109 protein-coding genes, 5 tRNA genes, 3 rRNA genes and 3 pseudogenes (1 of these 120 only partly in view) are annotated in these 115,011 nt (G+C 50.8%); 86 read left to right on the top strand and 34 right to left on the bottom strand.

All coding sequences use genetic code 11. From position 1 onward, the window contains the following. Positions 1 to 370 precede the first annotated feature (370 nt). The 3 genes from ACVBEF_RS01040 to ACVBEF_RS01050 all read left to right on the top strand — a co-directional run bounded on the left by ACVBEF_RS01040 (position 371) and on the right by ACVBEF_RS01050 (position 3,581). Positions 371 to 976, top strand: coding sequence for a type IV toxin-antitoxin system AbiEi family antitoxin domain-containing protein (locus ACVBEF_RS01040; protein ID WP_447122094.1), 606 nt, complete (start codon positions 371 to 373; stop codon positions 974 to 976). Continuing rightward, the gene (locus ACVBEF_RS01045; RefSeq protein WP_447122095.1) at positions 973 to 1,860 is read left to right on the top strand and encodes a nucleotidyl transferase AbiEii/AbiGii toxin family protein; all 888 of its coding nucleotides are present in this window, start codon (positions 973 to 975) and stop codon (positions 1,858 to 1,860) included. The genes ACVBEF_RS01040 and ACVBEF_RS01045 overlap by 4 nt, the downstream gene beginning before the upstream one ends. Before the next feature lie 212 nt (positions 1,861 to 2,072). After that, on the top strand, positions 2,073 to 3,581 hold the full coding sequence (locus ACVBEF_RS01050) for an anti-phage dCTP deaminase (protein ID WP_447122096.1): 1,509 nt from the start codon (positions 2,073 to 2,075) through the stop codon (positions 3,579 to 3,581). Positions 3,582 to 4,154: 573 nt separating this feature from the next. On the opposite strand, the gene ACVBEF_RS01055 is transcribed toward ACVBEF_RS01050, so the two are convergent. From ACVBEF_RS01055 to ACVBEF_RS01065, 3 genes are read right to left on the bottom strand one after another with little or no spacing between them, the layout of a single operon-like run. Further along, positions 4,155 to 4,364: a hypothetical protein gene (locus tag ACVBEF_RS01055; protein ID WP_447122097.1), complete on the bottom strand. Its 210-nt coding sequence runs from the start codon at positions 4,362 to 4,364 to the stop codon at positions 4,155 to 4,157. Continuing rightward, positions 4,361 to 5,428 carry a phage portal protein gene (locus ACVBEF_RS01060; RefSeq protein WP_447122098.1) on the bottom strand — a complete coding sequence of 356 codons (1,068 nt, stop codon included), beginning with the start codon at positions 5,426 to 5,428 and terminating at the stop codon, positions 4,361 to 4,363. The genes ACVBEF_RS01055 and ACVBEF_RS01060 overlap by 4 nt, the downstream gene beginning before the upstream one ends. Continuing rightward, a complete protein-coding gene (locus ACVBEF_RS01065) occupies positions 5,425 to 7,221 on the bottom strand; it encodes a terminase ATPase subunit family protein (RefSeq protein WP_447122099.1) in 1,797 nt (598 codons plus the stop codon). The genes ACVBEF_RS01060 and ACVBEF_RS01065 overlap by 4 nt, the downstream gene beginning before the upstream one ends. 142 nt (positions 7,222 to 7,363) lie before the next feature. On the opposite strand from ACVBEF_RS01065, the gene ACVBEF_RS01070 reads away from it, so the two are divergent. From ACVBEF_RS01070 to ACVBEF_RS01140, 15 genes and pseudogenes are all read left to right on the top strand, one after another. Continuing rightward, complete coding sequence (locus ACVBEF_RS01070; RefSeq protein WP_447122100.1) at positions 7,364 to 8,230, top strand: GPO family capsid scaffolding protein; 867 nt, start codon at positions 7,364 to 7,366, stop codon at positions 8,228 to 8,230. A gap of 61 nt (positions 8,231 to 8,291) precedes the next feature. Further along, positions 8,292 to 9,329 carry a phage major capsid protein, P2 family gene (locus ACVBEF_RS01075; RefSeq protein WP_447122101.1) on the top strand — a complete coding sequence of 346 codons (1,038 nt, stop codon included), beginning with the start codon at positions 8,292 to 8,294 and terminating at the stop codon, positions 9,327 to 9,329. A 3-nt stretch (positions 9,330 to 9,332) separates the two neighbouring features. Further along, entirely contained in the window at positions 9,333 to 10,055 is a 723-nt protein-coding gene (gpM, locus tag ACVBEF_RS01080) for a phage terminase small subunit (RefSeq protein WP_447122102.1), read from the top strand. A gap of 106 nt (positions 10,056 to 10,161) precedes the next feature. Beyond that, positions 10,162 to 10,647 (top strand): head completion/stabilization protein, encoded by a 486-nt coding sequence (locus ACVBEF_RS01085; protein ID WP_447122103.1) that lies wholly within the window; start codon positions 10,162 to 10,164, stop codon positions 10,645 to 10,647. A gap of 2 nt (positions 10,648 to 10,649) precedes the next feature. Beyond that, positions 10,650 to 10,859 carry a tail protein X gene (locus ACVBEF_RS01090; RefSeq protein WP_447122104.1) on the top strand — a complete coding sequence of 70 codons (210 nt, stop codon included), beginning with the start codon at positions 10,650 to 10,652 and terminating at the stop codon, positions 10,857 to 10,859. A 29-nt stretch (positions 10,860 to 10,888) separates the two neighbouring features. After that, the gene (locus ACVBEF_RS01095) at positions 10,889 to 11,245 is read left to right on the top strand and encodes a putative holin (RefSeq protein WP_447122105.1); all 357 of its coding nucleotides are present in this window, start codon (positions 10,889 to 10,891) and stop codon (positions 11,243 to 11,245) included. Next, positions 11,238 to 11,519 carry a phage holin family protein gene (locus ACVBEF_RS01100; protein ID WP_447122106.1) on the top strand — a complete coding sequence of 94 codons (282 nt, stop codon included), beginning with the start codon at positions 11,238 to 11,240 and terminating at the stop codon, positions 11,517 to 11,519. Before ACVBEF_RS01095 ends, ACVBEF_RS01100 begins: the two co-directional genes overlap by 8 nt. Further along, a complete protein-coding gene (locus ACVBEF_RS01105) occupies positions 11,516 to 11,971 on the top strand; it encodes a D-Ala-D-Ala carboxypeptidase family metallohydrolase (RefSeq protein WP_447122107.1) in 456 nt (151 codons plus the stop codon). The genes ACVBEF_RS01100 and ACVBEF_RS01105 overlap by 4 nt, the downstream gene beginning before the upstream one ends. Continuing rightward, positions 11,968 to 12,378: an Rz-like lysis system protein LysB gene (lysB, locus tag ACVBEF_RS01110; RefSeq protein ID WP_447122108.1), complete on the top strand. Its 411-nt coding sequence runs from the start codon at positions 11,968 to 11,970 to the stop codon at positions 12,376 to 12,378. Before ACVBEF_RS01105 ends, lysB begins: the two co-directional genes overlap by 4 nt. Continuing rightward, a complete protein-coding gene (gene lysC, locus ACVBEF_RS01115) occupies positions 12,272 to 12,499 on the top strand; it encodes an Rz1-like lysis system protein LysC (RefSeq protein WP_447122109.1) in 228 nt (75 codons plus the stop codon). Before lysB ends, lysC begins: the two co-directional genes overlap by 107 nt. Further along, positions 12,477 to 12,968, top strand: a complete 492-nt coding sequence (locus tag ACVBEF_RS01120; protein WP_447122110.1) for a phage tail protein — start codon at positions 12,477 to 12,479, stop codon at positions 12,966 to 12,968. Before lysC ends, ACVBEF_RS01120 begins: the two co-directional genes overlap by 23 nt. After that, positions 12,965 to 13,431, top strand: a pseudogene (locus ACVBEF_RS01125) (phage virion morphogenesis protein). The gene ACVBEF_RS01120 and the pseudogene ACVBEF_RS01125 overlap by 4 nt, the downstream one beginning before the upstream one ends. Before the next feature lie 75 nt (positions 13,432 to 13,506). Then, positions 13,507 to 13,761 carry a type II toxin-antitoxin system HicA family toxin gene (locus ACVBEF_RS01130; protein ID WP_447122111.1) on the top strand — a complete coding sequence of 85 codons (255 nt, stop codon included), beginning with the start codon at positions 13,507 to 13,509 and terminating at the stop codon, positions 13,759 to 13,761. Beyond that, positions 13,758 to 14,093 carry a type II toxin-antitoxin system HicB family antitoxin gene (locus ACVBEF_RS01135; protein WP_447122112.1) on the top strand — a complete coding sequence of 112 codons (336 nt, stop codon included), beginning with the start codon at positions 13,758 to 13,760 and terminating at the stop codon, positions 14,091 to 14,093. The genes ACVBEF_RS01130 and ACVBEF_RS01135 overlap by 4 nt, the downstream gene beginning before the upstream one ends. A 41-nt stretch (positions 14,094 to 14,134) precedes the next feature. Continuing rightward, positions 14,135 to 14,410: pseudogene (locus tag ACVBEF_RS01140) on the top strand (type II toxin-antitoxin system HicB family antitoxin); the annotation flags it as partial. Between the two features lie 42 nt (positions 14,411 to 14,452). Here ACVBEF_RS01140 and ACVBEF_RS01145 read toward each other — a convergent pair. Further along, a complete protein-coding gene (locus tag ACVBEF_RS01145) occupies positions 14,453 to 14,725 on the bottom strand; it encodes an addiction module antidote protein (RefSeq protein ID WP_447122113.1) in 273 nt (90 codons plus the stop codon). Between the two features lie 10 nt (positions 14,726 to 14,735). Further along, complete coding sequence (locus ACVBEF_RS01150; RefSeq protein WP_447122114.1) at positions 14,736 to 15,047, bottom strand: helix-turn-helix domain-containing protein; 312 nt, start codon at positions 15,045 to 15,047, stop codon at positions 14,736 to 14,738. A gap of 391 nt (positions 15,048 to 15,438) precedes the next feature. Between ACVBEF_RS01150 and ACVBEF_RS01155 the strand changes: the two genes are divergently transcribed. From ACVBEF_RS01155 to ACVBEF_RS01235, 17 genes and pseudogenes are all read left to right on the top strand, one after another. Further along, the gene (locus ACVBEF_RS01155; protein ID WP_447122115.1) at positions 15,439 to 15,675 is read left to right on the top strand and encodes a hypothetical protein; all 237 of its coding nucleotides are present in this window, start codon (positions 15,439 to 15,441) and stop codon (positions 15,673 to 15,675) included. Positions 15,676 to 15,804: 129 nt separating this feature from the next. Then, entirely contained in the window at positions 15,805 to 16,461 is a 657-nt protein-coding gene (locus ACVBEF_RS01160; protein ID WP_447122116.1) for a phage baseplate assembly protein V, read from the top strand. Next, the gene (locus tag ACVBEF_RS01165; RefSeq protein ID WP_447122117.1) at positions 16,458 to 16,802 is read left to right on the top strand and encodes a GPW/gp25 family protein; all 345 of its coding nucleotides are present in this window, start codon (positions 16,458 to 16,460) and stop codon (positions 16,800 to 16,802) included. The genes ACVBEF_RS01160 and ACVBEF_RS01165 overlap by 4 nt, the downstream gene beginning before the upstream one ends. Next, the gene (locus ACVBEF_RS01170) at positions 16,799 to 17,686 is read left to right on the top strand and encodes a baseplate assembly protein (protein WP_447122118.1); all 888 of its coding nucleotides are present in this window, start codon (positions 16,799 to 16,801) and stop codon (positions 17,684 to 17,686) included. Before ACVBEF_RS01165 ends, ACVBEF_RS01170 begins: the two co-directional genes overlap by 4 nt. Continuing rightward, positions 17,679 to 18,233, top strand: a complete 555-nt coding sequence (locus tag ACVBEF_RS01175; protein ID WP_447122119.1) for a phage tail protein I — start codon at positions 17,679 to 17,681, stop codon at positions 18,231 to 18,233. Before ACVBEF_RS01170 ends, ACVBEF_RS01175 begins: the two co-directional genes overlap by 8 nt. Positions 18,234 to 18,239: 6 nt before the next feature. After that, the gene (locus tag ACVBEF_RS01180; RefSeq protein WP_447122120.1) at positions 18,240 to 20,042 is read left to right on the top strand and encodes a hypothetical protein; all 1,803 of its coding nucleotides are present in this window, start codon (positions 18,240 to 18,242) and stop codon (positions 20,040 to 20,042) included. After that, positions 20,042 to 20,554: a tail fiber assembly protein gene (locus ACVBEF_RS01185; RefSeq protein WP_447122121.1), complete on the top strand. Its 513-nt coding sequence runs from the start codon at positions 20,042 to 20,044 to the stop codon at positions 20,552 to 20,554. The genes ACVBEF_RS01180 and ACVBEF_RS01185 overlap by 1 nt, the downstream gene beginning before the upstream one ends. 27 nt (positions 20,555 to 20,581) lie before the next feature. Next, a pseudogene (locus ACVBEF_RS01190) lies at positions 20,582 to 21,754 on the top strand (phage tail sheath protein). 27 nt (positions 21,755 to 21,781) lie between these two features. Continuing rightward, positions 21,782 to 22,291 (top strand): phage major tail tube protein, encoded by a 510-nt coding sequence (locus ACVBEF_RS01195; RefSeq protein WP_447122122.1) that lies wholly within the window; start codon positions 21,782 to 21,784, stop codon positions 22,289 to 22,291. Between the two features lie 42 nt (positions 22,292 to 22,333). Then, positions 22,334 to 22,663 (top strand): phage tail assembly protein, encoded by a 330-nt coding sequence (locus ACVBEF_RS01200; RefSeq protein WP_447122123.1) that lies wholly within the window; start codon positions 22,334 to 22,336, stop codon positions 22,661 to 22,663. 8 nt (positions 22,664 to 22,671) lie between these two features. Beyond that, complete coding sequence (locus ACVBEF_RS01205; RefSeq protein ID WP_447122124.1) at positions 22,672 to 22,785, top strand: GpE family phage tail protein; 114 nt, start codon at positions 22,672 to 22,674, stop codon at positions 22,783 to 22,785. Positions 22,786 to 22,787: 2 nt separating this feature from the next. After that, a complete protein-coding gene (locus ACVBEF_RS01210) occupies positions 22,788 to 25,451 on the top strand; it encodes a phage tail tape measure protein (RefSeq protein WP_447122125.1) in 2,664 nt (887 codons plus the stop codon). 18 nt (positions 25,452 to 25,469) lie between these two features. Continuing rightward, positions 25,470 to 25,982 carry a phage tail protein gene (locus tag ACVBEF_RS01215; protein ID WP_447122126.1) on the top strand — a complete coding sequence of 171 codons (513 nt, stop codon included), beginning with the start codon at positions 25,470 to 25,472 and terminating at the stop codon, positions 25,980 to 25,982. Then, on the top strand, positions 25,979 to 27,205 hold the full coding sequence (locus tag ACVBEF_RS01220; RefSeq protein WP_447122127.1) for a phage late control D family protein: 1,227 nt from the start codon (positions 25,979 to 25,981) through the stop codon (positions 27,203 to 27,205). The genes ACVBEF_RS01215 and ACVBEF_RS01220 overlap by 4 nt, the downstream gene beginning before the upstream one ends. Positions 27,206 to 27,295: 90 nt before the next feature. Next, positions 27,296 to 27,508, top strand: a complete 213-nt coding sequence (locus ACVBEF_RS01225) for a BrnT family toxin (protein ID WP_447122128.1) — start codon at positions 27,296 to 27,298, stop codon at positions 27,506 to 27,508. A gap of 39 nt (positions 27,509 to 27,547) precedes the next feature. Beyond that, entirely contained in the window at positions 27,548 to 27,838 is a 291-nt protein-coding gene (locus ACVBEF_RS01230; RefSeq protein ID WP_447122129.1) for a BrnA antitoxin family protein, read from the top strand. Positions 27,839 to 27,912: 74 nt separating this feature from the next. Beyond that, entirely contained in the window at positions 27,913 to 28,086 is a 174-nt protein-coding gene (locus tag ACVBEF_RS01235) for a hypothetical protein (protein WP_447122130.1), read from the top strand. Positions 28,087 to 28,225: 139 nt separating this feature from the next. On the opposite strand, the gene ACVBEF_RS01240 is transcribed toward ACVBEF_RS01235, so the two are convergent. After that, positions 28,226 to 30,208, bottom strand: coding sequence for an ATP-binding protein (locus tag ACVBEF_RS01240; protein WP_447122131.1), 1,983 nt, complete (start codon positions 30,206 to 30,208; stop codon positions 28,226 to 28,228). Positions 30,209 to 30,378: 170 nt separating this feature from the next. After that, a complete protein-coding gene (locus ACVBEF_RS01245) occupies positions 30,379 to 30,717 on the bottom strand; it encodes a helix-turn-helix domain-containing protein (RefSeq protein WP_447122132.1) in 339 nt (112 codons plus the stop codon). A gap of 72 nt (positions 30,718 to 30,789) precedes the next feature. On the opposite strand from ACVBEF_RS01245, the gene ACVBEF_RS01250 reads away from it, so the two are divergent. From ACVBEF_RS01250 to ACVBEF_RS01295, 10 genes are all read left to right on the top strand, one after another. Next, entirely contained in the window at positions 30,790 to 30,987 is a 198-nt protein-coding gene (locus tag ACVBEF_RS01250; protein ID WP_447122133.1) for a hypothetical protein, read from the top strand. Positions 30,988 to 31,069: 82 nt separating this feature from the next. Next, complete coding sequence (locus ACVBEF_RS01255) at positions 31,070 to 31,357, top strand: DNA-binding protein (protein WP_447122134.1); 288 nt, start codon at positions 31,070 to 31,072, stop codon at positions 31,355 to 31,357. Positions 31,358 to 31,425: 68 nt separating this feature from the next. Then, the gene (locus ACVBEF_RS01260) at positions 31,426 to 31,686 is read left to right on the top strand and encodes an ogr/Delta-like zinc finger family protein (RefSeq protein WP_447122135.1); all 261 of its coding nucleotides are present in this window, start codon (positions 31,426 to 31,428) and stop codon (positions 31,684 to 31,686) included. A gap of 55 nt (positions 31,687 to 31,741) precedes the next feature. Beyond that, the gene (locus tag ACVBEF_RS01265) at positions 31,742 to 31,996 is read left to right on the top strand and encodes a hypothetical protein (protein ID WP_447122136.1); all 255 of its coding nucleotides are present in this window, start codon (positions 31,742 to 31,744) and stop codon (positions 31,994 to 31,996) included. A gap of 546 nt (positions 31,997 to 32,542) precedes the next feature. Next, a complete protein-coding gene (locus ACVBEF_RS01270) occupies positions 32,543 to 32,710 on the top strand; it encodes a hypothetical protein (protein WP_447122137.1) in 168 nt (55 codons plus the stop codon). Continuing rightward, positions 32,707 to 32,931, top strand: coding sequence for a hypothetical protein (locus ACVBEF_RS01275; protein WP_447122138.1), 225 nt, complete (start codon positions 32,707 to 32,709; stop codon positions 32,929 to 32,931). The genes ACVBEF_RS01270 and ACVBEF_RS01275 overlap by 4 nt, the downstream gene beginning before the upstream one ends. Beyond that, complete coding sequence (locus ACVBEF_RS01280; protein ID WP_447122139.1) at positions 32,918 to 33,469, top strand: BRO-N domain-containing protein; 552 nt, start codon at positions 32,918 to 32,920, stop codon at positions 33,467 to 33,469. Before ACVBEF_RS01275 ends, ACVBEF_RS01280 begins: the two co-directional genes overlap by 14 nt. A 44-nt stretch (positions 33,470 to 33,513) precedes the next feature. After that, the gene (locus tag ACVBEF_RS01285; protein WP_447122140.1) at positions 33,514 to 36,186 is read left to right on the top strand and encodes a toprim domain-containing protein; all 2,673 of its coding nucleotides are present in this window, start codon (positions 33,514 to 33,516) and stop codon (positions 36,184 to 36,186) included. 15 nt (positions 36,187 to 36,201) lie between these two features. Continuing rightward, positions 36,202 to 36,426, top strand: a complete 225-nt coding sequence (locus ACVBEF_RS01290) for a hypothetical protein (protein WP_447122141.1) — start codon at positions 36,202 to 36,204, stop codon at positions 36,424 to 36,426. 220 nt (positions 36,427 to 36,646) lie between these two features. Then, on the top strand, positions 36,647 to 37,963 hold the full coding sequence (locus ACVBEF_RS01295) for an Arm DNA-binding domain-containing protein (RefSeq protein WP_447122142.1): 1,317 nt from the start codon (positions 36,647 to 36,649) through the stop codon (positions 37,961 to 37,963). On the opposite strand, the gene ACVBEF_RS01300 is transcribed toward ACVBEF_RS01295, so the two are convergent. From ACVBEF_RS01300 to acs, 3 genes are all read right to left on the bottom strand, one after another. Next, positions 37,879 to 38,544: a hypothetical protein gene (locus ACVBEF_RS01300; protein ID WP_447122143.1), complete on the bottom strand. Its 666-nt coding sequence runs from the start codon at positions 38,542 to 38,544 to the stop codon at positions 37,879 to 37,881. The genes ACVBEF_RS01295 and ACVBEF_RS01300 overlap by 85 nt on opposite strands. Positions 38,545 to 38,713: 169 nt before the next feature. Further along, positions 38,714 to 38,804, bottom strand: a tRNA-Ser gene (locus tag ACVBEF_RS01305). Between the two features lie 252 nt (positions 38,805 to 39,056). Then, positions 39,057 to 41,039: an acetate--CoA ligase gene (gene acs, locus ACVBEF_RS01310; protein ID WP_447122144.1), complete on the bottom strand. Its 1,983-nt coding sequence runs from the start codon at positions 41,037 to 41,039 to the stop codon at positions 39,057 to 39,059. Positions 41,040 to 41,454: 415 nt separating this feature from the next. On the opposite strand from acs, the gene ACVBEF_RS01315 reads away from it, so the two are divergent. From ACVBEF_RS01315 to ACVBEF_RS01370, 12 genes are all read left to right on the top strand, one after another. Continuing rightward, a complete protein-coding gene (locus ACVBEF_RS01315; RefSeq protein WP_447122145.1) occupies positions 41,455 to 42,018 on the top strand; it encodes a YqhA family protein in 564 nt (187 codons plus the stop codon). A 105-nt stretch (positions 42,019 to 42,123) separates the two neighbouring features. Continuing rightward, a complete protein-coding gene (locus tag ACVBEF_RS01320; RefSeq protein ID WP_447122146.1) occupies positions 42,124 to 43,692 on the top strand; it encodes a fumarate hydratase in 1,569 nt (522 codons plus the stop codon). A 113-nt stretch (positions 43,693 to 43,805) separates the two neighbouring features. Next, positions 43,806 to 44,639, top strand: coding sequence for a glutamate racemase (murI, locus tag ACVBEF_RS01325; RefSeq protein ID WP_447122147.1), 834 nt, complete (start codon positions 43,806 to 43,808; stop codon positions 44,637 to 44,639). 129 nt (positions 44,640 to 44,768) lie between these two features. Further along, a tRNA-His gene (locus ACVBEF_RS01330) sits at positions 44,769 to 44,844 on the top strand. A gap of 365 nt (positions 44,845 to 45,209) precedes the next feature. Then, the gene (locus ACVBEF_RS01335) at positions 45,210 to 46,400 is read left to right on the top strand and encodes an acetyl-CoA C-acyltransferase family protein (RefSeq protein WP_447122148.1); all 1,191 of its coding nucleotides are present in this window, start codon (positions 45,210 to 45,212) and stop codon (positions 46,398 to 46,400) included. Between the two features lie 791 nt (positions 46,401 to 47,191). Beyond that, positions 47,192 to 48,724, top strand: a 16S ribosomal RNA gene (locus tag ACVBEF_RS01340). 90 nt (positions 48,725 to 48,814) lie between these two features. Further along, a tRNA-Ile gene (locus ACVBEF_RS01345) sits at positions 48,815 to 48,891 on the top strand. Between the two features lie 31 nt (positions 48,892 to 48,922). After that, positions 48,923 to 48,998 (top strand) — tRNA-Ala (locus ACVBEF_RS01350). 354 nt (positions 48,999 to 49,352) lie between these two features. Next, positions 49,353 to 52,228 (top strand): 23S ribosomal RNA (locus tag ACVBEF_RS01355). Positions 52,229 to 52,403: 175 nt separating this feature from the next. Further along, positions 52,404 to 52,516: ribosomal RNA gene (gene rrf, locus ACVBEF_RS01360) — 5S ribosomal RNA — on the top strand. The 16S, 23S and 5S rRNA genes sit together here with 2 tRNA genes alongside, the layout of an rRNA operon. Positions 52,517 to 52,777: 261 nt before the next feature. Continuing rightward, positions 52,778 to 53,955 (top strand): IS3 family transposase gene (locus tag ACVBEF_RS01365; RefSeq protein ID WP_447122149.1). Its coding sequence is split into 2 segments (ribosomal slippage): positions 52,778 to 53,045 and positions 53,045 to 53,955, totalling 1,179 coding nucleotides; the frame shifts between segments, so codons are not numbered across the junction. After that, positions 53,952 to 54,935 carry a reverse transcriptase domain-containing protein gene (locus ACVBEF_RS01370; protein ID WP_447122150.1) on the top strand — a complete coding sequence of 328 codons (984 nt, stop codon included), beginning with the start codon at positions 53,952 to 53,954 and terminating at the stop codon, positions 54,933 to 54,935. The genes ACVBEF_RS01365 and ACVBEF_RS01370 overlap by 4 nt, the downstream gene beginning before the upstream one ends. A gap of 205 nt (positions 54,936 to 55,140) precedes the next feature. On the opposite strand, the gene ACVBEF_RS01375 is transcribed toward ACVBEF_RS01370, so the two are convergent. Next, a tRNA-Arg gene (locus ACVBEF_RS01375) sits at positions 55,141 to 55,215 on the bottom strand. A gap of 654 nt (positions 55,216 to 55,869) precedes the next feature. Between ACVBEF_RS01375 and ACVBEF_RS01380 the strand changes: the two genes are divergently transcribed. Further along, positions 55,870 to 57,765, top strand: a complete 1,896-nt coding sequence (locus tag ACVBEF_RS01380) for an ATP-binding cassette domain-containing protein (protein ID WP_447122151.1) — start codon at positions 55,870 to 55,872, stop codon at positions 57,763 to 57,765. Between the two features lie 86 nt (positions 57,766 to 57,851). Here the strand turns inward: ACVBEF_RS01380 and ACVBEF_RS01385 are convergent, their stop codons facing one another. Both ACVBEF_RS01385 and murJ read right to left on the bottom strand, forming a co-directional pair. Beyond that, positions 57,852 to 58,700: a SirB1 family protein gene (locus ACVBEF_RS01385; protein ID WP_447122152.1), complete on the bottom strand. Its 849-nt coding sequence runs from the start codon at positions 58,698 to 58,700 to the stop codon at positions 57,852 to 57,854. A gap of 56 nt (positions 58,701 to 58,756) precedes the next feature. Continuing rightward, on the bottom strand, positions 58,757 to 60,307 hold the full coding sequence (gene murJ, locus ACVBEF_RS01390; protein ID WP_447122153.1) for a murein biosynthesis integral membrane protein MurJ: 1,551 nt from the start codon (positions 60,305 to 60,307) through the stop codon (positions 58,757 to 58,759). 256 nt (positions 60,308 to 60,563) lie between these two features. Between murJ and rpsT the strand changes: the two genes are divergently transcribed. Then, positions 60,564 to 60,830, top strand: coding sequence for a 30S ribosomal protein S20 (gene rpsT, locus ACVBEF_RS01395; RefSeq protein ID WP_447122154.1), 267 nt, complete (start codon positions 60,564 to 60,566; stop codon positions 60,828 to 60,830). A 136-nt stretch (positions 60,831 to 60,966) separates the two neighbouring features. Here the strand turns inward: rpsT and ACVBEF_RS01400 are convergent, their stop codons facing one another. The 3 genes from ACVBEF_RS01400 to ACVBEF_RS01410 form a co-directional block, all read right to left on the bottom strand. Beyond that, positions 60,967 to 61,425 carry a DUF192 domain-containing protein gene (locus ACVBEF_RS01400; RefSeq protein WP_447122155.1) on the bottom strand — a complete coding sequence of 153 codons (459 nt, stop codon included), beginning with the start codon at positions 61,423 to 61,425 and terminating at the stop codon, positions 60,967 to 60,969. A gap of 161 nt (positions 61,426 to 61,586) precedes the next feature. Next, positions 61,587 to 61,787: a hypothetical protein gene (locus ACVBEF_RS01405; protein ID WP_447122156.1), complete on the bottom strand. Its 201-nt coding sequence runs from the start codon at positions 61,785 to 61,787 to the stop codon at positions 61,587 to 61,589. Between the two features lie 280 nt (positions 61,788 to 62,067). Then, entirely contained in the window at positions 62,068 to 62,640 is a 573-nt protein-coding gene (locus ACVBEF_RS01410) for a pseudouridine synthase (protein WP_447122157.1), read from the bottom strand. A gap of 145 nt (positions 62,641 to 62,785) precedes the next feature. Between ACVBEF_RS01410 and icd the strand changes: the two genes are divergently transcribed. From icd to clpA, 3 genes are all read left to right on the top strand, one after another. Next, the gene (gene icd / locus ACVBEF_RS01415) at positions 62,786 to 64,039 is read left to right on the top strand and encodes an NADP-dependent isocitrate dehydrogenase (RefSeq protein WP_447122158.1); all 1,254 of its coding nucleotides are present in this window, start codon (positions 62,786 to 62,788) and stop codon (positions 64,037 to 64,039) included. A 315-nt stretch (positions 64,040 to 64,354) separates the two neighbouring features. Then, positions 64,355 to 64,663: an ATP-dependent Clp protease adapter ClpS gene (gene clpS, locus ACVBEF_RS01420; protein WP_447122159.1), complete on the top strand. Its 309-nt coding sequence runs from the start codon at positions 64,355 to 64,357 to the stop codon at positions 64,661 to 64,663. Beyond that, positions 64,660 to 66,960 (top strand): ATP-dependent Clp protease ATP-binding subunit ClpA, encoded by a 2,301-nt coding sequence (gene clpA, locus ACVBEF_RS01425; RefSeq protein ID WP_447122160.1) that lies wholly within the window; start codon positions 64,660 to 64,662, stop codon positions 66,958 to 66,960. Before clpS ends, clpA begins: the two co-directional genes overlap by 4 nt. 200 nt (positions 66,961 to 67,160) lie before the next feature. Here clpA and ACVBEF_RS01430 read toward each other — a convergent pair whose 3' ends face one another. From ACVBEF_RS01430 to ACVBEF_RS01465, 8 genes are all read right to left on the bottom strand, one after another. Beyond that, positions 67,161 to 68,273, bottom strand: a complete 1,113-nt coding sequence (locus ACVBEF_RS01430; RefSeq protein WP_447122161.1) for a M48 family metalloprotease — start codon at positions 68,271 to 68,273, stop codon at positions 67,161 to 67,163. Between the two features lie 11 nt (positions 68,274 to 68,284). Next, entirely contained in the window at positions 68,285 to 68,734 is a 450-nt protein-coding gene (gene dut, locus ACVBEF_RS01435) for a dUTP diphosphatase (RefSeq protein WP_447122162.1), read from the bottom strand. A gap of 112 nt (positions 68,735 to 68,846) precedes the next feature. Continuing rightward, positions 68,847 to 70,052, bottom strand: a complete 1,206-nt coding sequence (gene coaBC, locus ACVBEF_RS01440; RefSeq protein WP_447122163.1) for a bifunctional phosphopantothenoylcysteine decarboxylase/phosphopantothenate--cysteine ligase CoaBC — start codon at positions 70,050 to 70,052, stop codon at positions 68,847 to 68,849. Between the two features lie 39 nt (positions 70,053 to 70,091). Continuing rightward, positions 70,092 to 70,616 carry a signal peptidase II gene (lspA, locus tag ACVBEF_RS01445; protein WP_447122164.1) on the bottom strand — a complete coding sequence of 175 codons (525 nt, stop codon included), beginning with the start codon at positions 70,614 to 70,616 and terminating at the stop codon, positions 70,092 to 70,094. A gap of 102 nt (positions 70,617 to 70,718) precedes the next feature. After that, positions 70,719 to 73,628: an isoleucine--tRNA ligase gene (gene ileS, locus ACVBEF_RS01450; RefSeq protein WP_447122165.1), complete on the bottom strand. Its 2,910-nt coding sequence runs from the start codon at positions 73,626 to 73,628 to the stop codon at positions 70,719 to 70,721. Positions 73,629 to 73,723: 95 nt separating this feature from the next. Then, complete coding sequence (locus ACVBEF_RS01455) at positions 73,724 to 74,701, bottom strand: bifunctional riboflavin kinase/FAD synthetase (RefSeq protein ID WP_447122166.1); 978 nt, start codon at positions 74,699 to 74,701, stop codon at positions 73,724 to 73,726. Positions 74,702 to 74,874: 173 nt separating this feature from the next. Continuing rightward, positions 74,875 to 75,324 (bottom strand): YidB family protein, encoded by a 450-nt coding sequence (locus tag ACVBEF_RS01460; protein WP_447122167.1) that lies wholly within the window; start codon positions 75,322 to 75,324, stop codon positions 74,875 to 74,877. 66 nt (positions 75,325 to 75,390) lie between these two features. Further along, complete coding sequence (locus ACVBEF_RS01465) at positions 75,391 to 76,116, bottom strand: 16S rRNA (uracil(1498)-N(3))-methyltransferase (protein WP_447122210.1); 726 nt, start codon at positions 76,114 to 76,116, stop codon at positions 75,391 to 75,393. A 290-nt stretch (positions 76,117 to 76,406) separates the two neighbouring features. Between ACVBEF_RS01465 and tkt the strand changes: the two genes are divergently transcribed. The 3 genes from tkt to gap all read left to right on the top strand — a co-directional run bounded on the left by tkt (position 76,407) and on the right by gap (position 80,067). Further along, entirely contained in the window at positions 76,407 to 78,401 is a 1,995-nt protein-coding gene (tkt, locus tag ACVBEF_RS01470; RefSeq protein ID WP_447122168.1) for a transketolase, read from the top strand. Beyond that, a complete protein-coding gene (locus ACVBEF_RS01475) occupies positions 78,398 to 78,976 on the top strand; it encodes an N-acetyltransferase family protein (RefSeq protein WP_447122169.1) in 579 nt (192 codons plus the stop codon). The genes tkt and ACVBEF_RS01475 overlap by 4 nt, the downstream gene beginning before the upstream one ends. An 80-nt stretch (positions 78,977 to 79,056) precedes the next feature. Next, a complete protein-coding gene (gene gap, locus ACVBEF_RS01480; protein ID WP_447122170.1) occupies positions 79,057 to 80,067 on the top strand; it encodes a type I glyceraldehyde-3-phosphate dehydrogenase in 1,011 nt (336 codons plus the stop codon). Between the two features lie 66 nt (positions 80,068 to 80,133). Here gap and glnE read toward each other — a convergent pair whose 3' ends face one another. Next, complete coding sequence (glnE, locus tag ACVBEF_RS01485) at positions 80,134 to 82,941, bottom strand: bifunctional [glutamate--ammonia ligase]-adenylyl-L-tyrosine phosphorylase/[glutamate--ammonia-ligase] adenylyltransferase (RefSeq protein ID WP_447122211.1); 2,808 nt, start codon at positions 82,939 to 82,941, stop codon at positions 80,134 to 80,136. Positions 82,942 to 83,170: 229 nt separating this feature from the next. Between glnE and ACVBEF_RS01490 the strand changes: the two genes are divergently transcribed. From ACVBEF_RS01490 to aroG, 11 genes are all read left to right on the top strand, one after another. Next, positions 83,171 to 87,508 carry a YhdP family protein gene (locus ACVBEF_RS01490; protein WP_447122171.1) on the top strand — a complete coding sequence of 1,446 codons (4,338 nt, stop codon included), beginning with the start codon at positions 83,171 to 83,173 and terminating at the stop codon, positions 87,506 to 87,508. A 65-nt stretch (positions 87,509 to 87,573) separates the two neighbouring features. Then, complete coding sequence (locus tag ACVBEF_RS01495) at positions 87,574 to 88,401, top strand: carbon-nitrogen hydrolase family protein (RefSeq protein ID WP_447122172.1); 828 nt, start codon at positions 87,574 to 87,576, stop codon at positions 88,399 to 88,401. A 97-nt stretch (positions 88,402 to 88,498) separates the two neighbouring features. Then, entirely contained in the window at positions 88,499 to 89,239 is a 741-nt protein-coding gene (locus ACVBEF_RS01500) for an acetoacetate decarboxylase (RefSeq protein WP_447122173.1), read from the top strand. A 113-nt stretch (positions 89,240 to 89,352) separates the two neighbouring features. Next, entirely contained in the window at positions 89,353 to 90,135 is a 783-nt protein-coding gene (locus tag ACVBEF_RS01505) for a 3-hydroxybutyrate dehydrogenase (protein WP_447122174.1), read from the top strand. Between the two features lie 402 nt (positions 90,136 to 90,537). Next, positions 90,538 to 91,245: a dUTP diphosphatase gene (locus ACVBEF_RS01510; protein WP_447122175.1), complete on the top strand. Its 708-nt coding sequence runs from the start codon at positions 90,538 to 90,540 to the stop codon at positions 91,243 to 91,245. Positions 91,246 to 91,252: 7 nt separating this feature from the next. Then, a complete protein-coding gene (locus tag ACVBEF_RS01515) occupies positions 91,253 to 92,656 on the top strand; it encodes a cytochrome P450 (protein WP_447122176.1) in 1,404 nt (467 codons plus the stop codon). A gap of 10 nt (positions 92,657 to 92,666) precedes the next feature. Continuing rightward, positions 92,667 to 94,265: a GMC family oxidoreductase gene (locus ACVBEF_RS01520; RefSeq protein ID WP_447122177.1), complete on the top strand. Its 1,599-nt coding sequence runs from the start codon at positions 92,667 to 92,669 to the stop codon at positions 94,263 to 94,265. Positions 94,266 to 94,280: 15 nt separating this feature from the next. Further along, positions 94,281 to 95,087 (top strand): class I SAM-dependent methyltransferase, encoded by an 807-nt coding sequence (locus ACVBEF_RS01525; RefSeq protein WP_447122178.1) that lies wholly within the window; start codon positions 94,281 to 94,283, stop codon positions 95,085 to 95,087. A 114-nt stretch (positions 95,088 to 95,201) separates the two neighbouring features. Next, on the top strand, positions 95,202 to 96,662 hold the full coding sequence (gene tldD, locus ACVBEF_RS01530) for a metalloprotease TldD (RefSeq protein WP_447122179.1): 1,461 nt from the start codon (positions 95,202 to 95,204) through the stop codon (positions 96,660 to 96,662). A gap of 17 nt (positions 96,663 to 96,679) precedes the next feature. Beyond that, positions 96,680 to 97,183 carry a GNAT family N-acetyltransferase gene (locus tag ACVBEF_RS01535; RefSeq protein ID WP_447122180.1) on the top strand — a complete coding sequence of 168 codons (504 nt, stop codon included), beginning with the start codon at positions 96,680 to 96,682 and terminating at the stop codon, positions 97,181 to 97,183. A gap of 285 nt (positions 97,184 to 97,468) precedes the next feature. Continuing rightward, the gene (aroG, locus tag ACVBEF_RS01540) at positions 97,469 to 98,533 is read left to right on the top strand and encodes a 3-deoxy-7-phosphoheptulonate synthase AroG (RefSeq protein ID WP_447122181.1); all 1,065 of its coding nucleotides are present in this window, start codon (positions 97,469 to 97,471) and stop codon (positions 98,531 to 98,533) included. 243 nt (positions 98,534 to 98,776) lie between these two features. On the opposite strand, the gene ACVBEF_RS01545 is transcribed toward aroG, so the two are convergent. Further along, positions 98,777 to 99,262 carry a YajQ family cyclic di-GMP-binding protein gene (locus ACVBEF_RS01545; RefSeq protein ID WP_447122182.1) on the bottom strand — a complete coding sequence of 162 codons (486 nt, stop codon included), beginning with the start codon at positions 99,260 to 99,262 and terminating at the stop codon, positions 98,777 to 98,779. Between the two features lie 276 nt (positions 99,263 to 99,538). On the opposite strand from ACVBEF_RS01545, the gene murB reads away from it, so the two are divergent. The 6 genes from murB (at position 99,539) to ACVBEF_RS01575 (ending at position 104,252) form a co-directional block, all read left to right on the top strand. After that, a complete protein-coding gene (gene murB / locus ACVBEF_RS01550; protein ID WP_447122183.1) occupies positions 99,539 to 100,597 on the top strand; it encodes a UDP-N-acetylmuramate dehydrogenase in 1,059 nt (352 codons plus the stop codon). 492 nt (positions 100,598 to 101,089) lie between these two features. Then, positions 101,090 to 101,365 (top strand): hypothetical protein, encoded by a 276-nt coding sequence (locus ACVBEF_RS01555; RefSeq protein WP_447122184.1) that lies wholly within the window; start codon positions 101,090 to 101,092, stop codon positions 101,363 to 101,365. A gap of 32 nt (positions 101,366 to 101,397) precedes the next feature. Then, complete coding sequence (locus ACVBEF_RS01560; protein ID WP_447122185.1) at positions 101,398 to 101,694, top strand: helix-turn-helix domain-containing protein; 297 nt, start codon at positions 101,398 to 101,400, stop codon at positions 101,692 to 101,694. A gap of 254 nt (positions 101,695 to 101,948) precedes the next feature. Next, positions 101,949 to 102,737 (top strand): hypothetical protein, encoded by a 789-nt coding sequence (locus ACVBEF_RS01565; RefSeq protein ID WP_447122186.1) that lies wholly within the window; start codon positions 101,949 to 101,951, stop codon positions 102,735 to 102,737. Between the two features lie 229 nt (positions 102,738 to 102,966). Beyond that, complete coding sequence (locus ACVBEF_RS01570) at positions 102,967 to 103,788, top strand: M12 family metallopeptidase (protein WP_447122187.1); 822 nt, start codon at positions 102,967 to 102,969, stop codon at positions 103,786 to 103,788. A 110-nt stretch (positions 103,789 to 103,898) separates the two neighbouring features. Beyond that, positions 103,899 to 104,252, top strand: a complete 354-nt coding sequence (locus tag ACVBEF_RS01575; protein WP_447122188.1) for a hypothetical protein — start codon at positions 103,899 to 103,901, stop codon at positions 104,250 to 104,252. Between the two features lie 125 nt (positions 104,253 to 104,377). Here the strand turns inward: ACVBEF_RS01575 and ACVBEF_RS01580 are convergent, their stop codons facing one another. Next, the gene (locus ACVBEF_RS01580) at positions 104,378 to 105,169 is read right to left on the bottom strand and encodes an anti-sigma factor family protein (RefSeq protein ID WP_447122189.1); all 792 of its coding nucleotides are present in this window, start codon (positions 105,167 to 105,169) and stop codon (positions 104,378 to 104,380) included. Beyond that, positions 105,169 to 105,738: a sigma-70 family RNA polymerase sigma factor gene (locus ACVBEF_RS01585; RefSeq protein WP_447122190.1), complete on the bottom strand. Its 570-nt coding sequence runs from the start codon at positions 105,736 to 105,738 to the stop codon at positions 105,169 to 105,171. Before ACVBEF_RS01585 ends, ACVBEF_RS01580 begins: the two co-directional genes overlap by 1 nt. A gap of 178 nt (positions 105,739 to 105,916) precedes the next feature. Between ACVBEF_RS01585 and ACVBEF_RS01590 the strand changes: the two genes are divergently transcribed. Together ACVBEF_RS01590 and ACVBEF_RS01595 are read left to right on the top strand one after the other, a co-directional pair. Next, on the top strand, positions 105,917 to 106,801 hold the full coding sequence (locus ACVBEF_RS01590; protein WP_447122191.1) for a metallophosphoesterase family protein: 885 nt from the start codon (positions 105,917 to 105,919) through the stop codon (positions 106,799 to 106,801). 2 nt (positions 106,802 to 106,803) lie between these two features. Then, positions 106,804 to 107,190 (top strand): cupredoxin domain-containing protein, encoded by a 387-nt coding sequence (locus ACVBEF_RS01595; protein WP_447122192.1) that lies wholly within the window; start codon positions 106,804 to 106,806, stop codon positions 107,188 to 107,190. Between the two features lie 137 nt (positions 107,191 to 107,327). Here the strand turns inward: ACVBEF_RS01595 and ACVBEF_RS01600 are convergent, their stop codons facing one another. Both ACVBEF_RS01600 and ACVBEF_RS01605 read right to left on the bottom strand, forming a co-directional pair. Then, positions 107,328 to 107,750, bottom strand: coding sequence for a cupin domain-containing protein (locus tag ACVBEF_RS01600; protein WP_447122193.1), 423 nt, complete (start codon positions 107,748 to 107,750; stop codon positions 107,328 to 107,330). A gap of 61 nt (positions 107,751 to 107,811) precedes the next feature. Further along, positions 107,812 to 108,342, bottom strand: a complete 531-nt coding sequence (locus ACVBEF_RS01605) for a PaaI family thioesterase (RefSeq protein ID WP_447122194.1) — start codon at positions 108,340 to 108,342, stop codon at positions 107,812 to 107,814. A 269-nt stretch (positions 108,343 to 108,611) separates the two neighbouring features. Between ACVBEF_RS01605 and ACVBEF_RS01610 the strand changes: the two genes are divergently transcribed. Further along, the gene (locus ACVBEF_RS01610) at positions 108,612 to 110,744 is read left to right on the top strand and encodes a TonB-dependent receptor (protein ID WP_447122195.1); all 2,133 of its coding nucleotides are present in this window, start codon (positions 108,612 to 108,614) and stop codon (positions 110,742 to 110,744) included. Between the two features lie 10 nt (positions 110,745 to 110,754). Here the strand turns inward: ACVBEF_RS01610 and ACVBEF_RS01615 are convergent, their stop codons facing one another. The 3 genes from ACVBEF_RS01615 to modA all read right to left on the bottom strand — a co-directional run bounded on the left by ACVBEF_RS01615 (position 110,755) and on the right by modA (position 112,971). Beyond that, positions 110,755 to 111,444, bottom strand: a complete 690-nt coding sequence (locus ACVBEF_RS01615) for a sulfate/molybdate ABC transporter ATP-binding protein (RefSeq protein ID WP_447122196.1) — start codon at positions 111,442 to 111,444, stop codon at positions 110,755 to 110,757. A gap of 2 nt (positions 111,445 to 111,446) precedes the next feature. Beyond that, positions 111,447 to 112,118 (bottom strand): molybdate ABC transporter permease subunit, encoded by a 672-nt coding sequence (gene modB / locus ACVBEF_RS01620; protein ID WP_447122212.1) that lies wholly within the window; start codon positions 112,116 to 112,118, stop codon positions 111,447 to 111,449. 85 nt (positions 112,119 to 112,203) lie between these two features. Beyond that, the gene (gene modA / locus ACVBEF_RS01625; RefSeq protein ID WP_447122197.1) at positions 112,204 to 112,971 is read right to left on the bottom strand and encodes a molybdate ABC transporter substrate-binding protein; all 768 of its coding nucleotides are present in this window, start codon (positions 112,969 to 112,971) and stop codon (positions 112,204 to 112,206) included. Between the two features lie 200 nt (positions 112,972 to 113,171). Between modA and ACVBEF_RS01630 the strand changes: the two genes are divergently transcribed. Then, positions 113,172 to 114,929 (top strand): ClcB-like voltage-gated chloride channel protein, encoded by a 1,758-nt coding sequence (locus ACVBEF_RS01630; protein WP_447122198.1) that lies wholly within the window; start codon positions 113,172 to 113,174, stop codon positions 114,927 to 114,929. 9 nt (positions 114,930 to 114,938) lie between these two features. Here the strand turns inward: ACVBEF_RS01630 and ACVBEF_RS01635 are convergent, their stop codons facing one another. After that, positions 114,939 to 115,011 carry the 3' portion of a hypothetical protein gene (locus tag ACVBEF_RS01635; protein ID WP_447122213.1) on the bottom strand. The gene runs 170 nt beyond the window's last position, so 73 of the gene's 243 nt are visible here — the last part of the coding sequence; the start codon falls outside the window, past its right edge; the stop codon is at positions 114,939 to 114,941.

A 115,011-nucleotide genomic window follows, 5' to 3' on the forward strand; every position in this document is an offset into this window, starting at 1 on the left:
TAAAATCAATACCTTGCGGGTGTAGTTCAATGGTAGAACGAAAGCTTCCCAAGCTGATCTCGTTTTCCCTATACACAGTGACTCTTCCGCTGATTTTCGCACCGCAAATAAACAATCTCGTTTTTTCACTCTCCCAGCAAATATTTAGGCTTATATATTTTTGCGGAGCGGTTTTTTTCGACTTCGTCGGGGCAATTTTTTCATATCGATTTATACCGCCCCTCCTCAATCAGCTCTACGAAATCAACGACTTGAGTGATCCGACGCCAGCAAGAAACATGACTTAGAGAAAATCAATTAAACAGTTTTTGTTCCTATTATTCGTCATTTATTTGTAATCAACGAAAAAATGGAACATACTAAACGGACTATGTCTCTTGAAACTCACACCAGCCGCGTACTGAACCTGATCCATCAAAAGGGATTGCTACGACCTAACGATCTCGATGCTATCGGAGCTCCTCGCATTATCCTGACGCGCATGAAAGCAAAAGGCCAACTAGAGAAAGCAGGTCGTGGTTTGTATCGCTTGCCCAACAGTGAAGACTCTGAACAGGATAGTCTGGCGATAATCGCCACCAAAGTTCCGAAGGCGGTATTTTGCCTGTTCACAGCTCTTCAGTTTCACGAGTTGACCACGCAGTTGCCTCGCCAGATTTGGATCGCTATGCCGCGAGGTAGCCATGTACCAAAGATCGACTATCCGCCGATCAAGATGATCCAGTTCACCGGACCAGCGCATACCGAGGGTATTGAGATTTTTGTTCGAAACCAGATCGAATTGCGTGTCTATTGCGTGGCAAAAACCATTGCCGATTGCTTCAAACACCGCAACAAAATTGGACTTGACGTGGCTTTAGAGGCACTCAGGGATGCGCGAACGCAAAAAAAGGTCGGCGCAGATGAACTCTGGCACTTCGCCAAGATTTGTCGGGTCGCCAATGTAATGCGGCCCTACCTTGAGGCAATAGAATGAGTAAAGATATCTCCGCGTCGGTCAGAGCACGCCTACTCAATATTGCCAAGGCTCAGAATGTCGACTTCAACCAGATTTTGATACGCTTCGCGCTGGAAAGAATCCTGTATCGCATAAGTCTGTCTAAACACGCCGATCACTTTCTACTCAAGGGAGCCTTATTATTTAACCTGTGGTACGACATGCCACACAGATCGACGCGGGATGTGGATCTCCTCGGTTTCGGCGCTAGCGACCTGGAGTCGATCGCGCAGACATTCCATGACATCGCAAGTATCGATGTTGCCGACGGCATTACTTTCGATCCGGTTACTTTGAACGTGGAGGAAATTCGTAAAGAGGCAGGTTACGCTGGCGCTCGGGTATTAATTACCGGCGAAATTTCTAAAGCACGATGCAAAACACAGATTGACATCGGCTTTGGGGATGCCGTCACGCCCGGTCCGGTTGATGCAGTCTATCCGGTGCTAATCGCAGACCTGCCAGCGCCTCGACTACGAACATACCCTGTCTACACCGTAGTCTCCGAAAAGCTTCACGCCATTACTCTGCTAGGCATGACCAATAGTCGGTTGAAAGATTACCTAGATATCTGGGTACTGCTCGATCGCGAAGCGCTCGATGTCGACACTTTGGCCAAAGCCATCGCGGCGACTTTCGCTCGGCGCGGAATGTCGATCCCGGCCGCTATACCAATTGGTCTGACAGATGAATTCGCTACAGATCATTCACGACAAGCGATATGGCAGGCATTTCTGCAACGCAACCAACTCGCCGTTATGCCACTACTTGACGTGGTCACTGCATTGCGAACGATACTGGCGCCGGTAATTATTCAGGCGGCGGCTATTATCACTTCAACTGGCCCAGTTGAAAACTATTAGGTAAAAAACGTGGTCTGCTCCTGTTTTTTGCAGTGCTCAATGCTATATTAGGTTTACCGTTATGCTAACCTTAATATCTGATATCCATTAAACAATCGCTCGATTTCACTATTTTTAAGTCTGGGTCAGCAATGTCAGGAAATACATCGAAGAAGACTACTGCATTGAAAGCGCCCGTTATAGACTTATTCAATGGTCAAAGCACTACTGAAATGATTACATCAACTCATACCGATGAGCTTGTAATTGCATTGTGTGGCCCAATCGGTTCACCACTACATAGTGTCGGAGATGTCATTAAAAACATTCTGAGTCAGTCGTTTGGCTACACAGCAGAATCCAGTCATATTCGACTCAGCCAGTTTATTTTCGATCATGCTCCAGATGTAGAGACAACTATTCCTCAGGAAGAAGGCTTCGATCGCTTCCAAGCTATGATTAGTGCAGGCAATAATCTTCGAAAAAAATACGGAAACGGTATCCTCGCAGAGCTTGCCGTCAACCATATTCGTATGGATCGAGAACGACACAAGACAGAAACACAAAGCCAAAAATATGCACCTCGACGTATCGTACATATTATTGACTCAATAAAAAATAAAGAAGAGCTTGCCTTACTTCGACTGGTATATCGGGATATGCTTTATGTGATCGGGGTATTCGCCCCACTACAATCTCGTGAAGCGAATCTAAAAAAGCTAAATCTCACACCATCAGAAATATACACACTGATTGACCGCGACTCCGGCGAAGAAATAGAGGGGGGACAAACCGTCAGTGAAACGTTTCCAAATTGTGATTTCTTTTTAAGAACGAACGATGGCACAAGCTCTGAAATAAATATACGAGTCGATCGCTTTCTTCATCTTATTCTTGGAACGAAGGTTATTACTCCGCAGCCTGAAGAAACTGCAATGTACTCAGCGGCAATGGCTAGCGCTAGTTCAGCATGCCTATCTAGGCAAGTAGGTGCAACGATAACCGATGAGAAAGGCGATATTCTCAGCACCGGCTGGAATGACGTTCCTACTTTCGGCGGGGGACTTTATGGTAACAATATCGAGATCGATCAACGATGTTGGAATCTGGAAGGTGGCAAGTGTTTTAACGATGACGAGAAAGACCGTATAGCACAAGAACTGGTAAATGCATTGAGCGACGTCATACCCATAAATGATCGCCTAAAAGCAAAAGGAATACTCAAAGGAGCCAGTAAACTAAAGGGCTTAATTGAGTTTTCTCGGGCTATTCATGCGGAAATGCATGCAATTCTAAACGCTGGGAAAACGGCCGGAATGCGCCTGAAAAATGGCAAGATTTTTGTAACCACTTACCCTTGTCATTCATGCGCAAGACATATTGTTGCAGCTGGTATTACAGAAGTGTATTTTATCGAACCTTATCGAAAAAGCCTCGCCATCAAACTACACGGGGATGCACTTTCAGAGCAAGAGACGGATTTGAAGAAAGTGCGTATCCTCGCTTACGATGGTGTTGCTCCATCACGATATTTAACCTTATTTAAAGTACCTCAAAATTCACGTAAAAAAGATGGTAAGCTGGTAATCGTACCTCTAAAAGATGCATCTCCAAGACTTGAAAAAAGTATGGAAGCTCTTCCTGCTTTAGAAGGCCTAGTAATAGAATCTTTACGCCAGAAAAATTTGCTCCCCATAAAGGGACATAAAAATGACGATACATTACCCCCCGAAGCAGCTTAGCTTCGAATTTACTAATGCTCCCGAAAGTGTAACTGCGCCGGTTACACGAAAGTCAACCCATGTCGCAATAAATAAACGAGTAACTTTTAATTCGGCATCAATTATTGACTTCGCTCATTTTCGTCGCGAACGTAAAAAATTAGATACGGAGCAACTGTATGAAAATATTTTCGATTCTATCAAGCATATTGGTTGACTCTCTCAACGATATACGACGGAGTAAGAAAACGCCCGTTTTACGGGCGTTTTCTATTTTATATACATCTCTGAAGTCATCATCGTCCCTACTCCCTAAATAACACTCAGTAGATGCGCTATTTTGCGTCATTTTTGCACATGAGTTTTAGCCTTCAGGCTGTAACTTTCCCCTAAGTGCATCAATCCCAAAAATCTGAGTCAAAACCCCTCAATCTAGCGCGCAGGCGTGGTGGGGGGATGACTGCGCGCTGGCAGGTCTGGTTGATATAAATATTATCAAAAAGAAACAATCGTCCAGACGTTAAAAAGACCGCACAAGGCGGTCAGTCGGGGAGTGGTGGGTTTATCTTGCGCTACCCAAGGGCTGCAACCTTGCTAACGCCCGGCACGCCGTAGCGCGGCCTGATGCTTCTGGTAGTCATCCCGGCAATCCGTATTACAGAACAACAGCCCATTCGGGACCGATTCCTCACAAAAATGGCAACGCCCGTCGCTATGCAGTCCAAGTGCACGGCGTGCCTGATTTAAGCCGGACTGAATCATGGCGGCAATGCGCAGGTCTGCGCGGTCAGCGTCGTCGCTCATTTTGCCACCTCGCTACCGGCGGCTAAGACATAGTCGTTAAACTGGATGACCTCTTCACCCAGCCAGTCATTAATCGCCAGAAATTGCGCTTGCAACGGGACCAACTCGTTCCGGGCGAACACCCGCGCCGCAGGTTCAACCGCCCCAAAGCCGCCGGTATTGTTGGGCATGATGCCGAGTAGCTGCGGCGGCACGCGGTGTGCGGCCAGTACGTCGTCTCGCGTCACGCCTTTGATGTTGAAGAATTCATCCTTGGCCGCGACATCCGAGACCGGCAGAATCTGAATTCCATCTTTCTTGCCATTCGGCGCATACATAAACAGGTTACGGAAATTGCCCGGCCCTTTGCTCTCGCGCATGGCTTGGCGCAGGTTATCGACGTCGGCGGTATTGGCGGCGGCGTCGGTCATGTAAAAGATGAAGCCAGCGTGTGAGCCGTTCTTGTAATACTTGCGCCGGAACAAGGTCGCCGCCTCATTCAGCCAGGCTGACTGTAGCGCGCTCAGATATTGCGGCACGCCGTAGACTTCCTGATTCACATCCGGGTCCATCAGATGCAATACCGCGCCGGTCTGGAAGACGTATTCTTCCTGCCAGCCCGGTACAAAATAGTATTTCTCCAAATCGCGCCCACGCCGTACGTACTTCGCCAGCGCATGCACCAGCGGCAACAACTTGCCAGTGCGACTGATACGCCTCTCCAGGTACGCATTTCCAAACGTCAAAAAATCCAGCGTAAACCGCTTGAACGCATCGCGAGACAACAGCGGCGTCGGCACTAGCGTCGAGGTCAGGATATTCGCCTTGAAATAGATCGCGCTGCTATGGTGAACACTGGAATTGAACGATTTCGACAACCCCGCATAATTCACCGGCGGCTCATACCAGCGCCCGTTCGACCAACATTCCAGACTGTCCAGTATCTCGGCATGATCCAGCACCGGAGTCGGGTCGCCAAAGGTGAATGCCTCAAAGCCGGACCCGTTATCGGTCGCTGCTACCGTAGTCCCCGCCGAGAACGTCGCCGCACCAGACCTCGCCCCGCGTTGCTGCTTTCTACTCATGATGTGTATATCTCCATAAATGATTGGTTGTTGTGGTTAGCGCCTTCAATCGGCTCATGATCGAGCGCGTGCATGCAAGCCCACGCCAGATCCGCATGTCCGGTCTCATCGTTACGGCCAGCGTCGTAAGTCACTTGCCGGCCACTGGCGGTTAAGGTTTTGCGAATCGCCATAAACGCCTGCGCGATATCGGTCGATCCGGCGTCGAATTCGAGTCGGGCTTTACTGATGATGTTTTTAGCTTTGAGTACCATCCGGGTCTTGACCTCGGGCGAGTACATAATCGGTGTCGCTGCCGGAAAGAATTGCCGCACCAGCGGAAACACGCCGATCCCCATCCCGGTGGTATCGATGCCGATGTATGCGACGTTGTAGCGCAGTGTCATCGCCCGGATCGCCTCGGCCTGCGCTTCAAAATCCATACCGCGCCACTGAAAGCGTTCCAGAATCCGAAACTTGCCACAGGCCACCAGCGGCGGAGCCAGCACCACGCAGCCAGCGCTGTCGCCACTGAGCGAAGGGTCGTAACCGATCCAGACCGCTCGATGTCCGAACGGGCGCGTAGCAAATACCTTGAAATCCGGCCAGTCTACCCACGCGTCCACCATGCAACGCTGCAACTCCATCAACGGAAACACTGACTGCGTGTCGTCGATGAAATTGCACATTAAGAGGTTGTCGAACTGATCCGGGCTGTACTCAAAATTGCGCAATTCGTCGATATCAAACAGATTGCAGCCACCGCGCTCGGCGTCCAGAATCGTCACAATTTGCCGCCAGATTTTGTCCTCGCCGGTGAAGCCTGACGAAAGACGCTGGTGGCTGACATCAATGTTTAATTGATCCGCTTTAGCCCGCCGTTTATTGAACGCGTCGCCAGTCCAAAAGGGGTACGCCTGATGCGTAATCGACGAAGGTGTAGAAAAGTAGGTCTTACGCCACTGCTTATGTAGCGCCATGCCGGACGCCACCTTGTTCAACTCCGCGAAGTTATGCGTCCAGAAAAATTCATCAAAATAAAAATTACCGTGATACCCCTGCGCCGTGCGCGCATTCGTGCCCAAGAAATACAGGTGTGCACCATTCGGCAAGATAATCGGATCGCCAGTTAATTCGACATTCGCCGCCTCCCGCGCAAACTGGATGATGTATTGCTTAAACACATGCGCCTGTGCTTTTGAGGCCGATAAAAAAATCTGATTACGCCCTGTCTCAATCGCATCCGCCAACGCCTCCCGCGCAAAATACCAGGTCGCTCCAATCTGACGTGATTTCAAAATCACCCGTGTGCGCTGATGTCCATTCCGATGCCAGACCTTCTGATAATCAAACAAAGAATCCTGAAACGCCTCCAGCAATTGCACGCGCTGCGCATCACTGAATTCATTGCGTGACGGTTTCTTCTTCGGTCCCGCATTCCGGTTAGCCAGTTTCGGATTCAGATCGACCTCATTCCCGCCCGGCGCTTCATAGCGGCGCACGCGGGCGGTCTGTACCACTTGCCGCATCAGCAAATCGATCTCTTTAAAATCGCCACCGGTTTTAAGGTCTTTGCCGATCAATTGCACCAGCCGCGCATCCAGCGCCGCCTCGACCTTTTCCAGCACCGGCGCGGTGTCCCAGCCGTCGCGCTGCTTCCAGCTTTCCACGGTCGAGCGCTTCAATTTCAGATAGTTGGCAACAGAAGAAATCCGCCAACCTTGCCAATACAAAAATTTAGCGACACGGCGCGGGTCAGCGGTTTGATCCGTTGGATGATCTTTGGCAAGTGGGAGGAGGGCAGTTTCAGGCATGCCGCCAGCGTATGCGTCACGCGCGCGTAGCGGGGAGGGCAGAGGGGCAGAAAGCTGTTTATCAACCCTCTGCCGGTTGAATCGGTGCGTGTCAACGTTGACTATGAAGACATGACCCAATCCACCGACCACAAGGCCAACCATGTCCAGCATGCCCCTACAAGAAACTAAGCAAACTAAACAAACTAAACAAACCTCCAAATTCTTCCGCGTCGCACTCGAAGGCGCAACCACCGATGGCCGCGTCATCGACCGCGCCTTCATCGAACAAATGGCTGCCCGTTTCGACCCACAACTCTACGGTGCGCGGGTCTGGCTCGAACACTTTCGCAGCACATTGGCAGACGGCCCGTTTAAAGCCTACGGCGATGTGCTCGCCGTCAAGGCCGAAGAAATCGTCATCGGCGGCAACAAAAAGCTCGCCTTATTCGCCCAAGTCTCGCCCACGCCAGAACTGATCGCGATGAACAAAGCCCGTCAAAAAATCTACACCAGCATCGAAATCAACCCAAAATTTGCCGACACCGACGAAGCCTATTTAGTCGGCCTCGCCGTAACCGATAGCCCCGCTAGTCTCGGCACTGAAATTTTATCGTTTGCAGCCCAACATCCGCACGCCAGCCCCTTTGCCAATCGCAAACAAGCCCCCGATAACCTGTTCTCGGTCGCGGTCGAAACCATGCTCGAATTTGAACCTGTCGAACCTGAAGGAAATACCTTTTCCGACACCATTAAAAGCATCATCAAACGCTTCAGTAAAAAAGAATCCCAAGACGCGGTGCACTACGCCGACATTACCGAAGCAGTTGCCACGCTAGCCATCCACGTCAGTAACAATGCAGACCAATTTGCAGCTACCCAAAACCGTATCGAAAAACTAGAAGCCGCTTTGCAGCAATCCAACGACGCCTTTGCCGCCTTCAAAGAACAGATGGATAAACAGGACCGTGACCTATCGGTACGCCCACCCGCAACCGGCGGCAACGGCACGCAACAAACTGACTATTAAACGGAAACGGCCACGAACTCCCGCCCTTCACACAGCATTGCCCACATCGGAAGCACATCAAATGAAAAAAGAAACCCGCATCGTCTTCGACCAATACGTCCAGCGCTTAGCCCAACTCAACGACACCGGCAGCGTCGCACAAACCTTTGCAGTCGATCCTGGCATTCAGCAAAAGCTAGAAACCAAGATGCAAGAGTCGAGCGAATTTCTCAGCAAGATCAACATCATCGGCGTCACAGAACTAGAGGGCGAAAAGCTCGGCCTCGGCATCACCGGCCCGATTGCCGGACGCACCAACACCGACAAAGCAGAGCGCAAAACCCGCGACATGGCCATCCTCGACAGCCAGCGCTACCGCTGCGAAAAAACCAATTTCGACACCCACATCAGATACCAAACGCTAGACGCATGGGCCAAGTTCCCCGACTTCCAAAAACGTATCGCCAACACCATACTGAAACGCCAGTCACTCGATCGAATGCTCATCGGCTTTCACGGCACCAGCATTGCCGCCGACACCGATATCGCCGCCCATCCTTTGCTAGAAGACGTCAACCTCGGCTGGCTCGCCCACTATCGCAAACAAGCCCCACAGCGCGTCATGCAGCAAGGCAAAACCAACGGCAAACTCCTCATCGGCAACAATACCGACATCCAGGGCGATTACGCCAATCTGGACGCCGCCGTGTATGACGCCATCAACCTGCTCGACCCGTGGTTTCAAAAAGACAGCGGACTAGTCGCCATCGTGGGCCGCGCTCTGCTGCACGACAAATACTTCCCCCTCGTCAACACCAAACAAGCCCCGACCGAAACCCTCGCCGCCGACATCGTCATCAGCCAGAAACGCATCGGCAGTCTGCCTGCCATCAGCGTTCCCTATTTTCCCGACAACGCCATCCTGATCACGCGTTTAGACAATCTCTCGATCTACTGGCAAGAAGGCGCTCGCCGCCGCCGCGTCGTCGACGAAGCCAAGCGCGACCGTATCGAAAATTACGAATCCTCTAACGACGCCTACGTCGTCGAAGACTTCGGCCTCGGTGCCTTGTTGGAAAACATCGAACTCGTCCCAGACGTGCTGGCCATCAAGGACTAAGCAATGCGCCATCTCTCCCCAGCCCTGCGCCATCAGGCGCGCATTCTGGCCGAGCAAGCAGCCGCCAATGCCGCGCCCGGCCTGCGCACCTCCGGCTCGCAATATGAGTTGCAGCTATACCAGCTAGCCGAGCATCGGCGCACGCTCAAAGCGATCCAATCGATCAAAGCCAAGATCGCGCTCAAAGCCAAGTTGCTGCCGGAATATCAGACATGGATCGATGGCGTGCTAGCCGCTGGCAACGGCGCTCAGGACGACGTACTGACCACCATTCTGGTTTGGAGCATCGACGTCGGTGCCTATGCACGCGCTCTGGAAATTGCCCGTTACGCGGTCGCCCACAAGATGACCTTACCCGACCAATACAGCCGTGATATTCCGACCATGTTGCTCGATGAATTTGCCGGAGCCTACCTCACCGGCACGCTCGCCGACGACCCCAAACACGCCGTCATGATCCTCGGCGCCATCGGCGAACTCACCCACCACAGCGACGTCCCGGATCAGGCTCGCGCCAAGCTGCACAAAGCCCTCGGCTACGCGCTACTAGCAGTTGCCAACGGCGAGGATGAAAAAGCAGACTTCACCACAACGAGCCTGCCCATCGCCACCGCCGCCAACACCAACCTGAAACGCGCCCTCCATCTATTTGAAGGTATCGGCGTAAAAAAAGACATAGAACGCCTTGAGCGACGCTTAAAAAAAGCGCCACAAGACGCACCATAAGAGCACCCCCTGGCGCACGGCGGCGCGGGTCGATGACGGTGCGAATGCACAAAAGCAACCACCCCGTATAACGCCCGCCCACCGCCGTTTTTTGAAAGAGATCACCATGAGCTTTATGGCCGTAGCCCCCGTTTCAGCGCCACAAGAAAATGACACCACCATCGTCGAAAACGACGGCTGGTTCCCGGATATAGCGTTAAGCCACATGCGCGACGCCATGCGGCTAGACGGCACAGTGACCAACCCGCGTCTTATACAAGCGGTCACTGACGCGATCCTCCACGTCAATCAAGAACTCGACCAATGGCAAGACCAACAGCTAGCCAACGGTTACATCACACTCGAAGCCGTCCCCGCCAAAAAGATCAACCGCGAAAGCAAGCTAGTCATCCACTACCGCCGCGCCGTCTACAGCACCGCCAAAGCCGACCTGCTAGAAAAGTACCGCGACTACGACAGCACCGCCTCATCAGCCACCGACAAAAAAGCCATCGACTATCTCGACCACGCCCCCGGCGAACAACGCCGTAATGCGCACTGGGCCATTGCCGACATTCTGCAACGCCAGCACTTAACCGTTGAGTTGATCTAAAGATGATCGTGCGCGCCCGACAATACGACACGCTAGACCTGCTCTGCTGGCGACACCTCGGCACGACCGCCAACGTCGTCGAAGCAGCGCTAGAACGCAACCCCGGACTAGCCGACCTCGGGCCTTTTATTCCACACGGTCTGCTGGTGACCTTGCCAGACCCGTCCGCGTCGCCCGCCAATACCATCGAGACCGTCAACCTCTGGGACTAAACACGTCCTCCACTCACCGCGAGAACTCCATGACCGAACCCAGCACCGCCACCGTCCTACTCACTGCCGCAACAGGCATCGGCGTCTCATCGCTGTTTCCCGGCATCGACGGCAACGCCCTGATCGGTGCCTTCGCCGGAGCCGCGTTAGTCGCCATTTCCAGTAAAAGTCTGCCGCTGTTACAACGGCTGGCCTACATGGTCATCTCGCTGGCCATCGGCTATCTGGCCGCGCCCGATGTCATCCAGAACACCCCGCTCAAACAATCCGGCGTGGCCGCCTTCATCGCCTCCGCAGGCGTGATTGCGCTGACGCTGCACGGGATCGATCTGATCAAAACCATCCGGCTACCCGACTGGCTACGCAAGGGAGGGCGCGATGACTAATACGCTCACCCAACTCCTCACCGTCATCGCGTTGCTCGGCTATGCCGCCACTTGTTTGCAACTGTTGTGCTACCGGCGCGGTATCGCCAATTACCGCATCCAGATATCGGTTGTCGCGTGGTTGCTGATCGTTTTCACAGGCACGCGCACCTTAGAAATTCTGCTGGGGTCAGGCCCGATTTCGGTAGGAGACAGCGGTCTGGCAATCACGCTTTGCGCGTTAGTCCAGCGTGCCCAAGGCAACGTCGCAAACATGTTGAGAGGCAACCGATGACCGCACTCACAGCACATTTCACGCTGGAAGAATTCACCCACAGCGACACCGCCCGCATCCTCGGCATCGTCAATCTTGCCAGTCCAAGTATCGTCGCCAACCTGCGCCGACTGGCCCGTTTTGACGAAATGGTCCGGCTCGAACTCGGCGGGGCCGCCATGACAATATCCAGCGGCTATCGCTGTCCAGCCCTCAACCGGGCCGTTGGCGGTGCCGCCAATAGCGCCCATCTGCACGGCCTCGCCAACGACTTTATCGCCCCCGCGTTTGGCACACCGCTGGCGATCTGTCAAAAGCTGGAAAAGTCTTATCTGCAATTCGATCAATTGATTTATGAAAGGGCAGGGGCCGTAGAGTGGGTCCATCTTGGTATCGCCGTTGAAGGCGTCAAACCGCGCCGTCAAGTGTTGACGATAGACGGCAAAGGCACACGCATCGGGCTATGGAAATGATCACTCCAATATCGACACTAATCATCGGCATCCTGGGCGCCACGCTCTACCTGCAAAACACCCACCTGATCGCAGCAAAAGAACGCGCAGATCGCGCCGAAAAACAGTCTGTCGAAAGCGCAAGCATCATCCACACGCTGAAAGAATCAGACGCTAAAAACAGAAAGGCGCTGGGCACCTTGCAAGCCCAACGCGCCAGCATCACCGCCACGCTCTCCCAACGCGAACAACAAATCAAAACACTCCACCATGAAAATATCGCTATCCGTCATTGGGCCGAGTCTGCTCTGCCTGACGCTATTGCCCGGCTGCGCCAACGTCCCGCCACCACCGGCGCAGAGGCTTATCGTCAACGCCTGTCCGCCAGTGACGCCCTGCATCCTGCCAGCAAGCGCGCCGACAACTAACGGCGCGCTCAACCTGATGTTGGAACGCACCGAAGCCGCATGGGCCGAGTGCGCCGCGCAAATCGACATGATCCACACCTGCCAACAAGAGGCTGATTATGAAAAAACCCGACAGCCTTAGAGTGCACCTCGCCGCAGCCAATCCCGACCTGACACAGAACCCCGACAAGCTCCATGTCTTCGTCGACGAAGGCCAGATCGTAGCTAGCGGTACAGGCTCGCTCTCGTTTGAATACCGCTACAAACTCAACATCATCATCACCGATTACAGCGCCGACCAAAACGCCCTGATGGTCACGCTACTGGCTTGGATCGCAGTCCATCAAAGCGATTTGCTCACCAACCCTGAGTTACGCAAAACCGGCATACGCTTCGAAGTCGATTTTAATAATCACGAAAGCACTGATCTCTCGCTGATCATCGATCTCACCGAACGCATCATCGTCACCCAAGCCGAACAAGGCCGTCTGCATATCAAAAGTCCCCCCGAGCCGCAGCCAACGCCAGACTATGCCGATCCGTTCTGGAGCCTGTACGACGGCGACAACCTCCTCGCCGAATGGGCCACACCCGGTGCGGCATCAGCATGAGTGATGATTTATCTTCGCTAGAAGAATGGGCAGGTGCGCTACTCGCCAAACTCACGCCATCCCAACGGCTAGGCGTCAATCGTAAAGTCGCGCAAGACCTGCGCCGTAGTCAAACGCAACGGATCGCCAGTCAGCGCGACCCGGACGGCAACGCTTACGCGGCACGCAAACAGCGCAAAAAAATGCGCGGCAAACAAGGCCGTATCAAACGCCAAAAAGCTGCCATGTTCAGCAAACTACGCACAGCGGCCAACCTGAAGATCAGGCCGGACGCCAATCAACTATCGGTCGGATTTTTTGGAAGAGTGGCGCGGATTGCGCGGGTGCATCAGGAGGGATTGAGCGACCGGGTGTCGAAGAAAGGGCCGGAATATCAGTATCCAGCCCGGGACTGCTAGGGTTTAGTGCGTTGGATCGGGAGCTGATTCGGGATGCGCTGTTGCGGTATTTAACGCAGGCCTGACCCGCGCTGGTATGTCACTTCAAGCCCAGTATTTTCAACTACAATTTGATATCACAATGTGCTATCATTTAACGCATGAAAGCAAAACACCAAAAAACGTTACAGGCTGTATTCACCAAACCAACCTTACCCGGCATTGTGTTTGCTGATATGGAAGCATTAATGATTGCGGTCGGTGGCGAAGTACGCGAAAGCGAGGGGTCACGCGTTGTGTTTGAATTAAACGGCAAGCGCCTTTATCCGCACCGTCCTCACCCCGGTAAAGAGGCGAAGCGTTATCAAGTTGAAGAACTCCGTGAGTTGCTTACTTCACAAGGAATTACACCATGAACAACACCATGATTTATACCGGCTATACCGCCCGTATTGAGTTCGATCCACGCGACAATATTTTTGTCGGGCGCGTTCTCGGCATCACTGACAGCATCAGCTTTCACGCCGAAACCGTGGCCGATTTGACTGCCGACTTTCATCAGGCCGTCGATCATTATTTAGCCGATTGCAAAGCCACTGGCCGATCTCCCGAAAAACCAGCATCGGGCAAACTCATGCTACGCGTACCGCCCGAAGTACATGCTGCGGCGACCATCGCAGCACAGGCATCCGGTAAAAGTTTAAATCAATGGGCTAGCGAAGCCTTGGCGCACGCTGCGTACGCTTAATCAACGTGTAGGTAACCTACAAGCAACAACAAGGAACTCAGATGAAATATCCTGCAACCCTTACCCCAGATAGTGAAGAAGGTGGCTTTGTCGTCACCTTCCGCGATATTCCAGAGGCGATTACACAAGGCGACACTGAGGCCGAAGCACTTGAAATGGCTGCTGATGTCTTACGCAGTGCGATGGATTTTTACTTCGAAGATAAGCGTCAAGTGCCACTGCCGTCTAAGGCAAAAAAGGGAGAGTATTTAATTGATCTGCCACTGAGCGCTTGGAAAAAAGTCTTATTACTCAATGAAATATTAACGCAGCAAGTATGAGCGCGACGCCTCGACACCACACCCCGGTTTATCGCAGACCTATACCGCACAGGCATGTAACTTCAAGCCCAGCGCTTTGACGACTTTCAAGATAGTGTCCAATTCAGGATTGTCTTCACCAGACAACGCTTTGCATAAACTGTTTATTTCCAATCCGGTGTCACGGGCTAGTTGTGTCATCGCACGGGCATAGATGATATCGGCTAGCGCTTTAGTCACTAATGCGGGATCGCCTTTTTCCAGACAAGCATTGAGATAAGCCACCACATCCTCTTGTGTTTGCAGGTGTTGGGCAGAATCCGTCAGTTTCATCACCCCCCTCCTAAGCAGCCTCTGCCATCGTCAACCGCATCTGAGGATGAAGTCCTGCACGCGAGGCCAACCTGACTAGCAGGTCAAGACTGAACTGATTAATCTTGCCATTCTTGATTTCAGAAACACGCGCCTGTGTAATGCCAAGCACCTTGGCTGCTGCGTTTTGGGTCATGCCGCAGTCGCGCAACCAGCTACTGAGCCCCATCAATAAAACGGAGCGAATTTCACATTCTGCTGCCTCGTCTTCGGGAAACAGATCATGAAACACACTGCGTCCTTCAGGGGTAATGTGCTGTACTTTGTGTGCGTAGGTAGTCATTTTGACCTCTTGATTTCTTTAAGTCTGCATAGTTAGAACTATGCGATATTTAGAATAATCGTGCAATAGTTGCACATTAGCATCAAAAAAATCCTCCAGTCTCAACCCCATCCTCACCGACAACAACGATAGTAATAACAAGAATGTTGCTAATGTGAGGTAGTCGAAATTTATGCTAATATCGCCATCGGTGCTAAACACGCCTCCATTAGCGGTACGCCCGACTCGACAGTCGTGCTTTTTTTACGTCCATAGTTTAATCATGGCCGGGTAATGCGCAGCTATACAAGACCTGCAAGGGGAAATCTGCGAGCCGACTAATGGCGGTGTTTAAGTACCTGGCCGCCCTCTGGCAGGGGCGGGTTTTAATTAAACCCACCAGGAATCTATGATGACTAAAGCCGCTTCACATCCCCACATATCTGCCGCACCCGAACACAATCCCCCACCAAAGCAAGCCCCAAAATCCGTCGAAGCCGAAGAAAACTATCCATTGTATGAGGCGCGCTGCATGCTTCAATTGCTGGAGGATCTGACGCAGGACGTTGAGCATGATGTCACCGTTTCAAGACAAGCTTTTGCCGTGATGATGGGAGTGATTCGGGAGAAAATGGTTTTCTCGCCGTAAAATAGCCATTCGCATTCACCAACTCTGCGCGTACTTTCTCACGCGCACGAGCACGGTGGTCAAGCCACAGAGTCGCTAAGCCATTTATCAACCCTGCGCTTAATGCGCTGACATCGGCAACCCGGCAACATGCATCGCATGACTGCCGATATCTCCGAATTATTCCGCTTAATCCTGAACCTGATCCGCCTCGGCACCATTGCCGAGATCGATCATGATACGCAACGCGTGCGGGTCCGGGTGGGCAACAATCTGACTAACTGGCGACCTTGGATCACAGCCCGCGCCGGTACTGCACAAACATGGTGGCCGCCGTCGTTGGGCGAACAAATTATCCTGCTTTCTCCTGAAGGTGACTTCGAGAATGGCGTGATTTTGTCCGCTGTGTATAGCGATCAATTCGCCCCACCGTCGACTAATCCGGCGCACCACACCACGCGCTATTCCGATGGCGCTATCGTGCAATACGACAGCGCCACCCACGCATTGACCGCGACACTACCAGACGGCACTAGCGTAACCGTGCTTCCCGGCTGCGTGACTTCCAATGCAGAAGACACGATCTGCACTGGCAACCTGACCGTAGAAAAAAATCTGATCGTCAACGGCTTGAGTTCGCTCAATGCTGGCATGGCCGTGTCTGCCGGAGCCGATGGCGGCACAGCAGCGGTCATCAAAGGCCAGCTCAACGCCAGCGGCGATATCGTCGCCCGTGGCATCAGCCTGACCGGCCACACGCATGGCGGCATCGAACGCGGCGGCGATAATACCGGTGGTCCGCAATGACCGGCATGCACCGCAGCAACGGACGCGCCTTGTCCGGCCTTGCGCATATTCGCCAGTCGCTGGCCGACATTCTGACTACGCCTATCGGTTCGCGTCTGATGCGCCGTAGCTATGGTTCCGAAGTGCCGGAGCTAATCGATCAGCCCTTACACGGCGCAACCATCTTGCGCATCTATGCCGCGACCGTTCACGCAGTACGATTGTGGGAGCCGCGTATTGCACTGACCGGCTTGCAACTGGAGCGCGATCAATACGGCAAAGCGACACTGATTCTGGATGGGATCGCTGACGAACAAAGCGTACAAATTGCCGTACCAGTCGGGCAGGGAGGTAACGCATGAGTACCTCTGCCATTGATCTGTCACGTCTGCCTGTCCCTAATATTATTGAAGCGCTCGACTTCGAGACGATACTGGCCGCGCAATTAGCCGACCTGATCGCCCGCGATCCGGCCTTCGACGGTTTGCTGGAATCCGACCCGGCGATGAAGATTTTGCAGGTCACCGCCTACCGCGAATTACTCGTGCGCCAAACCGTCAACGAAGGCGCACGCGCCGTCATGCTGGCCTATGCAATGGATGACGATCTCGATCATCTCGGCGCATTGATGGACGTACCGCGTTTGCAAGTCACGCCTGCCGATCCGGACAAAGGTACGCAAGCCGTGATGGAATCTGATCTCGATTTCCGTAAGCGTATTCAACTTGCCCCGCACGGCTTTTCGGTGGCTGGTCCTGAAGGCGCGTATATCTTTCATGCGCTGGGTGCTGACGCTCGCGTGCTGGACGCCTCGGCCACCAGTCCGTCGCCCGGCGTGGTCGTCATCACGCTACTTTCGCGAGAAGAATACGGCATCGCCTCCGATGAATTAATCGCCATCGTGGCCGCCCGTCTGGGAGCCGATAACGTCCGACCTCTGACTGATTACGTACAAGTCCAGGCCGCTGAAATCATTCCCTATCAGGTCGTCGCCAAACTCTTTACCTTCCCCGGCCCGGACGCAACGGTGGTCATCCTCGAAGCGCAAAAGCGCCTTCAACATTACGTCACCGACGCGCACCGGATAGGGCGGGGGCCAACCTTGTCGGGGATATACGCGGCGCTACACGTTGACGGCGTAGAGCGCGTCAACCTGATCTATCCGGTTGCCGACCTGAGCATGTCCGCGCATCAAGCGGCGTACTGCGACGGTATTGCTATTGAGAATGGGGGCGTGGATGCATAAGCCGATCAAGTCGCTGTTGCCGCCCAACACCACGCCGCAGGAACGCGCCCTCGAAGCCACTACGGCGCGGATCTCGGACGTGCCGGTGCCGTTGCGTCAGCTTTATCACCCCGACACTTGCCCGATCAATGTATTGCCGTGGCTGGCATGGCAACTCGCCATCGATAGCTGGAAACCGTACTGGAGCGAAGAAGTCCGCCGCGCCCGGGTGCGTAGCGCCATCGCCATCCATCGCAAAAAAGGCACTGCCAAATCGGTCAGAGACGTCGTCGCCACTTTCGGTGGCGCGATCCTGTTGCAGGAGTGGTGGCAGAAGACCCCGATGGGCGCGCCGCATACGTTCGATCTGCTGATGACCTTAACTGGCGCAGGCGGCAAAACAGCCACCGCCGCCTTTGTTGACGACGTGATTGCCGAGGTCCGGCGCACCAAGCCGATCCGCAGCCATTTCACGTTCATACAAGGCCTCCACACCAACGCCGCAATCGCCGTGGTGAGCGCCATGCGCCCGGTGATTGCCGCCCGTCTCAACCTTACCGAAGCCTGATTAACTATGCCCGGATTCCAGATCATCACTACCAACGCAGGCCGTGCCGCACTCATCAATGCCGAACACAACGGCACAGCGCCATTGACCATCAGCGAGATCGGCCTGACCGCTGCCGTCTTTACGGCCAACGCCGATATGACCGACTTACCCGGCGAATTCAAACGCATCAATACTCTCTCTGGCGAAGTCGTGGCCGCCGACACCATCCACGTCACTATCCGCGACGATGGCACGGATACCTACACCGTGCGCGGTATCGGTTACTGGCTCAGCAACGGCGTGTTACTTGGCATCTATAGTCAGCCGGAAGCTATTTTGGAGAAATCTGGGCAATCGATGCTGCTGTTGTCAGCGGACACGATATTGACCACGCTCGATGTCGCCAGTCTGACGTTTGGCAATGCTAACTTTACCAATCCACCGGCGACTATCGAACGTCAGGGTGTGGTCGAACTGGCGACGTTTGAAGAAACCGTGGCCGGCACAGATCCCACCCGCGCCGTCACCCCAGCCGGACTGACGCCAGCGCTGGCGCACAGTATTGCCGCGCATAAAAACGAAGATGATCCGCACACCCAATACCTGACATCCGCGCGTGGCAACGCCCTGTATTTCCGCATGCTCGACCCCTACACTAACAGCGACACCGATTGCGACACGCTGCTCGATACGGGCGTGCGCGAAGTTTCCGTTGCCAACGACCGCGGCAATCTTGACCACACGCATTTGCCAACGGGCTGCAATGGCTACGGCACGTTGATGACGGTCGTGGGCAGGTCTTTTGTGCGTCAGGTCTACAGCGACGACGGTATCGGACAAAGAACCTGGGAGCGCACCGGCTTTCTCGGTCAAACACCGCCATTCAAAAACCGCGTATGGAAACTTGCATGGGATAGTGCCACCTTCGATCCTGCCAGCAAGCAAGATACGCTCGGCTACACGCCAGCACAGGCAGCAGTAACGGGCATTAATGGCGTTGCTGTGTCGGACATGCGTGAGAACAATGACATTCCCAAAGACCGCGCCGCCGGGATCTATTTTGATTTCAAAAATAATACAACCAGTGCCTTGTCCGACGGCGGCGACACACACGGCATCATCACCTTTCGACAATTCGGCAACGGCTCAGATTTCTCCGGCGGTCCGGCGCATCAACTCGGGTTTACGATCAACGGCAATCTTTACTATCGCAACGGTGCAGGTGAGGCGTGGGGTGCGTGGCAAAAGATGTATCACGCTGGCAATTTTGATCCTGCCGACAAAATCAGTGGCAGTGCCGGTATCCGCTTGGATTGGAGTGGACGTGACGGCCAACCGACATGGGTGTACGGCGGCAACGACGACCCCGCCGCTAGTGCCTTGTATAACCCTAAAAGCTTTCACGTCAGCTATGCCGACAGCGCAGCCAAGGCAACCAATGCCACCAACGCGGGAGTTGCGCAAACGGTTATCAACGGAGCCGATCACATGCAATTCGATTGGTCAGACCCCGGTGGACAGACGCTTTACGTCTGGGGCAGTGATGGTGCGGCGCGGGCGCGGTTATCTATGGTCGGCAATTTGCGGGTCGGCTACGCCAATCAAGCAGGCTCCGCGCCTGCCGATGGTGGTACAGCCAGTTACGCCCATCAACTTGCAGGACCGGGCTTACAGGACGGCAGCATCGGCTCGTACCGCCTCAACAAAAATCACAATTCATCGGAGGTTGGCGGTACCTGGCAAATACGTGGCTGGACCTATGACTATGGCTCCGGCGGCGACGGCAATCCAGGTACACGTACAACTTTATGGCAAAGGGTCGGATGATGGCAACGCTAAAAAAATCTATTCCTAAAAATGCAGCACCAAAGATAGTCCCGCCACTAAGCTCTGCGCCAGTGATCCCCTTGGTGAATTTTGCCTATTCGGACGTGCGCTATTTGCTACGCCAAGCTAACGGGATTCAGTGCGAAGTTAAATTCAACGCGAATCAAACCTACTGGTCATTTCTCGCCACGCCCGATGACGTCGAAGCGCACGGACGCGCCATTTACGCCGAATGCAACGCAGGCCGCTGGGGCCCTGTGTCGGACTATTTTCCGAGCGAGGCCGAGTTATGTGCTGTAGCCAAAGAGCGCATCGCGCTTGGTCTGTACCACGCCAATATCGCGGTCACCAAATATCAAGATCGCGTCGATATCGATGACGCCACCGACGCCGATCTTGCCTTACTCAGCGCTTGGAAAAAATACCGCGTCAGTCTCAACCGCCTGACCGAACAACCCGACTATCCGCATCGCCTGACCTGGCCTGTCAGCCCCGAAACAAGCATCCCTTAATTCACCATCACATTCACAGGAGTCAACATGGCAGACGATTACCACCACGGCGTGCGCGTGCTTGAAATCAACAACGGCACGCGCCCCATACGCACCATTAGCACCGCTGTCATCGGCTTGGTTGCCACAGCCGACGACGCCGATCCGATCACGTTTCCGTTAGATACGCCGGTGCTACTCACCAACGTGATCGCCGCACTCGGCAAAGCGGGTAAAAAGGGCACGCTGCGTCGCACGCTTGAAGCCATCGGCGCGCAAACCAAACCGTTCACGATAGTGGTGCGTGTAGCGGAAGGCGAGAGCGAAGCCGACACCACCACCAACGTCATCGGCACGGTCACTGCCAGCGGCAAATACACTGGTATCAAAGCCTTGCTAGCGGCGCAAAGTAAGCTAGGCATCAAGCCGCGCATCCTCGGCGCGCCCGGACTCGATACCAAAGCGGTCACCAATGCGCTGGTAAGCGTAGCCCAGCAACTACGCGCCTTTGTCTACGCCTCGGCCCACGGCTGTCTGACTAAAGAAGACGCTGTCGCGTATCGCAAGGATTTCGGCCAGCGTGAGCTGATGCTGATCTAGCCGGATTTTGTGAGCTGGGATACGGCAACCGACGCCGAAGTCAGTATCTCCGCTGTCGCCTACGCACTCGGCCTGCGCGCCAAGATCGATCAAGAAATCGGTTGGCATAAAACCTTATCGAACATGCCGGTCAATGGCCCCACCGGGATTTCCAGCGACGTGTTCTGGGACTTGCAAGACCCGGCCACCGACGCCGGATATTTGAATGGCAAAGAAGTCACGACGCTGATCAACAACGGCGGCTTCCGCTTCTGGGGATCGCGCACCTGCGAAGTCCCGGAATTCTTCTTCTTTGAAAACTACACCCGCACCGCGCAAGTGCTGGCCGACACCATCGCCGAGGCGCATTTTACGTATGTCGATAAACCGCTGCATCCGTCGCTGGTCAAAGACTTAATCGAAAGCATCAATGCAAAATTCCGCGACCTCAAAGCGCAGGGTTACATCATCGACGGCAGTGCCTGGTATGACGAAGCGTTCAACAGCAAAGAGACCCTGAAGTCGGGAAAACTGGCGATTGATTACGACTACACGCCGGTCCCGCCGCTAGAAAATCTGGTCTTCCAGCAACGCATTACCGACCGCTATCTGGCTGACTTTGCCAGCCGTATTACAGCTTAAATTCACAGCGCAATTCAGGAGAAAAATATGGGCCTGCCCCGCAAACTAAAAGACTTTAATTTATTCAACGATGGCGCGTCCTACATGGGTTTAGTGCCAGAACTCACCCTGCCAAAATTGAGCCGCAAGATGGAAGAATATCGCGCCGGTGGTATGAGCGGCCCGGTCATGGTCGATATGGGCAACGAAGCTATCTCACTCGAATGGACCGCTGGCGGCCTGATCAAAGAAGCCATTGCGCAATACGCCGCCAAGTCGCACAACGCCGTGCAATTACGCTTCGCCGGAGGTTTCCAAAACGACGACACCGGCGAAGTCTCGGCGGTCGAAGTGGTGGTGCGCGGTCGCCACAAAGAGATCGATATGGGCTCAGCCAAGTCCGGCGACGACACCAGCCACAAATTCACCACCGTATGCAGTTATTACAAACTCACGATCGACAATACCGAACTGATCGAACTCGACTTCATGAACGGTATCGAGAAGGTTAGCGGTGTCAGCATCAACGACAGCCTGCGTAAAGCTATCGGTTTATAACCCACACAACAATCACATCATTCACCCAACAAGGCGCACAACATGACAACCGCAAAAAACATCCCGGCAATCCAACCCAACGACCACGTTACCGTCATTCTCGACGAACCGATCCTACGCGGCGACACCACTATCACCGAGATCCAGCTACGCAAACCAAAGGCAGGAGAACTACGCGGCGTCTCGCTAGTGGACGTCGCTAACCTCGACGTCATGGCCCTGCAAAAAGTCCTGCCACGCATCACCCAGCCAACCCTGACCACGCAAGACGTCAACAACCTCGATCTGGCCGACCTGATGGCACTCGGGGCCGAGGTGGCCTATTTTTTAGCGAAGAAAGCGGATCGGAATATGGTCTCCCCGACCGCGTAGAAAACGCGATGGCCGACATCGCCGTGGTGTTTCATTGGGCCCCGGCGGCGATGGGAGAGTTTGGTTTAAGTGAGTTAATGGACTGGCGCGAGCGTGCCAGACTGCGCAGCACTACGGAGTAAGAATGGCAGACCTGAGACTACAAGTCATCATGACAGCACTGGACAAGGTCACCGGTCCGCTCAAAAAAATACGCGGTGCAGCCACGCCTACATCGCAAGCATTGAAGGCCACCAGCGACCGTTTAAAAGAACTCAACAAGCAGCAAGGAGCCGCCGGAAAGTTTCGGGAACTACACGCCGGATTAAGTACCACCTCGGACAAATTAAAGGCTGCGCAAACCAAGGTGAACGACCTCGCTAAAGAGATTAAAGCAACCGCCAATCCCACCAAAGAAATGACCAGAAATTTCGAGAGCGCAAAAAATGCAGCCAAGAAACTGCAAGCGCAATTCAGTAGCGACCGTATCAAATTGCAAGGTCTGCGTGACGAGATGGCAAAGGCAGGGATTCAAACCGGCGCACTACGCGGGGCCATCGCCAACGCCGGGAACAGCAGCGCCAACTTCGCCCGACATCAGCGCCAGTTACGCACCGACATCGCGGCCACCACGGCCAGAATGGAACAACAAAAAAACCAATTAGTCGCGGTCGCCCGTCAGCAAGAACGCATGGCAAAGGTACGCGCCAAGTTTGACAAAAGCCGTGACTTCGCAGGCAAGGCCGCAACCGTCGGCGCAACCAGCGGTATGCTGGGCGGCGGCATCTTAATGGGAGCCAGAAAGACCCTCATGCCCGGGGTTGATTTCGATGCGGCAATGTCGCGTGTGCAGGCATTAAGCCGTCTGGATAAAGAGTCAGCGGACTTCAAACAACTACGCCAACAAGCGCGAGACCTTGGAGCGAATACCAGTTTCACCGCCACCGAAGCCGCGCAAGGACAAGGCTATCTGGCGATGGCGGGATTCAAACCGGAAGCCATTTTGCAATCCATGCCGACCATGCTATCGGTGGCAAAAGCAGGCGGCACTGACCTTGCACGTACCGCCGATATTTCGTCCGACATCCTGACCAGCTTTGGCTTAGAGGCCGATCAGATGGGCCGCGTCGGTGATGTATTGACGATGACCTTCACCACCGCCAACACCAATCTCGAAATGCTGGGCGACACCATGAAATATGTCGGCCCGATTGCCAAAGCGGCTGGCATGTCGCTGGAGCAAGCATCGGCCATGGCTGGACTATTAGGCAATGCCGGGATCAAAAGCAGTCAGGCCGGAACCACCTTGCGCTCGATGACGCTACGACTGGCGGCGCCCACCGGCAAGGCCGCCAAAGCGCTCAACGAATTAGGCATCGCCTCACGTGACCTAAAAGGGGACGTGCGCGATATCCCCGGTATCTTGCGCGATGTCGCCGTCGCCACCAACAACATCGGCAGCGGTGAACGTCTGGACTTCATCAAAAAAATCTTCGGTGAAGAACCCGCCGCCGGGATGGCCCAGCTCATCGAAACACAAGGCGTCGAAGGGATCGAACAATACGTCGCCATCATCAAAAACTCCCAAGGTATCGCCGACAAGACTGCCAGGATCATGGACGACAATCTGTTAGGCGATATGCTGAAATTGAAATCTGCATGGCAAGACGTTGGCCTCACTCTCAACGATTCTCTCAACAAACCGTTACGCACACTGACCACTCGCATCACCGACGTCCTCGGCGCGGTCAGCATGTGGATGCAAAACAATCCAGAGCTGAGCGCGACCGTGTTGAAGGTTGCGCTGGGCGTTGGTGCATTGCTGGCCGTGATGGGGACATTAACGCTGGCGCTGGCGACCATCGTTGTGCCAATTGCCGCTCTCAAGATGGCGTTCGGAATCATTGCGATCAAAGGCGGTCTGTTAATACCCATTCTGCGTGGCATAGGCAGTGCAGTGGTCTGGCTGGGGCGCATGTTACTGATCGCCGGACGCGCCTTGCTCATGCATCCGATTGGGCTGACCATCACCGCCATCGCAACAGCAGTCTTTTTAATCTATCGATATTGGACGCCGATCAAGGCCTTTTTTAGTGCGCTATGGGATGGCGTGACAGCCTCCTTTAATCGTGCATGGGACGGTATCAGTACGTTTGCCGGTGGAGTATGGGCTGACCTAAAAACCGTCTTTAGCGACGGCATTCTCAGCGTTGGCGCATTGATTCTCAACTGGTCCCCGCTGGGATTGTTCTATCGTGCTTTTGCCGGAGTCATGGACTGGTTCGGGGTTGATCTGCCAGCCAAATTTACCGACTTTGGCAGCAACATCATGCACGGTCTGGTCGATGGCATTGTAAGAGGCGTCCAATGGGTCGTCTCCACCATGAAAACCGTCGCCGATAAAGTCTCGGGCGTGTTCACCCAACAAACCGAAATCAACAGCCCCAGCCGTCTATTTGCGCGCTATGGCGACTACACCATGCAAGGACTGGCAAACGGCCTGCAACGTAGCGAAGATGCGCCCATCGCGCAGGTCAGCAGTATGGCAAAACGCTTAAGCCAACTCGGTGCAGGAATCGCCATCGGCGCAGCAGCCATGCCTGCAATGGCCTTCGATACCCGGCCACCGATGACAGCGCGTGCGGCAAGCAGCGGTGTAATCGTTCAGGGGGACACTATCCAGATCACGATTCAGAGCGCGCCCGGCATGGATGCAAATACCATCGCGCAAGCGGTTGCCAAAGCACTTGATCAACGCGACCGACAAAAGGCGGCGCGGCTGCGTTCCAGTCTGCACGACTATGATTAATCGACCAGGAGCAGCACTATGATGATGGCCCTCGGCATGTTTGTCTTCAGCCTTCCCACGCTGGCTTATCAGGAGTTGCAACGTCAGACCGAGTGGAAACACGTCAGCAATTCCCGTGTCGGTGCGCGGGACGCCTTTCAATACACTGGCAAAGGCGATGACAGCATCACGCTCTCCGGCTGGATCGCGCCGGAATTGACCGGGTCGCTGTACTCGCTTGACGCGCTACGTTTGATGGCTGACACCGGCAAGTCGTGGATCTTGATTCAGGGTAGCGGGCGCATTTATGGCTCTTACATCATCACCAGCATGAGTGAAGGCAAGTCGCACCTCGGCAATAACGGCGCTCCGGCGAAGGTTGAGTTCTCCATCAGCCTGAAATGTACCGACGACAGCGTGCTTCATTCACTGCAAAACCTCGGGAACATCGGCAACCTGCGCGACATGCTTAATCTCGAAGGGCTGGCGAATAATCTGAATGCGGTTAATGGTGTCGTCGGTAGTGTGATCGACGGCATTGGCAAGCTATGACCTCCCGTACCCCAGATTTCCGCGTGACGTTAGACGGTCGTGACCTGACGGCCATCATCCGCCCACGCTTGATCAGCCTGACGCTGACCGAATGTCGGGGCGAGGAGGCCGACCAGCTCGATCTGGCGCTGGACGACACTGACGGCCAACTCGCTATCCCGTCCAAAGGTGCAAAAATCCATCTGCATATTGGCTGGCGTGATAGTGGCCTCGTCGATAAAGGGTCTTTTACGGTCGATGAAGTCGAGCACTCGGGCGCACCCGATACCATCACGTTACGCGCCCGTGCCGCCAATCTGATTGACACCTTCCGCCAGTTGCAAGACCACAGCCCACACAACACTACACTCGGCGCAATCATTGAGCGCATCGCCTTCGAGCATCAACTGATGGCTGGTATCAGCGCCCCCTTGCGTGACGTCGTTATCAAACACATCGACCAGACCCGCGAGAGCAATGCCGCTTTTCTGCGTCGCCTCGGCAAAAAGTACGACGCCGTGGCCACTGTCAAAAACGATACTTTATTGTTCATGCCCATCAATCAAAGCAGTACCGTCAGCGGCAAAGCATTACCGGCCATCCATATCACGCGCAGTTTAGGCGATGGTCACCGCTACCACAGTGCCGAGCGCGATAGCTACAGCGGTGTACGTGTCTTCTGGTACGACGCCCAACGCGCCCGCCGTCGCAGCGTGATCGCCGGGGTCGCAGGCAACAGCAAGTGCCTGAAAACTACCTTCGCTACCGAAGCAGATGCGCGCACCACGGCCATCGCCGAATGGCAACGCATCCAGCGCGGGGTCTCATCCTTCGCGCTCAATCTCGCGCTAGGCGACCCCAACCTGATCGCCCAATCGCCGGTCATCGTCAGCGGTTTTAAAGCGCAAATTGACGCCACCGAATGGCTGATCGTCAAAGTTGCCAGCAGCATCGGCAGCAGCGGCTATACCCAGCAGATTGAACTGGAGATGAAGATGGAAGCGGCGGACGCCGAGCGGGAGGTGGAGACAGATCAGGATGAGGGCGTGACTGGCGTGAGTGCTGTCTGGAAGGATAAGGCTAGTAAAAAATCTGGCGAGGTATTTGCCGGGAGCGACCACAATCTGAAGAGGCTGCAACACGTTTATGCCAGCAAGCAAAGCGGACAACGTGCGGTCAATGCTGCGTGGAGGACGATTGTAGATAATCGGAAGATTATCGAAGAAAATAATGATGGTGCTTGAGTTACTGCCGACGTTACAAAGCACACAGCAATAGCTCATGAACGATCATTCTCACTTGACCATCTATTTTTACGTATATACAATAATCTAATGCAGATTTCTTACGATACAGATAAAAACAAACGCAACATCACCGAACGTGGGCTGTCATTTGACTTGGTAAGCAATCTGGACTGGTCCAATGCCCGCATCATCGAGGACACGCGCAAAGACTATGGAGAGTGTCGATTCCGGGTGTTTGCTTATCTCGAAGAACGCTTAATGGTATTGGTTTTACGCAACGCGATAAAGCTATCCATGTGATCAGTTTCCGTAAAGCAAATCCAAGAGAGGTAAAAAATCATGGTTAAGAAAATAGTCAATCCTGAATATATTAGCGAAGACAACCCAGAGTGGACTGTGGAAGACTTTGCAAACTCGCGTCCCGCGAAAGATGTTTTGCCTGAGCTGTTTGGCGAAAAAATTGCCGCCGAAATGTTGAAACCGAAACGCGGTCGTCCACTATCTGCGAATAAAAAAGAGTCTATTGCGATTCGACTTGATGCGGACGTATTGGCTGCGCTTAAGGCATCGGGGGATGGCTGGCAAACGCGCATAAATGATGCATTGCGTGCTTTGTTTATTGGTCGTTGAAAGTTACACGCATAATCTGATTTAAACGATCCATCAACATTTAAACGTGCTTTCATAGGACGACCTAAACAGCGATGAAAAATCACTTACCCTTGACTGACAAAGAAGGTGAAGTCCGCGAGCTAGCGGCGGAAGATTTTGCACGATTCAAACCGGTAGCGGAGGTGCTACCTGATGCGTTATTGGAGAAGCTAGGTGTGAGTCAGAAAATCAAGCGCTTAAAAACAAAAGGCCAGCAATTACGCTGACCTTTTGAGCGGCCACTAAGTGATTCTGTAGTGACCTCGTGGGCTATGCCCGAACGAAACATCTCATGCATTAATTATTTTGTCAAAGAGCGGCAATTAAGGCTATACGACGTATTATTACTAACGTTATCGATTTCGATCAGCCCCCAGCCATTTGAAGATTTTCAACTAATTCATCTTTTGACCAATTCGATAAAGAGTCCCGTCGCAGATTCAGATTCTTAAGCATAAAATCATTCGATATTTCAAATCTGTCTAGCAATGTGTACCAATTAAGTACATAGCGTTTCATTCTATCGTCGTCACTAACTAAGCCCATTTCTCCTTTAGGAATCTGGCTTTTCATACGGCTGGCAATTTCAGTATCAGTAGATGAAATTTTTCTACCGATCAAGATCAATTCGAAGTGCATTAGCTCACTATTAAATTCAGGATGTCTTTTTATGATGTCTGCGTAGTCATCTAGTTGCCTTAAATGTTTCTTATTTAATGCGATGCCAGGGCGTTTAATTTCAATAATGATGCAGCGATATTTTTGTTCTCCAAATGAATCGTGCGTAAGAATTTTTCTTGCAAGGAAAAGGTCTGTTTGTCTTTTGGCACCTTCAATAGTCGCTCCACCCTCAACGTCACCATCCTCGATCGTATCTATCCCGCTTATACCGTCCCACAGGTCTTTGGCGATCTTCGTAAACGTGTCCTCCTCAGCACCGATTGTTTCGTACCGATGACCGAACAACCATGTGTTGCTCTCAATGATTTTTTGAAGATCAGGAGTTTCTAATACGTCTTTGAAATGGACGTTCATCAATTCACGAAGTTTATTCACTGCCGATTGACGTTGCCGTAAGACCTCAATCGTACTGACTATATTTTCTAGCTGGGTCGTTTTCAATTGCATCTCCAAGAGGTCGAGAGAATTTTTATCTAAGTCTAAAACGCTATCCAAAATTTCGAAAATGGCGTCATTTTCGTTTGAGACGGCTATTCTATCCAACAGTCTAATGATTACTTTTCTTTGTTTTTTATTCAGCGAGTTAAAGACCGTTGGATCAGCGGTATAGATTGATTTAACAATTATCTTTGTATTAATCAATCGGTATGCTGCTTGTCCTGCTTCAACACCCTTGTATTCTGGAAATATTCCATCAGTAACGTATTTTTCGATTTCAGCATCAACGAACTGCCTGAGAAAATCCTCATAGACACGCTGAGCAAAGTCGTTGACTGATCTAATTAATTTTTTCCACTCATCCGAATCCGTAGTGTGTGTTGGCGCTGTAAATAAATTTACACCCTCTACAGAAAAATCGTCAGCCCATGAGGATTGAATATAAATACTAGTAAAGAAATTCGCTTTTTGATTAAAACTGCTTAATTGCTTGTGTACCGTATTTCCCGCGCCGTTTAGAAGATACGTGAAAGATTTTTCTGATGAAGGTTTTTCGAACCAACGAATAATTTTTACGTTAAAAATCACTGTATCTATCGTGACTTTTTCTTCATGGATTTCATGACCTGGGACAGTCACATTGTTGCCATTGATCCGAATTATTCGGTCAGGATTTAGTGCAAGATACCAGCCAAATTCTGTTGAAAAATATTCATGGAGCTTATCTAAGGCTGGTAAGTTTTCATGAAAGTTAGATAACTCAATAAAAGTGCCTTTCGTGCAATCTCTGAGTGCGTTATGCTGATATTGGGCATCAATTTTCTTTGCAGAATAATGCTTTATATTAGTGCCTTCAATCTTGATTTTCGCATGACCTTTCAGGGATTTTGTGTGCCACGTTGCCTCATGACATGTTCGGTGAAATGCTAGCCGCCCTCGTCCGTGTGAACCGTGTTGCCCAGCGTCTTCTTTCTTGTGTGAGTCATTAAATTTTCCGAAATTATCCTTCATATTTTCGAAATCAATTCCATCGCCATTGTCATGGACATAGACCGAATCGATAAAATCCATTTTATTGTCACGTATTCCGATATCGACGATGGAAGCATTTGCATCTAGTCCGTTCCAAGCGAGTTCGAAAATCGCGGCACACGGCTCAATGTTTTTGAAATGCTTCTTAATTCCCTCGTCACTAATCTCGGCTATACCAGAAAGATCGATTTCGGACATGTGGCTCCCGCTCGTTAATTTAAATGTTGTGCTAGATACGAGTAGCATCAGTTGTACATGCTAGCCTTTCCGTGTACTTAGCGAGCACAAACCATACCATTACGAAAACACTGCCTACAATGCAAGTCTCGCCCAAAAATCGCCTTACGCAGCTGTTTGGAATTCATCTATTAGCGTGATTTTATTGGCGTCTTGGTACCGATTACTTTGAGTATGCCCTGCAAGTTGGCTCTATCGCGCATATCGAGTCCTCGATAGCCGGATAGTAATTCCATCTCTTCTGGTGTGAGAGCAGTCGCTGAACGCTGTCCTGTCAGAACATATTGGACATCGCCACCTGCCACTGAAAATGCCTCAAGTGCATCGCCACCTGGTGCTGCTTGACCGCGCTCATACTTGCTGGACATCTCCCTACGGACACCCATCTGATCGGCCATTTCTTGTTGAGTAAATCCGAGACGATCCCGCTCTTCGCGTAGACGCTCACCGCAGCTAGTATTAAAAGACACAATATATCCTTGACTTTGCGTATTTGAATGCACATAATTACACCATCCCTAGCGAGCACAAATCATACCATTATGAAAACAACATCTACTGCCCAACGCTCACCCAAAAACAGCCTTACGCAACCACTCGGCATACGCCTAAAGCCAGAAGAACAGGCACTCGTCGAACAGTATGCTGCCGACGAATATTTGTCTCGCGCGTCATTCCTGCGTCGCATGGTACTGCGCGGTTTGCAACAGTACCAGCGTGAACTTGCAAGCAATTCCTAAACAGATCAGAGGTCACGATGAATAAGATAAAGCTTACAGATATATCTGCCCATCAGCACACAAATCTTATTGCGGGGCAATCATGAAGCGCCCCATGCAGATCGAACAAGCGTTGCGTAGTGCCTTGACTGGCCCGGGTCGCCAGAATGTGCAAAAACGGGTGGGCTGGGACGATTCGCAGGTTAGTCGTTTTCTCAATGGCGGTCAGGGGGTTGTGATCGACAAACTTGATGTATTGGTGGCCGCTGTTGGCTTTGTGATGGTAACCGGGAAGTATCTCGATGCGATGTCTACGTTGGGTGAGGTTGGCATGCATTGCGAGTGTGCGCGGCAGGGGCAGGGCGAATGTTCTCGCCAGGTAGGACCGTAAATAATTGTAGGTAGTCATTGTTACCGGCGTCAGGGCCGATTGTGTAACAAGTTAAGAGAATCACCAAGATGAGAAACATTGGACTATGTTGCCCCCATTGCGAGAGCACGCCACGCGCTGTTAAAAGCCGGGTGCTGTCTTCATTGATGAAGGAGATTACCTATATGTGCCGCAACCCGGACTGTGGTTATGTGTTTGTCGCCAGGTTGGAAATTGCGCGCACGTTGTCGGTCTCGTCTATTCCAAAGCCTGAGTTGAAGGTGCCGCTGTCGCAGCATATTAACTGGACGGCGATTCATCAATTGAGCTTGAATTTGAGTGTTGTATGAGGTGCCGTTATTCGGCGTAGTGGATTTTTTACAAATAATTTATAAAGGAAATTATATGGTTGGCATATCCCACGATGAAGAAGCGTATTTGATTGGCCAACAAAACGGTGTCTGTTTCCCAAAAATCTGCCCGTGTGGTGCAGGCAGACTTTTGGATGTTACCGAGATATTTGGTGGTAAAGAAATTTTTGTTATGTGCTCTGCGATTCAGCAGACGCAATCGTGCCGTCTATCAGGTGTCGTGCCAATTTCAACGCTTGAATCTGTACTACATCAACCGACTGCCCTACGTTTGGAAGAAGAAGCGTGAAATGCATCCGTTGACCAACGTTCATATTAAATTCAAGTGTCGTTAGCAATTGACCAGTCTCTGTATTTTGTACGGTTAATGCTGGATTCAATAATGTCATCAGTAATTCCTTTGTCGTTAATTGATGTGTGGAAGCTGAAATTTAACATACTGGAATTGGTTCAAAAAAAATGCATCCTTACCTCATCCGATGAATCTGAATTTAACTGCAACCGGAGGCTGTACATGACACATCACCCTATTCTCGCCCCGCCGATTCTACGGTCTAAGTAATCCTCTCCCCCCGTTGTGTTTTGTCATGCCTGTTATCAGGCGTGCTGGTTTTGTACGTCCTCACATAAGGAAATCACATGCAACCGTATAGCGCTAAACAGATGGTTCACCCTTTACCCAGCCCGTCAGGTCAGCGTATGGCCTGGCAACACCGACGGCGTCTTGTCGCTTGCAAGAGGGCCTGTAAGGTCTTTGGATCGGGGTTGCTGTGTGGCTTTGTGTTGTGCGCGCCGGCACTTGCGGTGGCGCTTGGTTGGGTGGGGGATTAATGCCATGAAACCAGCAGCTGATAAAAAAACTTTCTCCGTCTGCATCAAGCCTGATCCTGATCACTCACGCAAACGGCGCACAAAGTCGGCCAGCCAACGCTTGCGCGAGTATCGCCAGCGCAAGAAATTCAATTTCTTACATTCCGTCACCAGTCATGAAAAATCGTCATGACCGCGCCCATCGTGAGTCAGGCCGATCTGTGTCATGTGCATGCGGCGATGGGGATTACCGTGCCGCTTGATCAGGTGTCGCCGTTGTTGTTGACGACACTAATGGCGGTGGCGCGTGCCTGGAAGAAGAGGCCGCCTCGGCAGGCTGTTGATTTAAAACGCCGTGCGGCTGGCGATAACGACTATTTTTTACCAGAGGAGAACTACCATGCAGCAGACTGAAAATTCCATACTCGTGTTTGAAAATACCGAGTTCGATGTTGTTGATCTACGCAATATTCCGTGGTTAAGGTGTCCCCAGATCGGGGACGCCTTAGGGTACGAAAAAGGCAGAATCTCTGTTCATAAATTATATGAAGCAAACGCCGACGAGTTCACCGAAGAAATGACACAGATCATCGAACTCGATACAGCCGGTGGCCGTCAACCCGTGCGCATTTTCAGCCCTCGCGGCTGCTATCTGATCGGCATGTTGTCCCGCACAGAAAAATCCAAAGCATTCCGTCAATGGGTGCTTGATGTCCTGGAGGGTCGCCAGCCACCGCGCCAGAGTATCTGTATGACGGTGCCGCAACAATTAGCGGCCTTGCGTTATCGCGGCACGTTAATCAACGAGCTGGCGAGTACGCGCACGCAGGGCGTGGCGGTGGAGTTGTATGCCAATTTGCGCCACGTCTCGCGCTTGCTGGCGATGCCGATTTCTGCTCTTGATACGCTGGTGCCGGCGTTGCGGCAGGGATCGCTGGAAGTGACTGCTTAGCACACCACGCCTTGTCTTAACCTGCTGTGCCTTATTGATTGCTGATGATGATTCCCTCTTTACACGCTGACATTCTTACCCGCTTTTCTGAATTTAATTTCAAGCAGGAGCAGAGTGGTTATTTGCGCGGTGGCGTTTGTCCCCAGTGCCAGAAAAAAGAGTTGTACGCCCACGCTGATCATCCGTGGGTAGTGCGCTGTGGCCGCTTAAATAATTGCGGCTGGGAGGGCCACGTTAAAGAGTTGTATCCGGAGTTGTTTGATGACTGGAGCAAGCGGTATCAGACGCCGGAGGCTTCTCCCCATGCAGCGGCAGACGCGTATATGCAGCATGGGCGTGGCTTTAGTTTGGCACGGGTGCAGGGGCTGTATCGGCAGGAAAGTTACTTCGATAAGGATTTGAGTATGGGTAGCGCGACGGTGCGCTTTGCGGTGGCGGAGGGGTATTGGGAGCGCCTGATCGATAAGCCGCAACGGTTTGGTAAGAAGAAGGCGCGCTTTAGTTATGGGGCGAGTTATCAGGGCAAGTTCTGGTCGCATCCTGGGCATAGTTTGCAGACGGTGAAAGAGCTGTGGATTGTGGAGGGTATTTTTGATGCGATCGCGCTTGAGCATCACGACATAGCAGCGGTATCGATCATGAGTTGCAACAATTATCCATTGCAGTCGTTGCAGGATTTGCGCGATGCACGTGGGGACCAGAAGTGTCGTTTGGTGTGGGCGTTGGATGGGGATGCTGCTGGCCGTAGCTTTACGGTCAAACATGTGAAGCGGGCGCGGGAGGCGGGCTGGGAGTGTACTGCCGCTCAGATTCCACAGGGCGGCAAGACTAAGCTGGATTGGAACGATTTGCATCAGCGCGATAAGCTGACGCCCGGTGATATCGACGATTACCGCTATCACGGGGCGTTGCTGATGGCGGCTAGTGCGAGCGAAAAGGCGTTGCTGATCTATGGCAAGGAAAGCAAGCTGGAATTTGACCTGGCGTTTCGCCATCGTTTGTTCTGGTTTGATCTGAATTTGTCTGAGTATAACAAGCAGATGGACCAGCTCGATAAGGATGACGATGCCAATATGTTGTCGGAGGCGGCTAAGCGCGAGAAGGCGTTGTCTGCCTCGCACAGTATTCGCCCGATTGCGAATTGCCATCCGACGGCGCTGTATTACCAAAAGAATGAGATCACGGATGAGGCCTGGTATTACTTTCGGGTGGATTTTCCGCATGACGGGGCGTCGATCAAGAATACGTTTACCAGCGCGCAGATTGCTAGCGCGGCGGAGTTTAAGAAGCGGCTGTTGGGGATTGCGCCGGGTGCGATGTTTAGCGGCACCAGCGGCATGCTGGACCGGATGATGGAGCGCGATTTGTTTCATATCAAACGGGTGGAGACGATTGATTTTGAGGGATATAGCAAGGAGTACGGGTGCTATGTGTTGGACGATGTGGCGGTCAAGGATGGCGTGCTGCATGAGGTCAATGGTGAGGATTTTTATGATTTGGGCCGGGTGGCGGTGAAGTCGTTGAACCGGTCGGTGACGCTGGCTATCAATCGCGATCCGGAGGGGTATACGAGTGAGTGGGTGGGTCTGCTGTGGCAGGCGTTTGGGGCGAAGGGGATGGTGGCGCTGACGTTTTGGTTTGGGACGCTGTTTGCTGAGCAAATTCGGGCTGCGCAAAGTTCTTATCCGTTTTTGGAAGTGGTTGGTAAGGCGGGGGCTGGTAAGTCAACGCTGATTGAGTTTTTGTGGAAATTGTTTGGACGCAATGGCTACGAAGGTTTTGATCCGAGCAAGTCGAGTCTGGCGGCGCGGGCGCGGAATTTTTCGCAGGTGTCGGGCTTGCCGGTGGTGCTCATTGAGTCGGACCGCGAGCGCATGGATGGCGAGAAGAGCCACGTTAAATCTTTCGATTGGGATGAGCTGAAGACGGCCTATAACGGGCGCTCGACCCGGGCGCGGGGGATGAATACGGGCGGCAATGAAACCTACGAGCCACCTTTTCGTGGGGCGATTGTGATTTCACAGAATAATCCGGTGAATGCGTCGGAGGCAATTTTGTCGCGGATCGTGCATTTGTATTTTGACTTGACGACGCAAACGCCGGAGTCGGGCGAGGCGGCGGATGCGTTGAAGTTTATGCCGGGGGCGAACGTGTCGGGCTTTATTCTGGCGGCGACCAAGCGCGAGAAGAAGATCATGGAGACGGTGGCTGAGCGCACGGCGGTGTATCTGAAAGAGTTGCGTATGCGGCCTGAGATTAAGATGCCGCGTCTGGTGGAAACCCACGCGCAGATGCTGGCGCTGACCGATGCGCTGGGGCTGGTGATCAAGTTGACACCGGAGCAGCACAAGGCGATGCGCGAACAAATCATTGTGATGGCCGGTGAGCGCCAATTGGTGATCAATGACGATCATCCGCTGGTACAGGATTTTTGGGAGGCGTTTGACTATCTCGATAGTAACGATCTGCACCGCCTGAATCATTCCCGCGATCCACAATTGATCGCGGTCAATCTGAACCATTTTGTACAAATCGCGGCCGAACGCCGCCAGCAGATTCCGGTCATCGGTGACCTTAAAAAAGTGCTGCGCACTAGCCGCCGCCGGAAATTTATCGACGTGCGGGTGGTTAATAGCCAGATCCGTGCACGCGATAACGCTATTGCCAGCACGGCGATTAAGTGCTGGGTATTTCAGAACGACAAACCGACTAGTTAACCTATGGAGAACTGTATGACGCATTTAATTAAACGTGTCGCATTACTGGCACAAGAATTGGCTATCGACCCTGAGAACATCGGGACCATGAGCATTGACGAGGGGGTGGCTGCGGCATTGCTGCACGGACGGCTTGATTTGCTGTCGGCGCGATTTGATCATCCGCTGGACGCGATTGCGCAATTGGATGAGCCGTGGCTTGAGGCGGTGCTTGAGGCGCATCGGATTGGGTGGAGGTAACTAGGTAGTTTATTTAATAGTCGTTTATCAGACGAGAAGAAGAAAAGTTTCTCAAATTCAATATGCTACGCTATCAGACCATCGCAAAATTTTCAGCCGAATCGGGTTATACGGAAGATGCTATCAATAGCAAAATCCGTGACGGCGTTTGGCTGGAAGGGTCTGTCTGGACCAAGGCACCGGATGGGAGGCGGTTGATTGATGTTGAGGGATATTACCAATGGGTAGAGAAGGCACGGGCGTCAAAGCTGCAAGCAAAACGTCAATTGAAATCACCTTTGCCTATCGTGGCAAGCGCTGCCGCGAACGTATCAAACTCGCCCCCACCGCTCCAAATATAAAGCGTGCTTTCCAGCATCGCGCCGCTATCCTTGATGCGATTCAAAAAGGCACTTTTGATTATAGGGTGACGTTTCCGGACAGTAAAAATGTGGTGCATTTTGTGGAGCGACAAGGTGAAATCATCACCGTGACCGCCTATCTTGACGATTGGCTGGAACGGCAACGGGCGCATTTAAAAGCATCGAGCTATAGCGGCTATCTAAAAATCGTCAATCACCATTTGATTCCTGCATTTGGAAAATTGTTGCTGTGTGATCTTAAGCGGGTACAGATCAAAAACTGGTGCGCAACGCTGACTATCAGCAACAAGGCGATTAAAAACCGCTTATCTGTTTTGCGTGCTGCGCTGGGGGAGGCAATGCAGGATGATTTGATCGACAACAATCCGCTGTATGGATGGCAATGGAAGAGTAAAGAAGCGCCGGACAAAGTCGATGACGTTGATCCCTTTACGGCCGAAGAACAAACACGCATCCTTGAGCAATTATGTGGACAGGAACGTCATCTTTTTCAGTTTGCGTTTTGGTCCGGCATGCGCACCTCTGAACTCATCGGCATTGAGTGGGGTGACGTTGATTGGCATCGCGGAACCATCCAGGTCCGCCGTGCGCTGACGACTGCTGCAATTCAAATAAAAAGCACCGGCGAAACGCCAAAAACCTCGGCTGGCAAACGTGAAGTAAAACTTCTGGCACCGGCGATTGAGGCGCTGTTGGCTCAGAAAGCGTACACCTTCATTGCCGGTGAGCACATTTTTAATAATCCGCGCACTAATGCGCGTTGGGGCGGCGATCAGGTCATCCGTGGTGCCTGGAAGCGTGCGGTGCTGTTGAGTAAGGTGCGTTACCGTCGTCCGTATCAGACGCGCCATACCTATGCCAGCATGATGCTGACCGCTGATGAGTCGCCGATGTGGGTGGCGCAGCAGATGGGGCATAAGGATTGGACGATGATTGCTAAGGTTTATGGGCGGTGGATTCGGGATGCTCGGCCTGAGGCTGGGGGAGGGCGGTGGCTATGTTTGCGGGGGGTGGTGAATCAATGCCAGGACAGAAAAAAAATACAATTAGCCATCGGTAATTTTTCATCGCGTTTTCGAAGCCCGAAAGCTCAACGCTGGGCCTCAAATTGTTGTACCCCTCGATTTAGAAATTTACCGACCGATTCAATCATGGCCATTAAGCCGATGGAGTAGATTTGCTGGGCCGTTTTCAACGTAACAAGATTGATCGCCGGACTAAGCACCCCATGCTTAACCGAATCGCAAAGAAGGCGCAAAGCCTGTGTTGGCTGGCCACGCTCGAGTGCCTCTCTGACCAGATCGTGTAACTGCTTGTTGAACATTGCATCACCGTATCTGGAAGGATCAAGCTCAAGTCGATCCAAGGCGGTAAGTTTTGCAAAGGTTAGCCCTGAGGCCGGATCAATCATTGTACCGACACGGGGAGAATGGTTTTTGCTCTCAACCCATTCTTCAGAACCAAACATTCGGCACATGACAAAGACTTTTTGCAGCCAACAAACAGCTGAGAGCGACGATCTTGGCTCTTGTTCATAGTAATACTGGAACTCCCCATAGACTTGATTCGCCATTGTTTGTGCCAGTAGCCCCTTTGAGTCGGCAAGCCCAGGATCCTCACATACCTTACCTTGCTCCAAAATCAGCAAAGCCAAGGCATGATTCAGATTGGAAAAAGCCTCAGACAATTTAAATATCGACTGATGCAGTTTCAAGAACCATTCCTCAGATTGAAGATCGATCTTAGCGCTTTCCATAATTAACCTAAAGTGGTTCGTCCATGTGAGTGTATCGTAGCTTAAAAATGGATGAAAAAGCTGGCAAAAAAGCTGTCATTTGAATGCCAATATCATCCTATTTAGCCCTATCGATCGCCCAATAAAAAACGCGTAAGTCTTTGGAATCAAAGGCTTACGCGTTATGTTTTGGCGGAGAAAGGGGGATTCGAACCCCCGGTAGGCTATGAACCTACACACGCTTTCCAGGCGTGCGACTTAAACCACTCATCCATCTCTCCTGTACTACTGCTCTTCACTTAACTGAGCTTGATTTTCTGAGTCTGGTTTTTGCGAAGCCGCAGATTATAACAATATTTTCAATCACTTGGTTGGTTTTCATGGTGACTAATGATGGTTGCCGCTATCTTATATTCATAGACTCGCGAAGTTTGGATAGTTTCACTTCCCCGTAAGATTGACAGTGCCTCCGGAAACAACACTTTAGGGCGAGAAATGTAGGACCTCCCTCATAAAGTGTTGTTGGTAGATTGTTATTGCGCCTCTTTCAGCTGGTCTAAAATTGCGGGATTTTCCAAGGTTGAAATATCTTGCGTAATCTCTTCCCCTTTGGCCAGAATTCTTAATAGGCGACGCATAATCTTGCCGGATCGGGTTTTAGGCAAGTTGTCACCAAAGCGAATTTCCTTGGGTTTGGCGATAGGGCCGATTTCTTTGGCGACCCAGTCTCGCAATTCCTTAGCGATTTGCTTTGCTTCATCGCCGGTTGGTCGGCTGCGCTTGAGGACTACGAAGGCGCAAATTGCTTCGCCGGTGGTGTCGTCAGGCCGTCCGACTACTGCTGCTTCTGCAACCATTGGATGGGCGACCAAGGCGGATTCGATTTCCATCGTTCCCATACGATGGCCGGAAACATTCAATACATCATCGATACGGCCAGTGATGGTGAAGTAGCCAGTCTCTTTGTTACGGATTGCGCCATCGCCAGCCAGATAGAGTTTGCCGCCAAACTCTGGTGGGAAATAGGTACTTTTAAAACGCTCTGGATTATTCCAGATGGTGCGTACCATCGCAGGCCACGGCCGTTTGATCACCAAAATGCCGCCTTGCCCATTCGGCAGATCCTGGCCGGCCTCGTCGACAATCGCGGCTTGAATACCGGGAAGCGCCAAGGTACAGGAGCCGGGGACTAACGGCGTAGCACCTGGTAATGGGGTGATCATATGACCGCCGGTTTCGGTTTGCCAGAATGTATCAACAATAGGACAGCGTTCTGCACCGATATGTTTGTGATACCACATCCAAGCCTCGGGATTTATCGGCTCGCCGACTGAACCGAGCAGACGTAAAGACGATAAATCATATTTCGATGGATGAATATTTACGTCGGCATCGGCGGCCTTGATCAGCGAGCGAATCGCCGTTGGTGCCGTGTAAAAAATAGTTGCTTTGTGACGTTGAATCATTTCCCAGAAGCGGCCTGCATTTGGGAAGGTAGGGATGCCCTCAAAAATAATCTGAGTTGCTCCAACCACGGTTGGGCCGTAAGCAATATAGGTATGGCCAGTAATCCAACCGATGTCGGCGGTACACCAATAGACATCGTCGGGCTTGATGTCAAATGTCCATTTCATCGTCAAAGCCGCCCACAACAAATAGCCGCCGGAAGAATGCTGCACGCCTTTTGGAGTACCGGTTGAGCCCGATGTGTATAGGATAAATAGTGGATGCTCGGCATCGACCCATTCTGGCTCGCACTCGGCCACCTGATCGGCTACCAACTCGTGCATCCACAGATCAAGGCCGGCGTTAAATGCAACTACGCCGCCAGTGCGCTTGTAGACGATGACATTTTTGATGCAGTCACAACCACCAAGAGCCAACGCCTCATCGACGATAGACTTTAACGGCAAGCGCTTGCCGCCGCGTACTTGCTCATCCGCGGTTAATACAGCGACGGCGCCTGCGTCGATAATGCGCTCTTGCAACGATTTGGCAGAAAATCCTCCGAATACGACCGAATGGGTGGCGCCGATCCGCGCACAAGCCTGCATCGCCACCACGCCTTCGACTGACATGGGCATATAAATAACGACCCGGTCACCTTTTTTGATGCCGAGCGATTTCAGGCCATTAGCGAACTTGCAGACTTTTTCGTACAGGTCCTGATAGGTTACTTTGACGACATCTCCACCATCGGACTCAAAAATGATGGCTACTTTATCCGCGTTACCATTTCGCAAATGGACATCGAGACAGTTGTAGGAAACATTGAGTTGACCGTCCTTGAACCATTCGTAGAACGGTGCGTTGGATTCGTCCAGAACGTTGTTAAATGGTTTTTGCCAGACGAGATTTTCGCGTGCGAGTCTGCCCCAAAATCCTTCATAGTCAGTCGTTGCTTCAGAGCACAAAGCGTTGTATGCGTCCATGCCAGAGATCGCAGCGGTTTTGGCAAACTCTGCGGGTGGAGGAAACACACGCGTTTCCTGGGAAAAAGTTTCGATATTAGCCATTCATTTGTCTCCTGCTATTAGAAAATATTTATGCCAGAAAGTAGGCTTTTACGCTTACTCAAGCCTTACATGTGTTGAATTTGCATCATCGTAGGCCGTACCAGGAATAGTGGGCATCAATTAGGCCGTCAAGTTCACACAATTTCCTTTTTTGCGCCGAAAATAGCCAGAACATTCGTCAACTTTGGCTAACGCCGCGTATTCGGTTAAGCAGAGTAACCGATGTTGAGAGCGCTTGAATTTCCAATAATGTCGCTTAAAAATGATGCTGTGAAACCGCAGCTAGTCCTATTTTGCGCAAGCAGGAAGTGTAAAATAGTCGGGACGCACTTTCACCCACACAACAATATCCATGAACAACGTTCAAAATCCTTCAACAAAAAAGTCTATTGGCACTCTTCCGAATCTTATTTTTATGAGCCGTTGGCTACAATTGCCGCTGTATCTCGGTCTGATTCTGGCGCAATGCGTGTATGTATTTCACTTTTGGGTTGAGTTAAGCGATCTGATCGGCGCTATTTTTGGCAATGCTTCATCGCTTGAGCACATCCTTGACGCCGTCGCGATTGATGGCGCTTTGCGCCCTACTAAGCTAACAGAGTCGACCATCATGCTGGTGACACTTGGCTTGATTGACGTTGTCATGATTTCCAATCTGCTCATTATGGTGATCGTCGGCGGATATGAAACATTCGTCTCACGGATGAATCTTGAGTCGCATCCCGATCAACCTGAATGGCTATCGCACGTCAACGCATCGGTCCTAAAAGTCAAATTGGCGATGGCGATTATTGGTATTTCGTCGATTCATTTGTTGAAAACATTTATTAACGCCAGCGCTTACGATATGAAGACTTTGATGGCACAGACTGGAATTCATATTACGTTCCTTTTATCAGCGTTGGCGATAGCGTGGTGCGACCGAATTATGACGGCAACGCAACAAAGTCAGCGTGCGCACGTTGAAGAGCAACAATAATGCTAAATCAGCATAATCAAACGTGTTGAATGTAGCGCAATTATTCGCAAATCTCACGTAATTTTTATTGTTTTTTTTTACAGAAAATTTCTCTAGCCAATCGCCATGACTACAACCATCATTACTCGCAACCGCGTCGCCACCATCAAGGCAGAAGATCTCATTGAATCAGTCGCCGCCGCGTTGCAATACATCAGCTATTACCATCCGGCAGATTACATCGCCCATCTGGCACGCGCTTACGAGGCTGAGCAAAGCCCTGCAGCCAAGGATGCCATCGCGCAGATTTTGACCAACTCGCGCATGTGTGCTGAGGGTAAACGTCCGATTTGTCAGGACACCGGCATCGTTAATGTATTTCTAAAAATTGGCATGAACGTGCGTTTTGAGGGCTTCAAAGGGACCATCACCGATGCTGTGAACGAAGGTGTGCGACGCGGCTATCTCCATCCCGACAATGTGCTGCGCGCATCCATCGTTGCTGACCCACATTTCGAACGTAAAAACACTAAAGATAATACCCCGGCTGTGGTTCATATGGAGTTGGTGCAGGGCAATACCATTGACGTCCAGATCGCAGCTAAAGGTGGCGGTTCTGAAAATAAAACCAAGTTTGTGATGCTCAATCCATCGGATTCGCTGGTTGACTGGGTGATGAAAACAGTGCCGACGATGGGGGCTGGCTGGTGTCCGCCAGGCATGCTTGGGATTGGTATTGGCGGAACTGCCGAGCGCGCGATGCTGATGGCCAAACAGGTATTGATGGAAGATATCGATATGTACGACCTCCTCAAGCGCGGCCCACAAAATAAAGCCGAAGAATTGCGCATCGAACTATTCCAAAAGGTAAACGCCCTTGGAATCGGCGCACAAGGTCTGGGCGGTTTGACGACCGTGCTAGACGTCAAAATCATGATGCATCCGACGCATGCCGCGTCGAAACCGGTGGCGATGATTCCAAATTGCGCCGCTACGCGTCATGGTCATTTTGTGCTGGATGGCTCCGGGCCGACATTCATGGAGCCGCCATCGTTGTCTGACTGGCCAGAAGTGCATTGGATGCCAGACACTGAAAAATCAACTAGCGTTAATCTGGATACGCTGACTAAAGCAGAGGTCGCCTCTTGGAAGCCGGGTCAGACTTTGCTGTTAAATGGCAAGATGCTGACCGGTCGTGATGCTGCTCACAAGCGCATTGAGGAAATGCTTGGCCGTGGCGAGAAGTTGCCGGTCGATTTTACTAATCGTGTGATTTATTATGTCGGCCCGGTTGACCCGGTCCGTGATGAAGCCGTTGGCCCAGCCGGCCCGACAACAGCGACTCGCATGGATAAATTCACCGACATGATGCTGGAACAAACCGGTTTGATTTCGATGATAGGCAAGGCTGAACGTGGCCCGGCCACCATCGAGTCGATCAAAAAACACCAATCAGCCTATTTAATGGCGGTTGGCGGCGCGGCTTACCTGGTCTCGAAAGCCATTAAATCTGCTCGCGTGCTGGCGTTTGAAGACATGGGAATGGAAGCGATTTACGAATTTGATGTCAAAGACATGCCGGTGACGGTCGCGGTCGATTCGAACGGTATTTCGGTCCACACTACCGGACCGAAAGAATGGCAGGCGCGGATACAGTCGGCTTCGCTGGCCAATATTGCCGTGACTACTATTTAGTCTGCGTTTCTTGAGATGTTTTGCGGTTGATCTACACACATTGATCATTGGTTGACCGCAATCCCTATTAGCGTCACTTGCGATATATGCATAACAACCTGAACTCCCCAATAATGCCGATGGCAAAAAATGCGCCCATCGGCATTTTTGATTCTGGCATCGGCGGTTTATCTGTGCTGCGACATATCCGCGATGCAATGCCGTATGAAAATGTAGTGTATTTTGCCGATTCAGCGCATGCGCCTTATGGTGATAAATCAGAGCAAATAATCTTGGACCGTACGCTGGCAATCGCCAAATTTTTGCAGCAACACAATGCGAAAGCCTTGGTAATAGCCTGTAATACTGCTACAGCTGCCGCAATTAAGGCCGTTCGTGCTGCTTACCCGACTCTCGCCGTCGTCGGCATTGAGCCTGGACTGAAACCTGCTGCGCAGCAAACTCGCACAAAAATGATCGGCGTATTAGCCACAAAGAGCACGCTCTCTAGCGCGCGCTTTACGCAACTATCGCAACAAATCACAGAGTCCACAGGTGTTCATTTTGTTTTGCAGGCTTGCGTCGGCTTAGCTGATCAGATCGAAAATGGCGAGTTGGGTACGCTAGCAACGGAGGCCTTAATACAGCGCTATGTCACGCCTCTGATAGAGCGCAACGTTGACACACTAGTATTGGGTTGTACGCACTACCCATTTGTTCTGCCATTGATCAAAAATATCGTCGCAGATATCACTGCTAACCCGGTAGCAATCGTCGATACAGGCATTGCGGTGAGCAAACAGTTAAGTCGCATCCTGGTGGATCATAATCTGCAACAAACACAATCAGACATTGAGCCGGGTACGCTAACTGTATTCACCACGGGGGATCTGCCTGCTATGAAAGCTATTTTTTTAAATTTGCTGGGTATGCACGCAACGGTCTTAAAAGCCAGTTCAAGCTCGTGACATAAAAATGATGCGATTAATCTGGTTAATCGCATCATTTACGTATTTTTGAATTGCCAGTGATGATTTTAGTTTGTATAATTGTCAGCTGCTCTGGTCACAAGACGGAGTGGGATTAGTTGTACAGTGGTGGCTGTAGCTCAGTTGGTAGAGTCCAGGATTGTGATTCCTGTTGTCGTGGGTTCGAGCCCCATCAGTCACCCCAATAAATACGAAAAAAATTAAAGAGTTACATGCTTCGGCTTGTGGCTCTTTTTTCTTGCCCGTTCACTTTGTCACTTCCATCTAGTGCTCCTAAGCCCTTATCAGCGAAGACGCTTCCGGAGCTAGCTCCAAGCATTCGATCCTGATAATCATCATCTATAGTGGTGTCATCAACATCTTTGATGTCGTACGGCTAACTTTGGTATCGGTTTTTCAAATACTTTAAGAGTCGACTGATGAAAAATATATGCATATGGCGCATAATAATTGGCCGGTAATTGGACTTAAGTCACTAATGCCCTGCTATATCTCCCCCCCCCCGACTGCTGTACACCCGAATTAATCACTAATAAGTAAGGAAATAATATGGCTAAAGTAAGAGACGTTGTAATCGTTGGAGCCGCGCGTACAGCAATTGGATCCTATGGCGGTTCGCTGAAGGATTTTGCGCCGAGTGAGTTGGGCGCTATTGTGGTCAAGGAGGCATTTAATCGTGCCAAGGTCGATGCTGCGCTGGCCGGCCAGATTGTATTTGGCAATGTGATTCATACCGAAACGCGCGATATGTATGTGTCGCGAGTGGTTGGCATTAATGCAGGTATGAGCAGGGACTCTACAGCGTTAACGTTGAATCGCTTATGCGGATCAGGGCTACAGGCAATCATTTCGGCAGCCAACGCGATTCAATTGAACGAAACCGATATTGCTGTTGGTGGCGGGGTAGAAAGCATGAGTCGGTCGTTATATTCGACGCAAGCCGCCCGTTTCGGTGCGCGTATGGGTGACATCAAAATGGTTGACATGATGGTGGGTGCTTTGTCCGACCCTTTTGGTGCTGGTCATATGGGTATTACTGCAGAAAACGTGGCGGAAAAATACACTATTTCACGTGAGGAGCAGGATGCCTTCGCGCTGGAAAGTCAAAAGCGCGCAACGGCGGCTATTGCTGCAGGTCACTTTGCTTCTCAAATCGTTCCGGTTGAGATCAAGACACGTAAGGGCGTTGTACTTTTCGATACAGATGAGTATCCGAAAATCGATGCGACATTGGAGTCCTTGGCGAAACTTAAGCCTGCATTCAAGAAAGATGGCGGTACTGTCACTGCTGGCAATTCATCGGGTATCAACGATGGCGCTGCTGCTTGCGTACTAATGGAGGCAGGCGCTGCCGCTCGTGCTGGCCTGACACCACTTGCGCGTTTAGTATCATATGCGGTGGCTGGGGTTGATCCATCAATTATGGGAACCGGTCCTATTCCAGCAGTGCAGTTGGCGTTGAGGCGTGCTGGCCTCAATCTCAGTGATATGGAAGTGATTGAATCAAACGAAGCATTCGCGGCTCAATCGCTTGGAGTATGTAAGGGATTGGGTCTTGATCCTAAGCTAACAAACGTCAATGGCGGCGCTATTGCTCTTGGGCATCCATTAGGTGCCAGCGGTGCGATCATTACTATTAAATGCCTGTATGAATTAATTCGTACCAACAAGCGATATGGTTTGATTACGATGTGTATTGGCGGTGGTCAGGGTATCGCGGCGATTATTGAGCGGCTGTGATGCCGTAAAGTCGTGTACCTATTTTTCGAAAATACGGATTGCCAATGTATTTTCGTTCGATAGGGTGATATTGGGTATTAGCATAATATATCGCATTATTGTTTTCGTAGTGGTGGAGCAATCTTCGTCTTTGATGAGGATTGCCGCTAACATTTGAAATTATCTATGGCCATGCGTTTCGTCCGCGCTTGAAAAAAGCGGTCAGCGGCGAGTCTGTTGTGCGATGGGATTTGGATAAAAAAAGATAATTCAATTTATATTAAAAACAGCTTGCTAGTGGTTGGATGTGTTGCTATAGTTCGGCCTCTGTTGAAAAGGACGCGAAATAAACGAAACGGCGCAAGCGGTTTTGGTGCGAAATTGGAGGCGGAACGAGATTGTAAAAGTGGGTGTTTTAAGTGGGAAAGTTAGGTTGATTTAGTTTTAGATTGTTAATCAGAAAGTTGATTAAAATGATTTAAAAAGAGGTTGACGCAAAGCTTGAAACGCCACATAATCTCATCTCTCTGCTGCTGACGAACAAAACGCTTTGTCAGTGCTGCGAACACTTCGGTGTAACGCAAAGTAGGGTCAGTTCTTTAACAATTAACAGCCGATAAGTGTGGGCGTTTAATGAAAGTGCAGCGCAGATGACTTCGGTCATGTGCGTATAGCTTAAAACATTAAATGTTCACAAAAGAAGAAAAATAGGATGTTGTTCAGCAATGGATAACAGACTGTCAGTATTTTGAGTGAGCGATAGCAGGACTGTTAAAAGTTCAGCTAGGCAGCAATGCCACAAAACAGAGATTAAACTGAAGAGTTTGATCCTGGCTCAGATTGAACGCTGGCGGCATGCCTTACACATGCAAGTCGAACGGTAACAGGGAGCTTGCTCCGCTGACGAGTGGCGAACGGGTGAGTAATATATCGGAACGTGCCTGGTAATGGGGGACAACTAGTCGAAAGATTAGCTAATACCGCATACGCCCTACGGGGGAAAGAGGGGGATTCGCAAGAACCTCTTGTTATCAGAGCGGCCGATATCTGATTAGCTAGTTGGTGGGGTAAAGGCTCACCAAGGCATCGATCAGTAGCTGGTCTGAGAGGACGACCAGCCACACTGGGACTGAGACACGGCCCAGACTCCTACGGGAGGCAGCAGTGGGGAATTTTGGACAATGGGCGCAAGCCTGATCCAGCAATGCCGCGTGAGTGAAGAAGGCCTTCGGGTTGTAAAGCTCTTTTGTCAGGGAAGAAACGGTTTGGGCTAATACCCTGGGCTAATGACGGTACCTGAAGAATAAGCACCGGCTAACTACGTGCCAGCAGCCGCGGTAATACGTAGGGTGCAAGCGTTAATCGGAATTACTGGGCGTAAAGCGTGCGCAGGCGGTTATGTAAGACAGGTGTGAAATCCCCGGGCTTAACCTGGGAATGGCATTTGTGACTGCATGGCTAGAGTGTGTCAGAGGGGGGTAGAATTCCACGTGTAGCAGTGAAATGCGTAGAGATGTGGAGGAATACCGATGGCGAAGGCAGCCCCCTGGGATAACACTGACGCTCATGCACGAAAGCGTGGGGAGCAAACAGGATTAGATACCCTGGTAGTCCACGCCCTAAACGATGTCTACTAGTTGTCGGGTCTTAATTGACTTGGTAACGCAGCTAACGCGTGAAGTAGACCGCCTGGGGAGTACGGTCGCAAGATTAAAACTCAAAGGAATTGACGGGGACCCGCACAAGCGGTGGATGATGTGGATTAATTCGATGCAACGCGAAAAACCTTACCTACCCTTGACATGGCTGGAATCCTTCAGAGATGAGGGAGTGCTCGAAAGAGAACCAGTACACAGGTGCTGCATGGCTGTCGTCAGCTCGTGTCGTGAGATGTTGGGTTAAGTCCCGCAACGAGCGCAACCCTTGTCATTAGTTGCTACGAAAGGGCACTCTAATGAGACTGCCGGTGACAAACCGGAGGAAGGTGGGGATGACGTCAAGTCCTCATGGCCCTTATGGGTAGGGCTTCACACGTCATACAATGGTACATACAGAGGGCCGCCAACCCGCGAGGGGGAGCTAATCCCAGAAAGTGTATCGTAGTCCGGATTGTAGTCTGCAACTCGACTACATGAAGTTGGAATCGCTAGTAATCGCGGATCAGCATGTCGCGGTGAATACGTTCCCGGGTCTTGTACACACCGCCCGTCACACCATGGGAGCGGGTTTCACCAGAAGTAGGTAGCCTAACCGTAAGGAGGGCGCTTACCACGGTGGGATTCGTGACTGGGGTGAAGTCGTAACAAGGTAGCCGTATCGGAAGGTGCGGCTGGATCACCTCCTTTCTAGAGTTAGTACGGACATTAAGCGTCCACACTTATCGGTATGTTAGTTATAAGAAGAACAGTCATCATTAGGTAGTTGCTAATCAGGACGGGTCTGTAGCTCAGTTGGTTAGAGCACCGTGTTGATAACGCGGGGGTCGTTGGTTCGAGCCCAACCAGACCCACCAGAATCCTACTTGATAACGATACGATTTATAGGGGGGCTTAGCTCAGCTGGGAGAGCACCTGCTTTGCAAGCAGGGGGTCATCGGTTCGATCCCGTTAGCCTCCACCATTTACTTTACTTGGCGCAACGCTGGGTAGATAGGTAAAAAATCAAACCTAAGTCAGTATTTCCGCGGAGTTGTAGCGTGAAATAGAGAAGCGATTTAGGTTTGATCTTTTTAAGATCATTGGCTGTTTGTTCTTTAACAATTTAGAAGAAGTAAAGATTCGTCCGCAATGCGACAGCATTGTGGATGGGTATGATTGTATCAAATCAAAAAGTATTAAAGAGTTCTCAAAAGAGTCTACGAAAGTAGGCAAATGCGAAAACGCTTTGGATACGGCAAACGCTAAAGTAATACTCATTAGTAATATTCTATAACCGGTTTTTAATCGTGAACGCGATTAGAGGCTAACGTTATAGGGACAAGTGAATAAGTGCACATGGTGGATGCCTTGGCGATTACAGGCGATGAAGGACGTAGTAGCTTGCGATAAGCTGCGGGGAGCCAGCAAACAGGCTTTGATCCGCAGATTTCCGAATGGGGAAACCCACCCTTTATGGGTATTGCACACTGAATACATAGGTGTGCAAGGCGAACGTGGCGAACTGAAACATCTAAGTAGCTACAGGAAAAGAAATCAACCGAGATTCCCAGAGTAGTGGCGAGCGAAATGGGAACAGCCTGCACGATTTAGCATCAGCGATAATGGAACACTCTGGAAAGTGTGGCCATAGAGGGTGATAGCCCCTTACATGAAATCGGTGGTGTGGAACTAAGTGTGCGACAAGTAGGGCGGGACACGTGTAATCCTGTCTGAACATGGGGGGACCATCCTCCAAGGCTAAATACTCGTAATCGACCGATAGTGAACCAGTACCGTGAGGGAAAGGCGAAAAGAACCCCGGAAGGGGAGTGAAATAGATCCTGAAACCGTGTGCATACAAACAGTAGGAGCGGACTTGTTCCGTGACTGCGTACCTTTTGTATAATGGGTCAGCGACTTACATTCAGTGGCAAGCTTAACCGTATAGGGAAGGCGTAGAGAAATCGAGTCCGAATAGGGCGTTCAGTCGCTGGGTGTAGACCCGAAACCAAGTGATCTACTCATGGCCAGGATGAAGGTGCGGTAACACGCACTGGAGGTCCGAACCCACTAATGTTGAAAAATTAGGGGATGAGCTGTGGGTAGGGGTGAAAGGCTAAACAAACTTGGAAATAGCTGGTTCTCTCCGAAAACTATTTAGGTAGTGCCTCAAGTATCACCATCGGGGGTAGAGCACTGTTATGGCTAGGGGGTCATTGCGACTTACCAACCCATTGCAAACTCCGAATACCGATGAGTGCGAGCTTGGGAGACAGACGCCGGGTGCTAACGTCCGACGTCAAGAGGGAAACAACCCAGACCGCCAGCTAAGGTCCCAAAGATTGGCTAAGTGGCAAACGAAGTGGGAAGGCTAAAACAGTCAGGAGGTTGGCTTAGAAGCAGCCATCCTTTAAAGAAAGCGTAATAGCTCACTGATCGAGTCGTCCTGCGCGGAAGATGTAACGGGGCTAAGCCAGTCACCGAAGCTGCGGATATCAATTTATTGATATGGTAGGAGAGCGTTCTGTAAGCCTGCGAAGGTGTCTTGTAAAGGATGCTGGAGGTATCAGAAGTGCGAATGCTGACATGAGTAGCGATAATGGGGGTGAAAAGCCTCCACGCCGTAAGCCCAAGGTTTCCTGTTCAACGTTCATCGGAGCAGGGTGAGTCGGCCCCTAAGGCGAGGCAGAGATGCGTAGCTGATGGGAAGCAGGTTAATATTCCTGCACCGTCGTGTGATGCGATGGGGGGACGGATCGCGGAAGGTTGTCCGACTGTTGGAATAGTCGGTTTTTGGCTCAGAGAAGGCTGTTAGGCAAATCCGGCAGCGTAATTCAAGGGGTTGAGACGAGTGAATTTATTCACGAAGCAATTGGAAGTGGTTCCAAGAAAAGCCTCTAAGCTTCAGTCACACGAGACCGTACCGCAAACCGACACAGGTGGGCGAGATGAGTATTCTAAGGCGCTTGAGAGAACTCGGGAGAAGGAACTCGGCAAATTTGTACCGTAACTTCGGGATAAGGTACGCCCCGGTAGCTTGACTGGCTTGCGCCAGAAGGGTGAAAGGGCTGCAATAAAAAGGTGGCTGCGACTGTTTAATAAAAACACAGCACTATGCAAACACGAAAGTGGACGTATATGGTGTGACTCCTGCCCGGTGCTGGAAGATTAAATGATGGGGTGCAAGCTCTTGATTGAAGTCCCAGTAAACGGCGGCCGTAACTATAACGGTCCTAAGGTAGCGAAATTCCTTGTCGGGTAAGTTCCGACCTGCACGAATGGAGTAACGATGGCCACACTGTCTCCTCCCGAGACTCAGCGAAGTTGAAATGTTTGTGATGATGCAATCTACCCGCGGCTAGACGGAAAGACCCCATGAACCTTTACTGTAGCTTTGCATTGAATTTTGAACCAATCTGTGTAGGATAGGTGGGAGGCTTTGAAGCGTGAACGCTAGTTTGCGTGGAGCCAACCTTGAAATACCACCCTGGTTTGTTTGAGATTCTAACCTTGGTCCGTTATCCGGATCGGGGACAGTGCATGGTAGGCAGTTTGACTGGGGCGGTCTCCTCCTAAAGTGTAACGGAGGAGTTCGAAGGTACGCTAGGTACGGTCGGACATCGTGCTAATAGTGCAATGGCATAAGCGTGCTTAACTGCGAGACTGACAAGTCGAGCAGGTACGAAAGTAGGACATAGTGATCCGGTGGTTCTGTATGGAAGGGCCATCGCTCAACGGATAAAAGGTACTCTGGGGATAACAGGCTGATTCCTCCCAAGAGTTCATATCGACGGGGGAGTTTGGCACCTCGATGTCGGCTCATCACATCCTGGGGCTGTAGCCGGTCCCAAGGGTATGGCTGTTCGCCATTTAAAGTGGTACGTGAGCTGGGTTTAAAACGTCGTGAGACAGTTTGGTCCCTATCTGCCGTGGGCGTTGGAAATTTGAAGGGGGCTGCTCCTAGTACGAGAGGACCGGAGTGGACGAACCTCTGGTGTACCGGTTGTCACGCCAGTGGCATTGCCGGGTAGCTAAGTTCGGAAGAGATAACCGCTGAAAGCATCTAAGCGGGAAACTTGCCTTGAGATGATATTTCCCGGGAACTAGATTCCCCTAAAGGGTCGTTCGAGACCAGGACGTTGATAGGCTGGGTGTGGAAGCGTAGTAATACGTTAAGCTAACCAGTACTAATTGCCCGTGCGGCTTGTCCCTATAACCTTAGCAGGTTATAGGTAAGCTAATGAGATATGTGTTTGCCTGAAAAGTGCAATCATACCCAGCAGTGCCTTCCACACCCTTGGGAGGCACTGCAGTAATACAAAACTTTACTTCTTCTAGATTGCGTTTGGTGTTGCCCCATTGGGAACACTCGACACGACAGTTTATGCCTGATGACCATAGCGAGTTGGTACCACCCCTTCCCATCCCGAACAGGACCGTGAAACGACTTTGCGCCGATGATAGTGCTGCAACCAGTGTGAAAGTAGGTCATCGTCAGGCTCTTATTAGAAAACCCTCCCAGAGATATCTGGGAGGGTTTTTGCTTGGCGACCAGCGCTTTGCACGTAGAGAGCGACCATCCTCTTTCAAGTCTCCATCTCCTAGACCGGCCAGCCCCTATGCTTGTAGTCGACTTAGTGATCAGCTCACGAATGACCTTGCAGCCATCGACCGCTTGCCGCTCTAACTTCTTTCAGTGCTGTGGTCTAATTTTTCCGGACACCTCAATGGGTGGATAATCCATCAACTGAGGAAATATAAATGTCAAAGCAACATAAGAATTACGACAGCAGCCTGAAGCTGGAAGTCGTGCGGATGATCAAAGAACAAGGCCTGAGTATTCAACATGTCAGCGCCAGTATGAACATAGGCACCACAGCAATTCGTCGTTGGGTAACGCAGTACGGCGCTGAGCAGAACGGCAAGCCGGGGATAGGATTACCGCTGACCTCCGAGCAGCAACGGATACGACAATTAGAAAACGATAATCGCCAACTTCGCCAGGATGTTGATATCTTAAAAAAAGCATCGGCCTTCTTTGCCCGGGAAATGAAATGAGCTATCAACTCATTCGTCAACTGCAAGAGAAGGCCTTCCCGGTAAAACACTGCTGCCGCGTCCTGAGCGTGAGTCGTTCTGGCTATTACGAGGCACAGCATCGTGCTGCTAAACCGGTTTTGTGTAAAACAAGCGTTCACCTGAAGGCTGCTTTTATGGCCAGCCATCAAAGCTATGGCAGTCGTCGGTTGGTCACCGCAATGAGGAATCAAGGCTTTGTGATCGGTCGCTACAAGATACGTAGCCTGATGCGCCGAGCCAGCTTAAAACCCGTTTGGAAACGTAAGTTTATCCACACAACAGACAGCAAACATAACTTGCCAGTAGCCGCTAATATCCTCAACCGGCAGTTCAATCCTGCTGCACCAGACTTGGCGTATGTCACTGATATTACCTACATCCGTACTGGTGCCGGGTGGCTGTATCTGGCCATCGTCCTGGATTTGTTCGCACGCAAAATAGTCGGTTGGGCGATGGCTCCGAGCATGCCAGCAGAACTGGTTTGTGCTGCTCTGAACATGGCGATTGCGCAACGACAACCAGCCTCCGGGCTAATTGTCCATTCCGATCGCGGCAGCCAATATGCCAGCCAGCTCTACCAGGGCCTTCTCGATGAACATGGCTTTGTTTGCAGTATGAGCCGCCGTGCAAACTGCTGGGACAATGCCGTTGCTGAACGCTTCTTCCTCAATCTCAAGATGGAACGCGTCTGGCAACGCCAATATGCCAACCACGCGGAGGCTAGCAAAGACATTACTGCTTACATTGTCGGGTTCTATAACACCGAGCGATTCAATTCAGTATTGGGAAATCTGTCGCCCGTCGCCTACGAGCGAAAAATGGCAGAAAAAAAACCTATTGTTGTGTCCGAAATTACTTGACCACCACACTCGGCTTCTCATATGGATTTCGGCAAGGGCGTGGTCAACATGACGCGCTTGATGCGTTATCGGAAGCAATCGAAAGTCGTAAGATCAACTGGATCCTGGACGCAGATATACGTGCATTCTTTGATGAAATTGATCATGACTGGATGCTGCAATTTCTGGCGCACAGGATAGCTGATCAACGGGTTATACGATTGATTCGAAAATGGCTAAAGGTAGGGGTGATTGAGGATGGGCCTCGCGTTGCATCTACGCGAGGCACGCCACAAGGTGCAGTAATATCGCCATTACTAGCGAATATTTATTTGCACTATGCCCTTGATCTGTGGGCGCATCAATGGCGCAAGCGACAAGCTGCCGGTGATGTCATCCTTGTGCGCTATGCAGATGACAGTGTGATGGGGTTTCAATATGAAGATGTGGCAAGGCGATTTCTAGCAGAGATGCGGGAACGCCTTACCAAGTTTAAATTGGCTCTCCATCCCGACAAAACGCGGTTAATCCGATTTGGACGATACGCGGTACAACAGTGTCGAGAACGTGGAATACGAAAGCCGGAAACATTCGACTTTCTAGGTTTTACACACTGCTGTGGTCAACATAAACGCGGTTTTATGATTGTCAGGTTGACGATTAAGAAACGGATGCGTGCAACATTGGCAGCTATTCGAGCAACATTGATGCGACGACGACACGAACCGATGCCAGTAGTAGGTCGATGGTTAAAGCGCGTGATAAAAGGTTACTTTAACTATCATGCGGTACCGGGAAATCTACGTCGTTTAGATGGCTTTCGAAGCGAAGTTTGTCGCGCATGGCGACATGCTCTGTTACCAAGAAGTCAGCGACATAATCTACCGTGGGATCGGTTTAATCGTTTGACCAGAAAATACTTACCACCTTGTCGAGTAGCACATCCATTTCCGTCAGAGCGATTTTACGTCAACACCTTTGGTAGGAGCCGTATGCGGTAATGCTGCAAGTACGGATCTGTGCGGGGGCGGCTGGTAACAGCCGTCCCTACCGCGACCTATCGATTAGTAAGATTTTAGTAAATGGGAGCAGTAAAAGATGGGTATTGACGTGTTTTCACAGATGCGCCGGGAAGGGGGATGAAGACCGGATGCCCTGTAGATACATGGCTTTGTGTGATTTATGGGGATAGTATAAAAAGCTGACTGGTCCCGCCAACAGGAATCGGACCTGTATCTAGCGCTTAGGAGGCACTCGTTCTATCCATTGAACTATGGCGAGGGATGGTAATGTTAAGACTTAAATAACTAATTTTTTTAATAGTTACCCAATAAATTCAAAGACTTATATCAGTAATTCATCTTTAGTTTTCTTTGGGCCGAGCGCTAAATATTAAACATAGCGTTTATTTAAAGTGCTTTTCATTTTGATCATAATATAAAGATAAAACTGATATAAATACAATTTAAGCAGGTCACACATTAAGTGTCAGAGTATAGCAAAAACTTTCCGATCTAAAAAATAGAAAAATGAGAAATGAATATTAAATAAGAGGATTGGTATTGATTGCGGTCCGGTTACATCAAAACTTAGGATCGGATAGCTGACTAAACATCAAGCCTCGGGTAGGATGTAAAAATCATCCATTTTCAATAAAGAAAGCTGGAAAATGAGTATGTCTACTGTCGCTGTTCTAATGATAAGGTATCTGATATTGTTGTGATCAGAGACGATACTACTCAGATCATTGTCGTAAATACCGAATGAGCAGTCGTGGCGATATATCGCGTGAGATTACTCGTAATATGCAACAACATCCCCCCTAAAATACATAACTTATAACGAGATGGCCTCAGCTATCGGTACAATGCGCACTTCATTCATTTAATTGGCTGCGTGGGATTTCCGCAGACTTTCTTTTTCTGGTTTTCTACTATGGCAGTCATTTCTATTACCAATGCGCAACTTGCATTCGGTCACGTTGCGCTATTGGATCGCGCTGAATTTTCTTTGGATACCGGGGAGCGGGTTGGTCTGATCGGGCGTAATGGAACTGGTAAGTCCTCTTTGCTAAAAACTATTGCTGGCGTTTCTAAGTTGGACGACGGTTTAATGGTGATGCAGCAGGGAATTAAGATCGCTTATGTCGACCAGGAGCCGCACTTTGCGCCCGAAATGTCTGTGTTTGATGCTGTCGCGTCCGGTATGGGGGAGATGCAAGCTTTACTCAATGAGTATGATGCTTTGACGGGGCAATTTGGCGGGGACGACGACGACGCCATCATGGAGCGCATGCATGTCATCCAGAGCAAACTCGATGCTGCAGATGCCTGGAGCCTGACCAATAAAGTCGAAACTACACTGGACCGTTTGAGTTTGAATAAAGACTCACTAATGGGGACGCTGTCAGGTGGAATGCAAAAGCGTGTCGCCTTGGCTTGCGCGTTGGTTAGTGCGCCGGATGTTTTGCTACTCGATGAGCCAACCAACCATCTTGATTTCAGTTCGATTATGTGGCTTGAAGGGTTGTTGCGCGATTACAAGGGCAGTGTCCTGTTTATTACCCATGATCGGAGTTTTCTCGACAACGTGGCCACCCGCATCGTTGAGCTTGATCGTGGTCGAATTTTATCTTTTCCTGGCAATTTCACCGCTTATCAAGTTCGTAAGGCTGAGCAACTGGAAATTGAAGAAGTTGAAAACGCAAAGTTTGATAAATTTTTGGCGCAGGAAGAAATCTGGATCCGTAAAGGTGTGCAAGCACGTCGTACGCGTGATGAAGGTCGGGTCCGGCGTCTTGAGGCGTTGCGTTTGGATCGCAATGCGCGACGCGATCAGCAAGGACAAGTCAAGCTGGATGTGTCGTCGGGCGAGCGCTCGGGCAAGATTGTTGCTGAATTAACCGCAGTTAATCGCGCTTTTGGTGAAAAAATAATCGTGCGCGATTTCACGGCGACCATTTTGCGTGGCGACAAGGTTGGTTTGATCGGACATAACGGGGCAGGTAAGACGACCTTGCTGAAACTGATTTTGGGTGAAGATCAACCGGATAGCGGCATTGTCAAGCAGGGTACTAAGCTGCAGGTCGCTTATTTCGATCAAATGCGTGCTCAGCTCGATGATGAGGCTAGCTTGGCCGACACCATCGCGCCTGGTAGTGATTGGGTCGAGATAAACGGTCAACGCAAGCATGTCATGACCTATCTGAATGACTTTTTGTTTGCGCCGGAACGCGCGCGGTCTCCAGTTAAGTCGTTGTCTGGCGGGGAGCGTAATCGGTTGTTGCTAGCACGCCTTTTTGCCAAGCCTGCAAATGTGCTGGTACTCGATGAGCCGACGAATGATTTGGATATCGATACACTGGAATTGCTGGAGGAGTTGCTGGAAGACTACAAAGGTACCGTATTTCTAGTCAGTCATGATCGGACGTTCCTTGACAATGTAGTCACACAAGTGATTGCGGCCGAAGGTGATGGATTGTGGCGTGAATATGTTGGTGGCTACAGCGATTGGGAGCGTGTACGCCCTAGTCCTGCGGCGCTGGCGGCAAAAGTTAAAGCGGAGTCTAAGGCTGAAGTTGTGCAGCCCATGGCACCTAAGCAGAAGAAGCTTAGCTATAAGGAGCAGCGTGAGCTTGATGAGTTACCTGTCTTGATTGCAAAGTTAGAGGCTGAGCAAAAAATGATTACCGGACAGCTTACTGATCCTGAGTTGTATGTCAAAAAACCGGATGAAGTCAAGCGCTTGAATTTGCGATTTTCTGAATTAGACGGTTTATTACTTGATGCACTGGAAAAGTGGGAAGTAATTGAGGGGCGTAGTAAAAATTAAGGCTTGAGAATTTAAGCTCAAATGTTAATAAAAAGCCGGCGTGTCTTCTAATAGACAAGCCGGCTTTCTGAATTTTACTATGTGCATTAATTAAGCCGTTTGCATGCTTTTCGTAGTTCATCTGTTTGCGCGCGTAACGCGTCGGCATCGTTTGCTTGGGGTTGTTGCACCAAGTAGTTCTCAATATCTTCCAGTGCGGCTTTGGGGCAGTCTAGGTGCGCGTAGGCGATACCTCGATCCCGCAACTCAATGGCATCATTCGGTAACAGGGTCAGCAAACGTTGCTGTACCAGCAGAAGTTGTTCCCATTGTTGGCCTTGCATAAATATTATTTTGAGGTTGCGTAACATGCGAATCAAAATCTCATGTGGATGGGCATTTTGCAAATAGGGTTGAAGCGATAGTTTTTTTTCCTGCGCTTGATCCGATGTGGTCTCCAAATAGGGTTCTAATCGCTCTTCCAGCTGTTCGTGCGACAGGCTGGCACCGTTGAGTGGGTCAATGACAATGTTGCCGGACTGTACTGTTAATTTCATTAAAAAATGTCCGGGAAATGAAATGCCGTGCACTGGCAGGCCAATCTGTTGTGCTAATTCCATGTAGACGATAGCCATAGAAATGGGAATCCCACGACGTTTTGTAATGACGCATTGGAGGTAGCTATTGTCTGGATCGTAATAATTATTAAGGTTCCCAGCAAATCCTAATTCTTGATAAAAGAAATGGTTTAGTAGCTGTAATTTTTTGATCAACGAGGTGTCGCCGTGTATGCGTTGACGCAACGTATGAGCAAATTTGTCTAATGTGATTTGGGGGGCTGATAAATCCAGCATAGGATAGGCATCGTGCGCGATCACGAGTGCCGCTTCAAACAGCGGCACATTATTGGCGTCTTGTACCAAGGTTGCAAAGTAATCGAGAGCAGATATTTTCATGTTACCCATGCTACCAAAATATAGTCTATATAGCTTAATCGAGTAGTGAATACGCGTTAATGGGAGATGCGTTTGAAGTCCCGAAAACGAAATCCCATTGCGAGTAATGCCCCGAAATAAGTGACGCCACAGGCTGTCATGACGATCAGCAACGCGCCAATGCGTACTAATGAACTTGTGTGCGCTCCGACCCAGTTAAAGTGGTCCGCACTCCGCAGCGCAACTCCGGCCATCAGGCATAGGGCTCCAAGCAGGCGCATAAAATATAATATCCAGCCTTTTTCAGGGGTGTAAATACCACGGCGAAGCAAGCTCCATAGCAGAAGGCCAGCATTCATGCAGGCACCGATACTGATGGACAGGGCCAATCCTGCAACGGCAAAAATGGGAACAAAAACAGAGTTGAGCAACTGCGTAGTGATTAAGACCGCGATGGCAATTTTGACAGGAGTTTTAATATCTTGTTTTGCGTAAAAACCAGGTGCCAAAATTTTCACGACAATCAGACCGATCAAACCAACACCATAGGCAATCAAAATTCGACTGGTCATGGCGACTGAAATGGCATCGAATTTTCCGTGATGAAACAATGTTGCAGTCAGGGGCACGGACAACGTTGCAAGTCCGACCGCAGCGGGTAGCGCAAGCAGGAAGGTAAGGCGTAAGCCCCAATCTAATAGCGAAGAGTATTCCTGATGGTCTGCGTTTGCGTTGGCTTTGGAGAGACTCGGAAGCAATATCGTGCCAAGTGCGACCCCTAGCAACGCAGTCGGAAACTCCATTAAGCGATCGCCGTACGATAACCAGGAAACGCTACCGTGCTCCAGGCGTGAGGCGATATTGGTATTGATCATCAGACTAATTTGAGCTGCGGAAACCGCAAACACTGCCGGCCCCATCTTTTTGAGTACGCGTCGTACACCGCTATCGCGCAGACCGATGAAGGGATTCCACATAATGCGCGGCAACATATCGATTTTGCGCAACGCAGGGATTTGAATTCCTACTTGTAAAATGCCGCCGACTAGCACTGCAAAAGCCATCGCATAAATAGGCTGTGCCATATACGGCGCGACGAAAAGGGAGGCGATGATGAACGCCAGATTCAGCAGGACTGAAGTGATAGCCGGAATCTTGAATTCGTGCCATGTATTCAGAATCCCACCAGCCAACGCCACAAACGACATAAAGCCAATGTACGGAAACATGATGCGCGTCATCACAACCGATGCGTTGAATGCCGTTGGGTCGCTTTCTAGGCCGGTAGCAATAAAATAAATCAGTAACGGCGAGGCGAGGATGCCGACGATACAGGTAAGTAGCATCACCCAGATCATCACGGTCGCAACATGGTCGACAAGATGTTTGGTCGCATCCTGTCCCTTTTTATTTTTGTATTCACCTAGAATCGGCACAAAAGCCTGAGAGAAAGCCCCTTCGGCGAATAGTCGTCGCAACAAATTGGGGATGCGGAAGGCAATATTGAAGGCGTCGGTAAAGGCTGAGGCACCAAAAGTAGACGCAAATAAAATTTCGCGAATCAGGCCCGCTATACGTGACAACATCGTCATGCCAGAGACGGTGGCAAGCGTTTTATGCAAGTTCATGGAGCGGCATTATAGCCGCTGAAGTTGTCGACTTGCAGCTTTGTCACGAAGGGATGATCACTAGTGAAAAATGCGCTTCTAATAATTGCCTAATGGTGGGCTGTTGTACTTAATTTGAGTCAAACAAGTAACGGGCTAACAATGATTTGCTCATCGGTGAAAAAGTAGCTATACTCCATGGCTTTACAGAATTCTGCGTCGCGGTCTGATTTGTTTTGCCGCGTAAGCATTCCCTACCTCGTTTTAGGAAATATAAATGGCAAATACCGCACAAGCACGTAAGCGTGCTCGTCAAGCAGTCGCACAAAACCTGCACAACTCTAGTCAGCGCTCAACTTTGCGTACAGCTATCAAAGCTGCTCGCAAAGCAATCGCAGGTGGCGATAAAGCCGCTGCAGCCCTGGTTTTGCAACAGTCGGTATCGACTATTGATCGTATTGCAGACAAGAAAATTATCCACAAGAACAAAGCTGCACGCCATAAAAGCCGTCTAAACGCAGCTTTGAAAGCAATTGCAGCGTAAGTAAAGTTGATTGCTGGTCCCATTTAGCGATGCGTTCAGCGAAAAAACTTACTAAATACAACAAAATCCCTGAATAACTTCTGTTGTTCAGGGATTTTGTTTTTATATGTTCTACAAGGTGAATTTAGAAGGCTGGTTATTGCCGAGGTAGGCCACTAATCATCATGCCTGGTTTCAAGTGTCTTTGTTCAAACCAGTTTTGATTCATTTCCAGCGCATAAAATGCTGCTCTGTCAGCGCAATGTGAATCTAATGTCTGGGCTTTCATCTCTTCTATATTGATGATGGTGCCATTTTGGTCGAGAAATGCGACCGAGAGCGGTATTAATGTGTTTTTCATCCACATGCATACGCCAGCAGGTGCATCGAATATAAACACCATGCCATCGTTGGACGCCATTTGCCTGCGAAACATTAATCCTTGTTCGCGTTGTGCTTCGGTCGAAGCGACTTCAGCTTTAATTAGATGTATTCCTGCATTTAATGAAATTATTGGAAAGTGTTGCACTTCCTGCGCCGCAGCATTGTTAATAATGCCGAGGTTGCCAAGGCATGCGAATGCGATAACTACAAGAGACAGGCGATATTTACTCATGTTAATAAAGTCCTTTTTTGATTAGGCTCGATTATACAGAGAGAGGGATGCTGAATGCTGTCAGCTTTTGTTGAGAATTTGAAAGATATTTTCTTGTTAAAACGGACGCTAAAATAAAAAAGACAGGCAACGCCTGTCTTTTTTCTAACTACCTACCTGAATTATTTGGCAGGGGCATCAGCAGCCGGAGCAGCGGGTACTTTTTTAGCGACTTTTTTATGTTTCTTGGCGACTTTTTTAGCGGCTGGAGCTGCGGCAGCAGGTGCAGAAGCCGCTGGAGCTGCCATAGGAGCCGGAGCATCAGCAGCGAAAACGGAAGTTGCGAATAGGCCAGCTACCAAAACAGCGATCAGTTTAGACATTTGAGAATCCTTTTGATTAGTAATCAAGTAAGTACATCAATGATTCATTTGAATCACTGTCATTAACGGTGGTGCTTCTATACGGTTGACAGGTTATTTTAAAAATAAACAAAATAATATTTTGTTTATGAATGTGGGTGATACCAGATTCGCTGCAAGAAACCGGTACAGTAAGTAAGGCCGCATAATCGTTTATACGTCGCCACCTCTCCTGGCTGTACAGTCGGACTGTCTGCGTCGGGGTGCCTAGTCTAAACAATTATGCGGCCTTACTTAAGATTTAATCGTTTTTCAGGCGTATTAATTCAGATGGATCAATTTCGCGGAATTCACCGGGCCATAGCGGGTGCGTTTCTAGTGAGATTTTGCCAATCGCAACTCTGATGAGACGCAACGTTGGCAAATTAACTGCGGCGGTCATCCTGCGTACCTGCCGATTTTTCCCTTCAGAAATCGTGAGTGCCAGCCAACTGGTTGGTTTGTCGATGCGTTCTCGAATTGCCGGAATGCGCGGCCATAACCAATCGGGTTCATCAATTTGTCGTACTTCGCAGGGTTGCGTCACGAAGTCTCCCAAATCAAGTCCATTACGTAAGAGAGTGAGCATTTCTGCGTCAGGAAAGCCTTCGACTTGGGCTAAATAAGTTTTTGGTTGCTTAAAAGTGGGATGGCTGATGTGGTGCTGCAACTTGCCGTCGTCGGTCAATAATAGTAATCCCTCACTGTCGGCATCAAGCCTTCCGGCTGGATAAATGTTAGGAATGGTTAAATAGTCGGCCAAGGACTCGCGCGACGGATGCGCTGAGAATTGGCACATAACCTGAAAAGGTTTATTGAATAGGATAAGAGACATGCCGTAGTGTCGCAAAAACGTAGCGTCTAGTAAAATACTAGTGCATAATACGAAACGACTGTCTTATGTCTTATATAAGACTGGATTTAAAGTAAAAGCTAAATCCTAAGCCACCACCTTCTCGCCTCATCCTCGGAGATACTGAATGTCCCAACATATTAAAGTGCCTGCTGAAGGCAAAAAAATCACCGTCAATGCTGATTTTTCGCTTAATGTCCCTGACAACCCAATCATTCCTTACATCGAAGGTGATGGTACCGGTGTTGATATTAGCCCGGTCATGATCAAGGTAGTTGATGCAGCGGTTACCAAAGCGTATGACGGTAAGCGCAAAATCAACTGGATGGAAGTCTATGCCGGAGAAAAGTCTACGAACGTCTACGGTCCTGATGTCTGGCTGCCAGCAGAAACGCTTGCGGCTATCAAGGATTATGTTGTTTCAATTAAAGGTCCATTGACTACGCCAGTTGGCGGTGGAATTCGCTCGCTCAACGTAGCATTGCGTCAAGAATTGGATCTGTACGTTTGTTTGCGCCCGGTACGCTACTTTACAGGCGTGCCATCGCCAGTACGGGAGCCGGAAAAAACTGATATGGTCATTTTCCGTGAAAACTCAGAAGATATTTACGCTGGGATCGAATGGCAAGAGGGTAGCGAAGGCGCCAAGAAGCTGATTGCTTTCCTGATCAACGAAATGGGCGTTAAGAAGATTCGCTTCCCTGATACATCCGGTATTGGTATCAAGCCAGTTTCACGCGAAGGTACAGAACGTTTGGTACGTAAGGCGATTCAGTACGCAATCGATAATGACAAGCCATCTGTGACGATTGTTCACAAGGGCAATATCATGAAGTTCACCGAAGGTGGCTTCCGTGATTGGGCATATGCACTTGCGCAAAACGAATTTGGCGCTGAGTTGATTGATGGTGGTCCTTGGGCGAAATTTAAGAATCCCAAGACTGGTCGCGAAATTATCGTTAAAGATTCGATCGCCGACGCTTTCCTTCAACAGATTTTGTTACGTCCGAATGAGTACAGTGTTATTGCAACACTTAACTTGAACGGCGACTATATTTCTGATGCATTGGCGGCACAAGTTGGTGGTATCGGGATTGCTCCAGGTGCTAATTTGTCGGATTCGATTGCGATGTTCGAAGCAACGCACGGTACTGCGCCAAAATATGCAGGTAAAGACTATGTCAATCCAGGTTCACTGATTTTGTCTGCCGAAATGATGCTGCGTCACATGGGCTGGTTAGAAGCTGCTGACCTGATCATCGCATCAATGCAAAAATCAATTTCCTCGAAAAAGGTCACTTACGACTTTGCGCGCTTAATGGAAGGCGCAACACAAGTTTCGTGCTCAGGATTTGGTGATGTGTTGATTGAGAATATGTAATACAAATAAGTATGTTGAAAACCCAGAAGCCAGAATTTAAAAGTTCTGGCTTTTTTTTGAGCGCAACAAAAGTACTCCGGACACTATTAGTGTCCTTTGTCACATTTTTGTAAAAATGGAGGCGAGTTAATTTATTGGGCGCAAGCAACAGCGAGGATGCCGAGTATTCTTCCCGAAAAATGCTCTTGAATTCTATCGTTGTAACGTCATCTGCATTGCAGTAAGAAAGCGCGTACTATTAAATTAATTTTGATTTAATTCAGTCCTTCGCAGAGTTTAGTCTGCATATTTGTATGAACGTTTTAGAATAGACGCATGGTAACTAAGCATGAAGATGGAACGGTAGCGACGCGACAAGAGCAAAAGCTCAAGCCGCCTCCTATGTATCAAGTATTTTTGTTGAATGATGACTTCACACCAATGGAGTTTGTCGTTGCTGTGATTCAGGAATACTTCAACAAGGATCGAGAGACCGCGACGCAGATTATGCTCAAAGTGCATCGCGAAGGTAAAGGCATGTGTGGCGTATTTTCTAAAGATGTCGCATCCACAAAAGTCGAATTAGTATTAACGCACGCGCGAAAAGCAGGGCATCCCCTGCAATGCGTAATGGAGGAAGCATGATTGCGCAGGAACTGGAAGTAAGTTTGCACATGGCGTTTGTTGAGGCTCGACAAGCACGGCACGAGTTCATCACTGTTGAGCATTTGCTGCTGGCGCTGCTAGATAACCCATCAGCGGCAGAAGTGCTGCGAGCCTGTGCTGGAAACATTGAGGATATGCGTAAGACGTTGACGATTTTTATCGGCGATAACACGCCCACAGTTCCGGGCTCCGGTGAGGTAGATACGCAGCCTACACTCGGCTTTCAACGCGTGATTCAGCGTGCGATTATGCATGTTCAGTCGGCGTCTAACGGCAAGAAAGAGGTCACCGGTGCGAATGTACTGGTCGCTATTTTTGGCGAGAAAGATTCGCATGCCGTTTATTACTTACATCAGCAAGGCGTGACGCGTCTGGATGTTGTCAATTTTATTTCGCACGGCGTGCGTAAGGATCAGGTCAGCGATCCACAAAAATCCTCTGAGGGCGTCGAAGAGGTGCAGGTAGAAGGGCAGCAAAAAGAAAGTCCGTTAGACCAATTCACACAAAATTTAAACAAACTAGCGATTGAAGGCAAAATCGATCCATTGATCGGTCGTGAGTTTGAAGTCGAGCGTGTCATCCAGACCTTGTGCCGCCGCCGCAAAAACAATCCATTGTTGGTCGGTGAGGCGGGAGTCGGTAAGACTGCTATCGCTGAGGGCTTAGCATGGCGCATTACGCAAGGCGATGTTCCTGAAATTTTAAGCAACGCGATTGTCTACTCGCTGGATATGGGCGCTTTATTGGCTGGGACTAAATACCGTGGTGATTTCGAGCAGCGTCTGAAAGCCGTGCTTAAGCAGCTTAAAGACAGTGAGCACGGTATTTTGTTTATCGATGAAATCCACACTATCATCGGTGCCGGATCGGCATCGGGCGGTACCTTGGATGCCTCGAATTTATTAAAGCCGGCGCTATCAAGTGGTCAACTGAAATGTATCGGTGCAACCACGTACACCGAGTTCCGTGGCGTGTTCGAGAAAGATCATGCTTTGTCACGTCGCTTCCAGAAGATTGATGTCAACGAGCCGACAGTTGAGCAAACTGTACAAATTTTACGTGGCTTGAAGTCGCGTTTTGAAGAGCATCATGGTGTCAAATATTCTGCAATTGCATTGACCACAGCCGCCGAATTGGCGGCGCGCTTTATCAATGATCGTCACTTGCCCGACAAAGCGATCGACGTTATCGACGAAGCAGGGGCTGCGCAACGGGTATTACCCAAGTCGAAGCAAAAGAAAACAATTGGCAAAACTGAGATTGAAGACATCATTTCAAAGATTGCTCGCATTCCTCCGCAAACTGTCAATCAGGACGATCGCAGCAAGCTCAAGACGATAGACCGTGATTTGCGTAATGTCGTCTTCGGTCAGGATCCTGCGATTGATGCCTTGGCCTCAGCAATCAAGATGGCGCGCGCAGGTCTGGGTAAGACTGACCGGCCGATTGGTTCTTTCCTTTTCTCTGGTCCGACAGGCGTAGGTAAAACTGAGGTAGCAAAGCAGTTGGCGTTTATCCTGGGTATCGACTTAATTCGCTTCGATATGTCTGAATATATGGAGCGTCACGCAGTGAGCCGTTTGATCGGTGCGCCACCGGGATATGTCGGATTCGATCAAGGAGGTTTATTGACTGAGGCGGTCACCAAGAAGCCGCATGCAGTGTTGCTACTGGATGAAATCGAAAAAGCCCATCCTGATATTTTCAATATTCTGTTGCAAGTGATGGATCACGGCACGCTGACTGACAACAATGGACGCAAGGCAGATTTCCGCAATGTGATCATTATCATGACCACCAATGCTGGTGCGGAGAGCCTACAAAAACGCACTATCGGCTTCACGGAGAAGAAGGAAGCTGGCGATGAAATGGTGGATATCAAACGGATGTTTACGCCGGAATTCCGTAACCGCATAGATTCGATCATCAGTTTCCGCGCCTTGGATGAAGACGTCATTCTGCGTGTTGTCGATAAATTCCTGATGCAGCTAGAAGAGCAATTGCATGAGAAAAAAGTCGAAGCAGTCTTCTCTGAGAATTTGCGTAAATTCTTAGCGCGCAAAGGTTTTGATCCATTGATGGGTGCACGACCGATGTCGCGTTTGATTCAAGACATGATCCGTAAGGCGCTGGCTGACGAGCTCTTGTTCGGTAAGTTGGTCGCCGGTGGTCGGGTTACGGTGGATCTGGATGAGAAAGAGCAGATTAAGCTGGAGTTTCCGACAAAGAATCCAGCAAAGCCAGCAACGCCGCAAGAGACTGTTGAGGTTGAGTAGTTATTAATAAAACTGGTATTCATCGAGCTTGATTCATCCAGCTTGCCCGATAAAAAAGCCCGAATTCACATCTGTGATTCGGGCTTTTTAACAAGCAAAGCAACAAGGTACTCAGTTTCACACAACATCCCAGCTGTATTCGTCCAACATGAAACAAGTAAAATGCAGTGCACAAAATGACTGATGCGCCACAGAAAGCACTAAGGCGTCAGCGTTGCACCAACTGCCTGTTTTGCATCGATCTCGATGACAGTTTTTTGGATTATTGCTAATCGCGCAGACGTCGCCGGATGTATGGCTGTATGTCCATTCGGTACGTTGACGGGATATTGGGTGGCAAGGCGTTGCCAAAATACTGCGGCGTTATCGATCTTATAGCCAGCGCGTGCAACCATATACAGGGCAAGTTTGTCCGCTGCAACATCTAACTGCTGTGTATATGGCTTCACCCCAGCCCCCCCCGATAATGCACTAGTATCCGGACGCAGGCGAATCAGGTTATCGATAATCTCGCTCATGGTCCCGGTCATGTGTTGTCTGACTACATGCATCAAAGTGTTATGGGCCATTTCACGGGCGATCACATATGCCAGTTCATCATCAGTTTGTGCGAACTTCACCATTCCAGATGTAATCAGGACACGACGTCCATCGGCATAGCTATTGACGTTATCGGTGTTCCCTAGTTCGACACCAAATGCGCAGGCGCGTGTCAGCGGCACATTAATGTTGATGTTTTTACCGCTACGCGTTAGTCCCAAATTAATCGTTGTGTTTTTATTGACCAATGGACCAAGCATTAATGCGGCTTGTCGCTCGGCATTCGGGCCGGGCGGAACCGGTTTGCCTTGTATCGTGGCGAGTTGATCGCCGGGTTTGACGCCTGCCTGTTCTGCACCACTTCCAGCCAATACACCAGTGACCTGAAGTTGATCAGACAAGCCTAAAGAAACTTGTGCTGCCTCAATGAATTCGGTCGAGTAAGAAAATTTTGTTTTTGCCGTAAAGCCGAGCAAGTTGCGCGCATTGTTGCGACAAAGGACGGCATTATTCACTAATAGTGGCGCGGCGACGTCATATAAGCGGTCCTGCTGCGTAACCAATGCGCGTAGTTCTGCTTGTTGCGGGTTTGTGGGTGTTTTTATCGGTTTCGTTGTTATCGCCGGGGGGGTAACAACTGTTGGCACCCCTGTTGCGACAACGCCAGGTTCTTGGGTTGCACATGCTGCGAGAAAAATTAGTGGCAGGGCAACGGCATAACGTTTTACATCAAATTTCAGAGCCAACCATTGTCGATAGTTTGTTGCTTTCATCGATATCTCCATCAGTGTTTTCCGGTACTTCCGAAGCCACCGGTTCCGCGTGTACTGCTGTCGAAATCGGTAACGACGTTAAAATTCACCCGCATGACAGGCACTACGATCAGTTGCGCCAGACGTTCCATTGGATTGATAACGAATTCAGTGTCACCCCGATTCCAGGTCGATACCATCAGCGGACCTTGATAATCCGAGTCAATCAGACCGACCAGATTGCCCAGCACAATACCGTGCTTATGGCCCAGACCGCTACGCGGCAAAATCATGGCAGCGTATGCTGGATCCCCAATATGGATTGCCAGCCCGGTCGGGATTAAATGCGTTTCGCCCGGCTTGATCGTCAGCGGCGCATCGAGACAGGCACGTAAATCCAGGCCAGCACTTCCTTCGGTGGCATGCGTTGGCAATTGATCTTGCATGCGTGGATCGAGAATTTTTACGTCTATTGTTGTCATGGAGTAAATTTATCTACTAAGTATTTTTTGAGAAAGGTAAGATTCATCGCTACAAAATGCATTTATAAGCGCATCGACCAAACCGCGAGTGAGTCATTGCAGGGTGATAACTTCAGGCAACCCGCATCGCAATTTCAGCCATTAGTTGGCGTGCAAGTTGCAGCTTATTTGCACGAGGAAAACTGGTGTGACCTTCGACGTCGAATAGCACAAGTTGGTTCTCGTCTTTGCCAAATGTATCGGGGCCGATATTGCCGACCAACAGCGGTACATTTTTCTTTTTGCGTTTTGATTCTGCATGCTCCAGCAGATTTTCTGATTCTGCAGCAAAGCCCACGCAGTAAGGCCGCAGCGGCAATGGCAGCGCGGCAATCGCGGCGAGAATATCAGGGTTTTGTCCGAATACTAGTTCTGGCGTATCTCCGGCAGCATTTTTTTTGAGTTTCTGGTCGCTTGCATTGACGACGTACCAATCGGCGACTGCGGCCACCGCGATAAAAATATCCTGACCCTGACTTTCGATGTTGCGTAACACCGCATCGTACATTTGCCGTGCGCTAAGAACGTCAATGCGTTGCACACCAAAAGGCACAGGCAGAGCGGTCGGGCCAGAAATGAGCGTCACTTCCGCACCAGCCTCACGCGCAGCGCGGGCAAGCGCATAGCCCATTTTCCCAGATGAAAGATTGGTGATACCGCGTACCGGATCGATTGCTTCAAACGTTGGTCCGGCGGTGATGAGCAAGCGTTTGCCTTGCAATACTTTAGGCTGAAATGTGGCCACTAGCGCGTTGAGTAATTGATCGGCTTCCAACATGCGCCCGAGACCAATTTCACCGCAAGCTTGCTCTCCCGCCGCAGGGCCGAGCAATTGGATACCATCTGCTAATAGCTGTGCTGCGTTGCGTTGCGTTGCCGGGTTTTCCCACATTTCGACGTTCATGGCTGGTGCTACTAGCAAAGATAGCGTCGCCGGTCTTGCCACGCACAGCGTTGAGAGTAAATCATCGCACATACCGTGCGCTAACTTGGCCATAAAATCAGCGGAGCAGGGGGCAATCACGATAGCGTCGGCATCGCGGGTCAGGTCAATATGCGGCATGTTGTTGCCGATACGCGCGTCCCACTGATCGGTATAGACCGTTTGCCCCGACAGGCCCTGCATCGTCACCTGCGTGATGAATTGAAGTGCGCCTTGGGTCATCACGACTTGTACTGATGCACCCGCTTTGATCATTGCACGGGTGAATTCGGCGGCTTTGTAGCAGGCAATCCCGCCGGTCAGGCCGAGTACGATTTTTTTACCAGCGAGATCCATGATTACTCCTGGAGTAAGTAAAACAAAGGCTGAGGTTGCTTATTTTCTATTCACGCGACGCAGCTCATCTAAGATGAACAATACCGCGCCTATGCAAATCGCGCTATCGGCGATATTGAATGCAGGCCAATGCCAGCGGCCAATGTAAAGATCCACAAAGTCGATCACGTGGCCGTAGGCGATCCGGTCGGTAACATTACCCAACGCACCGCCGAGTATGAATGCCAGTGCGGTACAAAACATCCGTTGGCCAGCGTGGCGCTTGAGCAAAAAAACAATAAAAATTGCCGCAGCAATGCCGATTGCCGTAAATAAATAGCGCTGCCAGCCGGACGCAGAACCAAGAAAGCTGAAAGCCGCACCGGGGTTGTACACCAACACCAGATTGAAGAAACTGGTCACCGGATGCGATTCGCCATAGGTGAACAAGCGTGTAATGGTGACCTTGGTCAACTGGTCTAGCAGAATCACGATCCCTGCAATTCCCATCCATGGAAGTAATCCAGCGCTTAACTTACCGGAGGATGTCGAGTGGGATGAGGGTGAGCGTTTTTTAGTAGCCATAAATAATAGTTTCAGCAAGAAAAAGGGCAGGAAATTTAGGCAATTGCATAAACGACCTGAACTGATTTCAGGTCGTTTATGAATGTCACTTATCTAGGCGTATCAGGCGAAATGACGCTCTTCGCCGCTGCCAAACAAATTAGAAACACAACGCCCACATAGGGTTGCATGTTCTGCATGGCTTCCAACATCGGCCCGATAGTGCCAGCAGCGCTCGCATTTTTGTTGCGTCGATGGCGTCACTAGAATGGCTTCCTCTGCTTCCGATGCGACTTCAGTAGCGGTTGCTGCCGATGTGATCAGGATAAATTTCAGATCGTCGCCAACGCTGCGCAATAACGCATATTTAGCGGCGGTGACCTTTAGTTCTACTTCAGCTTGAAGCGATGAACCGATGCCACCTGCAGTACGTACTTCTTCGAGCTGCTTAGTTACTTCTGCACGCAAAGTACGCAAAGCATTGAATTTCTCGATCAAGGCCGCGCCGTCATCAATCACTGGCAGGGTGTAATAAGTTTGTGTAAAGATCGTCTCGTCGCTTTCAGCAAAAGCTTCTTTGCTGGCAAAGAAGGACCATGCTTCTTCGGCGGTGAACGATAAAGTCGGCGCGATCAAGCGCAGCAATGCTTGCGTGATATGCCAGATCGCGGTTTGTGCCGAACGGCGCGCGTGTGCGGTGACGCCGCCTGTATATAAACGGTCTTTCAGGATGTCGAGATAAAAGCCACCCAAATCTTCCGAGCAATACATCTGCAATTTTGAGACCACCGGATGAAACTCGTAGCCTTCGTAATGTTGCAGAATATCGGCCTGCAATTGCGTCATGCTGGCAATTGCATAACGGTCGATTTCCAGCAAATCGGCTATCGGCACCGCATCGGTCAACGGATTGAAGTCCGAGGTATTCGCCAGCAAAAACCGCAACGTATTCCGGATGCGGCGATACGCTTCAGTGACGCGCTTGAGGATCTCGTCAGAAATGGTGATTTCGCCGGAGTAATCGCTGGAGGCAACCCACAGGCGCAGAATTTCTGCGCCCAGCGTGTCCGACACTTTCTGCGGTTCGATCCCGTTTTTCATCGACTTCGACATCTTCTTGCCTTCACCATCGACTACAAATCCGTGCGTCAACAGCGCCTTGTAAGGCGCACGGCCATTGAGCATGGACGAGGTAAGCAATGACGAGTGAAACCAGCCGCGGTGCTGATCCGAGCCTTCCAGATACAAATCGGCCGGGAATTGCGATTGCAGATGATGCGATCCGCGCAATACCGTTTGATGGGTCAGGCCGGAGTCAAACCAGACGTCCAGCGTGTCTTTGTTTTTCATGTACAGATCAGCTTCATCGCCGAGAAATTCTTTTGGATCAAGCGCCTGCCAGGCTTCGATCCCGCTTTTTTCGATACGCTGCGCAATTTGTTCTAGCAGTTCGGCTGTGCGTGGATGCAATTCGCCAGTTTCTTTATGCACGAAAAAGGCCATCGGCACGCCCCATTGGCGTTGGCGCGAGAGAGTCCAGTCCGGGCGATTGACGATCATCCCATGCAGACGGGCTTTGCCCCAGGATGGGAAAAAGGAGGTCTCTTCAATTGCTTTGATCGCCGTTTTACGCAAACTGTCGCTGCCATCTTTTGGCGTGTTGTCCATACTCGCAAACCACTGCGATGTTGCACGATAGATGATCGGCGTTTTATGACGCCAGCAATGCATGTAGCTGTGATCGAACATTTCGAGCTTGAACAGCGCGCCGACTTCTTCCAGCGTCGCGCAAACAGGCTTCGACGCTTCCCAGATAGTCAGGCCACTGAACAGCGGCAATGTCGAGGCATAGCGTCCATCGCCCATGACCGGGCTGATGATGTCGTCGTCTTTCATGCCGTGCGCTTTGCACGAAATAAAGTCTTCGATACCGTAGGCCGGGGCCGAGTGAACAATGCCGGTGCCGCTCTCTGTCGTGACGTACTCGCCCAGATATACCGGCGACAAACGATCGTAGCCGGGATGGGCGCTGGCTAGCGGATGTTTGAAATTGATGAGTGACAACGCCGCGCCTTTGCAGGTGGCGATGACGTTGCCTTCAAGGCCGAAACGCACCAGACATGCCGCGACCAAATCTTGCGCCAAGAGCAGCAACAACGGCTCGCCATTGCGCACGGTCTGGACCAATGCGTAGTCAATTTCCGGGTGAACGTTGAGCGCTTGATTGGACGGAATGGTCCACGGCGTAGTAGTCCAGATGACAACATAACCTTTCTCAACCGGCAATGTCGCCAGGCCGAACGCCGCAGCTAATTTTTCCGGCTCAGCAAAAGGAAAGCCAACATCAATCGACGGATCACGCTTGTCCTGATATTCGACCTCTGCTTCAGCCAGTGCCGAGCCGCAATCGAAACACCAGTTGACCGGTTTCAAGCCGCGATAGACGTAGCCTTTTTCCAATATCGTGCCGAGCGCACGCAACTCATCGGCTTCGTTGCTGAAATTCATGGTTTTGTAGGGATTGTCCCACTCACCCAGAACGCCCAGACGGATGAAATCCTTGCGTTGCAAGTCAATCTGCTCGTTGGCATAGGCCCGCGCTTTGGCTTGCACTTCGGCGACCGGCAGATTTTTGCCGTATTTCTTTTCGATCTGGATTTCAATCGGCATGCCGTGGCAATCCCAGCCCGGCACGTATTGCGCATCGAAGCCAGCCATGTTACGGGCTTTGACGATCATGTCTTTGAGAATTTTGTTGACGGCATGGCCGAGATGAATTTCGCCATTCGCGTACGGTGGGCCGTCATGCAGAATGAATTTTGGACGTGCTTTGGAAGCTTTCCGAATCCGCTCGTAGACTTTTTTGTCTTGCCATTGCTTGACCCATTGCGGCTCGCGCTTGGCAAGGTCGCCACGCATCGGGAAAGCAGTCTCGGTCATATTCACCGGATATTTGCTTTGTACTTTGGCGGCTTTGGGCGGCTTATTGTTTTCTGGCTGTGGTATTTGTGTTTGCGTTGGCAGGTCGGACATAATTTTTCTTCAATGAAATTCAGTGGATGTCGGCGGCAAAGCGGCTCTCAGAGTATTGCGGCCTACGATGGTGCTGATGTGGTGCTGTAACAGCGTCAAATTCGATCGGTCGTTGAAATCGTGGCGCTGTCGTGCTGGCGGAAATAATCACGCGCATTTCCAACATCGCGCCTGATTGCGGTAATTAATGTTGGTAAATCGACGTACTTTTCTTCATCGCGCAGTTTGTGTAAAAACTCAACCTTGACGACTTTGCCGTAACAGTCGCCCGCGTAATCGAGGATGAACGCTTCGAGCAACACGCGTCCGCTGTTATCGACAGTGGGGCGGGTACCGATGCTGGCCACGGCCGGTAATGATTGTTCATCCAGGCCATGTACGCGTACGACGAAGATGCCCGATAGCGCTGGCTGTTTATGATGCACACGCAAATTCAGCGTAGGAAAGCCGATCTCACGCCCAAGTTTTTTGCCGTGGACAACATGGCCGGATATCGCATACGGATGACCAAGCAAGGTCCGCGCTGTTGTAAAGTCGCCAGCCGCTAGCGCCGCCCGCACCGCAGACGATGAGATGCGCGTGCCGTCACTCATGACGTTAGGCAAGGTGACCACCTGAAAACCGTATTGTTTACCTGCCGCGATCAGGGTCGCAAGATTTCCGGCTCTTTGTTTTCCAAAACAAAAATCCTCGCCAACCATCAGCCATTTGACGTGTAAGCCTTGAACCAGAATTTTTTCGATAAAGTCTTGCGGCGACAGGGACGAGAAATGGGCATTGAAATGTTCGACGATCACGCGATCGATACCGGCGAGTTCTAACGATTGTAGTTTGTCGCGTAAATTGGCGACACGAGCGGGAAGCGTGACTGGATGCTGTGCTTGCTGCGCAAAAAATTCACGCGGATGCGGCTCAAACGTCATCACTGCTGCGTCTAGCCCTAATTCGGTTGCGGCTTTGCGCACATGGGCGAGCAAAACCTGGTGGCCGCGATGTACGCCGTCAAAGTTGCCGATAGTCAACGCGCAAGGTGCGCGCGATTGGGCGTTGGGAAGTCCGCGAAATACCTTCATGGAAGTGGCCGGGATAGACGTTGCAAAACCGTAGATTATAAATGCTTTCGCGTCGCAACTTGCGCCTACCAGTCGAATGGTTGGCTGTTCTTTCTCAATATCTGCTTCAAAACGGTGAAAATCAAAAAAATCGCCCGAAAGGGCGATGGAATAAATTGGTTTCTAAAATGTTGTTAAGTCGGATTTTTACTGCCGAGCAAGCCGCTCAGCATGCCCGCTACCGCACCTAAACCGCCACTCATTTCCGGAATCTGACCATTTGGGGTCAATTTATTAATCAATTCGGGGAGTATTTCTGATAAATGGCCAGCTGTTTCCTCTTTCGACAGTCCGCTGGCCTGTGCCAATTGTTCAAGTTGCCCACCGCCTAAAGCCTGTTGTACCTGATCGGCTGACACCGTTTGATTCTGATCATTGCCAATCCATGATTTGACGAGGTCACCAAGCCCGGTATTCTGGAATTGACTTAGTAAGCCGCTCAGGCCACCGGCATTTTCCCCTTGAGCACCGGATGTGAGCATGCTGAGCGCAGCTTGCATGAGCATCGTTTTAGGATCATTCGTTTGCGCGGGCTGTCCTCCTGCACTGTTGACTGCGCCGAGTAAGTTATCTAAAAGTCCCATCATTTTCTCCAAATAAAGAACAACAAAGAACCAACAAAGAACCAAATAAATCGACTAAGTTGCTTGTTACATCTCACCCCAAATCGCATTCAATGCCGCCAGTGCCGCCAAACCAGCCGTTTCCGTGCGTAAAATTCTCGCTCCCATTGATAGCATCAACGCCCCTTGCGCACAGGCGGCATTTTCTTCCGCTTCGGTAAATCCCCCTTCAGGACCAATCAGTAACGCCACCGATTGCGGCGGTTGATGGCGCGCCCAATTGGATAAAGAATCTTCTCCGCGTGGGGATAGCAAAATCCGTTTGTGTAAATCTTGTTGACTTAGCCATTCATTGAGCGAGGCTAGTTTGGCAAGATGCGGCAAGCGATTACGTCCGCTTTGCTCCGAGGCGGCCACAATCACTCCCTGCCAATGCGCTTGCTTCTTCTCAAGTCGATCAGCGCTCAGGCGCACAACGCAACGTTGTGCGGAGAGGGGTTGGATAGCGGCAGCGCCCAACTCAACCGCTTTTTCGATAATCCAGTCTAATTTTGACGCTTCTGGCAACGCTTGTGCCAGCGTAATGGCGTAGGGCAACTCGACTTCACGCGCAGAGAAAGTTTTGATCTCAACATTCACGCGCTTTTTTTCTATGCTGGTAATGCTCGCGGTGTATTCGCCTCCGCTGCCATTAAATAAGGTAATCGGGGTGCCGAGCGCTAAGCGCAGCACTTGTATGTGATGCGCGACAGACTCAGGCAGCGCCAGGGTGGCGCCAATGTCAAGTTGGATCGGGATGTAAAAACGCGGCATAGGCTGGGTGTTCATGGCGGTAATAAGGACAGTGGCAAGTATGAAGGAATCTGATCCAATTCGCTATTTCGCATTCCCATCGTCTTTGCGCATGCGTCGTAGAGTGCGCGAAATCAATACCAATGATGCCCATTTGTCTATCGATACATGCCCATCGGTGCGGAATTACAGCGGTAGAGGCAGCATTTTGGTAAAATATCGCGCTTTAGCAGCCTTGATATTACTGTTATTTCTGTGAAGTAACATCAATTGCCTGCACTCCGCTCAATTGTTGTCTAACCGTAAAAACCATGACCTCCACACTCCCGACCTCTAAGATGGCCAATGCGATTCGCGCCTTGGCAATGGATGCAGTACAAAAAGCCAATTCCGGCCATCCGGGCATGCCGATGGGCATGGCGGAAATCGCAGTGGCACTCTGGGCCAAGCACTACCGCCACAATCCAGCTAATCCAAAGTGGATCAATCGTGATCGTTTTGTGTTGTCGAATGGTCATGGTTCGATGCTGCAATATGCGCTGTTGCACCTCACCGGCTACGATCTGCCGATGGATGAGTTGCGTAACTTCCGTCAAATGCATTCAAAAACGCCGGGTCATCCGGAGTTGGGCTATACGCCCGGCATAGAAACCACGACCGGTCCGTTAGGTCAGGGTTTGACGAACGCGGTTGGCATGGCCTTAGCTGAAAAATTGCTGGCAGCAGAATTTAATCAGCCTGAATTCCCCATCATTGATCATTTCACTTATACCTTCGTCGGCGACGGTTGCCTGATGGAAGGCATTTCGCACGAAGCCTGTTCGCTGGCTGGCACGTTGCGCCTGTCGAAATTGATCGTGCTCTATGACGACAACGGCATTTCGATTGATGGTCGGGTGGAAGGCTGGTTTAAAGACGACACCCCAAAACGCTTCGAAGCCTACGGCTGGAACGTCATCCGCAGCGTCAATGGGCACGATGTTGAGGCAGTCAACGCCGCTATCCATCAAGCCAAGTTGGCTGATAAGCCGACGCTGATTTGCTGCAAAACAGTGATCGGTCAAGGTTCGCCAAATCTGGCTGGCACTGACAAAGTTCACGGCGCGGCTTTGGGCGACAAAGAAATCGCCGCTGTGCGCGAAGCCATCGGCTGGCCTTATGCACCGTTTGAGATTCCTGCTGATGTCTACACCGCATGGGATGCGCGCGATCAAGGTCAAAAATTCGAAGCACACTGGGATACTTTGTTTGCCGCCTACAGCGCAGAATTTCCAGCGCAAGCTGCAGAATTGACGCGTCGCATGAGCGGCGAGTTGCCAGGCAATTTCGAGCAGACCCTCAGCGATTACGTCGCCAACTGCGTCGAAAAACAAGAAACCATTGCAACCCGTAAAGCCAGTCAAAATGCAATTCAGGCGCTTGCCCCAATCTTGCCGGAGTTTCTTGGCGGCTCCGCTGATCTGACTGGCTCGAATCTGACCAATTGGAAAGAATGCGTTGCCGTCCGTGCGGATCAGCCGGGGAACCATATTAATTACGGCGTGCGTGAATTCGGCATGAGCGCGATGATGAACGGAATCGCGGTGCATGGCGGTTATATCCCGTTTGGCGCAACCTTTCTGACCTTCTCCGATTACAGCCGTAACGCGCTGCGCATGGCTGCGTTGATGAAGATTCGTTCGATTTTTGTCTTCACGCATGACTCCATCGGCCTGGGCGAAGATGGTCCGACTCACCAATCGATTGAGCACGTATCCAGCCTGCGCCTGATTCCGCATCTGGATAACTGGCGTCCATGCGACACAGTCGAGTCTGCCGTGGCATGGGGTGAGGCGGTTAAGCGCCACGATGGTCCGAGTACCTTAATTTTCTCGCGTCAAAATCTGCAATATCAACAACGCGACGCTACCCAAATCGCCAATATCGCGCGCGGTGGCTATGTGTTGAAAGAGGCAAAAGACGCTAAAGGCATCATCATTGCGACCGGCTCTGAAGTTGAGTTAGCAATGAAGGCGGCCGAAGCGCTGGCAGCTGAAGGTATCGCAGTACGCGTAGTCTCCATGCCATGTACCGACGTTTTCGACCGTCAGGAAGCGGCATATAAAGCCAGCGTCCTTGAGCGTGGCTTGCCACGCGTTGCGGTAGAGGCGGGCGTTACTGCGACCTGGCATAAATATGTCGGACTCGAAGGCGCAGTCGTCGGTATCGATACTTTCGGCGAGTCGGCACCGGCTAACGTGCTGTTCAAGCACTTCGGCTTCACAGTCGAAAATGTCGTCGCGCAAGTCAAACTTACGCTGGCATGAGTTTGACTACAAACAACTCTACCGACATCACGGAATTCACCAACAACGTTGGTGAATTTTCAGTTCGTCGCGCAACGGTTGCCGACGCTGCATTTATCGCAGCAGTACGCATCGATAGTTGGCGCGCCACCTATCGCGGTATCGTTCCCGTGGCCTATCTGGATGGCATGAATGTAGAAGAAAGCGCCGCGCTATGGACGCGGGTGTTGAGTGCCGAGTCTGACGCCGCTTGTGTGTTTGTCGCTGAAATCAACCGCGTGATTGTCGGGTTTGCTGCCGGGATGACGTTAAGCACGCCAAAGTCAGGCTTTGATAGCGAACTGACCGCGCTGTATCTGCATCCGTCGGTTCAGCGCGCCGGTATTGGTCGCCGCCTTGTGGCCCATGTGGCCAGTACGCTGGGTAATGCTGGTGCCAATAACATGCTGACATGGGTGTTGTCGCAAAATGAAATTGCCCGGCAGTTTTTTACCAAGCTCGGCGCAGAGCTGATCGTTGAGCAGACGTTTAGTTGGAATGATGAATTGGATTTGCAGGAAACAGGTTACGGCTGGCGCACGATCCGCGTTAAGTGAAGTGAAGTGAAAGTTAAATGCAGAGGATTGCGAACAATCATCTGCATGCATCTATTTTGTTCATACATTAGGAGAAAAATATGACTATTCGCGTTGCAATCAATGGCTATGGCCGCATCGGCCGCAACATCCTTCGTGCGCATTATGAAGGCGGTAAAAAGCATGATATCGAGATCGTCGCGATCAACGATCTGGGCGATCCAAAAACCAACGCCCATTTGACCCAATACGATACTGCACACGGTAAATTTCCTGGCACAGTAACGGTCGATGGCGATTCTATCGTCGTCAATGGCGACCGCATTAAAGTATTGGCGCAGCGCAATCCGGCTGAACTGCCTTGGGGTGAACTGAAGATTGACGTCGTGCTGGAATGTACCGGTTTCTTCACGACCAAAGAAAAAGCCAGCGCTCATATTCAAGGCGGCGCAAAGAAAGTCATTATTTCCGCACCCGGCGGCAAAGATGTGGATGCGACGATCGTTTTCGGCGTCAATCACGCAGTCTTGAAATCGACCGACACGGTGATTTCAAACGCATCGTGCACCACCAATTGCCTGGCTCCACTAGTCAAACCGCTCAACGACAAAATTGGTGTTGTGAATGGTCTGATGACGACGATCCATTCTTACACCAACGATCAGGTATTGACGGACGTTTATCACGAAGATTTGCGTCGTGCGCGCTCTGCCACCATGAACATGATCCCGGCTAAAACCGGCGCTGCTGCTGCTGTTGGTCTGGTGTTGCCAGAGTTGAACGGCAAGCTCGATGGTTTTGCGATTCGCGTACCAACGATCAACGTTTCGCTGGTTGATTTGTCGTTTGTCGCGGCCCGTGAAACCACGGTCGATGAAGTCAACGCCATCATGAAAGAAGCATCGGAAGGCGCACTCAAGGGTGTGTTGACGTACAACGTAGAGCAGTTGGTATCGATCGATTTCAACCACAATCCGGCGTCCTCGAATTTTGATGCAACGCTGACCAAAGTATCTGGCAGCCTGGTCAAAGTATCTAGCTGGTATGACAACGAGTGGGGTTTCTCGAACCGTATGCTCGATACCACTGTCGCGTTGATGAACGCCAAATAATCGGTATTCAAAGTCGGTCAGTGCAGTAAAAAGAAACCCCGCGAGTCGGGGTTTCTTTTTGACTGTTTAATTCACGCTTTCCACAAATACCGTCGCCAATAATCTCTTCACGGAAGCCGTCTCAGCAGCAACCCATTCAGGTGAGACGCGCGCACGTTCATCACCTTGCAACCGGCGTTGATGTTGCAGCTTGCGGAAATGGCGATATGCATTCGCCACTTCGTTAGCCAACGTTGCATCGATCAACTCCAGCGTTGCGCACAATTTCAACAGTGCGATATTCCCAATATCAGCGGTCAGTTCCGGATGGCTTGCGGAATGCTGCAAGACCAAAAATTGCACCAGAAATTCAATATCGATCATCCCGCCTGCATCATGCTTCAAATCAAACAAATCGCTGCGATTGCGGTTGGCATCGCGCATCTTTTGCCGCATCTCGCGCACTTCCCGTTGTAGTTTGACCGGGTCGCGTACCTGACGTAAAACATCGACGCGCAATGCTTCAAAGCGCTCGCCGAGAACGCTGTCGCCAGAACAAAATCTGGCCCGGGACAATGCCTGATGTTCCCATAGCCAGGCTGACTGCCGTTGGTATTTTTCAAACGTGGAAAACGGCGACACCAGCAAACCGCTGGCCCCGTCCGGACGCAAGGCGATATCGATATCGAATAAAATCCCGGCCGAAGTATGGCTCGTCATCCAGGTGATAAAACGCTGCGCTAATTTTGAGTAGAGCGCCGGTGCATCCTGATCGTCATCGTCGTACAGAAACACCACGTCCAGATCGGAGGCATAACTCAGTTCTTTGCCGCCTAATTTTCCATAGGCAATCACGGCAAATTTAGGTACTTCGCGGTGACGGTTGGGGAAGGTTTGCCAGACTGACTGTATCGTTGTCGCCACCACAATATCGGCCAGCAAGGACAGGTAATCGGCCAGGACTTCCACGCTGAGCGTACCTTCCAGATCTTGCGCCAATAGTCGGAATAGCTGAACGTGATGCAGCTCGCGCAGTAAATCGAGTTGGCGCTCGGTGTCGCCCGCGATGGCGTCCATCTGACGCCGACAGTCTTGCGCAAATACCGGCCAGTCTGGAACGGTATTGAGACTGCGACTATCGAGCAATTCATCGAGCAAAATCGGGTGACGCGTTAGAAATTTAGCGGCCCAATCGCTAGCGCCTATCATCCGGATGACGCGGATCAAGGTGTGTGGATATTCCGTGAGCAAGGCCAGATAGGCGGCGCGGCGGGCGATGGTTTCCAGAAAGTCGAGCAAGCGGCCAAGCGTGGTGAGATGCGTAGTGCCGTCGGTCATATTGGTTGCTGCCGACAGTTTGCCGATAATCGGCAAGGCCATATTGATTAAGGCGGTAAAACGATTGCGACTGATTTCCGGCAAGCTTTGTATCCGCGACGATTGCCAGGTGGTGGCGAGCCGGTGGGTGTTTTGATCGATATCGCTAAAGCCCAGCGCGGTCAAGACGCTGGCGATGGCCTCAGGACTATCGCGGTCACTTAATTCGCAGAGGTCGCAATCCTCATCGGCGTTGGCATTCTTGCCGTTTTGTTTGTCGTTGAAAATGGCGTCAAATTGAGCCGCGACCAGTACCCGGCGTTTTTCCAGTTCATGCAAGAGCGTCGCGGTATCGCTAAAACCCATCGCCTGCGCGATGATCAGACACTCGGTCTCGCTCGCTGGCAAAGTATGGGTTTGTGCGTCATCCAGATATTGCAAACGATGTTCCAGATTCCGTAAAAATTCGTAGGCTTCCAACAACTGTGCGACGTCATCGGCGGTGAGTAATTTTTTGTCGACCAGCGTGCGCAAGGTGCGCCGCGTGGAGCGGTCGCGCAGGGCTGGATCGAGTCCGCCGCGAATGAGCTGGAATACTTGCGCCAGAAATTCAATTTCGCGAATCCCGCCGCGCCCCAGCTTGACGTTATTACTGCGGTCAGGGTGCAGACTCTCCTGACGCCGTACTTCGGCCCGGATTTGTCCATGCATCAGACGCATGGCGTCGATCGTACCGAAATCCAGATAGCGTCTGAAAACGAAGGGGCGTGAGATGTTTTCCAGCGCCACAATATCAAGTAATCGCCCTGTCATCGCCCGCGCTTTGCACCAGGCATAGCGCTCCCATTCGCGTCCTTGGGTGACCAGATAGGTTTCGACCATATTCAAACTGGCGACCAACGGGCCGGAGGCACCATTTGGCCGCAGCGCCATATCTACGCGGAAAGTGAAGCCATCTTCGGTGATCTCGTCGATCGCGGTAATGAGTTTTTTGCCGAGACGCACAAAGAATTCATGGTTCGACAGTGTGCGCTGTGACGGATGATCGATCTGCGTATCGCCATCTTCGCCATATACAAAGATCAAATCGATGTCAGACGAAACGTTGAGTTCGCCGCCGCCAAGTTTGCCCATGCCCAGCACGATCAGTTCTTGCGGCAGGCCGGAATCCTCACCGATGGGCGTGCCGTGCAGCGCGATCATCTCTTCCATCAGGCTTGCCAGGTGGGTTTGAACCGCAAAATCCGCAAAGCCGGTCATGGTGCTAACGACTTCTTCTAAGTCGGCGGCCCCGCTCAGGTCCCGCGCAATGAGCGTGCAGACAATCAAATTGCGTAATCGCCGCATTGCGCGTGGCAAAGGCATACCGCTATCTGTTTCATTTTGTAACAGCACAGAAAATGGCGACTGGCTTAAGGATAATTGCGCCAGCGCCGCGACTTTTTCAGCGCGCCCGGCTTCTGCGTTGACCCAGCGGGTATAAAAATGGGAGGCGTCAGAGATGCTAATGAGAGATTGAGTCACAGCGTTTGATGGGTGAAATAAAGCGTGGTGGAAGGGGGAATGTTGGGCTTGAATGCCGATTGTGCGTTGGGGGATCAAATTTACATGCTTTTGCCTGGTTTAAATCCGGATTTTTAGCAGGCATTTAACATTGTCGGCAACGATCCATGCGACCATAGTGCTACGTTTTAGTCTGTATCTTAGTCTGTGTTGGCAACCATTAATCGCTTATTTTACCTTGCTACATTATTCTGCTTTCTTTCTCGGCTTCGTGTTTATAAATGATTAATTAATAGATTCATTAATGTCTCAAGAGCAACACCAACATTCTCCAGTCATCAGTCGCTCCGTACCACATCGCCTCGCACTTTTGTGGCGTGAGATGGTGGGGGGGTATCAGCGCATCAATCGCTTTACCCATCATCTGGTCGGGTTTGTTCTGAAAACGCTGGTGGTGGCTTACTTTCTGTTTTGCGGCCTGTTTCTGACCCTGCGTTATGTGATTTTGCCCAATATCAATCACTACAAAAGTAACGTCGAACAGATAGCGAGTGCGACGGTCGGTGCCCCGATTTTGATCGGATCGATTGCCGCTTCCTGGGATGGTTTGCTACCGAAACTGACACTGACCGATTTGCGCGTTTTTAGTCAACCTAATAAGCAACAATCAAATACGCAACAATCAAATACGCCAACTGTACCTGCGCTAAGTTTGCCCGAGGTTGTCGCCACAGTGTCATGGCGCTCGTTGTTGCTGGGCAGGTTGCGTTTGGATGCGCTCGAAATTGATCGTCCGGACTTGCAGATCGAAAGAGATGCGCAAGGTAACTTTTTTGTTGCCGGTATTCCCATTAATCCCAGGGCGGAAAAAGGCGGCGCTGCTGAATGGGTGCTGGCACAGCATCAGATTCTGATCCGTGATGGTCGCATTAGCTGGACCGATCAATTGCGTGCCGCGCCAGAATTGGCGTTGACCAACGTCAATATCGTGCTGCGCAATCGCTGGCGGCATCATAGTTTGTCGGTTGCGGCGACGCCGCCGACGGCATTGGCTGCGCCGATTGATGTGCGCGCCGATTTCGTCCATCCCGCATTCGCCCGGAATATTGCCGACATCACGCGCTGGAAAGGGACGTTGTATGCGAATTTGCACGATACCGATCTGTCTGCCTGGAAAGCCTGGATCGATTATCCGTTCGAACTTAATCAGGGCAAGGGTTCGGTGCGTGCGTGGCTTGATCTGGATCATGCGAAAGTGCGCGATTTTACGGCAGATATTGAATTGTCGGATTTGTCCACACGTCTACGTAAGGATCTGGCATTGCTGGCATTGCGCAAAGTTTCTGGTCGGATTTCAGTACAGGAACAAATCACATCAGAGCTTGGTTTGATGCCGATAGACCCGGGTGCGAGTTTCGGCAGCAATGGGCATCATGTTGCATTGACCAATTTTTCGCTGGAAACCAATGACGGTTTGATCTTACCGGGCACTACGATCAATGCATCTTATTTGCCAGCAAAGAGTCATCAGCCAGAAAAATATACGCTGAGTGCGGACCTGCTCGACCTGCGTACCATCGCCGATTTTGCGCAACGCTTGCCGCTGACGCCGCCGCAAATTCAGATGTTGAGTGATTTTTCACCGCGTGGTCAGTTACAGAATTTCTCAGCGCAATGGCAGGGCGCGTATCCAGCGCTGGTTGCTTATAGCGCCAAAGGACAGTTTAAGGGCTTAAGTCTCAATGCGCGACTGGCGCGTGCGGCGTTGCCTAAAACGGCGGATTCTCCGGCGCAACCAGCATTGCAGGCGACTCCCGGTATTGAGAATGTGACTGGCAGTATCGATGCGGATCAATCCGGCGGTAAGTTGCGTCTGGCCTCGGAAAAGATGTCGGTGACCTTGCCGGGCTATTTTGCGCAACCGATGTTGTCGTTCGATAGTCTCAACGGGCAGGCAAGCTGGCATTTGCAGGATGGCGCATCAGTCGGATCGACGTTGTCCATCAAATCAGACCTCAAGGCAGCTCCCAACGTAGCGTTAAAAACACCTGAAAAAAATCTGCTAATACAAATTGATAGCATGCATTTTGTACAGGACGGTCTGGTCGGCGCGTTATCCGGCAGCCATTTGCTGCCATTGAATGCCAAGCCAGGTGCCGGGCTGGGCATGACCGATATGACGGCAACTATTAGTGAATTTCAGATCAACAAGATCGGTACTTATTTACCCTTGCAGACGCCGGACCGTTTGCGTGACTGGTTAGTCGGCGCATTAAAAGATGGCAAAGCACGTGATGTGGTGATCAAGGTAAAGGGGGATCTCGCCCATTTTCCTTTTAATGTACCGGCGAACGATCCCAGCGCGAAACCAAAAGGCGAGTTCACTGTTTTTGGCAAAATCGAGAACGGCAAGATGGAATACGATCCCGGCTATTTCGGTCAGGATGGCAAGCAACCTGTGTGGCCGCTGCTGGAGCACATTAACGGCACTATCTCGGTGGATCGTGATCGATTGCAAATCAAAGCCGTTAGCGCCAAAACGTCCAACGTAGCACTGACCGAAGTCGTCGCAACGGTGCCGGATTTGCTCTCACATGACGGGATGTTGCATATCGAGGGCAAGGGTGCGGGATTGCTGCAAAATTTTCTGGTGTTCGCCAATAACAGCCCGGTTGAACATTGGATAGGCGGCTTTACCAATGAGTCTGAAGGTAAGGGAGCCGCCTGGCTACAACTCTCTTTGCATCTCCCGCTGGCGCACTTAGGCGACGCCAAGGTTGATGGTGTGTTGCAGTTTTTGAATAATGACATGCTCTTGCAAAAGATTATTCCACCGCTACAAAATGTCAGCGGCAAGCTTGAATTCAATCAAAAAGGATTTAATCTCAATGGCATAAAAGGCACTGCATTGGGCGGCTCGGTACAGGTGAGCGGTGGTACGCAGCCTGATGGTCAAAGCAAAATCAAGATCGATGGCACCGCCTCGCTTGATGGAATCAGAGCAATATATCCGCAGGGGAGTGCACAAAGTATTTTAGGCCACGCCAGCGGCAACAGCCGTTACAGCGCGCAAGTTACGATACGCGATCATCACACCGAATTATTGGTTGATTCAAGTCTGCAAGGGATTGCATTAAATTTCCCCGCACCCTTAGGCAAGGCTGCTAATGAAAGCCTGCCGTTGAAATTTGAATGGGTGGCAGCCCCATCGGAGGATTCATTACTCCTGGGTGATGAAATACGAGTATCGCTGGGAGCAGCGATGACAGCGCGCTATCAACGCCAAAAATCGGTCGAAAAAAATGCGGAGTGGAAAGTCCTGCGCGGCGGTATCGGCGTCAATACGCCAACACCGGAACCAGATAGCGGACTGGCCATTAATGTGAATGCTAAATCCCTGAATCTTGATGAATGGAGTCGTCTGGCTAGTGCTGCAAATGACGCCGTTAGCAGTCCATCGAGTACCGCGCAAGACGCCAATCAGTTCTCCGGTATTGCGCAGTATGTGGAGCCGGAAGGGGTGGCGGTGCGCGCTGATGAGTTCATCATCATGGGTAAAAAGCTGACCAATGTCGTGCTTGGTGCTTCGTATCAAAAAAATGCATGGCAGGCGAATATCGACTCGGCTCAGGCATCCGGTTATGTCAGCTGGAATACGGTGCCGTCCGGGCACGGTCTGGGTAAGGTGACGGCACGCTTATCGTCTTTGATCATTCCTGAAAATGCGACCACGGACGTCAAGGACATATTGGAGAGCAAAGATGCCGCGACCCAGATCCCCGGCCTTGATATCGTGGCTGACGATTTTCAGTTAATGGGTAAGAAGATGGGGCGGCTCGAGCTGCAGGCTAGCAATGTACGCGCTGATATCGGGACCGAATGGCGTATCCGGCAATTATCGATTAGGAACCCCGATGCTGAACTCAAAGCGGCCGGAAAATGGACCACCGTGAAAGACAACAACGTCACGAATCTGACTTACGCTTTGGATGTTCACGACGCCGGTAAATTACTTGAGCGTTTCGGTTTTGCCCATGTTTTGCGGGACACCAAAGGGCGTATGGATGGCGATGTTACCTGGAAGGGATTGCCGTTCTCCATTGATGTGCCGTCACTGTCCGGGCAGATCAATCTGGATATGCAAAAAGGTCAGTTTCTGAAGGTCGATCCGGGTGCCGCGAAGTTGCTCGGTGTATTCAACTTGCAATCGTTGCCGCGTCGTTTGACACTCGATTTCAGGGATGTATTTTCGGCCGGGTTTGCGTTCGATAGTGTGGTGGCGACGGCTGCTATTGCGCAGGGTAAAGCCACCACCGACAACTTCAAAATGCGTGGCGTAGCCGCAACCGTATTGATGAGTGGTAGCGCCGACATCGCTCAGGAAACACAGAATTTGCATGTCGTGGTGCTACCGGAAATCAACGCCGGCGCAGCATCGCTGGCGGTGCTGGCGATTAATCCGGTGGTGGGGATAGGGACTTTTCTGGCGCAATTATTTTTGCGTGATCCGTTGATGCGGGCGTTCACTTATGAGTACGATATTACTGGTCCGTGGGCCGATCCGGTGGTGAAAAAAGTGGTGCATAAAGATGGTTCGGGTGGGAATAAGAACAGTGCTGCAACGGCGATAGGCAAACAGTAAGTTGCAGCATTGCATCGTTTCAAAAAATCTTACGTAATCAATTCGTTAGCTGGAGTATGAATACTATGAATCAAACTACAACCCAAGTCACAACTCCCTTCAACATTGCCGCCATTCAAATGGTCTCCACGCCACAAGTCGCAGAAAACTGCACAACCGTGCGCAGGCTGGTCGCAGAAGCGGTTTTGCAGGGCGCGCAATTGGTGTTGCTCCCGGAATACTGGCCGATTATGGGATGGCAAGAGAATGACAAAGTCACTATCGCCGAATCGTTGGGTGACGGGCCGATTCAATGCTTCATGGCCGCGCTGGCAAAAGAGCACAACATTTATTTGATCGGCGGAACCATGCCGCTGATTTCATCAGAGGCCGGCAAGGTTCTCAACGCGACGCTGGTGTATGGCCCGGACGGACAATGCATCAGTCACTACGACAAAATTCATCTTTTTAGCTTTAACAAAGGCGATGAATCGTACGACGAAGCGCGCACTATTTCGTACGGGAAAGATGTTGCCACATTCGATGCGCCTTGCGGAAAAGTGGGGCTCTCAGTCTGTTATGACCTGCGCTTTCCAGAGTTATATCGGGCAATGGGGGCATGCAGCTTAATCGTTATGCCAGCCGCCTTCACCTATACCACTGGCAAAGCGCATTGGGAAATCCTGCTACGTGCCCGGGCGATAGAAAATCAGTGTTACGTTTTGGCGGCAGCCCAAGGCGGTGTGCATCCTAACGGTCGTCGAACTTGGGGTCACAGCATGCTCATTGACCCATGGGGAGAAATCAAGGCGGTGCTGGCAGACGGCGAGGGCGTGATCGGTGGCGCTATCGATCTGCAATTTATGCAGGGAGTGCGGGAGAGCTTGCCTGCATTGCGCCATAGGAAATTATAATTTTCTTGATCTGTAGCATAATATTAATTGTCGATTATGCGAATTGTAGTTGCTTTTTGGCAATGTTCCGGCAGTATTTTTTTAATCAGGGAGCTATATGACTGAAAACGAGATCCGCCAAAATGCGTTTGCCATGCCATTTCATAACCCCGCTTTTCCTCCCGGTCCTTACCGTTTCGTGGATCGTGAATTTCTGATTATTACCTACCGCACCGATCCTGAAGCGCTCAAAAAAATTATTCCTGCGCCCTTGCAATTCGTTGAGCCAATCGTAAAATTTGAATTTATCAGGATGCCCGACTCAACTGGGTTTGGCCATTATTGCGAGTCCGGTCAGGTCATTCCGGTAACGCTCGATGGGGTTGCCGGTGGCTACGTCCACAGCATGTATTTGAATGATCAGCCGCCGATTGCCGGTGGGCGTGAGTTGTGGGGCTTTCCTAAAAAAATGGGCGAGCCGCAACTCAAAGTGCATAAAGATACGATGGTAGGGACGCTGTCTTACAGTGACATCCCTATTGCGATTGGTACGATGGGCTATAAGCATAAAGCGCTAGACAATGACGTCATCAAAAAGTCACTTGAAGCGCCTGCTTTTTTGTTGAAAATCATTCCGCATGTTGACGGTACGCCGCGTATTTGCGAAATCGTTCGCTATAGTTTGACTGAGGTGACTGTCAAGGGAGCCTGGAGTGGCCCGGGTGCGCTGGATTTACGTCCGCATGCACTGGCACCGATTGCTGATTTACCGGTGCTTGAAGTCCTGTCAGCGGTACATATTTTGTCCGACCTGACGTTGCCGCACGGCACGGTTGCTTATGATTATCTCGCTAAGTAAGATCGCATAATCGTTTATACGTCGTCTGCGTCGAGGCACCGGACCTTAATAATTATGCGGCCTTACTTACCTCAATTTCAAACGTACACTCAACTCCACGATAAAGGAATGCCATGTCACTCAAAGATAAAGTCGCACTAATTACGGGCTCAGCCAGCGGTATCGGTAAAGAAATTGCCATTGAATATGCACGTGCCGGGGCCAAAGTCGTGATCGCCGATCTGGCGTTGGATGCTGCAACAGCAACCGCCAATGAGATCAATCAGGCGGGCGGTACGGCCATGGCTGTTGCCATGAATGTCACCGATGAGGGGCAGGTCGACAAAGGTATTGCCGACACTGTTGCTGCCTTCGGCAGTATCGACATACTGATTAGCAATGCCGGGATTCAGATCATCGCGCCTATTGTCGATTCGACTCTTGAGAACTGGAAAAAAATGCTGGCGATTCATCTCGATGGCGCATATTTGACGACGCGCGCGGCAATGCGTGAAATGATCAAGGCGGGTACTGGCGGCTCGATCATTTATATGGGGTCGGTGCACTCGCATGAGGCTTCGCCATTGAAAGCGCCGTATGTCACTGCCAAGCATGGTTTGATCGGATTGGCAAAAGTGGTGGCAAAAGAAGGGGCTAAAAATAAGATCCGCGCAAACGTGATTTGTCCCGGTTTTGTACGCACACCGTTAGTGGAAAGACAGATTCCAGAGCAGGCCAAGGAGTTGGGTATCACCGAAGATCAAGTGATTAAAAACGTGATGCTCAAGGATACTGTTGATGGAGAGTTCACAACTGTGCACGATGTCGCTCAAACAGCGATATTTCTTGGCGGTTTTGAGTCCAATGCGTTGACGGGACAATCAATTGTTGTAAGCCACGGCTGGTTTATGCAGTAAATCAGGCAGTAAATTCGCTACTAATTATTAATAGTAATTAGTAGCAACCAATTGTTTTTTTATGTCCTCAACAATGCTGATGTTCATCAGCATTTATTTGATATCAATTTCGTACTGGGTAGCATTTTTTGTTTGCTACTCAGTAATGTTACTTCGATCATCTTCCTGTTTGATTTAATGGCCTTATGGTCTTTTTTTTACGTATTTATGAGCGAATTTCGATTTTTATTAACGTCACTAAACCTGATAATAACGGACTGAAATATTCAATTTAAGCATAATCTTATCGATTTTGAAGATTCACGGGAGTTGTCTTTATTTTTTAGTGCCGGAATCCGCCTGCTCACTGGTATTGCACCCGTAGCGCACTGACACTAATTAATACTTAGAAAGTAGGTGCCGATGGAAAAAATCAATGCTATCCAAGCGCGAACGATCATACGTTTGCAAGACAAAATCAATCGAAAAGTAGACGAGGACTGGTTAAGTGCTGACTACCCTTATCTGCGTGGGGTACTTGTCGAAGCCGTTGAAGCACTCGATCACTATGGGTGGAAATGGTGGAGTCGCCAACCTCATGATTTATCTCAGGTGCATATCGAACTTATTGATATTCTGCACTTCAGCCTCTCCCATCTCATCAACGAATACCAAGGCAATCTGGATGAGGCGGCGACTGCGCTCTTTCATCGTTCTAACGCAAATATGACGTGTTGCACGATCGATGGTCGGGAGTATCTCATCGCCGATTGCGACGTTCCAAAGTTACTGGAGTTACTTGCCGCTTTTGCCGCAAGCGGACGCAACGAACTATCTTTGCTGACCGTGATTTTTAGTGCGTGTGCACTCAGCTGGGATGCGGTCATGACGCAATATATCGCCAAGAATGTATTGAATATATTTCGCCAAAATAAAGGTTATAAAAAGGGTCGCTACGTCAAAATATGGGGAGGCAGGGAGGACAATATTCATCTCGTAGAAATCGTTGCGCGCCTCGATCCGAATGCTGCCGATTTTACAGCTACGCTCTATCAATGTCTCGAAGAACGATACGTTTTTTACGTGTTGTCGCCTCAACTTTCCGCACTGCAACCTCACATTTATTCGTGACGTATTCATGCCTACATTAAATGATTTTCCAGGCCCTCGCGGCTTCCCCTTGCTTGGCAATCTGATGCAACTTGATCCGACGCGGACTTATCAGATTCTCTGCGATTGGGCCGATCAATACGGCTCTGTATTTGCTTTTCGCATCGGTAATCGGCGCATTGTGACGATCACCGATACTGCACTCATTGATCAAATGTTGCGAGAGCGTCCGGAGAGGTTTCGGCGCTGGAGTAAGTTGGAAGAGCTGGCGTTGGAGGTCGATGCAGACGGTGTTTTTGTGGCCGAAGGAGAGAAGTGGCGGCGCCACCGAAAGATGGTGATGTATGCACTCAATCATCATCATGTACGGCAATTTGGGGATCGGCTCGAAGTTGTTACCAGAAGACTGAAGCAACGCTGGGAAACGGTAGCTAAGTCTGGTAAACCGGTAGATATGCGGTGCGATTTGATGCGCTATACCGTCGATGTTGTCTCCGGTTTTGCATTTGGTCACGACCTCAATACGCTAGAGGATATGCGTAATCCGATACAGCAGCATTTGTCTCAGGTGTTTGAAGCTGCAGCGCGGCGGCAAACGGCTTTATTTCCGTATTGGCGCTACATCAAACTTCCAGCCGACCGTGCATTGGATGCTGCATTAACAGAGGTGAATAAAACCATTCAAGAGATGATTGTCAACGCGCGTGACCGACTTGCTGCGAGTCCCGCACTTCAGACCAACCCGACGAATCTGCTTGAGGCGTTGGTGGCGGTACAAAGTACAGAAGAGGGGACTTTCACCGATGCTGAAATTGTGGGAAACGTGCTCACGCTTTTGTTGGTCGGCGAGGACACGACAGCAAATACGCTTTCCTGGGTGATTTATTTCATGGCGCAGTATCCTGAAGTACAGGAAAAAATGCAGATTGAGATTGATAGCATTTTGAATACTGTCGGTCGACCTCTTGATATTAAAAGTCTGGACCAATTGCCGTACATCGAGGCTGTCGTAAAAGAGACGTTACGCCAGAAGCCGATCTTTCCCTTGGTCGCTTTGGAGCCGCATCAGGACATCGATATTCATGGCGTCGATGTGCCAAAGGGGACGCCGCTATTTCTCCTCACCGGTCATCTGGGTCGTCAGGATGCCAATTTTACGAATGCGCATTTGTTTTTGCCGGAGCGTTGGCTTGATTCGGAGAAAAACGCGCAACACAATCTGAAAGGTTTTTTGCCATTTGGGGCCGGATCGCGCTATTGCCCGGGACAGCGTCTGGCGATGTCAGAGATCATGGCGGTGCTCGCGATGCTGGCCAAAAATTTTACTGTCTCTCAAGCTGCCTCGGCCTTGGGTATAGCGCCGACGCGAGAGCATTACGCATTTACCCTGTGCCCCACGCATGTGACGGTCACGTTGAAGCAGCGTCATTGAGAGACTATTAATGGACTATGACTATATCGTTGTCGGAGCCGGATCATCGGGGTGTGCATTAGCAGGCCGACTGGCGCGCCATCTTCCATCGGCGCGCATTGCGTTAATCGAATCGGGGCCGGGTGACGATAGTGCGCTTGTCACCATTCCGGCGGCATTGATTGTGCAATTACCGTTTCGCTCAAAGCGAAATTACGCCTACCAGACCGTTCCGCAACACGGACTCAACCAGCGCCGCGGTTATCAACCGCGCGGCAGAGGGCTGGGGGGAAGCAGCTCAATAAATGCCATGGTGTACGTGCGCGGACATCCCGACGATTACGATAGTTGGGCCAGACTAGGCTGCGACGGTTGGGGTTGGAGCGATGTACTGCCGTACTTTATGCGCAGCGAACACAATGAGCGCGGTGCCGATGCGTGGCATGGAACGGGCGGGCTGCTTAATGTGGCCGATGCGCGCTCACCGCATCCATTTGCGGCGCTGTTTCTGACCGCTGCCCATCAAACCGGTTTTGCATCCACCCCGGACTTCAACGGCGCACGGCAAGAAGGCGTTGGCTACTATCAGGTAACGCAAAAGCAAGGCGAGCGCTGGAATGCTGCGCGTGCTTTTTTACATAGCGCGCATCTGCCTAACGTTGCTATATTGACTGGCGCTATCGCCTTGCGGATTGTGTTTGACGGCAAGCGTGCCTCTGGCGTTTGTATCGTGAGGGATGGCATACAGAGCGTGTTGTCCGCACGGGCAGAAATCATTCTCGCTGCTGGCACATTTGGGTCGCCCCAACTGCTTTTATGCTCGGGCATCGGGCCTGCGGAGCAATTAAAACAATGCAATATCACGCCGGTGCATCATGCCCCTGGCGTAGGCCAAAATTTGCAGGATCATCCTGACTATATTCGCAGTGTACGGGTCAAGAATGCCGATACTCTCGGCATCTCATTGCGCGGCACGTTGAGATTGTTGCGTGCGCTACTGCGTTACCGTAACGAGCGCACCGGCATGCTCACCAGTAATGGGGCCGAAGCGGGTGGTTTTTTTAAGACTGACCCTGCGCTGGCACATCCGGATATACAAATGTTTTTTGTCCTAGGCATGCTCGATGATCATGGGCGGAAGCAGCATTGGGGGCACGGTTACTCCTGTCATGTCAGCGTGTTGCATCCGAAGAGTCGCGGCACGCTGACCTTGGCGAGCCCCGATATGCGCTGTGCGCCCATCATTGATCCCGGCTTCTTAAGTGCCACCGAGGATGTCGATACGATGTTGCAAGGGATAACGATGATGAACCGCATCCTTGCGGCTCCTGCGCTAAGCGCATTGGGTGGCCAGCCGGTGCGGGCGTTGCCAGACAGCGAGGCGGCATGGCGCGCTGAAATTCGTCAACGCACCGATACCGCCTACCACCCGATTGGTACATGCCGAATGGGTAAAGATGCGTTGGCAGTTGTCGATCCCAGGCTACGCGTGTACGGCGTGCACGGCTTGCGGGTCGCAGACGCCTCCGTTATGCCGACACTGATCGGCGGTAACACGCACGCTGCGGCGGTCATGATCGGCGAACGGGCTGCTGATTGGCTGGCACAAACTCACCTCACCTCAACTTAACAATAGGACGTAAGCATGATCAAAAATCCCCCATCTTATTTATTGCAGGTCGGTAATGCAGACCGAGAGCGCCTGGAGATTCTGTCTGAAGTCTATAACCCTGGTAGCCATGCGTTTTTGCAGGTGCATTTACCCTATTCTGTGCAAACCATTTTGGATATTGGTTGCGGTCATGGACAAATGACTCATTGGTTTGCACAGAAAGTGCCGAATGGAAAAGTTGTCGGCATCGATATCTCGCATGCGCAACTCGCTATTTGCGAAGCAACCAGAGGCGAGGGTAATGGTGCTAATGTTGAGTTTGTACAACACGATATCGTCGCCGCTAAAACTGCGTTCACGCCATTCGACGTAGCCTATTGCCGCTTTCTCCTACTGCATCTCAAGAATTGGGATAGTTTCTTTGAAAATGTACTTGCTTCTTGCCAACCCGGCGCATCGATTTTTATCGAAGAACCGGCATTTCCCTTTTTTTGCTACCCGGAAAGCCCCGCCCTGAATCGTGCAAATGCGTTGAGTGATCAGTTAACGACCCAACTTGGCTTGAAGTTTGATTGCATTGATCCACTGTGGCGCTTTATTCAACAGCTTGATGTCGAGATTTGTGCCGTCAACTTCAGTCAACCTGCACTCACCACGCCGCATAAAAAAAGCTTGCTCTGGCGCTCTTTTTATCAAATCAAAGACCCGATTCAGGCAATGCAACTTGCCACAGAAAATGAGATTAACGAGATTCTGACCGATCTGAATGCCTTAGCGCACGATCCGCATTGCATGGTTGGCAGCCTGCGCGTGATCCAATTGCATTTGAAGAAGCGCTGATGCTGGTTTGATCGTAAAATTTATGGCATCCAGTTTCAGTCCTTTTACTGCATGCCGCAATCGGATGCTCTACAATCCTTCCTACTCCGTCCACATTGCAAGGCATCCCCTAAAATGAACCCATTCGAACCCAATCTTCATGCGTTAGCCGTCGCCCGCGATGTTCTGCTGACCCCCTTCGGCCTCGACGAATCCAGCCTGCAAAAAGCCTTGGCGACCATGTTTACGCACAAAGTAGACTACGCAGATCTGTATTTTCAGTTCACCAAGAGCGAGGGCTGGAGTCTGGAGGAGGGTATCGTTAAGACCGGAAGTTTCTCTATCGACCAAGGCGTCGGTGTGCGCGCGGTCTCAGGCGATAAAACAGCGTTTTCGTATTCGGATGAAATCTCCGAGCAAGCATTGCGGGACGCCGCGATCGCGACCCGGACGATTGCGCGTCAAGGTGCCGGAAAAATCAAAATTGCCAGCGTCATGGCACCAAAAGGCGGTCGCAACCTGTATTTGCCAAACGATCCGTTGACTTCGCTCGATGCCACTGAAAAAGTCAAATTATTAGAGCGTATCGAACGCATCGCGCGCGCCAAAGATCCACGCGTGGTGCAAGTCATGGCCGGTCTGGCGGGCGAATATGATGTCGTGCTAGTGGCGCGTAGCGATGGCGTCATTGCCGCCGATATCCGTCCGCTGGTGCGTTTGTCGGTCACCGTGATTGCAGAAAAAGACGGTCGGCGTGAAATGGGTAGCAGCGGTGGTGGCGGTCGATATAGCTATAGTTATTTCACTGACGCCTTGTTAGAAAAATATGCCGCCGAAGCCGTTGCTTCGGCATTGGTGAATCTGGATGCACGTCCAGCCCCGGCCGGTCCGATGACCGTGGTGCTTGGGAATGGCTGGCCTGGTATTTTGCTGCATGAAGCCATTGGTCATGGACTGGAAGGCGATTTCAACCGCAAGGGTTCCAGTACCTTCTCTGGCCGCATTGGCGAGCGGGTTGCTGCCAAGGGCGTCACAGTGGTGGATGACGGCACGCTGGCGGACCGTCGCGGATCGCTCAATATCGATGATGAGGGCAACCCAACGCAATGCACGACACTGATTGAAGACGGTATTTTGAAGGGCTATATTCAAGACACCATGAATGCGCGCTTGATGAAGATGCCGGTGACCGGCAACGCCCGGCGCGAATCGTTTGCCCATCTGCCGATGCCGCGGATGACCAATACGTACATGTTGGCAGGCGACAAAGACCCGGCAGAGATTCTGGCCTCGGTCAAAAATGGCTTGTATGCGGTCAATTTTGGCGGCGGTCAGGTCGACATCACGAACGGAAAATTCGTGTTCTCAGCAAGCGAGGCTTACATGATTGAGAACGGCAAGGTGACCTATCCGGTGAAGGGTGCCACGTTGATCGGTAACGGTCCTGACGTATTGAACCGCGTCTCGATGATCGGTAACGACATGCGACTTGATCCTGGTGTGGGCGTGTGCGGCAAAGAAGGTCAAAGTGTGCCGGTTGGCGTGGGTCAGCCTACCTTGCGGATTGACGGTGTGACGGTGGGCGGAACTGCTTAAACGAAACAGGATCGATGATGACGACAGCGGTTGTTGTAGAGAGTAAGTTGATATTGCAATGGTCATGGCTGCCTTTCGATGCTTTGAGTGCGGCGCAAGTGTACGACTTGCTGGCGCTGCGTCAGCAAGTGTTTGTGGTTGAGCAGGCTTGTGTTTTTCAGGATGCGGACCGGATTGATTTGCAATGTTGGCATGGGCTTGGGTATTTGACGGACGGTCAGTTAGGCGCTTATGCGCGCATCGTGCCGCCCGGTGTGGTGTATCCACAGCCATCCATTGGCAGAGTGGTGACTGCGCCGACTTTACGTGGCATCAACGCTGGTCATGCGTTGATGGCGCAGGCGATGGACAAAGTTGCTCAGCTCTTCCCGGGGCAGCCGATCAAGATTGGTGCACAGGCGCATTTGCAGCGGTTTTACTGTCGCTTTGGCTTTGAACCGGTTGGCGATTTGTATGACGAAGACGGGATTGCACATATTCACATGTTGGCAAGCGTCCCAGAGATTGTGGTTAATAAATGATTAATAAACGATGCCATGGCTTGAGATCAGGCTTGAGACCCAGCTTGGGAATAATCTTATTGCTAAAAGTGTAGAATTGCCGCATTATCTGGATCGCTGTTTAAACTAATTACACAAAAAATGTCTTTTTCCCACGCTTACTTTTATTTTTACTTTAGCTATTCCAGCCCTCTCCGGCGGTGAAAAGCGGTAAGCGTTCGTAATGACAGAACAAACCGATATTTCAAAAACCGCCTTCGAGGGCGGTTTTTTTTTACCCAATTACTTTTAAGCCAGGAGAAAAACATGCCCCGCACCGATGATTTACGTATCCGAGAAATGAAAGAATTAGCCCCGCCATCCCATTTAATCCGCGAATTTGCTTGCTCCGAAAAAAGCGCCACGACGGCGGCCGATTCGCGTATCGCCTTGCATCGCATTCTGCACGGTCAGGATGACCGCTTGATGGTCGTCATCGGTCCTTGTTCGATCCATGACACCAAGGCCGCGATGGAATATGCGCGTCTTCTGGTGGCTGCACGCAATCGCCTTAAAGGGGAACTGGAAATCGTCATGCGTGTGTATTTCGAAAAACCACGCACCACCGTTGGCTGGAAAGGTCTGATTAACGATCCGTACATGGATAATAGTTTCCGTATCAATGACGGTTTGCGTTTAGCACGTGAATTGTTACTGAATATCAATGAGCTGGGTCTGCCTGCCGGAACCGAGTTTCTCGATGTCATCAGTCCGCAATACATTGCCGATCTGATCAGCTGGGGCGCAATCGGTGCGCGTACCACGGAATCGCAAGTCCATCGTGAATTGGCGTCCGGTCTGTCGTGCCCGGTTGGCTTCAAAAACGGTACCGACGGTAACGTCAAAATTGCGGTCGACGCAATGAAAGCCGCATCGCAGCCGCATCATTTCCTGTCAGTCACCAAAGGCGGTCACTCAGCCATCGTATCGACTAACGGTAATGAAGATTGCCATATCATCCTACGCGGCGGAAAAGCGCCTAACTATGATGCCGCCAGTGTCGATGCTGCCTGCAAGGACATCGCTGCCAATGGTCTGGCCCAGCGTTTGATGATCGATGCTTCACACGCGAATAGCTCGAAAAAACCTGAAAATCAGATTCCCGTCTGCGCCGATATCGCCGGCCAGATTGCCGCTGGCGATGATCGCATCGTTGGCTTGATGATTGAGTCGCATCTGGTCGCCGGTCGTCAGGATTTGGTGCCGGGCAAGGAACTGACCTACGGTCAGTCGGTGACCGATGGTTGTATTAGCTGGGAGCAAAGTATTGCCGTACTGGACGGATTGGCAGAAGCGGTCAAACAACGCCGTTTGTTGAAAAGTTCGGTATAAATTGAGATAAGTAAGTCCTGATAATTGTTACACCCGCCTTCCCGGCAATAAAAAAGAGTCTGTTCAGTTACCTGAACAGACTCTTTTTAATATTCCTAGGACTTACGCAAAACCGCCCCAGCAACGTTATCCCTCCTTGCCCTACGTCGTACTGTCTGCGTAAGTCCTAATTCCGTTATTGAAGCAATCAAAATCGCTTGGTCAATACCATCAAAGCCCGACGTTAGTCGTTTAGTCAGCCGTTTAGTCGCGGAAATTATTAAATTCCAACGGCAAATCAGCAATCTCCTTGCGCAGCATCGCCATCGCGGCTTGTAGATCATCGCGCTTGGCACCTGTGATGCGCACTGCATCGCCCTGGATGCTGGCCTGGACTTTTAATTTACTGTCTTTCACAACGCGGACGATTTTCTTGGCGTCGTCAGATTCAATACCATTTTTGATCTTGATGACTTGCTTGACCTTGTCGCCGCCAATTTTTTCAATCTTACCAATGTCCAGAAAACGCACATCAACACTGCGTTTGACCAATTTGTTGGTCAGTACATCGCGGACTTGATCCAATTGGAAGTCAGAATCGGCAAAGGCCGTCAGATCGCGCTCTTTCAGTTCCACGCGGGCGTCGCTGCCCTTGAAGTCGAAACGGGTGGAAATCTCTTTATTGGCCTGAACGATGGCGTTCTTGACTTCGGCAAGATCGGCTTCGGAGACGGTGTCGAATGATGGCATTTTAGTATTTCCTTAAGGGTTTTCTGATGATGTTGTTGAATCTTGGGCATATTTCTGTTGCATGCCTGAGATGCTAAATTCGGTATCGCACACCTGGAATATTCATCGCAGCACAAACTATCGTGCATTCTATCGAACAAAAATCTGAGTGGCTATGTTCATAGCTGATTCCTTGTATTTTGACGCCGTTGTGCCCGATTGCGGCTTACTTTTTACAATTAATATTGCTCATATTTTGCGCAATGCATACGGCGATTTACGTATAATCCCACGCCTATGACCTCCATGACTCAGCCATCCAACGTGCTCCCTGAAAATTTCACGGTACAAACCGATTTTTCATTACTCAAATACAACACTTTGGGTATCGATGCGATGGCGCATACCTATCTGCGTATATCAACGGCGGCTGAACTGAAGCTGCTTGGTTCTGACCCTACATTGTCGCAATTGCCACGTTTGATATTAGGTGGCGGTAGCAATCTGGTGCTGACAAAAGATTTTGACGGCATGGTCTTACATATCGGCAATCAAGGTATTGAGATCATTGGCGAAGATGCCGATGCGGTCTATGTCCGCGCAGCAGCCGGAGAAAGTTGGCATGGATTGGTGCGCTGGACATTGGCGCAGGGGTTGGGCGGTCTGGAGAATTTATCCTTGATTCCCGGTAGCGTGGGCGCTGCGCCGATTCAAAATATTGGTGCTTATGGGGTCGAGATCCAAGAGCGCTTTTATGCGCTCACAGCATTTGATTTTGTGACCGGTGAGATCATCACCCTGCGGCACGCAGATTGCGCATTTGCCTATCGCGATAGCGTTTTCAAACATCGTTTGCGCGATCGTGCTGTTGTGCTTGATGTCACCTTTTCGCTGCCCAAACGCTGGCAGGCCAATGTGCGCTATGGCGATGTTGCGCAAGAATTGGCGACGTGCGGGATTGAAATACCTGGCGCGCGCGATATTAGTGACGCGGTGATTGCGATCAGAACACGCAAGTTGCCCGATCCGGCCGTGACAGGAAACGCGGGGAGTTTCTTTAAAAATCCGATCGTGAGCGCCGCGCATCGGAACATATTGTTGGCGCAGCATCCCGAATTGGTCAGCTATCTGCAAGCCGATGGCGGTTTCAAACTTGCCGCAGGCTGGTTGATTGATCAAAGTGGCTGGAAGGGAAAATCCCTGGGTCCGGTTGCTATGTATCAACAACAGGCCTTAGTTCTCATTAATCTGGGTGGCGCGACAGGGGCCGATGTTGTGCGTTTGTCTCAAGCCGTTCAGGCCGATGTGATGACGCGCTTTGGTGTGGCGTTGGAGCCGGAGCCGATTTTTGTGTGATCGCTTTATCGTCCGATAATTGTTCGCATCGTTCAAACTTTCCATATCAATAAAAACATATCAAGCAAAGCAGTCGTACTAATCGATTGCGGGTATGGCCTGCGCCAATGACATTTTTTTAAATCTGCTCTTGGTATTTGTGGCCCTCTTTTCTACTAATAACTTATAGGACTTAAAGAAGTCGTTGTGGAGAGGTGCTTGTTTCAAAAAATATCGGTTATCGATAACTACTGCTAAGTCCATATAGTCGTATGAAAAATTATTATTTTTTTAAATGTCATAAATGGTCAGATAGTCGGCCGAATAACACCGTACGCTCATATTGATCACTGATTTGCAAAGGAGAGTTATCTGCTTTTCAATTAAGACATATCTGTATTTTATTAACTTTTATACGACATATCCATATTTGTTTGCCTTGTTAAAGATCATTTTATTGCCATCGTAGTTTCTTTATAATTTTTCGATTTCACAACTACCCAAAATGTAAAAATGATGCGTTTTTTATTGCCAAATGGAAGTGTATTTAATCTTGCGCAATTAAAAGTTATCTCTGACATCGCCGCCGGCTACCGTCATGCGTCAAGTGAAATATCCGACTCAGAAAGTTATATTGACCTTAGTCCGAACGGCCAAGAGTTATATAGCTTCGTTGAGCAGCCAGGCATTTTCCCTCTCCAATCAGCCAGCTACAGTAGTAGCTGCAATCGAAAAGAAAATTTCGAAAATACCGGAGTGCAGGTATTTGAGGAATTGTCCGTTTCATGAATATGGGCCCCACATCCAGTTGGCGATTGAGCTTGCGAAATCGTACCTTGGAAGCGCCCAACGGTATCAAGAGCAGGTTGACCAGTCTGGAGTTTTCGTTCGTTAAAATATTTGCGTCGTTCGACGTCGGTGAAGCCGTGTCGAGAAAAAAAATCGTCTATGAATTTGGCGAAGACTATTTGAACTATGACCAAAATCGTTTGGATACGATGGTGATGCGACTACGTAAAAAAATTGTGTGTAAGGCAAAAATGGAGATACCGCTACATACGGTCAGAATTCGTGGATTCGCTTTTTGCGACATTCTTATTTTGGGAATTTTTGACTAATATTTTTCTGTTTTATATCGACAAGTAAGGCCGCATAATTGTTTAGACTAGGCGCCCCGACGCAGACAGTACGACTGTACGGCCAGGCGGAGGCAACGACGTATAAACGATTATGCGGCCTTACTTATATCGATTTTAGGCAGAAATATTTCAAGCATGGATCTCATGGAGAGCGCTATGAAACATATAGAAACCTATCTTTTATTTTCGCCTGAAGTGACAAGATTATTCTTGTTTCTTTTGTCGTATCAGGTGTGAATACGTTTGCGGTATTTTTACCCGACGACGTCCAGTCTGCCCTTGCCAGTCTTCTCTCCAGCAAAGGATTTTATAAGTCGCAAAGATCGAGCAGGTTACTGCGTTTTTTAGTCGAACAAGCATTAGCCGGTGATGCCCGGGAGACCAGCGAATACGCGATCGGCATTAGTGTATTCGACCGTGACGTCGCCACCTACAGCACCGGCGACGATCCTATCGTGCGCGTTCAAATCGGACGATTGCGTGAAAAACTCAAAATCCATTATGCGACACCGAACGCACATACAGATCTGGACACGGATCTGAAGTTTTCGATCCCGGCGGGCAGCTACATGCCTGTCATTGAGAAAAAAACTGATCCGACGCTGCATCTAAAGATGCCATTTTCAGACAACTTGCTCATCGTCGTGCCTCTCCGGATTTTATCGCCGGATGTGCAAAGTACTGCCTCATGCCCTACGCCATCTATGTGCACAAATGGATTAAACGAAGAGCTGACGTTTCAACTATTTCATACATTTGGCGACAAAGTGATCCCTCACACTTTCGGTAGCGCCGCCGTCATTCGACCCAAGGTCGGGCATCTGCTCGAAGGGAGCATCCGGGTCGATGGCGATTTAATTCGTGCGTCGCTAAGGCTGATCGATGTCAGCGCCGGTTGTATTGTCTGGTCGGAGCAATTTGATGACAACCTACCCTTTGGCATATCGTCTCAGGAGCATCTTGCGATGGCAATTTGCCATGCGTTAAGAAAATATTTATCGCACGGCGAAGCACCTGTCTGACTTGCCCAATCGCGGCGCTGCGCTCTGTATTGTCATCCCATTCCAATTAGCGTCACGTCAACGTTACGGTAACCGTAACGACACTTACATGTTGGTCTTTGGGATCGTAAAGTTGGTGTGTGGAAACGAGGAGCACAAACCTCATGCACGTTCAATCCTCAAAGGTACAACGTGTTTTTCCATAACATTCCGATTGTAAATCCCATCATTTTTTCTGGAGATCAACGTCATGATTGACGATATTGAATCGCATGTTTTCCCACAACCACCATGCGTATGTACTATCAAGAGGCTGCCCCAGCATTTATTAATTCCTGCTGCTGCGAAGGCCATGCAAATTAATCTCAATAATGCGCCGCCCCGCGCACTTCAAACAGAAGTCGCATCCAATGCGACCATGCATGCGGAGCATATGGCTGCACTTACCAAGAAATACTGGGGACCGAAAGGCACCCATCTCAGAGTGCAGTTTCTGGACTACGCATCGCCTGCGCTGCGGAAAAAAATTCTCAGCAACATGAACGCCTGGGGGCAATACGCCAACGTGCTCTTTACCGAAACGGCAGGGAAAGGACAGGTACGGATCACTTTTACACCGGGTGGCGGCTATTGGTCTTATCTGGGCACAGACATTCTGCAAATCCAGCAAGATCAACCAACCATGAATCTTGAGTCATTTTCAGTCTACACGTCGGACGCTGAGTTCCATCGTGTGGTACGCCACGAAACCGGGCATACCTTAGGATTTCCGCATGAACACACCCGTTCGGAAATCGTCTCTGAAATTGACCGTGAAGTTGCCATCAAATATTTCATGAAAACCCAGGGATGGTCGCGCGATGACGTGATTGCTCAGGTTCTGACGCCGCTCGATAACTCCGCCTTGCTCCGCACAGAACAAGCGGACACTAATTCGATCATGTGTTATTGGCTGCCAGCAGCAATCATGAAAAATCGCATCGCTGTTGATGGGGGCAAAGATATTGATGCACAGGATGCTGCATTTGCAGCGCTTATTTATCCCAAGCCCGCAATGTCTGTGGCTGCATAAATGACAGCGACATACGTTTAGTCGGATTTGTGTCACGCATTTGTAAAAACAGCTTAAGCACGAAAAGTGTCTGAGCAATTCATCTTCACCCAATGTAAAAAGGAAACATCATGAACCAACATCAACCAAGTCCCGAATTTGGACTGAGCCTGAGTTTTTGCTCCATCTGGCCATTAGTAGGAGGTCTGCTTTCTAGTGCAGTACCCAGCGTGAGTAATTCGACGTTAAAAACGGCATTAGTTGCGCTCATTGCTGCGGCTAATTCAGTGTGCGAACCGTTGGTATCGTCGGCTGCTAGCGAACGACTGGCGAAATTTGGCCTTCAGATATCAGGGGATAAAGCTGCATTTATTTCGAGCTTTTCGGATGACGAACTCGAAGTTCTGGCGAAAGTACAGCGCGGCGCCCAACAAACAGGCGTTTTATCGGTCTTTCCCAATGATGCTGGAGCTTGTATTGTTTAAGAGGTAGTAATTGTCGGTGTATTAACCCTTTCAGCGGACCTTTAGCAATTGCCGAAGGTCCGCTGAATTGATTTTAATTGTTGATTTTATGTGTTGATTTATGTGTTGATTTTGTGAACGCAGCCTCACACCGTTTGATTCAGCTGAGCGCGCAGCAGCGTCACAAAGGTTGCCAATTCTGCCGCCCCCACATCCGACACGATCCAGTAAGACATTCCTCCCGTTGACCAATGCGACAGATGATAGCCGCGCTTGCTCAGTGCGACTGGAGCGGCATTGCCATTGCCATTGTTGTCCGGCCAGACGTAGAGATTGATAGGATGCAGTTGGTGGCGATAAATCAGGGCCGCGACAGGGTGGCCGTCCAGATAGTCGAGCCTGCCGCCGATCAAAGGATAATCTTGCGACGCCAGGTCTATCACTGTGGGAGAAAAATTCAGTTTGCCATTGAACCAGGGCTTCACCGTGTGGCGATCGGTGGAGATGACATCCGATAAATGATCTACCTGCAATGAGCGAACATGACTGGCAACGACTTCATCAGTCAGCCGATCTTGTGCCGAAGGTAGCGTCAAATACATGCCTACGCTCCAGAATAACGCCAGCAAGGTTGTCAGCATTGCGCCTGCATTAATCCAACTTACATGCCATCCAAAGGACCAGCCTAGCCATCGCTTTGGCGGCGTGCTCGTACTCCCTTTTGGCAAGGCTGCATGAATCCGTTGCGCCAGACCTGCCGGCGCCTCACAGTAGAACGCCGGATTTTTTAATCGGGTATGCAATTGGGTTTGCTGCGCATAATCCTGCTGACAGTCGGCGCAGTCATTGAGATGCTGCTCAATCTGCATCGTCTCGCTGACGCTGAGCTCTTGATCGACGTAGGCCGGTAACAGCGTGCGTACTTGTTGATGCTCCATCATCTCTCCTGCCGTATTGGTGCTGCCGCTGGCGTGTGCGGCTCGGTGTGAAAATGACCTTCCAGTAACTGACGACCACGTCCCAGACGCGACATCACCGTACCGATCGGTATACCGACAATCGCGGCAATCTGCTTGTAGGACAATTCCTCCATTTCACGCAACACCATCACCTCCCGAAACGCCAGCGGTAACGCTTGCAGCGCTTGTAGTAATTGCTGCTGGCTATCTTTTTGCAACAGCATATTTTCTGGATTGTTGTCGGCATAGTGTGCGACGGCAATATTGTCGCCGTTTGGGCTATGGCATTGCTCGTCGAATGCAGTGTTGTGTGTGTGCGGCTGTCCATACCAGGTATAGAAAGTATTGCGCACGATGGTCAGCAACCAGGCGCGGCCATCGTCGCCATGAAAGCTATCGAAAAAAGTGAAGGCCCGTAAGTAAGCCTCTTGGACGATATCCTCCGCATCCTGTCGATTGTGCGTGAGCCAGCTGGCCAGGTTAAATGCCGCATTCAGATGCGGCAGTGCGATGGTCGCAAAGCGTTGTTCTTTGGTCGATGCAGTCATGCGAGGATTTCCTGTCTGGTTTCTATCATACCGCTCGGACAACGATTTTATTCCCATGAAACAGTAAAAATATGGTTGGCTCGACAGTCCAGAAATCGGGAATAAAACGTATTCAATAACGGTATAGGAAGTTACCGGTTACGTGATCGGCAATGCGGGGGTGCTTGAGGAGAGTGTGATGAGCAACATAATCGACAGACGTAGTTTTCTGCGTCTGGCCGGGTTGGGCGGCGTTGTCTATGCTTCAGGTTTGAGCGGCTGGGCTGCTGCTGGGAGTAATACAGATTTCTTTTTTGTGCAGATGTCGGATTCGCATTGGGGCTTTGAAGGCGCAGCTAACCCGCACGCACATGGAACCCTGCAAAAAGCCGTTGCTGCAGTCAATAGTCTGGAGCAGACCCCGGCATTCATTGTCTTTACAGGAGACCTGACCCATACCACGGACGACCCGCAGGAGCGCCGTAAAAGGTTGGCGCAATTCAAGGCGATTGTGGGGGAATTAAAGGTTAAGCAGGTGTATTTTATGCCCGGTGAGCACGATGCCGGACTTGATCATGGTGCGGCCTATCAGGAGTTTTTTGGTAAAACGCATTACACCTTCGATCATCAAGGCGTGCATTTTATTGTGCTCGACAACGTCTCCGATCCGGGCGCGAGTATTGGCGACGAACAACTAAGCTGGCTGGCGTGGGATCTTGAAAAACAAGCGCCGGATGCACGCATCGTGGTGTTTGCGCATCGGCCATTATTTGATCTCTATCCGCAATGGGATTGGGCCACGCGCGATGGTGCAAGGGCGGTGGCGTTATTGATGCCGCACGCCAACGTCACGGTGTTCTATGGCCATATTCATCAAGAGCATCACCACATGACCGGACACATTGCTCACCATGCGGCGAAGTCATTAATCTTTCCGTTACCAGCACCAGGATCACAGCCGAAACGCACACCGATAGCGTGGGACAGCACGCAACCTTATCGCGGTCTGGGTTTTAGAGAAGTGATGGGAGCGCAACACAATGCCGACTACAGCCTTACCGAATTCCCTGTTCAGAAAGGTTGATCATGAATAAGAAAGTGATGCAAGAACGCCGCCAGTTTCTGATCGGGGTAGCGGGTTTGGGTTTGGGTGCGATTGCCGCATTGTCAGCGCGTGCGCAAGCACAGTCGCTCCAAGAGCAAGTCATCAAGGTCGTTGCCAGGAAATTTACGTATGCGCCGGATCGGCTTCTTTTAAAGCTGGGGCATCCCGTTACCTTGGAATTTTCTACGCTTGATGTGCCGATGGGATTTAATGCGCCAGACTTCGGTGTTCGTACCGATATTCTTCCTGGAACAATATCGCGCTTGCGGTTGATGCCGGACAAAGTGGGAGAGTTTACTTTTCACTGCGACCTATTTTGCGGCTCCGGCCATGAAGAGATGAGCGGTGTGATTGTTGTCGCTGCGTGAGCCGATAAGATGCTTGATTGTCGGTTGATATGCGTTACATCAATGCGTTACATCAATCTGCTGCGCTGACGACGCAACAGATTGATGCTGCAGAGAGTCCTGAGTGGGAGGCGTTTCTTTGTGCAATCGCAGTAATATTATTGCTGGGACAGCGGCATATCTTTCGTCCCTGCATAAAATACAATCAAAACAGCTGGTGTGTCACCGGTTACTCCACGATGAAGTCCGTCCACCATTTCGGGCAATACCTCGCCTGTGCGGAGTAGTTTTTTTTCCCCGTTTTCTTTTTTCTCGACAGTGATCTCACCAGATAGTACATAGCCAGCGTTTGGCATCGGGTGAGTATGCCAAGGCAATTCCGAGTTGGCAGGAATCGTGATACGCAGAACCGTTAATTCAGGTTTGCCGCTTGGGTAGGATTGATAAGGTACGCCATCCCAGGATGTACTGCTACGTAGTAACGTCTCTATTTGAATAGAGGATGGCTCTTTTGCGGTAACCGAACTGATCAGTAATACGCTGCCAATGCAGATTGAAAAACATTTGAAAACAAGACGCATGGTGATTACTCCATTCTTTATCAAGTTAAATGACGGGGCCGGTGCCGCCTGATTACGTATTTTAAGGTAACGGAAAAATCAGGCAAGTAGTCGTCGCGTGCGCATAGATCTTGCCGTCCACATCAACAATGCTTGCTTCGGCCACACCGACTTTGTTACCGACTTGAATGACTTTGCCGATGGCACGCACGGGGCCGGTTTTTTCGTTCAAGGCACGAATCAAATTGACCTTCAATTCCAGCGTCGTATAGCCAATCCCTTTTGGCAGCATCGAATGCACTGCGCATCCCAGCGCGGAGTCGAGCAGGGTGCAGAAGTAGCCGCCGTGAACGCTGCCTAGCGGGTTGTAATGCTGCTTGCCGGGCGTGCCCTGAAATACGATGCGCCCCGGCTCGCCTTCGAGGGGGATGAAATCAAGCGTGTGCCCAATCGGTAAGGATGGCAACTTGCCATCCCAAATCTGCTGAAGAAATTCCATGCCGCCAGACTCTTTTAACTGCGTTATCGATGCCACGCCAGGGGCTGCCAGGCGCGCGCGTACGGCGACTTCTTGTGCTTTCCATTGCGCCAAAGTTGCTTCGCGATTAGTCATGTTGATCCTTGTTTTTGAAAGTGATTGGGGGAGTTGAAATAACGCGCAAATGATTATGTCACCGTTGGCGTCGGAGCCTTACGAGACCTTGCGGTTTAGTGATGTTGACCTTGATAGGCTTGGTTGTCTCTATTTTGCAACTCAGTTGCATTTAGATTGGTGGCGGTATGCCAATACGCTTAGACTAAGCGGCTGCGCGGTGTTGACCGTTTTATTTATTTACGCGGCTTGGCTGCGGCTTGTCATTTCGGACTCCAATGAAAATATGTATGCAACTACACTTACTGCGACTGAGCGCTTTATTGGCGATCGCTTATGGCTTTTCCGCTCCAGTAGCGCATGCCCAGGCTGCTCCTGATACCTCTTCGGATACGCCACCCAATACACAAACGCTTGATCAAATCGTCGTCACAAGCGCGCGTCTGGATCGTGCCAGAAATGGCATTCCGGTTGAAACCGGTAGCAGTACTTATCGCATCAGCAGTAAAGATATCGCCGCCATGCCGCAGGGCGACAACACGTCGTTTAATCAAGTCTTGTTGCGTGCCCCCGGTGTGGCGCAGGATTCGTTCGGGCAATTGCATGTGCGCGGTGACCATGCCGATTTGCAATACCGCTTGAACGGTATCATTTTGCCGGAGAGCATTTCCGGCTTCGGCCAGACCTTGGATACGCGCTTTGTCCAGAGCATCAATTTGATGACTGGCGCACTGCCTGCCCAATACGGCTATCGCACCGCAGGCGTGGTCGATATTCGGACCAAAACCGGTCAGATCGACAATGGCGGCAATATCGGAATCGAAGTCGGCAGCAACAATACCCGGACAATCAGCGGCGACGTCAGTGGCACGCACGATGCGTTTAGCTATTTTCTAAACGGCTCTTTTAATGCGAGCAATCTCGGTATTGAAAACCCTACCAGCGCATCGACCGCCATCCATGACCGCACGCTGGAAAACAAAGGATTCGGTTACTTTTCGTACTTACTCGATCCAGACACACGCGTGAGTCTGATCCTGGGGACTTCTGACGGCCGCTTTCAGATTCCTGATACTCCCGGTCAAACGCCTGGTTTTGTCCTCGATGGTGTAGATAATTATCCATCCGCCAATCTCAATGAGCGCCAGCGTGAAACCAATCGCTACGGAATTTTGGCGCTACAGGGCGTCATCGGCGATAACTTCGACTATCAATTAGCCGCCTTTAGTCGATATTCCAAGGTGTTGTTTGAACCCGATACGGTCGGCGATCTGCTCTACACCGGCGTGGCTTCCCGTGTACTGCGCACCGGTCTGGCGAATGGCTTACAGGCCGATAGCAGCTATCGCCTCAATGACAGTCACACTGTGCGCGCCGGTATTTCTTATACTCGCGAAAATCTGAAAAATAGTAACGATGCACTGACCTTCAGCGCTGACGCCAGCGGCAATCAACTTGGCACAGTGCCATTTACGATTAATGATCAGGGCCAAAAAACGACCAATCAGACCGGCGTTTATTTGCAGGATGAGTGGAAACTCAGCGATAAAATCACCGTCAATTATGGCGCGCGTGCGGACTGGTTAAATGCATATGTGAGGGCTAGTCAATTGAGTCCGCGCATTGGCATCGTCATTAAGATGACGCCGCAAACGACGTTTCATGCGGGCTACGCAAAATACTTTACGCCACCGACCTCCGAGCTGATTGCCGCCACCACGGTCGCCAGCTTCAACGGCACCACCAATGCTTCAGCGAGCAGCCAAAATAGTGCGGTACAAGCAGAGAGTTCGGACTATTTCGATCTTGGCGTGGCGCATCAATTGACGCCGCATGTCACCATCGCGCTCGATGGTTACTACAAGAAGGTAAAAAACATGCTCGATGAGGGCCAGTTCGGTTCGGCCTTATTGTTCACGCCGTTTAATTATGCGCAAGGCAAAGTCTATGGTCTGGAATTAACCCTGAACTATCGCAACGATAATTTGAACGGTTATATCAACGTCGCACGCTCCACTGCGCTGGGTAAAAATATCGTTTCGAGTCAATATAATTTTGCGCAGGATGAGTTGGACTATGTCGCCAATCATTGGGTGCATCTGGATCACGACCAAAGCATTACCGCTTCCACCGGTATTTCTTACTTGTGGCAGGGCACAACTTATAGCGCCGATGCATTGTTCGGCAGCGGTCTGCGCAGCGGCTTTGCCAATACCGAACATTTACCTTCGTACACCGAAGTCAATCTGGGTGTCAGTCATGTTTTTAACGCCTCGCCAGTGGGCAAACTCACGACGCGGCTGAGTATCGTCAACGTGTTTGATCGGGTGTATGAAATTCGGGATGGTTCAGGGATTGGAGTTGGTGCGCCGCAGTTTGGACAGCGCCGCGGCGTCTACATGGCGATGAGCAAGTCTTTTTAATCAGAAGTCTTTACTGTGAAAGCTGCATATTTTTGGTCGAGACAATTTTTCCATCCCGAATCTCAAATACCGCTTCGCCCAATACGGCAACGTCTGCCGGATCGTGGGTAATGACTAGCATCGGGACGTCGAGTTGGGCCTGTAATTGGCTTAACTCACCGCGCATACGATCGCGCAGGGCGGGATCAAGCGCGGAAAACGGTTCATCGAGCAGCAACATATCCGGATCTAAAACCAGTGCCCGGGCCAACGCCACGCGTTGGCGCTGGCCGCCTGATAGTTGATGCGGATAGCTGTTGGCGGTGGTGCTGAGTTCAAATAAGGCGAGCCATCTCTGGACCTTTGGATGGGTGTGCGCTTTGCGCGGATTGAGCCAGCCTGACTGCAGGCCGAAGGAAATATTCTGCGCAACCGTCAGGTGAGGGAAGAGCGCGTAATCCTGAAACAGGTAAGCAACCTTGCGCTGCTGCGGAGGCAAATTGATGCCGTTGGCGTGGTCGAACAGTGTGCGCTGATTGATGTTGATCATACCCAGGTCGGGCGTCAATAAACCAGCCACGGCTAGCAGCGTGAGACTTTTACCTGCTCCAGAGGGACCGTAGAGCACGATGCGTTTGCTGTCGGAGGTTAAATCAATATCGAGTTGAAAGCTGCGGTCATCGGCTTGCAAGCGTTTTTGTATCTGGACTGTTAGCGTCATGCTCAATATCTCCGGCGCTGGCTTTTCGGTACTAAACGACCCGCGATCAGCAACAGCAAGACGCAGGTGACCGAGGTGATGAACACCAATAAATTGGCGGTATTGTCGTCGCCCGCTTGCACTGCCTCATAGATGGCAACAGACAGGGTTTGGGTGCGCCCGGGCAGATTGCCAGCAATCATCAGGGTGGCACCAAATTCGCCTAAGGCTCGGGCAAATGCCAGCAAGATACCGGCGCTGATGCCCTTTGATGCGAGCGGGAGGGTGACCCGGAAAAATATCGCCACTTCAGAAATACCGAGTACGCGGGCTGCATTTTCTAACTGTGGATCGACGTTTTCAAACGCTGCACGGGCCGATTTCAACACCAGCGGAAACGCAACGATAGTCGACGCAATGACCGCGCCTTGCCAGGTGAAGACTAGCTCGATCCCCCATTTTTCCAGCCATTCGCCCACCACGCCACGGCGGCCCAGGACGACCAATAAATAATAGCCCAGCACCGTTGGTGGCAACACCAGCGGCAAGGTCAGGATGGAGTCGACCAGATCACGCGCCGACGAACGCCAGCGCGCAAGGCCATAGGCGATGGCAACGCCGAACACCAGATTGAGCAGTGTCGCCCAACCGGCAACCTTGAGCGACAGCGCAAGCGGTATCCAGACTGCATTCATAGCCGCGTTCATACTTTAGCCATCGTATTTTTGATCAGGAAGATGTTGCATCGTGGATGTCGGACATCACCGTCTGACATCACCACTATGGCTTCAAAAATCCATAACGCGCCAACGTTGCCTGACCTTTAGCCGAGAGAACGTAATTGACGAATTCTGCTGCAACAGAGGGTTGTTTGGTAACGCTGGTGATCGCAATCGGATAGGTCACAGGGGTGGTGGAGGGAACGCGCAAGGCGATTGTGACCTTGCCCGGCATGATGGCCGCGTCGGTCGAAAATACAAAACCGGCATCCACCTCGCCGCGCGCGACATAATCCAGACTTTGGCGCACGTTTTGCGCTGGAATGCCTTTTGCGGCCACGGCGCCCCATAAGTTTTCATGTTCCAGCGCGGCTTTGGTATACCGGCCAACCGGGACCGATGCCGGGTTGCCGTAAGCGATACGCTTCACCGCTGGTTGCAGGAGATCCTTCAGGCTCTGGATCGTCAGCTTGCTATCGGCGGGCACGATCAAGACGATTTGATTGCTGGCAAAGTCTTTGCGGCTAGCCGATTGCACCGCTTTTTCTGCTTCGGCCTTGTTCATCGCATCCTGATCAGCAGAGGCAAAGACATCGGCGGGTGCGCCTTTGATTATCTGTTGTAACAACACGTCTGAGGCGGCGAAGTTGAGCACTACTTTGGTGTCAGGATGTTGCGCTTCAAAGTCTTGCGCGACTTCTTTAAAGGCGTTAGTCAGACTTGAAGCGGCGGAGACGATCAGGTCGGCGGCATGCGCAGGGGCGGTTGATAGCATGAGCGGTAATGCAGTGAGGGCTATGGCGGCAACGCGCTGGAAGGTTGGCAGCATGAACTATCTCCATAAATAATGATGAGGGCGGTGGCGGACTTGATTATGGCGGTTAGAGCAAAATCGGTAGCAGAATCATAGCGGAATATACCGAGCGTAAAGCAATCATCCGAAATAGCCTGTATTTCCATAGCGTACTGACGCACAGGCTGTGCTAAATTTTGTGCTCAACTTAATCACTCAACATGGACGCACTATTTATGCGGACGACCCTTCTTACATACCGACTCCGCATCCAGCGCTTGTTACATTTTTCGCAAAGCCATTCGATGCTGTTATGGGCGGTGGTCGTTGGTTTTCTCGGGGCGTTGGCAACCATCGTTTTTCGTGAGGCCATCACCGGCTTGCAATTATTGTTGACCGGGCAGAGCGGTAGTTTTGTGGCGATTGCCAAAAGCTTGCCCTGGTACTGGCGGGTAATATTACCGACCGCAGGCGGCGTGGTCGCCGGTGCGATTCTGTTGCTGGCGAACCGCATGCCTTCACCACCGGCGTCCGATTATATGGAGGCGGTGGCGATTGGCGACGGCAAAATTCCGGTGCGCCATAGTCTGTTACGCAGCTTGTCGTCGCTTGCCACGATAGTGTCTGGCGGCTCGATCGGGCGGGAAGGGTCGATGGTGCAATTGGCGGCATTGGCGGCCTCGCTGCTTGGCCGTGTGACGTATTTTGAGCCGGGTCGCTTGCGTTTGCTGGTGGCTTGCGGCGCAGCAGCGGGGATTACGTCGGCGTACAACGCACCGATTGCCGGGGCATTTTTTGTCACCGAGATCGTGCTTGGTGCGATTGTGATGGAGAGTTTTGGGCCTATCGTGGTCGCCTCTGTTGTCGCCAATATCACCATGCGCGCCTTGCCCGGCTATAAACCAGCCTATGAAATGCCGGCGTTTCCGACGATTACCGGGGGCGAAATCGCGCTCTTCGTGGTGCTCGGTATCCTCGCCGGTCTCGCCGCACCGCAGTTTCTGCGCTTACTGAATTTTTCCAAAGCCCAATTCCAAAAGACCGGTTTGCCATTGCCTTGGCGCTTAGGACTGGGCGGTTTGATCGTTGGTCTGATGTCGGTTTGGGTACCGGAGGTCTGGGGCAATGGCTATAGCGTCGTCAACGATTTACTGCATACGCCTTGGGTTTGGTGGAGCGTTATTTTGATCACGGTGGCAAAGGTGGTGGCGACGGCAATGACGATCGGCTCTGGCGCGGTTGGCGGGGTATTTACGCCGACCTTGTTTGTCGGTGCGGCGATGGGGTTTTTATTCGGTCTGGCAGTCCACGCTTTGATACCCGGGGCCAGTTCGGCACCGTTTGCGTATGCGATTGTGGGAATGGGCGCATTTTTGGCGGCGGCCACCAGCGCGCCTTTAATGGCGATTTTGATGATCTTTGAGATGACCTTGAGCTATCAGGTCATGCTGCCGCTGATGTTGTCTTGCGTGGTGGCGTATTTTATTGCGCGTAGTCTGAACGGGGCATCGATGTACAACATCACCCTCACACGCAATCAGGATGCGCAGGAAAGGATGCGCTTGCGCGGAATTCATATGAGCGATCTGATTCGCCCGGCAGATACGGTGTTGCCGATGGATGCACCGTTTGATGAGATTAGTCGTTTGTTTTTAAAGTATCCGGTGAAATATATTTATATCGTGAATGCCGACAACCACTATTGCGGCGTGGTGGCACTGCAGGATATTACGTCGGCATTATTAAATAAGACCGTGGATAAGGGGGATACAGAACAGCGGGTTGCGGCGGATTTTTTACGACGCGAATTCTTGCATGTGATCACGCCCGAAATGTCGCTGGGCATGGCCTTAGAACTGTTTCTCGATCATCAGGGTGAACGTTTGCCGATCGTGCGTAGTCATGCTGAGCCGGTGTTGTTGGGGGCGATTTTTAAGAGTGCGCTGCTGGAGGCGTATTTCCGGCTCGATAGCGTAAAAACGCAGGCGTTGTAAGAACTCCGCTTAAATTGGGTATATCTGCCATCCGGCCCTCGGAATTGTTAAAATGCGGGTCTTCTCCATTGCAAAGCGGTTA

The sequence above is a fragment of the Glaciimonas sp. GG7 genome (genome assembly GCF_052976905.1).

Coding starts and splice junctions, on each gene's coding strand:
- ACVBEF_RS01515 (WP_447122176.1), top strand. CDS start 91,253: ATGCCTACATTAAATGATTTTCCAGGCCCTCGCGGCTTCCCCTTGCTT.
- ACVBEF_RS01175 (WP_447122119.1), top strand. CDS start 17,679: ATGCATAAGCCGATCAAGTCGCTGTTGCCGCCCAACACCACGCCGCAG.
- ACVBEF_RS01475 (WP_447122169.1), top strand. CDS start 78,398: ATGAGTTTGACTACAAACAACTCTACCGACATCACGGAATTCACCAAC.
- ACVBEF_RS01250 (WP_447122133.1), top strand. CDS start 30,790: ATGAAAACAACATCTACTGCCCAACGCTCACCCAAAAACAGCCTTACG.
- ACVBEF_RS01065 (WP_447122099.1), bottom strand. CDS start 7,221: ATGCCTGAAACTGCCCTCCTCCCACTTGCCAAAGATCATCCAACGGAT.
- ACVBEF_RS01285 (WP_447122140.1), top strand. CDS start 33,514: ATGATGATTCCCTCTTTACACGCTGACATTCTTACCCGCTTTTCTGAA.
- ACVBEF_RS01240 (WP_447122131.1), bottom strand. CDS start 30,208: ATGTCCGAAATCGATCTTTCTGGTATAGCCGAGATTAGTGACGAGGGA.
- ACVBEF_RS01545 (WP_447122182.1), bottom strand. CDS start 99,262: ATGCCATCATTCGACACCGTCTCCGAAGCCGATCTTGCCGAAGTCAAG.
- ACVBEF_RS01290 (WP_447122141.1), top strand. CDS start 36,202: ATGACGCATTTAATTAAACGTGTCGCATTACTGGCACAAGAATTGGCT.
- ACVBEF_RS01155 (WP_447122115.1), top strand. CDS start 15,439: ATGACTAAAGCCGCTTCACATCCCCACATATCTGCCGCACCCGAACAC.
- ACVBEF_RS01215 (WP_447122126.1), top strand. CDS start 25,470: ATGATGATGGCCCTCGGCATGTTTGTCTTCAGCCTTCCCACGCTGGCT.
- ACVBEF_RS01130 (WP_447122111.1), top strand. CDS start 13,507: ATGAAAGCAAAACACCAAAAAACGTTACAGGCTGTATTCACCAAACCA.
- gap (WP_447122170.1), top strand. CDS start 79,057: ATGACTATTCGCGTTGCAATCAATGGCTATGGCCGCATCGGCCGCAAC.
- clpA (WP_447122160.1), top strand. CDS start 64,660: ATGATTGCGCAGGAACTGGAAGTAAGTTTGCACATGGCGTTTGTTGAG.
- ACVBEF_RS01380 (WP_447122151.1), top strand. CDS start 55,870: ATGGCAGTCATTTCTATTACCAATGCGCAACTTGCATTCGGTCACGTT.
- ACVBEF_RS01120 (WP_447122110.1), top strand. CDS start 12,477: ATGAAAAAACCCGACAGCCTTAGAGTGCACCTCGCCGCAGCCAATCCC.
- dut (WP_447122162.1), bottom strand. CDS start 68,734: ATGACAACAATAGACGTAAAAATTCTCGATCCACGCATGCAAGATCAA.
- lspA (WP_447122164.1), bottom strand. CDS start 70,616: ATGGCTACTAAAAAACGCTCACCCTCATCCCACTCGACATCCTCCGGT.
- ACVBEF_RS01085 (WP_447122103.1), top strand. CDS start 10,162: ATGAGCTTTATGGCCGTAGCCCCCGTTTCAGCGCCACAAGAAAATGAC.
- ACVBEF_RS01615 (WP_447122196.1), bottom strand. CDS start 111,444: ATGACGCTAACAGTCCAGATACAAAAACGCTTGCAAGCCGATGACCGC.
- ACVBEF_RS01235 (WP_447122130.1), top strand. CDS start 27,913: ATGAAAAATCACTTACCCTTGACTGACAAAGAAGGTGAAGTCCGCGAG.
- ACVBEF_RS01225 (WP_447122128.1), top strand. CDS start 27,296: ATGCAGATTTCTTACGATACAGATAAAAACAAACGCAACATCACCGAA.
- icd (WP_447122158.1), top strand. CDS start 62,786: ATGTCCCAACATATTAAAGTGCCTGCTGAAGGCAAAAAAATCACCGTC.
- ACVBEF_RS01165 (WP_447122117.1), top strand. CDS start 16,458: ATGACCGGCATGCACCGCAGCAACGGACGCGCCTTGTCCGGCCTTGCG.
- ACVBEF_RS01510 (WP_447122175.1), top strand. CDS start 90,538: ATGGAAAAAATCAATGCTATCCAAGCGCGAACGATCATACGTTTGCAA.
- ACVBEF_RS01280 (WP_447122139.1), top strand. CDS start 32,918: ATGCAGCAGACTGAAAATTCCATACTCGTGTTTGAAAATACCGAGTTC.
- ACVBEF_RS01150 (WP_447122114.1), bottom strand. CDS start 15,047: ATGACTACCTACGCACACAAAGTACAGCACATTACCCCTGAAGGACGC.
- ACVBEF_RS01135 (WP_447122112.1), top strand. CDS start 13,758: ATGAACAACACCATGATTTATACCGGCTATACCGCCCGTATTGAGTTC.
- ACVBEF_RS01055 (WP_447122097.1), bottom strand. CDS start 4,364: ATGAGCGACGACGCTGACCGCGCAGACCTGCGCATTGCCGCCATGATT.
- ACVBEF_RS01600 (WP_447122193.1), bottom strand. CDS start 107,750: ATGCGTCTTGTTTTCAAATGTTTTTCAATCTGCATTGGCAGCGTATTA.
- ACVBEF_RS01575 (WP_447122188.1), top strand. CDS start 103,899: ATGAACCAACATCAACCAAGTCCCGAATTTGGACTGAGCCTGAGTTTT.
- ACVBEF_RS01385 (WP_447122152.1), bottom strand. CDS start 58,700: ATGAAAATATCTGCTCTCGATTACTTTGCAACCTTGGTACAAGACGCC.
- ACVBEF_RS01300 (WP_447122143.1), bottom strand. CDS start 38,544: ATGGAAAGCGCTAAGATCGATCTTCAATCTGAGGAATGGTTCTTGAAA.
- murB (WP_447122183.1), top strand. CDS start 99,539: ATGACCTCCATGACTCAGCCATCCAACGTGCTCCCTGAAAATTTCACG.
- acs (WP_447122144.1), bottom strand. CDS start 41,039: ATGGCTAATATCGAAACTTTTTCCCAGGAAACGCGTGTGTTTCCTCCA.
- ACVBEF_RS01525 (WP_447122178.1), top strand. CDS start 94,281: ATGATCAAAAATCCCCCATCTTATTTATTGCAGGTCGGTAATGCAGAC.
- ACVBEF_RS01100 (WP_447122106.1), top strand. CDS start 11,238: ATGACTAATACGCTCACCCAACTCCTCACCGTCATCGCGTTGCTCGGC.
- ACVBEF_RS01460 (WP_447122167.1), bottom strand. CDS start 75,324: ATGGGACTTTTAGATAACTTACTCGGCGCAGTCAACAGTGCAGGAGGA.
- lysB (WP_447122108.1), top strand. CDS start 11,968: ATGATCACTCCAATATCGACACTAATCATCGGCATCCTGGGCGCCACG.
- ACVBEF_RS01210 (WP_447122125.1), top strand. CDS start 22,788: ATGGCAGACCTGAGACTACAAGTCATCATGACAGCACTGGACAAGGTC.
- ACVBEF_RS01180 (WP_447122120.1), top strand. CDS start 18,240: ATGCCCGGATTCCAGATCATCACTACCAACGCAGGCCGTGCCGCACTC.
- ACVBEF_RS01410 (WP_447122157.1), bottom strand. CDS start 62,640: ATGTCTCTTATCCTATTCAATAAACCTTTTCAGGTTATGTGCCAATTC.
- ACVBEF_RS01270 (WP_447122137.1), top strand. CDS start 32,543: ATGAAACCAGCAGCTGATAAAAAAACTTTCTCCGTCTGCATCAAGCCT.
- ACVBEF_RS01095 (WP_447122105.1), top strand. CDS start 10,889: ATGACCGAACCCAGCACCGCCACCGTCCTACTCACTGCCGCAACAGGC.
- ACVBEF_RS01205 (WP_447122124.1), top strand. CDS start 22,672: ATGGCCGACATCGCCGTGGTGTTTCATTGGGCCCCGGCGGCGATGGGA.
- modB (WP_447122212.1), bottom strand. CDS start 112,118: ATGAATGCAGTCTGGATACCGCTTGCGCTGTCGCTCAAGGTTGCCGGT.
- ACVBEF_RS01105 (WP_447122107.1), top strand. CDS start 11,516: ATGACCGCACTCACAGCACATTTCACGCTGGAAGAATTCACCCACAGC.
- ACVBEF_RS01570 (WP_447122187.1), top strand. CDS start 102,967: ATGATTGACGATATTGAATCGCATGTTTTCCCACAACCACCATGCGTA.
- ACVBEF_RS01605 (WP_447122194.1), bottom strand. CDS start 108,342: ATGACTAATCGCGAAGCAACTTTGGCGCAATGGAAAGCACAAGAAGTC.
- ACVBEF_RS01500 (WP_447122173.1), top strand. CDS start 88,499: ATGACTGAAAACGAGATCCGCCAAAATGCGTTTGCCATGCCATTTCAT.
- ACVBEF_RS01505 (WP_447122174.1), top strand. CDS start 89,353: ATGTCACTCAAAGATAAAGTCGCACTAATTACGGGCTCAGCCAGCGGT.
- tkt (WP_447122168.1), top strand. CDS start 76,407: ATGACCTCCACACTCCCGACCTCTAAGATGGCCAATGCGATTCGCGCC.
- aroG (WP_447122181.1), top strand. CDS start 97,469: ATGCCCCGCACCGATGATTTACGTATCCGAGAAATGAAAGAATTAGCC.
- ACVBEF_RS01185 (WP_447122121.1), top strand. CDS start 20,042: ATGGCAACGCTAAAAAAATCTATTCCTAAAAATGCAGCACCAAAGATA.
- ACVBEF_RS01405 (WP_447122156.1), bottom strand. CDS start 61,787: ATGTCTAAACTGATCGCTGTTTTGGTAGCTGGCCTATTCGCAACTTCC.
- coaBC (WP_447122163.1), bottom strand. CDS start 70,052: ATGGATCTCGCTGGTAAAAAAATCGTACTCGGCCTGACCGGCGGGATT.
- ACVBEF_RS01045 (WP_447122095.1), top strand. CDS start 973: ATGAGTAAAGATATCTCCGCGTCGGTCAGAGCACGCCTACTCAATATT.
- ACVBEF_RS01230 (WP_447122129.1), top strand. CDS start 27,548: ATGGTTAAGAAAATAGTCAATCCTGAATATATTAGCGAAGACAACCCA.
- ACVBEF_RS01050 (WP_447122096.1), top strand. CDS start 2,073: ATGATTACATCAACTCATACCGATGAGCTTGTAATTGCATTGTGTGGC.
- ACVBEF_RS01590 (WP_447122191.1), top strand. CDS start 105,917: ATGAGCAACATAATCGACAGACGTAGTTTTCTGCGTCTGGCCGGGTTG.
- ACVBEF_RS01255 (WP_447122134.1), top strand. CDS start 31,070: ATGAAGCGCCCCATGCAGATCGAACAAGCGTTGCGTAGTGCCTTGACT.
- ACVBEF_RS01170 (WP_447122118.1), top strand. CDS start 16,799: ATGAGTACCTCTGCCATTGATCTGTCACGTCTGCCTGTCCCTAATATT.
- ACVBEF_RS01520 (WP_447122177.1), top strand. CDS start 92,667: ATGGACTATGACTATATCGTTGTCGGAGCCGGATCATCGGGGTGTGCA.
- rpsT (WP_447122154.1), top strand. CDS start 60,564: ATGGCAAATACCGCACAAGCACGTAAGCGTGCTCGTCAAGCAGTCGCA.
- ACVBEF_RS01630 (WP_447122198.1), top strand. CDS start 113,172: ATGCGGACGACCCTTCTTACATACCGACTCCGCATCCAGCGCTTGTTA.
- ACVBEF_RS01200 (WP_447122123.1), top strand. CDS start 22,334: ATGACAACCGCAAAAAACATCCCGGCAATCCAACCCAACGACCACGTT.
- ACVBEF_RS01455 (WP_447122166.1), bottom strand. CDS start 74,701: ATGAAGGTATTTCGCGGACTTCCCAACGCCCAATCGCGCGCACCTTGC.
- tldD (WP_447122179.1), top strand. CDS start 95,202: ATGAACCCATTCGAACCCAATCTTCATGCGTTAGCCGTCGCCCGCGAT.
- ACVBEF_RS01535 (WP_447122180.1), top strand. CDS start 96,680: ATGACGACAGCGGTTGTTGTAGAGAGTAAGTTGATATTGCAATGGTCA.
- ACVBEF_RS01195 (WP_447122122.1), top strand. CDS start 21,782: ATGGGCCTGCCCCGCAAACTAAAAGACTTTAATTTATTCAACGATGGC.
- ACVBEF_RS01555 (WP_447122184.1), top strand. CDS start 101,090: ATGATGCGTTTTTTATTGCCAAATGGAAGTGTATTTAATCTTGCGCAA.
- ACVBEF_RS01335 (WP_447122148.1), top strand. CDS start 45,210: ATGGCTAAAGTAAGAGACGTTGTAATCGTTGGAGCCGCGCGTACAGCA.
- ACVBEF_RS01070 (WP_447122100.1), top strand. CDS start 7,364: ATGTCCAGCATGCCCCTACAAGAAACTAAGCAAACTAAACAAACTAAA.
- ACVBEF_RS01320 (WP_447122146.1), top strand. CDS start 42,124: ATGACTACAACCATCATTACTCGCAACCGCGTCGCCACCATCAAGGCA.
- ACVBEF_RS01430 (WP_447122161.1), bottom strand. CDS start 68,273: ATGAAAGCAACAAACTATCGACAATGGTTGGCTCTGAAATTTGATGTA.
- ACVBEF_RS01160 (WP_447122116.1), top strand. CDS start 15,805: ATGCATCGCATGACTGCCGATATCTCCGAATTATTCCGCTTAATCCTG.
- gpM (WP_447122102.1), top strand. CDS start 9,333: ATGCGCCATCTCTCCCCAGCCCTGCGCCATCAGGCGCGCATTCTGGCC.
- ACVBEF_RS01585 (WP_447122190.1), bottom strand. CDS start 105,738: ATGACTGCATCGACCAAAGAACAACGCTTTGCGACCATCGCACTGCCG.
- ACVBEF_RS01075 (WP_447122101.1), top strand. CDS start 8,292: ATGAAAAAAGAAACCCGCATCGTCTTCGACCAATACGTCCAGCGCTTA.
- murI (WP_447122147.1), top strand. CDS start 43,806: ATGCCGATGGCAAAAAATGCGCCCATCGGCATTTTTGATTCTGGCATC.
- ACVBEF_RS01595 (WP_447122192.1), top strand. CDS start 106,804: ATGAATAAGAAAGTGATGCAAGAACGCCGCCAGTTTCTGATCGGGGTA.
- ACVBEF_RS01580 (WP_447122189.1), bottom strand. CDS start 105,169: ATGGAGCATCAACAAGTACGCACGCTGTTACCGGCCTACGTCGATCAA.
- ACVBEF_RS01490 (WP_447122171.1), top strand. CDS start 83,171: ATGTCTCAAGAGCAACACCAACATTCTCCAGTCATCAGTCGCTCCGTA.
- ACVBEF_RS01295 (WP_447122142.1), top strand. CDS start 36,647: ATGGGTAGAGAAGGCACGGGCGTCAAAGCTGCAAGCAAAACGTCAATT.
- ACVBEF_RS01090 (WP_447122104.1), top strand. CDS start 10,650: ATGATCGTGCGCGCCCGACAATACGACACGCTAGACCTGCTCTGCTGG.
- ACVBEF_RS01610 (WP_447122195.1), top strand. CDS start 108,612: ATGCAACTACACTTACTGCGACTGAGCGCTTTATTGGCGATCGCTTAT.
- ACVBEF_RS01040 (WP_447122094.1), top strand. CDS start 371: ATGTCTCTTGAAACTCACACCAGCCGCGTACTGAACCTGATCCATCAA.
- ACVBEF_RS01465 (WP_447122210.1), bottom strand. CDS start 76,116: ATGCCGCGTTTTTACATCCCGATCCAACTTGACATTGGCGCCACCCTG.
- ACVBEF_RS01275 (WP_447122138.1), top strand. CDS start 32,707: ATGACCGCGCCCATCGTGAGTCAGGCCGATCTGTGTCATGTGCATGCG.
- ACVBEF_RS01260 (WP_447122135.1), top strand. CDS start 31,426: ATGAGAAACATTGGACTATGTTGCCCCCATTGCGAGAGCACGCCACGC.
- ACVBEF_RS01400 (WP_447122155.1), bottom strand. CDS start 61,425: ATGAGTAAATATCGCCTGTCTCTTGTAGTTATCGCATTCGCATGCCTT.
- ACVBEF_RS01265 (WP_447122136.1), top strand. CDS start 31,742: ATGGTTGGCATATCCCACGATGAAGAAGCGTATTTGATTGGCCAACAA.
- ileS (WP_447122165.1), bottom strand. CDS start 73,628: ATGTCCGACCTGCCAACGCAAACACAAATACCACAGCCAGAAAACAAT.
- ACVBEF_RS01060 (WP_447122098.1), bottom strand. CDS start 5,428: ATGAGTAGAAAGCAGCAACGCGGGGCGAGGTCTGGTGCGGCGACGTTC.
- ACVBEF_RS01495 (WP_447122172.1), top strand. CDS start 87,574: ATGAATCAAACTACAACCCAAGTCACAACTCCCTTCAACATTGCCGCC.
- ACVBEF_RS01220 (WP_447122127.1), top strand. CDS start 25,979: ATGACCTCCCGTACCCCAGATTTCCGCGTGACGTTAGACGGTCGTGAC.
- clpS (WP_447122159.1), top strand. CDS start 64,355: ATGGTAACTAAGCATGAAGATGGAACGGTAGCGACGCGACAAGAGCAA.
- ACVBEF_RS01315 (WP_447122145.1), top strand. CDS start 41,455: ATGAGCCGTTGGCTACAATTGCCGCTGTATCTCGGTCTGATTCTGGCG.
- ACVBEF_RS01145 (WP_447122113.1), bottom strand. CDS start 14,725: ATGAAACTGACGGATTCTGCCCAACACCTGCAAACACAAGAGGATGTG.
- murJ (WP_447122153.1), bottom strand. CDS start 60,307: ATGAACTTGCATAAAACGCTTGCCACCGTCTCTGGCATGACGATGTTG.
- modA (WP_447122197.1), bottom strand. CDS start 112,971: ATGCTGCCAACCTTCCAGCGCGTTGCCGCCATAGCCCTCACTGCATTA.